The organism is Pseudomonas laurentiana (assembly GCF_014648275.1).
In the GTDB taxonomy this organism is placed as follows: domain Bacteria; phylum Pseudomonadota; class Gammaproteobacteria; order Pseudomonadales; family Pseudomonadaceae; genus Aquipseudomonas; species Aquipseudomonas laurentiana.
Genome location: NZ_BMQU01000013.1, coordinates 57367 through 163483, shown reverse-complemented (window position 1 = coordinate 163483; position 106117 = coordinate 57367). Strand labels below are relative to the sequence as shown.

General features: G+C 60.0%; 97 protein-coding genes and 1 pseudogene (1 of these 98 cut by a window edge). 52 read left to right on the top strand and 46 right to left on the bottom strand.

Annotated features, from left to right (window positions below):
* Positions 1-122: 122 nt before the first annotated feature.
* Complete coding sequence (locus tag IE038_RS15225) at positions 123-437, bottom strand: DUF6124 family protein (RefSeq protein WP_189395870.1); 315 nt, start codon at positions 435-437, stop codon at positions 123-125.
* Positions 438-778: 341 nt separating this feature from the next.
* Between IE038_RS15225 and xseA the strand changes: the two genes are divergently transcribed.
* The 3 genes from xseA (at position 779) to leuA (ending at position 4966) form a co-directional block, all read left to right on the top strand.
* Positions 779-2158 (top strand): exodeoxyribonuclease VII large subunit, encoded by a 1380-nt coding sequence (gene xseA, locus IE038_RS15220; protein WP_189395869.1) that lies wholly within the window; start codon positions 779-781, stop codon positions 2156-2158.
* Between the two features lie 3 nt (positions 2159-2161).
* Positions 2162-2980, top strand: coding sequence for a M23 family metallopeptidase (locus IE038_RS15215; RefSeq protein ID WP_189395868.1), 819 nt, complete (start codon positions 2162-2164; stop codon positions 2978-2980).
* 312 nt (positions 2981-3292) lie between these two features.
* Positions 3293-4966, top strand: coding sequence for a 2-isopropylmalate synthase (leuA, locus tag IE038_RS15210; RefSeq protein ID WP_163939578.1), 1674 nt, complete (start codon positions 3293-3295; stop codon positions 4964-4966).
* A 226-nt stretch (positions 4967-5192) separates the two neighbouring features.
* On the opposite strand, the gene IE038_RS15205 is transcribed toward leuA, so the two are convergent.
* From IE038_RS15205 to zwf, 3 genes are read right to left on the bottom strand one after another with little or no spacing between them, the layout of a single operon-like run.
* Positions 5193-5867, bottom strand: coding sequence for a bifunctional 4-hydroxy-2-oxoglutarate aldolase/2-dehydro-3-deoxy-phosphogluconate aldolase (locus IE038_RS15205; protein WP_163939036.1), 675 nt, complete (start codon positions 5865-5867; stop codon positions 5193-5195).
* A 17-nt stretch (positions 5868-5884) separates the two neighbouring features.
* Positions 5885-6598, bottom strand: a complete 714-nt coding sequence (pgl, locus tag IE038_RS15200; protein ID WP_163939034.1) for a 6-phosphogluconolactonase — start codon at positions 6596-6598, stop codon at positions 5885-5887.
* Entirely contained in the window at positions 6585-8054 is a 1470-nt protein-coding gene (gene zwf, locus IE038_RS15195; protein WP_189395867.1) for a glucose-6-phosphate dehydrogenase, read from the bottom strand. Before zwf ends, pgl begins: the two co-directional genes overlap by 14 nt.
* A 213-nt stretch (positions 8055-8267) precedes the next feature.
* On the opposite strand from zwf, the gene hexR reads away from it, so the two are divergent.
* The gene (gene hexR, locus IE038_RS15190; RefSeq protein WP_218060847.1) at positions 8268-9128 is read left to right on the top strand and encodes a MurR/RpiR family transcriptional regulator; all 861 of its coding nucleotides are present in this window, start codon (positions 8268-8270) and stop codon (positions 9126-9128) included.
* Here hexR and IE038_RS15185 read toward each other — a convergent pair.
* From IE038_RS15185 to edd, 10 genes are all read right to left on the bottom strand, one after another.
* Complete coding sequence (locus IE038_RS15185) at positions 9121-9975, bottom strand: D-hexose-6-phosphate mutarotase (RefSeq protein ID WP_163939032.1); 855 nt, start codon at positions 9973-9975, stop codon at positions 9121-9123. The genes hexR and IE038_RS15185 overlap by 8 nt on opposite strands.
* Positions 9976-10094: 119 nt before the next feature.
* The gene (locus tag IE038_RS15180; RefSeq protein ID WP_163939030.1) at positions 10095-11441 is read right to left on the bottom strand and encodes a carbohydrate porin; all 1347 of its coding nucleotides are present in this window, start codon (positions 11439-11441) and stop codon (positions 10095-10097) included.
* Between the two features lie 54 nt (positions 11442-11495).
* Entirely contained in the window at positions 11496-12656 is a 1161-nt protein-coding gene (locus IE038_RS15175) for an ABC transporter ATP-binding protein (RefSeq protein ID WP_163939028.1), read from the bottom strand.
* A gap of 3 nt (positions 12657-12659) precedes the next feature.
* Positions 12660-13505, bottom strand: a complete 846-nt coding sequence (locus IE038_RS15170) for a carbohydrate ABC transporter permease (RefSeq protein ID WP_163939026.1) — start codon at positions 13503-13505, stop codon at positions 12660-12662.
* Entirely contained in the window at positions 13498-14406 is a 909-nt protein-coding gene (locus IE038_RS15165; protein ID WP_189395866.1) for a carbohydrate ABC transporter permease, read from the bottom strand. The genes IE038_RS15170 and IE038_RS15165 overlap by 8 nt, the downstream gene beginning before the upstream one ends.
* Positions 14407-14492: 86 nt before the next feature.
* Positions 14493-15755 (bottom strand): ABC transporter substrate-binding protein, encoded by a 1263-nt coding sequence (locus IE038_RS15160; RefSeq protein WP_163939024.1) that lies wholly within the window; start codon positions 15753-15755, stop codon positions 14493-14495.
* A gap of 172 nt (positions 15756-15927) precedes the next feature.
* The gene (locus tag IE038_RS15155; RefSeq protein WP_163939022.1) at positions 15928-17388 is read right to left on the bottom strand and encodes an ATP-binding protein; all 1461 of its coding nucleotides are present in this window, start codon (positions 17386-17388) and stop codon (positions 15928-15930) included.
* Entirely contained in the window at positions 17369-18094 is a 726-nt protein-coding gene (locus IE038_RS15150; RefSeq protein WP_163939020.1) for a response regulator, read from the bottom strand. The genes IE038_RS15155 and IE038_RS15150 overlap by 20 nt, the downstream gene beginning before the upstream one ends.
* Before the next feature lie 47 nt (positions 18095-18141).
* A complete protein-coding gene (locus IE038_RS15145; RefSeq protein WP_163939018.1) occupies positions 18142-19098 on the bottom strand; it encodes a glucokinase in 957 nt (318 codons plus the stop codon).
* A complete protein-coding gene (gene edd / locus IE038_RS15140; protein WP_189395865.1) occupies positions 19095-20921 on the bottom strand; it encodes a phosphogluconate dehydratase in 1827 nt (608 codons plus the stop codon). The genes IE038_RS15145 and edd overlap by 4 nt, the downstream gene beginning before the upstream one ends.
* Positions 20922-21188: 267 nt before the next feature.
* Here edd and gap point away from each other — a divergent pair, with 267 nt between their 5' ends.
* From gap to IE038_RS15065, 16 genes and pseudogenes are all read left to right on the top strand, one after another.
* Positions 21189-22190 carry a type I glyceraldehyde-3-phosphate dehydrogenase gene (gene gap / locus IE038_RS15135; RefSeq protein ID WP_163939015.1) on the top strand — a complete coding sequence of 334 codons (1002 nt, stop codon included), beginning with the start codon at positions 21189-21191 and terminating at the stop codon, positions 22188-22190.
* A gap of 215 nt (positions 22191-22405) precedes the next feature.
* Positions 22406-22804, top strand: a complete 399-nt coding sequence (locus IE038_RS15130) for a YbaN family protein (protein WP_163939013.1) — start codon at positions 22406-22408, stop codon at positions 22802-22804.
* A 125-nt stretch (positions 22805-22929) separates the two neighbouring features.
* Positions 22930-24210, top strand: a pseudogene (locus IE038_RS25340) (methyl-accepting chemotaxis protein); the annotation flags it as partial.
* A 102-nt stretch (positions 24211-24312) separates the two neighbouring features.
* Positions 24313-25068, top strand: a complete 756-nt coding sequence (locus tag IE038_RS25335; protein ID WP_407682260.1) for a methyl-accepting chemotaxis protein — start codon at positions 24313-24315, stop codon at positions 25066-25068.
* Between the two features lie 572 nt (positions 25069-25640).
* Positions 25641-27068, top strand: a complete 1428-nt coding sequence (gene arcD, locus IE038_RS15120) for an arginine-ornithine antiporter (RefSeq protein ID WP_189395864.1) — start codon at positions 25641-25643, stop codon at positions 27066-27068.
* A gap of 33 nt (positions 27069-27101) precedes the next feature.
* Positions 27102-28358, top strand: coding sequence for an arginine deiminase (gene arcA / locus IE038_RS15115; RefSeq protein ID WP_189395863.1), 1257 nt, complete (start codon positions 27102-27104; stop codon positions 28356-28358).
* A 69-nt stretch (positions 28359-28427) separates the two neighbouring features.
* Positions 28428-29438, top strand: a complete 1011-nt coding sequence (locus IE038_RS15110; RefSeq protein WP_163938884.1) for an ornithine carbamoyltransferase — start codon at positions 28428-28430, stop codon at positions 29436-29438.
* Positions 29439-29543: 105 nt separating this feature from the next.
* Positions 29544-30473 (top strand): carbamate kinase, encoded by a 930-nt coding sequence (arcC, locus tag IE038_RS15105; RefSeq protein WP_163938886.1) that lies wholly within the window; start codon positions 29544-29546, stop codon positions 30471-30473.
* Between the two features lie 52 nt (positions 30474-30525).
* On the top strand, positions 30526-30885 hold the full coding sequence (locus IE038_RS15100; RefSeq protein WP_102052845.1) for a DUF5064 family protein: 360 nt from the start codon (positions 30526-30528) through the stop codon (positions 30883-30885).
* Between the two features lie 117 nt (positions 30886-31002).
* Entirely contained in the window at positions 31003-32511 is a 1509-nt protein-coding gene (gene gcsR / locus IE038_RS15095) for a transcriptional regulator GcsR (protein WP_189395862.1), read from the top strand.
* Positions 32512-32786: 275 nt separating this feature from the next.
* Entirely contained in the window at positions 32787-33170 is a 384-nt protein-coding gene (gene gcvH / locus IE038_RS15090) for a glycine cleavage system protein GcvH (protein WP_163938888.1), read from the top strand.
* A 9-nt stretch (positions 33171-33179) separates the two neighbouring features.
* Positions 33180-36035, top strand: a complete 2856-nt coding sequence (gcvP, locus tag IE038_RS15085; protein WP_163938890.1) for an aminomethyl-transferring glycine dehydrogenase — start codon at positions 33180-33182, stop codon at positions 36033-36035.
* A 64-nt stretch (positions 36036-36099) separates the two neighbouring features.
* The gene (locus IE038_RS15080) at positions 36100-37476 is read left to right on the top strand and encodes an L-serine ammonia-lyase (protein WP_163938892.1); all 1377 of its coding nucleotides are present in this window, start codon (positions 36100-36102) and stop codon (positions 37474-37476) included.
* A 33-nt stretch (positions 37477-37509) separates the two neighbouring features.
* Entirely contained in the window at positions 37510-38634 is a 1125-nt protein-coding gene (gene gcvT, locus IE038_RS15075) for a glycine cleavage system aminomethyltransferase GcvT (protein ID WP_163938894.1), read from the top strand.
* A 347-nt stretch (positions 38635-38981) separates the two neighbouring features.
* Positions 38982-39194 (top strand): cold-shock protein, encoded by a 213-nt coding sequence (locus IE038_RS15070; RefSeq protein WP_065760170.1) that lies wholly within the window; start codon positions 38982-38984, stop codon positions 39192-39194.
* A gap of 94 nt (positions 39195-39288) precedes the next feature.
* Positions 39289-39786, top strand: coding sequence for an RDD family protein (locus tag IE038_RS15065; RefSeq protein WP_189395861.1), 498 nt, complete (start codon positions 39289-39291; stop codon positions 39784-39786).
* A 70-nt stretch (positions 39787-39856) separates the two neighbouring features.
* Here IE038_RS15065 and lptG read toward each other — a convergent pair whose 3' ends face one another.
* Together lptG and lptF are read right to left on the bottom strand one after the other, a co-directional pair.
* Positions 39857-40918 (bottom strand): LPS export ABC transporter permease LptG, encoded by a 1062-nt coding sequence (gene lptG / locus IE038_RS15060; RefSeq protein ID WP_163938896.1) that lies wholly within the window; start codon positions 40916-40918, stop codon positions 39857-39859.
* Positions 40911-42026 (bottom strand): LPS export ABC transporter permease LptF, encoded by a 1116-nt coding sequence (lptF, locus tag IE038_RS15055; protein ID WP_189395860.1) that lies wholly within the window; start codon positions 42024-42026, stop codon positions 40911-40913. Before lptF ends, lptG begins: the two co-directional genes overlap by 8 nt.
* 285 nt (positions 42027-42311) lie before the next feature.
* Between lptF and IE038_RS15050 the strand changes: the two genes are divergently transcribed.
* The 5 genes from IE038_RS15050 (at position 42312) to rlmF (ending at position 48775) form a co-directional block, all read left to right on the top strand.
* A complete protein-coding gene (locus IE038_RS15050; RefSeq protein WP_163938898.1) occupies positions 42312-43805 on the top strand; it encodes a leucyl aminopeptidase in 1494 nt (497 codons plus the stop codon).
* A gap of 53 nt (positions 43806-43858) precedes the next feature.
* Positions 43859-44287, top strand: a complete 429-nt coding sequence (locus IE038_RS15045) for a DNA polymerase III subunit chi (protein WP_163938900.1) — start codon at positions 43859-43861, stop codon at positions 44285-44287.
* A gap of 5 nt (positions 44288-44292) precedes the next feature.
* The gene (locus IE038_RS15040) at positions 44293-44688 is read left to right on the top strand and encodes a DNA polymerase III subunit chi (protein WP_163938902.1); all 396 of its coding nucleotides are present in this window, start codon (positions 44293-44295) and stop codon (positions 44686-44688) included.
* A 170-nt stretch (positions 44689-44858) separates the two neighbouring features.
* On the top strand, positions 44859-47705 hold the full coding sequence (locus IE038_RS15035; RefSeq protein WP_189395859.1) for a valine--tRNA ligase: 2847 nt from the start codon (positions 44859-44861) through the stop codon (positions 47703-47705).
* A gap of 107 nt (positions 47706-47812) precedes the next feature.
* Positions 47813-48775, top strand: a complete 963-nt coding sequence (rlmF, locus tag IE038_RS15030) for a 23S rRNA (adenine(1618)-N(6))-methyltransferase RlmF (protein ID WP_189395858.1) — start codon at positions 47813-47815, stop codon at positions 48773-48775.
* 50 nt (positions 48776-48825) lie between these two features.
* Here rlmF and IE038_RS15025 read toward each other — a convergent pair whose 3' ends face one another.
* On the bottom strand, positions 48826-49107 hold the full coding sequence (locus tag IE038_RS15025) for an HU family DNA-binding protein (protein WP_009398256.1): 282 nt from the start codon (positions 49105-49107) through the stop codon (positions 48826-48828).
* A 409-nt stretch (positions 49108-49516) separates the two neighbouring features.
* Between IE038_RS15025 and yejK the strand changes: the two genes are divergently transcribed.
* Positions 49517-50524 carry a nucleoid-associated protein YejK gene (yejK, locus tag IE038_RS15020; RefSeq protein WP_163938216.1) on the top strand — a complete coding sequence of 336 codons (1008 nt, stop codon included), beginning with the start codon at positions 49517-49519 and terminating at the stop codon, positions 50522-50524.
* Here the strand turns inward: yejK and IE038_RS15015 are convergent.
* From IE038_RS15015 to IE038_RS14955, 13 genes are all read right to left on the bottom strand, one after another.
* The gene (locus IE038_RS15015) at positions 50505-50804 is read right to left on the bottom strand and encodes a GIY-YIG nuclease family protein (RefSeq protein WP_163938219.1); all 300 of its coding nucleotides are present in this window, start codon (positions 50802-50804) and stop codon (positions 50505-50507) included. The two genes, yejK and IE038_RS15015, sit on opposite strands and share 20 nt — an antisense overlap.
* A 54-nt stretch (positions 50805-50858) precedes the next feature.
* A complete protein-coding gene (locus tag IE038_RS15010; protein ID WP_189395857.1) occupies positions 50859-51329 on the bottom strand; it encodes a nuclear transport factor 2 family protein in 471 nt (156 codons plus the stop codon).
* 123 nt (positions 51330-51452) lie between these two features.
* Positions 51453-52739, bottom strand: a complete 1287-nt coding sequence (locus IE038_RS15005; RefSeq protein ID WP_163938223.1) for a CynX/NimT family MFS transporter — start codon at positions 52737-52739, stop codon at positions 51453-51455.
* 138 nt (positions 52740-52877) lie between these two features.
* Positions 52878-53924, bottom strand: a complete 1047-nt coding sequence (hisC, locus tag IE038_RS15000; protein WP_189395856.1) for a histidinol-phosphate transaminase — start codon at positions 53922-53924, stop codon at positions 52878-52880.
* 2 nt (positions 53925-53926) lie between these two features.
* Positions 53927-55252 carry a histidinol dehydrogenase gene (hisD, locus tag IE038_RS14995; RefSeq protein ID WP_189395855.1) on the bottom strand — a complete coding sequence of 442 codons (1326 nt, stop codon included), beginning with the start codon at positions 55250-55252 and terminating at the stop codon, positions 53927-53929.
* 127 nt (positions 55253-55379) lie between these two features.
* A complete protein-coding gene (gene hisG, locus IE038_RS14990; protein WP_163938278.1) occupies positions 55380-56015 on the bottom strand; it encodes an ATP phosphoribosyltransferase in 636 nt (211 codons plus the stop codon).
* Positions 56016-56121: 106 nt separating this feature from the next.
* Positions 56122-57387, bottom strand: a complete 1266-nt coding sequence (gene murA / locus IE038_RS14985; RefSeq protein ID WP_163938275.1) for a UDP-N-acetylglucosamine 1-carboxyvinyltransferase — start codon at positions 57385-57387, stop codon at positions 56122-56124.
* Between the two features lie 21 nt (positions 57388-57408).
* Positions 57409-57648, bottom strand: a complete 240-nt coding sequence (locus IE038_RS14980; RefSeq protein WP_163938271.1) for a BolA family protein — start codon at positions 57646-57648, stop codon at positions 57409-57411.
* Positions 57649-57763: 115 nt separating this feature from the next.
* Positions 57764-58069 carry an STAS domain-containing protein gene (locus IE038_RS14975; protein ID WP_163938268.1) on the bottom strand — a complete coding sequence of 102 codons (306 nt, stop codon included), beginning with the start codon at positions 58067-58069 and terminating at the stop codon, positions 57764-57766.
* Positions 58066-58719 carry an MlaC/ttg2D family ABC transporter substrate-binding protein gene (locus tag IE038_RS14970; protein ID WP_163938265.1) on the bottom strand — a complete coding sequence of 218 codons (654 nt, stop codon included), beginning with the start codon at positions 58717-58719 and terminating at the stop codon, positions 58066-58068. The genes IE038_RS14975 and IE038_RS14970 overlap by 4 nt, the downstream gene beginning before the upstream one ends.
* Before the next feature lie 9 nt (positions 58720-58728).
* Complete coding sequence (gene mlaD, locus IE038_RS14965) at positions 58729-59196, bottom strand: outer membrane lipid asymmetry maintenance protein MlaD (protein ID WP_065760924.1); 468 nt, start codon at positions 59194-59196, stop codon at positions 58729-58731.
* Complete coding sequence (gene mlaE / locus IE038_RS14960; protein WP_163938261.1) at positions 59196-59993, bottom strand: lipid asymmetry maintenance ABC transporter permease subunit MlaE; 798 nt, start codon at positions 59991-59993, stop codon at positions 59196-59198. The genes mlaD and mlaE overlap by 1 nt, the downstream gene beginning before the upstream one ends.
* The gene (locus IE038_RS14955) at positions 59994-60803 is read right to left on the bottom strand and encodes an ATP-binding cassette domain-containing protein (protein ID WP_163938258.1); all 810 of its coding nucleotides are present in this window, start codon (positions 60801-60803) and stop codon (positions 59994-59996) included.
* A 258-nt stretch (positions 60804-61061) separates the two neighbouring features.
* Here IE038_RS14955 and IE038_RS14950 point away from each other — a divergent pair, with 258 nt between their 5' ends.
* The 10 genes from IE038_RS14950 to IE038_RS14905 all read left to right on the top strand — a co-directional run bounded on the left by IE038_RS14950 (position 61062) and on the right by IE038_RS14905 (position 68067).
* A complete protein-coding gene (locus IE038_RS14950) occupies positions 61062-62036 on the top strand; it encodes a KpsF/GutQ family sugar-phosphate isomerase (RefSeq protein ID WP_189395854.1) in 975 nt (324 codons plus the stop codon).
* Complete coding sequence (locus IE038_RS14945; RefSeq protein WP_189395853.1) at positions 62036-62560, top strand: KdsC family phosphatase; 525 nt, start codon at positions 62036-62038, stop codon at positions 62558-62560. The genes IE038_RS14950 and IE038_RS14945 overlap by 1 nt, the downstream gene beginning before the upstream one ends.
* Positions 62561-62568: 8 nt before the next feature.
* On the top strand, positions 62569-63141 hold the full coding sequence (lptC, locus tag IE038_RS14940) for an LPS export ABC transporter periplasmic protein LptC (RefSeq protein WP_189395852.1): 573 nt from the start codon (positions 62569-62571) through the stop codon (positions 63139-63141).
* Entirely contained in the window at positions 63128-63652 is a 525-nt protein-coding gene (lptA, locus tag IE038_RS14935) for a lipopolysaccharide transport periplasmic protein LptA (RefSeq protein ID WP_189395851.1), read from the top strand. Before lptC ends, lptA begins: the two co-directional genes overlap by 14 nt.
* Positions 63652-64377 carry an LPS export ABC transporter ATP-binding protein gene (gene lptB / locus IE038_RS14930; protein WP_189395850.1) on the top strand — a complete coding sequence of 242 codons (726 nt, stop codon included), beginning with the start codon at positions 63652-63654 and terminating at the stop codon, positions 64375-64377. The genes lptA and lptB overlap by 1 nt, the downstream gene beginning before the upstream one ends.
* 179 nt (positions 64378-64556) lie before the next feature.
* Positions 64557-66050 (top strand): RNA polymerase factor sigma-54, encoded by a 1494-nt coding sequence (locus IE038_RS14925; RefSeq protein WP_163934573.1) that lies wholly within the window; start codon positions 64557-64559, stop codon positions 66048-66050.
* An 82-nt stretch (positions 66051-66132) separates the two neighbouring features.
* Complete coding sequence (hpf, locus tag IE038_RS14920) at positions 66133-66441, top strand: ribosome hibernation-promoting factor, HPF/YfiA family (RefSeq protein WP_163934570.1); 309 nt, start codon at positions 66133-66135, stop codon at positions 66439-66441.
* Between the two features lie 13 nt (positions 66442-66454).
* Positions 66455-66919, top strand: a complete 465-nt coding sequence (gene ptsN / locus IE038_RS14915) for a PTS IIA-like nitrogen regulatory protein PtsN (RefSeq protein ID WP_163934566.1) — start codon at positions 66455-66457, stop codon at positions 66917-66919.
* Positions 66920-66921: 2 nt separating this feature from the next.
* Positions 66922-67776: an RNase adapter RapZ gene (rapZ, locus tag IE038_RS14910; protein ID WP_189395849.1), complete on the top strand. Its 855-nt coding sequence runs from the start codon at positions 66922-66924 to the stop codon at positions 67774-67776.
* Positions 67777-67794: 18 nt separating this feature from the next.
* Positions 67795-68067 carry an HPr family phosphocarrier protein gene (locus IE038_RS14905; protein WP_163934564.1) on the top strand — a complete coding sequence of 91 codons (273 nt, stop codon included), beginning with the start codon at positions 67795-67797 and terminating at the stop codon, positions 68065-68067.
* A gap of 29 nt (positions 68068-68096) precedes the next feature.
* On the opposite strand, the gene IE038_RS14900 is transcribed toward IE038_RS14905, so the two are convergent.
* From IE038_RS14900 to pmbA, 3 genes are all read right to left on the bottom strand, one after another.
* Positions 68097-68786 carry a CatB-related O-acetyltransferase gene (locus IE038_RS14900; RefSeq protein WP_163934562.1) on the bottom strand — a complete coding sequence of 230 codons (690 nt, stop codon included), beginning with the start codon at positions 68784-68786 and terminating at the stop codon, positions 68097-68099.
* Positions 68787-68977: 191 nt separating this feature from the next.
* Positions 68978-70357, bottom strand: a complete 1380-nt coding sequence (locus IE038_RS14895; RefSeq protein ID WP_163934559.1) for a TldD/PmbA family protein — start codon at positions 70355-70357, stop codon at positions 68978-68980.
* 231 nt (positions 70358-70588) lie between these two features.
* Positions 70589-71935 carry a metalloprotease PmbA gene (gene pmbA, locus IE038_RS14890; RefSeq protein ID WP_163934556.1) on the bottom strand — a complete coding sequence of 449 codons (1347 nt, stop codon included), beginning with the start codon at positions 71933-71935 and terminating at the stop codon, positions 70589-70591.
* A 108-nt stretch (positions 71936-72043) separates the two neighbouring features.
* Between pmbA and yjgA the strand changes: the two genes are divergently transcribed.
* A complete protein-coding gene (yjgA, locus tag IE038_RS14885; RefSeq protein WP_163934554.1) occupies positions 72044-72568 on the top strand; it encodes a ribosome biogenesis factor YjgA in 525 nt (174 codons plus the stop codon).
* A gap of 42 nt (positions 72569-72610) precedes the next feature.
* Here the strand turns inward: yjgA and tldD are convergent, their stop codons facing one another.
* From tldD to mreB, 8 genes are all read right to left on the bottom strand, one after another.
* A complete protein-coding gene (gene tldD, locus IE038_RS14880; protein ID WP_189395848.1) occupies positions 72611-74050 on the bottom strand; it encodes a metalloprotease TldD in 1440 nt (479 codons plus the stop codon).
* 2 nt (positions 74051-74052) lie between these two features.
* Positions 74053-74904, bottom strand: a complete 852-nt coding sequence (locus IE038_RS14875; RefSeq protein WP_163934551.1) for a carbon-nitrogen hydrolase family protein — start codon at positions 74902-74904, stop codon at positions 74053-74055.
* Complete coding sequence (locus tag IE038_RS14870) at positions 74904-78719, bottom strand: YhdP family protein (protein WP_163934549.1); 3816 nt, start codon at positions 78717-78719, stop codon at positions 74904-74906. Before IE038_RS14870 ends, IE038_RS14875 begins: the two co-directional genes overlap by 1 nt.
* An 88-nt stretch (positions 78720-78807) precedes the next feature.
* Complete coding sequence (gene rng / locus IE038_RS14865) at positions 78808-80265, bottom strand: ribonuclease G (RefSeq protein WP_163934546.1); 1458 nt, start codon at positions 80263-80265, stop codon at positions 78808-78810.
* A gap of 85 nt (positions 80266-80350) precedes the next feature.
* Complete coding sequence (locus IE038_RS14860) at positions 80351-80956, bottom strand: Maf family protein (protein ID WP_163934543.1); 606 nt, start codon at positions 80954-80956, stop codon at positions 80351-80353.
* Positions 80957-80990: 34 nt separating this feature from the next.
* On the bottom strand, positions 80991-81479 hold the full coding sequence (gene mreD / locus IE038_RS14855; RefSeq protein WP_163934540.1) for a rod shape-determining protein MreD: 489 nt from the start codon (positions 81477-81479) through the stop codon (positions 80991-80993).
* Positions 81479-82489 (bottom strand): rod shape-determining protein MreC, encoded by a 1011-nt coding sequence (mreC, locus tag IE038_RS14850; protein ID WP_229775674.1) that lies wholly within the window; start codon positions 82487-82489, stop codon positions 81479-81481. The genes mreD and mreC overlap by 1 nt, the downstream gene beginning before the upstream one ends.
* A 193-nt stretch (positions 82490-82682) precedes the next feature.
* Positions 82683-83720: a rod shape-determining protein MreB gene (gene mreB, locus IE038_RS14845; protein ID WP_008371426.1), complete on the bottom strand. Its 1038-nt coding sequence runs from the start codon at positions 83718-83720 to the stop codon at positions 82683-82685.
* A gap of 203 nt (positions 83721-83923) precedes the next feature.
* Here mreB and gatC point away from each other — a divergent pair, with 203 nt between their 5' ends.
* From gatC to IE038_RS14815, 6 genes are all read left to right on the top strand, one after another.
* A complete protein-coding gene (gene gatC / locus IE038_RS14840) occupies positions 83924-84211 on the top strand; it encodes an Asp-tRNA(Asn)/Glu-tRNA(Gln) amidotransferase subunit GatC (RefSeq protein ID WP_065759404.1) in 288 nt (95 codons plus the stop codon).
* 16 nt (positions 84212-84227) lie between these two features.
* Complete coding sequence (gene gatA / locus IE038_RS14835; protein WP_163934082.1) at positions 84228-85679, top strand: Asp-tRNA(Asn)/Glu-tRNA(Gln) amidotransferase subunit GatA; 1452 nt, start codon at positions 84228-84230, stop codon at positions 85677-85679.
* Between the two features lie 11 nt (positions 85680-85690).
* Positions 85691-87136: an Asp-tRNA(Asn)/Glu-tRNA(Gln) amidotransferase subunit GatB gene (gatB, locus tag IE038_RS14830; protein WP_163934078.1), complete on the top strand. Its 1446-nt coding sequence runs from the start codon at positions 85691-85693 to the stop codon at positions 87134-87136.
* A gap of 91 nt (positions 87137-87227) precedes the next feature.
* Positions 87228-87599 (top strand): septal ring lytic transglycosylase RlpA family protein, encoded by a 372-nt coding sequence (locus tag IE038_RS14825; RefSeq protein ID WP_163934075.1) that lies wholly within the window; start codon positions 87228-87230, stop codon positions 87597-87599.
* Positions 87600-87651: 52 nt separating this feature from the next.
* On the top strand, positions 87652-88704 hold the full coding sequence (locus IE038_RS14820; RefSeq protein ID WP_498052848.1) for a calcium/sodium antiporter: 1053 nt from the start codon (positions 87652-87654) through the stop codon (positions 88702-88704).
* 10 nt (positions 88705-88714) lie between these two features.
* Positions 88715-89092, top strand: coding sequence for a carboxymuconolactone decarboxylase family protein (locus IE038_RS14815; protein WP_065759386.1), 378 nt, complete (start codon positions 88715-88717; stop codon positions 89090-89092).
* A 27-nt stretch (positions 89093-89119) separates the two neighbouring features.
* Here the strand turns inward: IE038_RS14815 and IE038_RS14810 are convergent, their stop codons facing one another.
* The 4 genes from IE038_RS14810 to IE038_RS14795 all read right to left on the bottom strand — a co-directional run bounded on the left by IE038_RS14810 (position 89120) and on the right by IE038_RS14795 (position 93434).
* Positions 89120-90493 carry an amino acid permease gene (locus IE038_RS14810; RefSeq protein ID WP_163934072.1) on the bottom strand — a complete coding sequence of 458 codons (1374 nt, stop codon included), beginning with the start codon at positions 90491-90493 and terminating at the stop codon, positions 89120-89122.
* A 51-nt stretch (positions 90494-90544) separates the two neighbouring features.
* Entirely contained in the window at positions 90545-91486 is a 942-nt protein-coding gene (locus IE038_RS14805) for an AEC family transporter (RefSeq protein ID WP_163934069.1), read from the bottom strand.
* 131 nt (positions 91487-91617) lie between these two features.
* A complete protein-coding gene (locus tag IE038_RS14800) occupies positions 91618-92178 on the bottom strand; it encodes a response regulator transcription factor (protein WP_163934067.1) in 561 nt (186 codons plus the stop codon).
* Entirely contained in the window at positions 92175-93434 is a 1260-nt protein-coding gene (locus IE038_RS14795) for an ATP-binding protein (RefSeq protein WP_189395847.1), read from the bottom strand. The genes IE038_RS14800 and IE038_RS14795 overlap by 4 nt, the downstream gene beginning before the upstream one ends.
* Before the next feature lie 199 nt (positions 93435-93633).
* On the opposite strand from IE038_RS14795, the gene IE038_RS14790 reads away from it, so the two are divergent.
* The 9 genes from IE038_RS14790 to IE038_RS14750 all read left to right on the top strand — a co-directional run bounded on the left by IE038_RS14790 (position 93634) and on the right by IE038_RS14750 (position 105271).
* Positions 93634-94347 (top strand): SIMPL domain-containing protein, encoded by a 714-nt coding sequence (locus IE038_RS14790; protein WP_163934064.1) that lies wholly within the window; start codon positions 93634-93636, stop codon positions 94345-94347.
* 316 nt (positions 94348-94663) lie between these two features.
* Positions 94664-96289: an ABC transporter substrate-binding protein gene (locus IE038_RS14785; protein WP_189395846.1), complete on the top strand. Its 1626-nt coding sequence runs from the start codon at positions 94664-94666 to the stop codon at positions 96287-96289.
* A 254-nt stretch (positions 96290-96543) separates the two neighbouring features.
* Positions 96544-98154 (top strand): ABC transporter substrate-binding protein, encoded by a 1611-nt coding sequence (locus IE038_RS14780; RefSeq protein WP_189395845.1) that lies wholly within the window; start codon positions 96544-96546, stop codon positions 98152-98154.
* Between the two features lie 92 nt (positions 98155-98246).
* Entirely contained in the window at positions 98247-99626 is a 1380-nt protein-coding gene (locus tag IE038_RS14775; protein WP_163934061.1) for an OprD family porin, read from the top strand.
* A gap of 74 nt (positions 99627-99700) precedes the next feature.
* Positions 99701-101296, top strand: coding sequence for an ABC transporter substrate-binding protein (locus tag IE038_RS14770; protein ID WP_163934058.1), 1596 nt, complete (start codon positions 99701-99703; stop codon positions 101294-101296).
* Positions 101297-101370: 74 nt separating this feature from the next.
* On the top strand, positions 101371-102381 hold the full coding sequence (locus tag IE038_RS14765) for an ABC transporter permease subunit (RefSeq protein ID WP_189395844.1): 1011 nt from the start codon (positions 101371-101373) through the stop codon (positions 102379-102381).
* Between the two features lie 10 nt (positions 102382-102391).
* Complete coding sequence (locus IE038_RS14760; RefSeq protein ID WP_163934055.1) at positions 102392-103324, top strand: ABC transporter permease subunit; 933 nt, start codon at positions 102392-102394, stop codon at positions 103322-103324.
* Between the two features lie 10 nt (positions 103325-103334).
* The gene (locus IE038_RS14755; RefSeq protein WP_163934052.1) at positions 103335-104303 is read left to right on the top strand and encodes an ABC transporter ATP-binding protein; all 969 of its coding nucleotides are present in this window, start codon (positions 103335-103337) and stop codon (positions 104301-104303) included.
* A complete protein-coding gene (locus IE038_RS14750) occupies positions 104303-105271 on the top strand; it encodes a peptide ABC transporter ATP-binding protein (RefSeq protein WP_163934049.1) in 969 nt (322 codons plus the stop codon). The genes IE038_RS14755 and IE038_RS14750 overlap by 1 nt, the downstream gene beginning before the upstream one ends.
* Positions 105272-105390: 119 nt before the next feature.
* On the opposite strand, the gene IE038_RS14745 is transcribed toward IE038_RS14750, so the two are convergent.
* Positions 105391-106117: the end of a peptide chain release factor 3 gene (locus IE038_RS14745; protein ID WP_163934046.1), read on the bottom strand. The gene runs 857 nt beyond the window's last position; the window shows 727 of its 1584 coding nt (coding positions 858-1584); its start codon lies off the right edge, out of view — the gene reads right to left on this strand; its stop codon occupies positions 105391-105393.

Genomic DNA, 106117 nt, shown 5'->3' with positions numbered 1-106117 from the left:
GTAGCGATCCATGCACAGGGTTATCCACATTTTAGTGCGCAACTTTTTGCGCATAATAGCCATGAGCTACTACCCATTGGAATGCTGTGATTGAAAGGCTATAGGCCCCTGATTAGCTGCCGCTATTCAGCGGCAAATGGAACAGAATCAGCACTTTCAAACAGTGCTTCAATCAACGCGCGAGCGGAGTTCGTACAGTGGATCATGCCGATGGCGAGCGCCTTGTCATTTCGCTCAAGGTGCTCTGCCGCTTCGCGGCAAATGGCTTCGGAACACTTCAATAGCATCACTGCGTTGAGCAAAACGTCTTCTAACTCCACACCAGCGTTAACCGAGAAAATGGGCCGGCTCGATACATCGAGGAGACCGAAATTTCTGGCATGGGTGCGGCTAAGCGCGGAGTGCTCTAAATGTGAATCGAGAGAGGTATTCGGCATGTCAGGTTCCTTGATTCATGGAACTGCCATCCGCTGCTGTCAAACAGGATGGGTGGCAGCTGTACGCAGGTTGACAGACCGGGAATCAAAGAAACCGGCGCACACGAGTGTGCCCCACGTACAGCCGCCATAGCTTCGCCTGCAGCCACTTTCAGGGGCCACCAAACGAATGGAGCACTGGAACGCTTTGATTCTGTCGGTCTGTCAAAACCGATCGCTGGATGTGCAGCGATGCGCAAGGGTAATCTCAAGCCCACAGCGATGCAACGGCCTGACGCAACCGGCTGCGTTCGAACCGCCGATAGCGCGCAATGCGCTCACAATCCTTTATGATGCTGCCCATGATCAGAGACCCTTTTGAACGACTCGGTCTGGACCGCGAAGTCCTGACCGTCAGCCAACTCAACGGCCGCGCCCGGGTGCTGCTTGAAGATGTCTTCAGCAGTATCTGGGTCGAGGGCGAGATTTCCAACCTCGCCCGCCCGGCCTCCGGCCATGTTTATTTCACCCTCAAGGACAGTGGCGCCCAGGTGCGCTGCGCGCTGTTTCGCAACAACGCCGCACGGGTGCGTCAAGCGTTGCGCGATGGCCTGGCGGTGAAGGTGCGCGGCAAGGTTTCCCTGTTCGAGGGACGTGGTGATTACCAGCTGATTCTCGACACCGTGGAACCGGCCGGTGATGGCGCCTTGCGCCTGGCGTTCGACGCGCTTAAGGAAAAGCTCGGCGCCGAAGGCCTGTTCAGCAGCGAGCGCAAGGTGGCCCTGCCCGCCCACCCACAGCGTATTGGCATCATCAGCTCACCCACCGGCGCGGTGATCCGCGACATCATCAGCGTCTTTCGGCGCCGTGCCCCGCAGGTTGAGCTGACCCTGATCCCGACCGCCGTGCAGGGCCGTGAAGCCATCGGGCAAATTGTTCGCGCGCTGCAGCGGGCTGACAATCTGGGTTTCGACGCGCTGATCCTGGCCCGTGGCGGCGGCTCGCTTGAAGACCTGTGGTGTTTCAACGAAGAGGACGTGGCCAGAGCCATCGCCGCCTGCGTAACGCCGATCGTCAGCGCGGTCGGCCATGAAACCGACGTTTCGATCAGCGACTTCGTCGCCGACGTCCGCGCCCCTACCCCGTCAGCCGCTGCCGAGTTGCTGGCGCCGGACAGCAGTGACCTGCAACGGCGCATCGACAGCCTGCAACGGCGTCTGCTGCTGCACATGCAAAACCGCTTGGCCCATGCGCGCCTGCGTGTCGAAGGCCTGAGCCGACGCCTGCGCCACCCCGGCGAACGGCTGCGCCAGCAAGCACAACGCCTGGATGACCTGGATATGCGCCTGCGCCGGGCATTCGAGCAACGCCTGAACCAGCGCCGCGAGCGCTTGGCCCGGCTCGACACACGGCTGGCCGCGCAGCACCCCGGGCGCACACTGGCACTGCTCAAGCAACGCCTGGACAGCCTCTCCGAGCGCCTGCCACGCGCCATGCGTGAAACCCTGAAGGACCGTCGCCAGCAGTTGCAGGCCACCGTCCAGACCCTGCAGGTGGTCAGCCCGCTGGCCACCCTGGGGCGCGGTTACAGCATCCTGCTGGATGAACGTGGCCAGGCCATTCGCAGCGCCAGCCAGACCCACAACGGCCAACGCCTGACTGCGCGCCTCGGCGAAGGTCAGTTACAGGTACGCGTCGAAGACAACCACCAGACCCCGGTCACGCTTTCTCTATTGGATTGATCCATGCCCCGTCTGCTCGCTTTTCTGCTTTGCCTGACCCTGGCTGGCACCGCCCACGCCAGTTACATCACCCAGAAACTGAACAAGCCGGTGCCCGGCGGCGTCGCCGTCATTGACCTAGGCCCTGGCGCTCAGGCGCCCAATGCTCGCTTCGAGGGCAAACCGGTGCTGGTGGTAAAAGAACAGGATAAATGGCTGGCCATCGTCGGCGTGCCCCTGACCCAGAAACCCGGCCCGGCGACACTCAGCCTCGGCACGCGGACACTGGGCTTTACTGTCGGCAGCAAGCAATACCCTGAGCAGCACATCACCCTGAAGAACAAGCGTCAGGTCAACCCCAACCCCGCCGACCTGAAGCGTATCGACGCCGAATTGGCCGAGCAGGTTAGTGCCTATCGCAGCTTCAGCCCTGGCCTGCCGAGCAACCTGATACTCGACAAACCGGTCAACGGGCCCATGTCCAGCCGCTTTGGCGTACGCCGGTTCTTCAACGGCGAGGAGCGCAATCCCCATGCCGGCCTGGACTTCGCCGTACCTGCAGGCACGCCCATCAAGACACCTGCCAATGGCAAGGTCATCCTGGTCGGTAACTACTTCTTCAATGGCAACACCGTTTTCGTCGATCACGGCCAAGGCTTCATCAGCATGTTCTGCCACATGTCGAAAATCGACGTAAAACCCGGGCAGACGCTGAGTCGCGGCGCAGTCGTCGGGCGGGTCGGTTCCACCGGGCGCGCCACCGGCCCGCACATGCACTGGAACGTCAGCCTGAACGATGCACGGGTCGATCCAGCCATTTTCATCGGCGCCTTCCAGCCCTGAGGCAGGGTTTGCGCCATTTAAAAAGACCGCGCAATTGGCGCGGCCTTTTACGTTATAGAGCGCTATAAAATCTCGCCAAAAAGTACTTTTTAAGCATTTCTATCAATTTTTTTCGAGTGCTTGCCATCTTTCACCCCACTGGGTAGGGTTGAGCTCATGAAAACCTTCCAGAACCTCTTCCTGCTTCGTCAACACCGCAGCCTTTGCCTGGTCAGTGCCCGACTACCAAGCTGAATCGCGTCGCCTCGCCTTTTCATCTTTTTGTTTGCTCGGCGGGCCCCTTTCAAGGCCGCACATTAAAGGATTGCTTCCATGTCCATGCTCAAAGACCCTTCGAAAAAATACCGCGCGTTTCCGACCATCGACTTGCCGGACCGTACCTGGCCATCGAAGACCATCACCCAAGCGCCGATCTGGTGCAGCTCGGACTTGCGTGACGGTAACCAGTCGCTGATCGAACCAATGGACTCGGCGAAGAAGCTGCGTTTCTGGAAGACACTGGTCAGCGTTGGCGTGAAAGAGATCGAGGCATCGTTCCCTTCCGCATCGCAAACCGACTTCGATTTCGTTCGCACCTTGATCGAAGAGGGTCACATTCCTGACGACACCACCATTCAAGTGTTGACCCAGGCCCGTGAGGACTTGATCGCCCGTACCTTCGAGTCGCTGCGCGGCGCGAAGAAAGCCATCGTCCACCTGTACAACGCCACCAGCCCATCGTTCCGCCGCATTGTCTTCAATCAGGACAAGCAAGGCGTGAAAGACATCGCGGTGAACGCGGCCAAGCTGTTCGTCAAATATGCCGCCCAACAGCCCGACACCCACTGGACATTCGAGTACTCGCCAGAGACCTTCAGCGCAACCGAAATGGAGTTCGCCAAGGAAGTCTGCGATGCCGTGATCGAGGTCTGGAACCCGACCCCGGAACACAAGGTCATCCTCAACCTGCCGGCCACCGTCGAAGTATCGACGCCGAACGTCTACGCCGACCAGATCGAGTGGTTCTGCCGCAACATCTCGCGTCGTGACAGCGTGATCATCAGCCTGCACACCCACAACGACCGTGGTACGGGTGTTGCCGCTACCGAACTGGGCTTGATGGCCGGTGCCGACCGCGCCGAAGGCTGCCTGTTCGGCAACGGCGAGCGTACTGGCAACGTCGACCTGGTGACCTTGGCACTGAACCTTTACACCCAGGGTATCGACCCTCAACTGGACTTCTCCGACATCGACGGCGTGCGCAAGGTGGTCGAGGAGTGCAACCAGCTGCCCGTGCACCCACGTCACCCGTATGTCGGCGACCTGGTCCACACGGCCTTCTCCGGCTCCCATCAGGATGCTATCCGCAAGGGCTTTGCCCAGCAGAAAGACGACGCCCTCTGGGAAGTACCGTACCTGCCGATCGACCCGGCTGACATCGGCCGTAGCTACGAGGCGGTGATCCGCGTCAACAGCCAGTCCGGCAAGGGCGGTATCACCTACCTGCTCGAGCAGGAGTACGGCATCAGCCTGCCACGTCGCATGCAGATCGAGTTCAGCCAGGTCGTACAGGGCGAAACTGACCGCCTGGGCCTGGAAATGACCGCGCAGCAGATCCACAACTTGCTGCACCGCGAATACCTGCAGGCCAACTCGCCGTATGCGCTGGTTAGCCACCGCCTGCAGGAAGAGAACGGCCACAGCGCTGTGGAAGTGGAAGTCGCTGGCGAAGGCGAAACCACCCTGCACTGGCGCGGCAAGGGCAACGGCGCCCTGGAAGCACTGGTGGCCGGTTTGCCGGTTGCAGTTGAAATCATGGATTACAACGAGCATGCCATCGGTGCCGGGACCAACGCCAAGGCAGCGGCCTACATCGAGTTGCGCGTGGCCGGTGGTCGCCCAGTGCATGGCGTCGGTATCGATGAAAACATCACCACTGCCAGCTTCAAGGCCTTGTTCAGTGCACTGAACCGCTCGCTGAGCCAACAGGCTGCCAAAGCCGCATAAACCGGCCTGGCACCCAGCCGTTGAAACGGCTTGCCTCGAAAGGCTGCTGACGAACCCCCGCTTTTTAGCGGGGGTTTGTTTTTAAAGCCAAAGACGGGTGTTGCCCCTCGTGGGGGTTGGCTTGCCAACGATGCGGGCGCGAACTCGCCCACGTGTTTCAGGCAGGCAAAAAAAAGGTGCGCCGACCAAGCGCACCTAAAGCCGTGTAGCACACAACGAATACAGGTCAGTCCAGCAGGGCCAATGCCTCGGCGCTGCACGCCTGGATACGCGCCCAGTCTCGGTTTTTGACCCACTCACTGTTGAACATCCAGGTACCGCCCACGCACATCACATTGGGCTGGGACATGTAGCTTTTCAGGTTGCTTTCATTCACCCCGCCAGTCGGGCAGAAACGCACCTCACCAAACGGGCCACCAAAGGCCTTGATCGCTGCGACGCCACCGCTGATTTCCGCAGGAAACAGCTTGAAGCGACGGTAACCCAAGGCATAGCCCATCATGATTTCCGAAGCGCTGCTGATGCCCGGCAGTAATGGCAAGGCGCTTTCGACGCCCGCCTCGAGGATGTCCTGAGTACAGCCTGGCGTAACGATGAACTGGGCACCCGCCGCCTCAACCGCCTTCAGCATCGCGCGGTCGAGCACGGTGCCGGCACCAATGCACAACTCGGGACGCTGCTCACGCAGCATACGAATGGCTTTCAGGCCATGCTCGGAGCGCAGGGTGATCTCCAGGGTTTTCAAACCGCCGGCAGCCAAGGCATCGGCCAGTGGCAGAATGTCTTCCTCACGGGCAATGGTGATGACCGGAAGAATGCGTGCTTCACCGCAGATACGGTCGATCTGCGCGATTTTGTCGGCCATGGAGATGCCCGGCTGCGAATGTTCATGCGTGGTCATAACGGCGGGTCCTTGACTCATGGGCACCAGAAAATATCCAGGGAGGCGTGTAAAAAGGCGCGAATTGGCATTTCGGCAGGGTCATCCCCGGCCAGCGCGGCGCGCAGGGTAGCGAGTTTGCCTTGCCCTTGCACGGACAAGGCAGTGAATGCAGCGGTCCCCAGCAAGGCACGGGTCATGCTCAGGCGCTGATGTGGAACACTTGGGGCCAGCATCGGCAGGCAACGTCGAGGGCTGTCTGCTGCCAGACCTTGGGCGAGGTTCGGGCTGGCCGGAAACAACGATGCCGTATGCCCGTCATCGCCCATACCCAACACCAGCACATCAATCGGCGGCAACTCGGCCAGGGCCTGATCAGCGTCAAGAGCAGCCGCGTCAAGACTGGCGCTGGCACGATACAGACCAATAAAGCGAGCCTTGGCCGCCGCCCCGACTAACAGGTAGCGCTTGAGCAACCCGGCATTACTGTCGACATGCTCCACCGGCACCCAACGCTCATCCGCAAGGCTGACCACCACCTTCGACCAATCCAGCGGCCGGCGAGCCAGGCACTGGAAAAACATCACCGGGCTGCGACCACCGGAGACCACCAGCGTGGCCTGCCCCTTGGCGGCGATGGCCGCACTCAGGCGCTCGGCAACGTTTTTGGCCAGGTCTTCAGCCAACAGCGCCGGGCTTGCATACGCATGCGCCGCCACGTTCGCCGGCCATTGCAGTTCAGATATCGCCATACCACGACCTCCCATCACGGGTTATCAGCGCGATCGAGCTCATCGGCCCCCAGGACCCGGCGGCGTAGGGCTTGGGCGCTTCGCCCGAACTCTTCCAACCGGCAATCAACTGGTCGCACCACTTCCACGCGTATTCGATTTCATCCTTGCGCACAAACAGGTTCTGATTGCCACGCATCACCTCCAACAACAACCGCTCATAGGCATCGGGGATGCGCGTGCTGCGGTAGGTGTCAGAAAAATTCAATTGCAACGGGCCGCTACGTAACTGCATGCCCTTGTCCAACCCCTGCTCCTTGGTCATCACCCGCAGAGAAATACCCTCGTCCGGCTGCAAACGAATGATCAGCTTGTTACCGATCTGTAAACGCTGCTCCGGCGCGAAGATGTAGTGCGGCGGCTCCTTGAAGTGGATAACGATTTGCGACAACTTCTGCGGCATCCGCTTGCCGGTACGCAGGTAGAACGGCACACCGGCCCAGCGCCAGTTGCGAATGTCGGCACGCAAGGCAACAAAGGTTTCGGTATTGCTCTGCGGGTTGGCGTTGTCTTCTTCCAGGTATCCCGGCACCGGGCGCCCTTCGCTGTACCCGGCGATGTACTGACCACGCACGACACGGGTACCGAGGCCTTCACCGGTGATCGGCGCCAATGCCTTGAGCACTTTGACCTTCTCGTCACGGATGCTGTCGGCAGACAGGTCGCTGGGCGGGTCCATGGCAATCAGGCAAAGCAGTTGCAGCAGGTGGTTCTGAATCATGTCCCGCAGTTGGCCGGCCTTGTCGAAGTAACCCCAGCGCCCTTCGATACCCACCTTCTCCGCCACGGTGATCTCCACATGGGAGATCGAATTCTGGTTCCACTGGGTTTCGAACAGGCTGTTGGCGAAGCGCAGCGCAATCAGGTTCTGAACGGTTTCCTTGCCCAGGTAATGGTCGATGCGGTAGACCCGGTTTTCCGGGAAATACTGCGCCACCGCATCGTTGACCCGACGTGACGACTCCAGGTCGTGGCCAATCGGTTTTTCCAGCACAACCCGGGTACGCGGGCCAAGGCCAACCTTGTCGAGGTTTTCGCAGATACCGCCATAAACCGCCGCAGGCGTCGCGAAGTAGGCAATCAGCGGCGCCTCGGGGGCGACCTTTTCGGCGAGCACCTTGTAGTCATCCGCCTTGAGAAAGTCCACATGCAGGTAGCTCAGACGGGCCAGGAAGCGCTGCAGAGGAATGGCCTCTATCTGTCCGGCCTCGACGAATTCATGCAGGTGCGCTTCGATCCGCTTCAGGTGCTCCTCGACGCTGCCCGGTTCGCGGGCCAATGCCAGCACCTGGGTGTCGGCATGCAACAGCCCGGCGCGATCCAGCTGATACAGCGCCGGAAACAGCTTGCGCAGCGCCAGGTCGCCAAGGGCGCCAAACAGGGCAAACGTACAAGGCTCAACGGAGATCGAAGACATGATGTTGGTTCTTTTATCAAGTTGACGTACAAATACCCTGTTCAAGGGCAGTAATCAAGGGGATTATGTAGTAATAAACACAACATTTGACCCCTTGGACAGATTCAAGTGGTGAAGCAATCAGGCCATCAGTACGATAGGCCACCCCCAAAAAGCCCGCTGCTGCCCGCTATTGGCTGCATCCTCGACCCAAGGACATAAACCATGGACCGCGTGCGAAACCTCCTGGAACAGATCCAGGGCCGCCTTGAAGAGCTGAACAAGGCCGAGCGCAAAGTCGCCGAAGTCATCCTGCTCAACCCTCAGCAAGCGACGCGCTTCAGCATTGCCGCATTGGCTCAAGCAGCCAAGGTCAGCGAACCGACCGTGAACCGCTTCTGCCGCTCATTCGATGTCAGCGGCTACCCGGAACTCAAACTGCAACTGGCGCAGAGCCTGGCCAGTGGCGCCGCCTACGTCAGTCGCGCTGTCGAGGCCGATGACGATCCGGCCGCCTATACCCAGAAAATCTTTGGCAGTGCCATCGCCTCGTTGGACAGCGCCTGCCAACAACTCGACCCGCAGTTGATCAGCCGCGCCGTCGACATGCTGATCCAGGCGCGGCAGATCCACTTCTTCGGCCTCGGCGCCTCAGCCCCAGTGGCGCTGGACGCACAACACAAGTTCTTCCGTTTCAACCTTGCCGTGTCGGCACATGCCGATGTCCTGATGCAGCGCATGCTGGCGTCGGTGGCACACACTGGCGAACTGTTCGTGATCATTTCCTACACAGGGCGCACCCGCGAACTGGTCGAAGTCGCACGCCTGGCCCGTGAAAACGGTGCCTCGGTGCTCGGCCTGACCGCTGCCGGCTCACCGCTGGCCAAGGCCAGCAGCCTTAGCCTGAACATCCCGCTGCCGGAAGACACCGACATCTACATGCCGATGACCTCGCGAATCATCCAGTTGACGGTACTCGATGTACTGGCCACCGGCATGACCCTGCGCCGTGGCGTGGACTTCCAGCCACACCTGCGCAAAATCAAGGAAAGCCTCAACGCCAGCCGCTACCCGATCGACGACGAACTTAATTGAACAGGTGCGCCTGCAGCCGCAGATGAGCTTGCTCGCCCGGTGCCAGGCTCAGGCTGTCGTTGTGGCCACTGGTCGCCTCGACGCAGACGAAGCCCAGGGTTTCGCTGCCACTGACACCCATCAGCGGCCGACTACCAGGATGCCAGACCACCGTGTCCTCGCTGTCGCCCATATCAATGCACAGCTGGCGCTTCCACGCCGGGTCGTGCAGTTGTAGCGTTGCCGCCTTCTGGAACACCCGCTGACAGCCGCCCTGCACTTTCAGCTCGCCTTTCTGCCGGCAGGTTTGACGACTCAACTGGTCGTAACCTTCCGCACCTTCCAGCCCAGACAGCGCTATCTTTGAAACGTCACTGATACGCCAGTAAGCCAGCAGTGCATGACTCAACTGGCAGGGCAAACTGTCCTGGTGCTCAGTACGCAACTGCAACTCCATGCCATCACCGAGCCGCGCCTGCAGGTCAACCTGCCAGTCACAGAGCTGCAAACGCCAGGTCAGGGTGACGCCTTCGGCATCCTCCGAACTGTCGATCAGCTTCCAGTCCAGCAGCCGCGCCCACCCGTGAGAAGGCCACAGGTCTTCGCTCGGATGACGGCCATACCACGGCCAACACACAGGCACACCGCCACGAATCGCCCCAACCTGCGGCCACTGCGCGGCACACCACAACCATGGGCGCTGACCGCGCGGTTGAAAATGCAGAAGCTGCGCCCCCTGACGGCTGAACACCGCCTGGCAGCGTGGGTGGTCAATAATCAGCACGTCGCGCTGCTGATGGCGCTCCCACTCAAAGGTCGGACGCGGCCGGTGCGCAGTGAAAAAGCGCTGGAGCGGATGCTCTTGCATGGTTAAGGACTCTGATTGACTGAAGGGCTTTATCACCCGCCAGATCAACACCTACAGGTAGGTGCTGACCAAGCTGGCAATCAGCCGCAACAAATGGCGTAAATTTACAACATGTTACGTCAGAACACCGACTGAATCTTCAGACCGGCGACGACCGCGTTGTCCACCTCATCCACACCACCAGGGCTGCGGATGTATTGCAGGTTCGGCCGTACCGTCAGCCAGTTGGTGACGTGGAAACCGTAGTACAGCTCAGCGTTGTACTCGGTCTTCTGGACAGGGACGAACGCCGGGTTGTCATAGTCGTTGATACCACTGACAGCATTGAGCAACTCTGCTCGTTTTTTCACATCGTCGTTCACGTGGATGCGCGCCACACCAAAGCCGATGTCATCCTTGGCTCGCCCGTCGAAGGCGCCTTTGTAGACCAGACCCACCTGCTGGTAGTTGTCGACCACGTTGGTGGCCTTGTCGTGAACAGTGAAGTTGGCGAAAAGGCTCAAGCCACGTGCGGCATCACCGTTGTGCGCGGTGACCTGCTGCTGGGCGACAACCCACCCGCCATGCTTGCTACTGTGCGATTTGAAGTCATTACCGGTAATCGCTTGCGGCTGGCCATTGATGTCCTCATAGACATCGTCGGCCTTGGCGGTGCTGTAGTAGTAACCCAGACGGTACTCACCCGGCAGGCCGTTGACCTTGGGCGACCAGACCATTTCCACCGGCAGGATCATGCCTTGGGTGCCACTGCCACTGAGCTTGAAGCCGTTACCGGTTTCCAGGTTGGAGGGGTTCTGTTCGAACACACCGACTTGAGTGAAGAACTCCGGGGTAATGGTGTACTTGACCCGCAAGGCCCACTGACTGACCGGCCAGTTGTACCAGATGCTGCCCACCCAGTTGCCGACCTGAGAGCCACAGAACGCCAGGTTCTGGAAGTCGCAGGGGAAGCTGTTGAAGTCTTCCCCCGGGCCGAAGCGGCCGACTTTGACATCCAGCGCCTGATCGAAATACTGCTGCTTGATCCACATCTGAGTCAGCCGCCAGGTCTGACCACGCCCCCAGACCTCCTGCACCGAACTGAACTGCCCGGCACGCGGGTCGCTGATGCGATCGTTGGACAGGTTACGACCACTGCGCTCCGTAACGGCCAGCTTGAACTCGGTATCCTGCCAACCGAGGATCTTTTCCAGGTCCAGCTTCACGCCCAAGGCAAACTGGTCGCTGTAGCGTGCCGTCCTGTCATCGTTGTAACCACCGTCGAGGTTGCCAGCCACCTCGCCCACGTACTCCAGCGAGAAGTCATAGCCCTTCTCCAGCAACTCGGTACGCGTGCCGCCCCAATCACCGGTCATCCATTTCGATTCCGGGTCGAAAGCGCCGGCAGCGTGGGCGCCACCGCTAGCCCCGAACGCAGCCAGCAGCGTCAGCGGAGCCAACGACCTGATCCGTTTGCAATGAGCCATCCCTTGTTTCCTCGTCTTATTGTTATCGATGGATTGACACGTACTACCGACCGCTCAGCGCCCCTTGAACTGCGCCACATTGTCCTTGGGCGCATGCGCTTGCGGGTTGCCGACGACCCCAAGCCGCTCACCACTGACCGCGTCAAACAGCAACACACGCGCCGGGTCGAACTGCAGGTTCAGGTTGTCCCCCACCTGCACCGGGCAGTCCGGCGCCAGGCGACAGCACACTTTGCTACCGTTAAGGTTGACGAATACCAGGGTGTCCGGGCCGGTGGGCTCGATCACCTGTACTTCGGCACGAATGCTCGGCAGGCCATTGGGCTGTTCAGGCGCCAGGCAGACTTGTTCAGGACGAATCCCCAGAATCACTTCACGCTCTTCCAGGCCCGCATCGTCGATGCCCATCGGCAGCTCGCAGCGCGCCTGGCCACTGTCGAGCAGCGCCAGCAGGCGGCTGTCCTTGCGCTGCAGACGCAAAGGAATGAAGTTCATGGGTGGTGAGCCGATAAAGCTGGCGACAAACAGGTTGGCCGGGTCGTTGTAGATCTGCTGCGGGGTCCCGAACTGCTGGATCAGCCCGTCCTTCATCACAGCGACCTTGTCACCCAAGGTCATCGCTTCGATCTGGTCGTGGGTCACGTAGACCGTGGTGGTCTTCAAGCGCTGGTGCATCAGCTTGATCTCGGTGCGCATCTCCACCCGCAACTTGGCATCGAGGTTGGACAGCGGCTCATCGAACAGGTAGATCTTCGGCCGCCGCGCCAACGCCCGGCCCATTGCCACACGCTGTTGTTGACCTCCCGAGAGCTGGCCCGGCTTGCGGTTGAGCAAATGCTCGATCTGCAGCAGCCTGGACACCCGCGCCACCTCCTCTTCGATGGCCGCAGCAGGCATCTTGCGGATCTTCAGGCCAAAGGCGATGTTTTCCCGTACGTTCATGGTCGGGTACAGCGCGTAGGACTGAAAGACCATGGCAATGTCCCGGTCCTTCGGGCTCATGCCGCTGATATCGGCATCATCCACCAGGATCGCCCCGCCGCTGATCTGCTCCAGCCCGGCGATGCAATTCATCAAGGTCGACTTGCCGCAGCCAGAGGGGCCGACCAGAATCAGGAACTCGCCCGAGTCGATCTTCAGCTCGATGTTCTTCAAGGTGTCCGGCAGGCCACTGCCATAGGTCTTGTTGACGTTGCGCAATTCAAGCGTTGCCATAATTCACCCCTTGACCGCGCCGGCAGTGAGCCCGCGCAGGAAATACTTGCCAGCCATCACATAGACCAACAGGGTCGGTAACCCGGCGATCATCGCCGCCGCCATGTCGACGTTGTATTCCTTGACCCCGGTACTGGTGTTGACCAGGTTGTTCAGCGCCACGGTGATCGGCTGGGCATCGCCACTGGCGAACACCACACCGAACAGAAAGTCGTTCCAGATCTGCGTGAACTGCCAGATCAGGCAGACCATGATGATCGGCACCGACATCGGTAGCAGGATCCTCCCGAAGATGGTGAAGAAGCCTGCGCCATCGAGCCGTGCCGCCCGTACCAGAGCGTCCGGAACACTGGTGTAGTAGTTGCGGAAGAACAGCGTGGTAAAGGCCAGGCCATAGACGATATGCACCAGCACAAGGCCTGTGGTGGTGCTGGCCAGGCCCAGCTTGCCGAGGGTGAACGAGGCCGGCAGCAACACCGTCTGGAACGGCAGGAAGCAGCCGAACAACAGCAAGCCGAAGAACAACTGCGAGCCACGGAAGCGCCACATCGACAGCACATAACCGTTAAGCGCCCCCAGCAGGGTTGAAACCACCACCGCCGGCACAGTGATTTTCACCGAGTTCCAGAAATAGCCACCCACGGTATCCCAGGCCTTGATCCAGCCGATGCCGGTGATCACTTCGGGCCAGCTCAGCAAGTTGCCCGTGCGGATGTCCTCCGGCGATTTGAAACTGGTCAGCAACATCACGATCAGCGGGATCAGGTAGACCGCACAGGCCAACAGCAAGGTGCCATAAATGGCCAGGCGACCGAGGCTGAAACCACGCGAAGCAAGGGGCTTAGTCATGGCGCTTGTTCCTCAGTTCCGAGTACAGGTATGGCACCAGGATCGACAGGATCGCCCCCAGCATCAGGATCGCACTGGCCGAGCCCATGCCCATTTGCCCGCGGCTGAAGGTGAAGGCGTACATGAACATCGCCGGCAGGTCGGAGGCGTAGCCCGGACCGCCTGCGGTCATGGCCGCGACCAGGTCAAAGCTCTTGATTGCAATGTGCGCGAGGATCATCAATGCACTGAAAAACACCGGGCGCAGGCTCGGCAGGACAATGCGCAGGTAAATGCTCGGCAGGCTTGCCCCATCGACCTGTGCAGCACGAATGATCGACGGGTCCACACCCCGCAAGCCCGCCAGGAACAAGGCCATGACAAAGCCCGAGGCCTGCCACACGGCGGCAATGACCAGGCAGTAGACAACGCGGTCCGGGTCGACCAGCCAGTCCAGGCGAAAACCTTCCCAGCCCCAGTCACGCAGCAGCTTGTCCAGGCCCAGGCCGGGATTGAGCAGCCACTTCCAGGCGGTACCGGTGACAATCATCGAGAGCGCCATCGGGTACAGGTAGATGGTGCGGATAAAGCCTTCACGGCGGATACGCTGATCGAGCAGCACCGCCAACAGCACGCCAACCACCAGGCTGATGCTGATGAACAGCCCACCGAACACCATCAGGTTCTTGCTCGCCACCCACCACCGGTCGTTCTCCAGCAACTTGGCGTACTGGGCCAGCCCCACCCACTTGTAGCTGGGCATGAAACTGGAGTTGGTGAACGACAGCAGGAAGGTCCAGAAGATGTAGCCATAGAACCCCACCAGGACGATCAGCATGCTGGGTGCCAGCACCAGTTTTGGCAGCCAGCGTTGCAATGCGTCGAGGGGCGAGGCCTTGTTGAATGCAGCAACAGTGCTCATCGTGGAAATCTCGAATGGAGGGCGGCGCAAAGCGCCGCGTCACCGGCCAAGCCGGCGCCTACAGGGGATGGAACAGGCTCACACCCTCACTTGGCTGACTTGATCGCCGAGCTCAGTTGCTTGACCGCCGTGGCCGGATCAGCCTTCGGGTCATTGAGGAAGTTGGTGACCACATCGAAGATGGCCCCCTGCACAGCCAGCGACGTGGCCATGTTATGCGCCATGCTCGGCTGCAGGCCGTTGCCTTTTTCAGCGTCCTTGAAGTCCACCGACGACTTCTGCGTGCAGGCATCGAATAGGCTCATGTCCATGTCCTGGCGCACCGGCAGCGAGCCTTTGTTCTGGTTGAACACGGTCTGGAACTCCGGCTCCAGGGCGACCTTGGCCAAGTCGTTCTGGGCCTTGATGTCGTTCTCGTTCTTGAGCTTGAACATCGCCAGCGAGTCGATGTTGTAAGTAAAACTGCCCTGGGTTCCCGGGAAGGCTACGCACAGGTAATCCTTGCCAGCGACCTTGCCAGCAGCGGTCCACTCGCTCTTGGCCCAGTCGCCCATGATCTGCATGCCCGCCTTGCCACTGATGACCTCGGCCGCCGCGATGTTCCAGTCACGCCCCGCACGGTTAGGGTCCATGTAGGTGCCCAGGCGCTGCAAGGTCTTGAATACCTCGACCATTTTCTCGCCGGTCAGGGCCTGCTCGTCCAGTTCGACGAACGCCGCGTGATAGCCCTTGTTCCCCAGAATGCTCAGCGCCAGGTCTTCGAAAACCGTGCTGTCCTGCCATGGCTGGCCACCATGGGCAAACGCAGTGAAGCCTGCGGCCTTGAGCGTGTCGGCAGCAGCAAAGAGCTCATCAAGGGTGGTCGGCACCTTGGCACCGGCCTTCTCGAACACCTGCGGGTTGATCCACAGCCAGTTGACCCGATGGATATTCACCGGCACCGCAACGTAGTGACCGTCGTACTTCATGATGTCGGCGACTTGCTTGGGCAGCAACGCATCCCAATGGTTGGCCTTGGACACGTCATCCAGTTCGGTCAGCAGGCCGAGGGCGCCCCACTCCTGAATGTCCGGGCCCTTGATCTGGGCCGCAGCAGGAGGGTTACCGGAAATGGCCCGGGTTTTCAGCACGGTCATGGCGGCTGCACCACCGCCACCGGCAACGGCGTTGTCCTTCCAGACGAAACCGTCTTTCTTGACCTGTTCCTTCAGGGTCTCCACAGCCTTGGCTTCACCACCGGACGTCCACCAGTGCAGCACTTCCACAGTACCGGGATCGGCAGCGACGGCGCTCAGGGGTAGCAAGGAGGCGAAAGAAATGACAGCGGCGAGGCGAGTAATCGCATTCATCGAAGGGAACCTTTTCTTGTTGTTATGCAGGTGCAAGTCATGGTGCTTGCGCTGCATGGCAGTCTAACCAGAGGCCCACCCGACGGACGTAACGAAGGGATGTGCGAATGTCACCAAACGGTGACATTGCCGGAACGGCATGCCCTGCGAACCGTCTGCCGATTCAGCGTATTCAATCACCGGTTCGCGGCAGGCTCAGGGTTACCCGCAGCCCCCCTTCACGCAGGTTTTGCAGGGTCAGCTCGCCGCCATGACTGTGAGCGATATTGCGGGCGATCCCCAGGCCAAGGCCATATCCCTGTTGCTGCCCGGCCAGCCTGAAGTGCGGCTCGAACACCTGTTCCAGGCGCTGCTCGGGCACGCCAGGACCTTCGTCATCGACATGCAGCACGAACGCCTGATCGCCATCTTCAATCCTCAGGTGCGCACGCTGGCCATACTTGAGTGCATTGTCGATCAGGTTGCCCATGCACCGACGCAGCGCCAGCGGTTTGCCGGGGTAAGGCGCCAGTACCTGTCCCTCAAGGGTGACCTGACCGGTCCCCAGGTAGGGTTCGATCAAGCCATGCAGCGCCTGGGCCAGATCGATCGGTTCGATGTTCTCGTGGATGTCGGTATCTTTCACACACTGCAGCGCGCCCTTCACCAGCATCTCCAGCTCATCCAGATCACGGCTGAATTTGTGCTGCAGCTGCTCGTCATCCAACAATTCGACCCGCAGTCGCAGCCGAGTGATCGGGGTGCGCAGGTCATGGGAAATGGCGCTGAACAACTGACTGCGCTCGGTCAAATAACGGCTGATGCGCTCGCGCATGGCATTAAAGGCGCGGCCCACCTCAACCACTTCGCTACCACCTCCTTCGACCACCGGCTCTACCTCGGCAGCCCCTAGCGAAAGGTCCCGCGCAGCCCGTGCCAGGCGCTTCAACGGGCGACTCTGCCAATGCACCAGTACACCGATAAACAACAACAGAAAGGTACTGGTCAACACCATGAAACCGATCTGCTGACCTGGCACGCCCTCCTCTTCCAGGCTGGTGTAGGGCTCGGGCAACAGTGAGGCGATGTACAGCCACTCCCCCGGCGCCAAGCCGATTTGTGTCACCAGCACCGGCGGATCGAGTGGCGCCAGGGTCAGCGCGTAATGCGCCCAGGAACGCGGTAATTCATCCAGTTTCAGGCCACTGTTGAACACCCGCAGCTCTCGAGGGCTGACGAACTCAACAGAGATACTCATCTGCTCACCCAGGCGCTGGCGCAATACCTGCTCCACCGCCTCGATCACCGCCTTTTTGCGTGGTGTGGCGGGCAACATCTGCATGTCCAACGGCCGATCATTGAGCGACACGACAAAACGGGTACCGCCCATGCTACGCAATTGGTCCAGCACCATCGGCCGATAGGCCACAGGCAGAGAGCGAAAGTAACTGACACTGGCGGTCATCGAGTGAGCCAGGCTGCGCGCACTGGCTACCAAGCCCTCCAATTGGCTGGCACGCAACTGCGATAGCCAGATCAGGCTGGCCAGCCCCTGGGCCAGCAACACCGCCAACAACGTCAATAGCAGCATTCGCCCGAGCAGCGAGCGCGGCCACGGCAGGCGCCAGCGCCGCTCAGTGCGCAGACGTGACATGGGCTGCCAGCAGATAACCGCTGCCGCGAACGGTGCGAATCAAACGGGGTGGTTTATCGGTGTCACGCAGACGCTGGCGCAGGCGGCTGACCGCCATGTCGACGATCCGGTCCAGTGGCATCGGCTCCCGCCCACGGGTGGCATTGCCGATGGTGTCGCGGTCGAGGATTTGTTGCGGACGATCGAGAAACAGCTTGAGCAGGGCAAAATCCGCCCCCGACAGGATCACCTCTTCACCGTCACGGTGAAACAGCCGGTGACTGACCGTGTCCAACCGCCACTCATCAAACTCGAGCACCTCGCCGCCGTTACGCTCGTACGCAAAACCGGCGCGGCGCAGCAGGGCCTTGATTCGCGCCTGCAACTCGCGCGGGCTGAACGGCTTGCCCAGATAATCGTCGGCCCCCAGCTCCAGGCCAATCACCCGATCAGCCTCATCGGAGCTGGCCGTCAACATGATGATCGGCACCTGGGATTGGCGCGGATGCTGGCGAGTCCAGCGACACAAGCTGAAACCATCTTCATCCGGAAGCATCACGTCGAGGATCACCAAATCGTGGCCTCCCTCGTCCAGTGCCTGGCGAAACCCCTGACCGTTAGCCACCGCGCACACCGCAAAGCCTGAACGGCTCAGGTAGGCTTGCAGCAGCTCACGAATGTCCTGGTCATCATCGACCAGCAGGATCGACTTACCGGCAGTACTCAATGCATTGATCCTTGGCGGGTCTTGTTGCCCGCTGCACGCTTAGACCCTCAGGCCTGTTTCTGCTGCAAGGCGACACCGGCGCCAAGCAAGCCGGAAAACTCGGCCGTCACCAGCCATACCGGCACACCCTTGAAATAGCCGCTCATGCAGCCCTTGTCAGCAAAGCACTCGGCAAACCCGCTGTTCAGGAACAGCTCGGCGAAACGCGGAATCACGCCGCCGACAATGTACACACCACCGCGCGCCCCCAGGGTCAGGACATTGTTACCCGCCACCCGCCCCAGGAAGCGACAGAACTGCTCAATCACCGAACACGCCAACGGTTCGCCGGCCAGGGCTGCCTCAGTGATCGCAGCCGGGGTCTGTAACACCGCACGATGACCATCCAATAGACAGATCGCCTGGTACAAGCGCAGCAGGCCGCCGCCACTGAGCACGGTTTCGGCACTGACATGGCCGATCTCACGTTCGATCTGCTGGCGAATCGCCGCTTCACGGGCGTTACCAACCGGCAGGTCGACATGGCCGCCCTCACCCGGCAAGGCCATCCAGCGCCCTTCGCCCAACGACAGCAAGGTACCGACACCCAGGCCTGTACCCGGGCCGATGACCACCGCCGGACGCACCGCTTCAGCCTGCCCGGCACACACCTCGCGAAACTCGCCAGGCTGCAATCGTGTCATGCCCAGGGCCATGGCCGAGAAGTCGTTGATCAGCAGCAGTTCATCCACCTGCAGGGTCTTGCAGAACGCCTGCCGACTGAGCCGCCAGTGGTTGTTGGTGAAGCGAAACGCATCGCCGTCCACCGGGCCGGCGACCGCCAGGCACACGGAGCCCAAGGCGCCACGCGCCAGGTCATGGTCGTTCAGATAGGCGTCGATGGCCTGTTCCGGGCTGGTGTAGTCGGCGGTCTGATAGACCTTGACCGAGTGCATCCGATCGTTTTCCCACAGGGCAAAACGGGCATTGGTGCCACCGATGTCACCCACCAGCGCACGCTTCATTTGAGCGCCTCCAGCGAGGCGGTGAAGGCGCTGGCGCCGTGCTGTGCCGAACTCATCGCGTGGCGCATGAAACCGAACAGCTCGCGCCCACAGCCAAGGTCATTGCCGGTTGGCGCTTGCGCCAGCGGCCTTGCCGCCAGCTCGGCCTCATCGACACGTACCAGCAGTGTGCCCGTATGACCATCGACACGAATGATGTCGCCATCGCGTACCCGCGCCAGCGGGCCACCATCGAAGGCTTCCGGGCAGACATGGATGGCTGCGGGAATCTTGCCCGAGGCGCCAGACATGCGCCCATCGGTGACCAGCGCCACCTTGAAGCCACGGTCCTGCAGCACACCGAGAAACGGCGTCATTTTGTGCAGCTCTGGCATGCCATTGCTGCGCGGTCCTTGAAAACGCATCACCGCGACAAAATCGTGCTCCAGCTCACCGGCCTTGAAGGCGTCGGCCAATGCCTGCTGATCGTGGAAGACCCGTGCCGGGGCTTCGACCACCTGATGCTCCGGGGCCACCGCCGAGACTTTCATCACGCCCAGCCCCAGGTTGCCCTGCATGACCCGCAAACCGCCCTCAGGCGAGAATGGACGGGCCAGTGGGCGCAGGATGCTCTCGTCCAGGCTGGCCGTCGGGCCATCACGCCAGACCAGCTTGCCCTCATCCAGGAACGGTTCCTGGGTGTAGCGGCGCAGCCCGTGCCCCGCAACCGTGTTGACGTCCTCGTGCAGCAGGCCGCCATCAAGCAGCTCGCGAATCAGGAACGCCATGCCGCCCGCGGCCTGGAAGTGGTTGATGTCGGCTTTGCCGTTAGGGTAGACATGCGACAGCGTCGGCACGACCTCAGAAAGGTCGGCCATGTCCTGCCAGGTCAGCTGGATACCTGCCGCCTGGGCAATAGCCGGCATGTGCAGGGTATGGTTGGTCGAGCCGCCCGTGGCATGCAGGGCAACGATGGAATTGACCAGCGCCTTCTCGTCGACGATTTCGCCCAATGGCATGAAGTTGCCGCTGGCCTTGGTCATCCTCGTGACCTGCTGCGCTGCATGGGCAGTCAGGGCATCACGCAATGGCGTGTAGGGGTTGACGAACGATGCACCCGGCAAGTGCAGCCCCATCACTTCCATCAGCAACTGGTTGGTGTTGGCGGTGCCATAGAAGGTGCAGGTGCCAGGGCTATGGTAGGACTTCATCTCCGACTCCAGCAGCTCTTCGCGACTGGCCTTGCCTTCAGCATAACGCTGACGCACGTCGGCTTTTTCCTTGTTGGAGATCCCCGACGGCATCGGCCCACCCGGGACGAACATCGTCGGCAGATGACCGAAACGCAGCGCGCCCATCATCAGTCCGGGAACGATCTTGTCACAGATCCCCAGGCACAGCGTTGCGTCAAACATGTTGTGCGACAGCGCCACCGCAGTCGCCATGGCGATCACCTCGCGGCTGGCCAACGCCAGTTCCATGCCGGGCTCACCCTGAGTGACACCATCGCACATCGCCGGCACACCGCCTGCGAACTGACCGACCGATCCGACCTCGCGCAATGCCTGCTTGATCTGATCGGGGAAGTGCTCGTAGGGCTGATGCGCCGAGAGCATGTCGTTGTAGGCCGAGACGATGGCGACGTTGGCCGAGTTCATCAGGCGCAGGTTCTGCTTGTCCTGAGGGGCACAGCCAGCCACACCATGGGCAAAGTTGGCGCATTGCAGCTTGGCTCGCATCGGGCCGTCACTGGCGGCTCCGCGAATCAGTTGCAGGTAGCGCTCGCGGGTAGGACGACTGCGAGCGATCAACCGTTCGGTGACCTCAAGGATGCGCGGATGCATGTACTGGACTCCAGGCTAGCGGTGGTTGCGATCTGTGCGGCAGTTTCCCTTATCGCCAATCCCCGCCTAGGCTCTTATGCAGGGGATCGGTCGTATCAGGAGGACGACCCGCTTGGTCGCTCGTTGTATATTGAACAAAATACTGCCATCAAAAAGGCTTGTTTTCTATTTTTTTAGGAATAATCTTGTTATTCCAACAACAAAATCAGATTCAGTGAAGTGTTTACTCGCATCTCGGGCTTCACCTGGTCTGCAAGAGGCAGCTCCATGACCCTACGAATTGCAATCAATGGCTTTGGCCGCATCGGCCGCAACATTCTTCGTGCACTCTATACCCAAGGCTACCGTCAGGACCTGCAGGTCGTCGCCATCAACGACCTGGGTGACAGCGCGATCAACGCTCACCTGCTCAAATACGACAGCGTCCATGGGATGTTCGAGGCCAGTGTCGAGTTCGATCAGGAAAGCCTGACCGTCAACGGTGACCGCATCGCGGTAAGCGCCATTCGCAATCCTGCCGAGCTGCCCTGGAAGGCCGAAGCCATCGATGTGGTCTTTGAATGCACCGGGCTGTTCACTGACCGCGCCAAGGCGGCCGCCCATCTTACTGCCGGGGCACGTAAAGTCATTATCTCGGCACCGGCCAAGGGCGCCGACGCCACCATTGTGTACGGGGTCAACCACGACATCCTGCGCCAATCGCACCAGATCATCTCCAGTGCCTCCTGTACCACCAACTGCCTTGCTCCCGTTGCACAGGTGCTGCACCGCGAACTGGGCATCGAGCAAGGCCTGATGACCACAATCCACGCCTACACCAACGACCAGAACCTCACCGACGTTTACCACAGCGACCCGTTTCGTGCGCGCTCGGCGACCCAATCGATGATCCCGAGCAAGACCGGCGCCGCCGAGGCGGTAGGCCTGGTGTTGCCGGAGCTGGCCGGCAAACTGACCGGGATGGCGGTACGGGTACCCGTGATCAATGTGTCGCTGGTCGATCTGACGGTAAACCTCAAGCGTGAGGCCAGTGCCGAAGAGGTCAATGCCCTGCTCAAGGAAGCCAGCCGACACTCGAAAGTTCTGGGCTACAACAGCCTGCCGCTGGTTTCCTGCGACTTCAACCACAACCCGCTGTCGTCGATTTTCGACGCCAACCACACCAAGGCCAACGGTAAACTGTTGAAGGTGCTGGCCTGGTATGACAACGAGTGGGGCTTCTCCAACCGCATGCTGGATAACTGCCTGGCGCTGTGCAACGCGCAATGAGCAGGTGCAGGCGATAACCATGCGAAGGGGAGCGCCTCCCCTTCGCGGCACGCCACGATGTTCCTGCTGTACCTGCACCCCGCAAACGCGGGTGGCCAAACCAAGACGTGCTGGATCTTCATCGCCGAAGGCCGCACACTGCGCGGCGTAGTTCCGATCAAGCCCGCTATCGCCACTGACGGCAACCGGGCCTTACCAGCGCAGTCAAAGAGCTCATGCCTCGCCCACCCGCCTCCAAACTGTCCCGCCTGATGTTCGGGCTACTGGCCTATACAAGCCTGACGATAGGCCTGATCGCCATTGTCGTACCCGGCCTGCCAACCACCGAGTTCATTCTGCTCGCGGCCTGGGCCGCCACCCGCAGCTCGCCGCGCCTGAGCCACTGGCTGGAACATCACCGCCTGTTCGGCCCCATGCTGCACAACTGGCACAACGGCAAGGTAATCACCCGCAAGACCAAGCTCAGCGCCACAGTCAGCATGCTGCTGTGCAGCGCGTTGATGCTGATGCTGCTTGAGCATCGCTGGCCACTGTTCTGTGCCCTGGCGGGGATGGGCCTGGTCAACGTGTGGATATGGTCACGTCCGGAACAGGTCTCTGTTACAAATAGATGACCACTCGCCATATAAGACTAAAGTCTAACGACGTTGCGCCGATGCCCTGATATCGCTCAGTTCATCTGGCGAACAGCGCCGAGCAGCTCGGCCTTTCAACGATCCGTCTATTTGCGAGTACGTTCATGTTCGACACGCTTTCGATTCGTCTGAAAATTGTTCTGCTCTCTGGCCTCTGCCTGCTCGGCGTCGTCGCCCTGGTTGTCAGCATCAACCTGTACCAATCCCACGAGAGCGATCAACTGGTTGATAAAGCCAGCAGCACCATGCTCACCCGCAACGTACAGGCGCTGCTGCAAGCCCGAGCGGGTGAGAAGGCCGAGCTGCTCAAGCGCACCTTCAGCAACAAGCTGACCTTGGTCACCGGTGTCAGCGACCAGGCGCTGGACCTTCGCAAGATGGGCCAGGCCCAGACAATGGGCGCGGCCAATGTGCGCGCTGCACTGAGCCATAGCCTGGAGACAGCGTTCAACCGCAACACCGACATCCTTGGCCTCTGGCTGGTGTTCCAGCCCAATGCGCTGGACGGTCACGACAGCGAATACGTCGATATGCTGGCCAATGGCGGCAACGACAGCGGACGCTTCGCCACCTACTGGAGCCGTGCCCAAGGCACTGGGCTGAACACCTCCATTATCGAAGCGGATCTGGCCAAAACCGAACTCAATCTCAGCGGCACCCCCTACAACAGCTGGTACACCTGCACCTTCAACAGTGGCCAACCCTGCTTGCTGGAACCCTATGAGGACACCGTCGGCGGCAAGAAACTGCTGATGACCAGTATCACCGTTCCGCTGCTCAGCGACGGTAAGGTGATTGGTGTGGCCGGCGTCGACATGGCGCTGGACGACTTGCAAACAGCGGCCAGTGCAGCCCAGCGTGAACTGTTCGACGGTGCCGGCCACCTGCTGGTCGTTTCCCCGGACGGCCTGCTCGCCGCCAACAGCAATGACGCCAGCAAAGTCGGCCGAGGCATAGAGCAAGCCCTCGGGCAGGAAGGTCGGCAGGCGCTACAAGGGCTTACCGACAAGCGCCCTCAGGTCATTGAGCAGGGTGCAATGGTTCGTGCCCTGTACCCGGTCGAACCGATTCCGGGCAGCAAACCCTGGGCTGTGTTGATCGACCTGCCAAAAGACGTGCTGCTGGCCGATGCCAGTGCACTGCAAACGGTGCTGAAAGAGGCCCGTACCAGCGGCACCCTGAAGGTTGTGCTACTCGCCACCCTGGCCGGTCTTGGTGGCCTGCTGGTGATCTGGATGACAGCCACCGGCGTAACCCGACCACTGAACAGCGTGGCCGCGATGCTTGAAGGCATCGCCAGCGGCGACGGCGACCTGACCCAACGCCTGGACTATGCCCGCCAGGATGAACTGGGACGACTGACCGGCAGCTTCAACCGTTTCCTCGACAAACTGCAACCGATCATCGCCCAGATCAAGCAGAGCATTACTCAAGCGCGCGCCACCGCCGACCAGTCCTCGGCTATTGCCCAGCGCACCAGTGACGGCATGCAAGTGCAGTTCCGTGAAATTGATCAAGTGGCTACCGCGTCCAATGAAATGAGCGCCACCGCCCATGATGTCGCCAACAGTGCCGCCAGTGCTGCCAATGCCGCCCGGGGTGCCGATCAGTCAGCCAAAGATGGTAGCGCGATCATCGAGCGCAGCACCCGTGATATCACGCTGCTGGCCGAGGACGTCAGCAAAGCAGTTGGCGAAGTCGAAACCCTGGCGACCAACAGCGAGCAGATTGGCTCAGTGCTGGAAGTCATTCGCAGCATTGCCGAACAAACCAACCTGCTGGCACTCAATGCAGCCATCGAGGCCGCACGTGCCGGCGAGAGCGGCCGAGGCTTCGCCGTGGTCGCCGATGAGGTGCGCAACCTGGCCAAACGCACCCAGGAGTCCGTGGAAGAAATTCGCCAAGTGATCGAGCGCCTCCAGAGCAATACCCGCAATGTGGTCGCAACCATGCACGCAAGCCAAGGCAAGGCTCAAGAAAGCGCCGGGCAGATTCACCAGGCTGTCGCAGCCCTGACCCGCATCAGCGAAGCGGTGACGGTCATCAGTGACATGAACCTTCAGATCGCCAGCGCCGCCGAACAACAAAGTTCAGTGGCAGAAGAGGTCAACCGCAACGTCTCGGCGATCCGCGGCGTCACTGAAACCCTGACCGGCCAGGCAGCGGAAACGGCGCAGGTCAGCAATCGACTCAACACCCTCTCCTCGCAACAGATGGCCTTGATCGAGCAGTTCAAGGTTTGACCCGCTAGCCCATTGCTGGCCGCTGCAGAAGTCGATCCCAGGTCGCGTCTGCAGAGGCCAGCAAAGCCCCGCCCCGGCAATGCCTCCCCCCGATACAACCCATAGCGGTTGCCTTTCCCGCCTTCAAGCCTTCAAGCACCTCCCCCTGTCCCGTATTTGTAACGTTAGCGATGCACCCTGAATTAAACAGTTTTATTGCGTACGCGCTTATAGGTAATCACGAATTCAAACCCTAGCGCTAATAACCAATACCTCTATGACCCACGGCACTAAAGCACTAGCCCTGAACAGTACTTGATCTCCATCAAATGAATAGGAACTTCTCTCGACAAAATTTGCGATTCCTGAGAAAGGGGCTAGCGTAAAAGCTCGAAACACCCTGGATACATTGCTCTAAAAAACCATGGAAGCCACGCCAGGCAAGGGCTGTAGAACTTACAGAACATACGGGAATACACCACCTAACTACTTGAACAACAATGGAATGTACCCATGAACTGACCTACATCAGTTCATCCACAGGTCGCCGATTTTATTCTGGCCCCTCTCTTCTCCTGGAATGGAGTTATCCAATGTCAGACGCTCCTGGAAAACTAAAGCTCGGTGCACTAGTCGCACTTGTGGTGGGCTCGATGATTGGTGGTGGCATCTTTTCACTGCCGCAAAACATGGCCGCCAGTGCGGATGTCGGGGCAATTCTGATCGGCTGGGCCATTACCGCGATCGGCATGCTGACCCTCGCCTTCGTCTTCCAGACTCTGGCCAACCGCAAGCCGGACCTTGACGGCGGGGTGTATGCCTATGCCAAGGCCGGATTCGGCGACTACATGGGGTTCTCATCGGCCTGGGGCTACTGGATCAGCGCCTGGATCGGCAACGTTGGCTACTTTGTACTGCTGTTCAGCACCTTGGGCTACTTCTTCCCGATCTTCGGCGAGGGCAACACTCCCGCAGCGATCGTCGGCTCGTCGATCCTGCTATGGGCCGTGCACTTTCTGGTCCTGCGCGGAATCAAGGAAGCCGCCTTCGTCAACCTGATCACCACCATCGCCAAGGTCGTACCGCTAGTACTGTTCGTCCTGATCACCCTCTTTGCCTTCAAACTGGACATCTTCACCGCTGACATCTGGGGCAACATGAACCCTAACCTGGGCAGCGTGATGAACCAGGTGCGCAACATGATGCTGGTTACCGTCTGGGTGTTCATTGGTATCGAAGGTGCGAGCATCTTCTCGGCGCGGGCAGAAAAGCGCTCGGACGTGGGCAAGGCCACGGTCATCGGCTTCGTTACCGTGCTGCTGTTCCTGGTGCTGGTCAACGTGCTGTCACTGGGCATCATGACCCAGCCTGAACTGGCCAAGCTGCAGAACCCGTCGATGGCTGCTGTGCTTGAGCACGTAGTCGGTCACTGGGGCGCCGTATTGATCAGTGTTGGCCTGGTCATTTCCCTGCTGGGAGCGCTGCTGTCCTGGGTACTGTTGTGCGCCGAGATCATGTTCGCAGCGGCCAAGGATCACACCATGCCCGAGTTCCTGCGCCGCGAGAATGCCAAGCAGGTACCGGCCAATGCCCTGTGGCTGACCAACGCCATGGTGCAGATATTCCTCGTCATTACCCTGTTCTCTGCCAGTACGTACCTGTCGCTGATCTACCTCGCCACCTCGATGATCCTGGTGCCTTACCTATGGTCGGCTGCTTACGCCGTGCTGCTGGCCGTGCGCAATGAAACCTATGAGCAAGCCTTGGCCGAACGCAAGAAGGACCTGGTGATCGGCGCCATCGCCCTGATCTATGCGATCTGGTTGCTGTACGCAGGCGGCGTCAAGTACCTGCTGCTCTCGGCCCTGCTCTATGCCCCCGGCGTGATTCTGTTCGCCAAGGCCAAGCTCGAGATCGGCCAACCGATTTTTACCAATGTGGAGAAATTGATCTTCGCCGCCGTGATCGTTGGCGCCCTGGTGGCAGCCTACGGTCTGTATGACGGCTTCCTGACCCTGTAACCCCCCGTATTCGCAACTTGGAGGAAATAAGCCATGTCCACGGAAAAAGTTAAGTACGGCGTACACTCCGAAGCCGGCAAACTGCGCAAAGTGATGGTTTGCTCCCCCGGCCTGGCGCATCAGCGCTTGACGCCGAGCAACTGCGACGAGCTGCTGTTCGATGACGTCATCTGGGTCAACCAGGCCAAGCGAGACCACTTCGACTTCGTCACCAAGATGCGTGAACGCGGTGTCGAAGTGCTGGAAATGCACAACCTGTTGACCGAGACCATTCAGAAGCCCGAAGCCCTGAAGTGGATTCTCGACCGCAAGATCACCCCGGACACCGTCGGCGTCGGCCTGACCAATGAAGTGCGCAGCTGGCTGGAAAGCCTGGAACCCCGCAAACTGGCCGAATTCCTGATCGGCGGTGTGGCCGGCGAAGACCTGCCGGACAGCGAAGGTGCCAGCGTCATCAAGATGTACCGCGACTACCTTGGCCACTCCAGCTTCCTGCTGCCACCGCTGCCCAATACCCAGTTCACCCGTGATACCACCTGCTGGATCTATGGTGGCGTGACACTGAATCCGATGTACTGGCCGGCACGACGCCAGGAAACCTTGCTGACCACGGCCATCTATAAATTCCACCCGGCATTCGCCAACGCCGACTTTGAAATCTGGTACGGCGACCCGGACAAGGACCATGGTCAGGCCACGCTGGAAGGCGGCGACGTGATGCCGATCGGCAACGGCGTGGTCCTGATCGGCATGGGTGAACGCACATCGCGTCAAGCCATCGGTCAACTCGCGCAATCGCTGTTCGCCAAGGGCGCCGCAGAGAAGATCGTGGTCGCCGGCCTGCCAAAATCCCGTGCTGCCATGCACCTGGACACCGTGTTCAGCTTCTGCGACCGCGATCTGGTCACCGTCTTCCCGGAAGTGGTCAAGGAAATCGTCCCGTTCATCATTCGCCCAGACAGCAAGAACGCCTATGGCCTGGACGTACGTCGGGAGAACAAAGCCTTCCTGGACGTGGTGGCTGAGTCCTTGAACCTCAAGGCAATGCGCGTAGTGGAGACCGGCGGCAACAGCTTCGCCGCCGAACGCGAACAGTGGGACGACGGCAACAACGTGGTGGCCCTGGAACCTGGCGTGGTCATTGGCTACGACCGCAACACCTACACCAACACCCTGCTACGCAAGGCCGGTGTCGAAGTCATCACCATCAGCGCCGGTGAGCTGGGCCGTGGTCGCGGCGGCGGTCACTGCATGACCTGCCCAATCGTACGTGACCCTATCGATTACTAAACGACCATCACCCCGGCCATGCCTATCCGGCGTTGGCCGGGCCGATCACCGAATCCAAGGAGAATCATCATGGCGTTCAACATCCACAACCGTAACCTGCTGAGTCTGGAACACCACACGACACGCGAGTTGCGCTACCTGCTTGACCTGTCACGCGACCTGAAACGTGCCAAGTACACCGGTACCGAACAGCAGCACCTCAAAGGCAACAACATTGCGCTGATCTTCGAAAAGACGTCGACCCGCACACGCTGCGCCTTTGAAGTGGCCGCCTACGACCAGGGCGCCAACGTGACCTACATCGATCCCAACTCTTCGCAGATCGGTCACAAGGAAAGCATGAAGGACACCGCCCGCGTGCTCGGACGCATGTACGATGCCATTGAGTACCGCGGCTTCAAGCAGGAAATCGTAGAGGAACTGGCCAAGTATGCCGGCGTACCGGTGTTCAACGGCCTGACCGACGAATATCACCCAACCCAGATGATCGCCGACGTACTGACCATGCGTGAGAACAGCGATAAACCGCTGCACGACATCAGCTACGCCTACCTGGGCGATGCCCGCAACAACATGGGCAACTCGCTGCTATTGATCGGCGCGAAACTGGGCATGGATGTGCGCATTGCTGCGCCCAAAGCCCTTTGGCCTCATAGCGATCTGGTTGCTCGCTGCAAAAAATTCGCCGAGGAAAGTGGTGCACGCATCACCCTGACCGAAGACCCGAAAGCGGCGGTCAAGGGCGTCGACTTCGTCCACACCGACGTCTGGGTGTCCATGGGTGAACCGGTCGAAGCCTGGGGCGAACGTATCCAGCAATTGCTGCCGTATCAGGTCAACGCCGAACTGATGAAAGCCACCGGCAACCCTCGGACCAAGTTCATGCACTGCCTGCCAGCCTTCCACAACTCCGACACCAAGGTCGGCAAGCAGATCGCCGAGCAGTACCCGCACCTGGCCAATGGCATCGAAGTCACTGACGACGTCTTCGAATCGCCGGCCTGCATTGCCTTTGAGCAAGCGGAAAACCGGATGCACACCATCAAGGCGATCCTGGTATCGACCCTGGCAGACCTGTAGGTCCTCGCCCTCAAGCTCGTGTGGGAGCAGCGTTGTCTACTCCCACACGTGACAATGGCCAAGCAACCAGAATGCTTTCTCCCATTTCGCTAAAAGGACATCACCATGCGTATCGTTATTGCATTGGGCGGTAACGCTCTGCTGCGCCGTGGCGAACCGATGACTGCGGAAAACCAGCGCACCAATATCCGGATTGCCACCGAACAGATCGCCAAGGTGCACCCCGGTAATCAGTTGGTCATCGCTCACGGCAATGGCCCGCAAGTGGGCCTGCTGTCGCTGCAGGCAGCGGCTTACACGTCGGTTTCCCCCTATCCGCTGGATGTGCTCGGCGCCGAAACCGAAGGCATGATCGGTTACATGATCGAGCAGGAACTGGGCAACCTGCTGGCGTTCGAGGTGCCCTTCGCCACCTTGCTGACCCAGGTCGAAGTGGATGCCAACGACCCGGCGTTCAAACACCCGAGCAAGCCAATCGGCCCGGTCTACAGCAAGGAAGACGCCGAGCGCCTGGCCAAGGAGAAAGGCTGGGCGATCGCCCCGGATGGCGACAAGTACCGGCGTGTGGTCGCCAGCCCGAAACCCAAGCGCATCTTTGAAATTCGCCCGATCAAATGGCTGCTGGAAAAGAGCAGTATCGTGATCTGTGCCGGTGGGGGCGGTATTCCAACGATGTACGATGCCAACGGCAAACTCCAGGGCATCGAGGCCGTGATCGACAAGGACCTGTGCTCGGCACTGCTGGCCGAACAACTGGAGGCCGATCTGTTGGTGATCGCCACGGATGTGAGCGCTGCATTCATCGACTATGGCAAGCCAACCCAGAAAGCCATCGCCCAGGCGCACCCGGACGAGCTGGAAAAACTCGGCTTCGCAGCCGGCTCTATGGGACCAAAGGTGCAGGCGGCTTGCGATTTCGCCCGTAACACCGGCAAAGTGGCGGTCATCGGATCGTTGGCCGATATCGAAGACATCGTCAAAGGTACTGCAGGCACTCGCGTCAGCACGGCCAAGGCTGGCATCAGCTACCTTTGACCCCTGTGACGGGCCTTAGCGCCCGTCAGTTCTAACCCCAAAGGAGCACACCATGGCCAAGTTTGAACCCGGTCATTTGCACTTCGAGCGCCATGCGCTGAACAAGGATGACTACAGCTACAACCTGTGCCTTGACTATGAAGTCACGCACGACCCCAAAGAAGGTAAAGGCATGCTCTTTACGCTTCATGGCACGATTGAGGGCAATACCCTGAAAGAGCCGTTCTTCCTGCCCAAGGATCAGGCCTTCGACTTTGCCCGCCATGCAACACGTATCGCCCAGCAATACGGCATGCCCAAGACCGCCGGCATCGGTTCAATGCACAGTTACTACGACCAGGTGTTCGAAGACGTGCGCCGACAACTCGACGTCAAACCCGGAGACCCGATCAAACCGGAACATCTCGGCTAGCCGTCACGGGCGTCACCACCCGCGCGCTCAACGGGCACGAACCGGCCAGCGATTCGACCGTATCGCAGGCGCAAGGCATACTAGCCTCCCCCGGCAGTACAGACCCGTTAACGCCCCATGCGCATCCACGTCAGCTTCATCGACCGCGTCGGTATCACCCAGGAAGTCCTGGCCCTGCTCGGTGCCCGTCATCTGAACCTGGATGCCGTGGAAATGGTGCCGCCCAACGTCTACATCGATGCACCGACCTTGAGCCCCGATGTACTCGAGGAGTTGCACGACGCCCTGCTCAATGTGCGCGGCGTGCAAACGGTGAGGGTGGTCGACATCCTCCCCGGCCAGCGCCGACACTTGCAGCTGGATGCACTGCTGGCGGCAATGAGCGACCCGGTGCTGGCCCTCGACAGTGCCGGCAATGTCCTGCTGGCGAATCCGGCCCTGATTGAACTCTGCGGCCAGGAGCCGGCAGGGCGCTCGGTGGGTGAGTTGTTCGGCGACCCCAGCCTGCTCGGTGCCTTGCTCGAAAACGGTTTCCGCTTGCCTATGCGCGAGATGGTCCTCAACGGCCAAAGCCTGCTACTCGACGCCACCCCGATCACCGATGCCGGTGCCCTGCTGACCCTGTACCAACCCAATCGCATCGGCGAACGCCTGTCGGCGCTGCATCACGACCACGCCGAAGGTTTCGATGCGTTGCTCGGTGATTCCCCGCCGATCCGTACACTCAAGACCCGTGCGCTGCGCGTTGCAGCACTGGACGCACCGTTGCTGATCCACGGTGAAACCGGTACCGGCAAAGAACTGGTTGCTCGCGCCTGCCATGCCATCAGCAGCCGACACAACGCTCCATTCCTGGCCCTGAACTGTGCAGCCCTGCCGGAGAACCTCGCCGAGAGCGAGCTGTTTGGCTATGCCCCCGGGGCCTTCACGGGAGCGCAGCGCGGCGGTAAACCGGGACTGATGGAACTGGCCAACCAGGGCACGGTGTTTCTCGACGAGATCGGCGAAATGTCGCCCTACTTGCAAGCCAAGCTGCTGCGGTTTCTCAACGATGGCAGCTTTCGCCGGGTGGGCGGCGACCGTGAGGTCAAGGTCAACGTGCGGATCCTCAGCGCCACCCACCGCAACCTGGAGAAAATGGTCGCCGAGGGCACCTTTCGCGAAGACCTGTTCTACCGCCTGAACGTACTCAACCTGCAAGTGCCGCCATTGCGCGAACGCGGCCAGGACATCCTGTTGCTGGCCCGCTATTTCATGCAACAGGCCTGCACCCAGATCCAGCGTCCACTCTGTCGCCTGGCTCCCGGGACATACCCTGCACTGCTCAGCAACCACTGGCCCGGCAACGTGCGGCAATTGCAGAACGTGATCTTCCGCGCCGCAGCGATCTGTGAAAGCAGCCTGGTGGACATCGGCGACCTGGACATCGCCGGTACGTCTGTGGCCCGCGAACAGGATGGTGAAATAACCAGCCTGGAACAGGCCGTGGAAGACTTCGAACGCAGCCTGCTGGAAAAACTCTATGCCACCTACCCTTCCACACGGCAGTTGGCCAACCGCCTGCAGACGTCTCACACAGCCATCGCCCACCGCCTGCGTAAGTACGGCATCCCCGGAAAGCTCTGAAAACGACCTTTAGCGTACTGAAAACGCTACAGCGTAACGATTTCGATACAGCGCGGGTTTTGTGCTGCAACGCAAGGTTTTGATCCCCTTGAGCTTTTTTTCCACACTACAGCTGTAGCGATTTCGCTACAGCTGTGTCATCTCGCATTCACGAAAAAACATAAGTATTTGATTTATATAGAAATTATCGAATTGGCCACAAAATTGCTAAGGAGTTACCAGTCCTAGGCCTGGTTGCGTAACCGGCCCGTCACCGTGTCCCCCGAGGAATTCCCATGAGCGAGTTGCGTTTTACCGAAGATCACGAATGGCTGCGTGCCGAAGCTGACGGCAGCGTCACGGTTGGCATTACCGCGTTCGCCCAGAACGCGCTGGGTGATGTGGTCTATGTGCAACTGCCGGAACTGCAGCAGTACGAAAAAGGCGCCGAAGCGTCTACCGTCGAATCGGTCAAGGCTGCCAGTGGCGTCTACATGCCACTCGACGGCGAAGTCGTTGCCGTCAACGAAAACCTGGAAAGCAGCCCTGAGCTGGTCAACGAAGATCCACTGGGCGAAGGCTGGTTCTTCCGTTTCATCCCGGCCGACGCCAACGCCGTAGGGCAACTGCTCGACCAGAACGCCTACGACCGCCTGATCAAAGCCAACGCTGACGCCTGAGGAACAGCCATGACCATCAACCTCGGCACCGCCAACGAATTCATCGCCCGGCACATCGGCCCACGCCAGGATGACGAGCTGAGCATGCTTGCCACCCTGGGCTTTGATTCACTGGACGCCATGAGCGCCAGCGTGATCCCCGACAGTATCAAGGGCACCAGCGTGCTCGATGCTGGCGACGGTCAGAGCGAAGCAGACGCACTGGCGGCGCTCAAGGCCATCGCCAGCAAGAACCAGTTGTTCAAGACCTTTATTGGCCAGGGCTACTACAACTGCCATACTCCTGCGCCGATCCTGCGCAACCTGCTGGAAAACCCGGCCTGGTATACCGCCTACACCCCGTACCAACCGGAAATTTCCCAAGGCCGCCTGGAAGCCCTGCTGAACTTCCAGACCCTGATCAGCGACCTGACCGGCCTGCCGATTGCCAACGCCTCGTTGCTCGATGAAGCCACCGCTGCTGCCGAAGCCATGACCTTCTGCAAGCGTCTGAGCAAGAACAAAGGCAGCCATGCCTTCTTCGCTTCCGTACATTGCCATCCACAAACCCTCGACGTACTGCGCACCCGCGCCGAACCGCTGGGTATCGAAGTGGTAGTGGGCGACGAGCGCGAACTGAGCGACGTCAGCGCGTTCTTTGGTGCTCTGCTGCAGTACCCGGCCAGCAACGGTGAAGTCTTCGACTACCGCGAGCTGACCGAGCGCTTCCACGCCGCCAATGCCCTGGTCGCGGTCGCCGCCGACCTGCTGGCCCTGACCTTACTGACGCCACCGGGCGAATTCGGCGCCGACGTGGCCATCGGCAGCGCCCAGCGCTTTGGTGTTCCACTGGGCTTCGGTGGCCCGCACGCTGCCTACTTCTCCACCCGAGACGCGTTCAAACGCGACATGCCGGGCCGCTTGGTCGGCGTGTCGATCGATCGTTTCGGCAAGACTGCACTGCGCCTGGCCATGCAAACCCGCGAGCAACACATTCGTCGCGAAAAGGCCACCAGCAACATCTGCACCGCCCAAGTGCTGCTGGCCAACATTGCCAGCATGTACGCCGTCTACCACGGCCCGAAAGGCCTGAAGCAGATCGCCGAGCGCACCCACCAGTTGACTGCCATCCTTGCAGCCGGCCTGCAGGCACTGGGTGTTACCGTCGAGCCACACAGCTTCTTCGATACCCTGACCCTGGCCACTGGCAGCAACACGGCTGCGTTGCATGAAAGCGCCCGCGCCCAGCAGTTGAACCTCCGCCAGATCGACGCCCAGCGCCTGGGTCTGTCGCTGGACGAGACCAGCCGTCAGGCCGATGTCGAAACCCTCTGGGCACTGTTTGCCAATGGCCAGGCGTTGCCGGACTTCGCTACCCTGGCAGCCCGCGTCGAGTCGCGCCTGCCAGCGGCTCTGCTACGCCAGTCCGCGATCCTTGAACACCCGGTGTTCAACCGCTACCACAGCGAAACCGAGCTGATGCGCTACCTGCGCAAACTGGCCGACAAGGACTTGGCGCTGGACCGCACCATGATCCCGCTGGGCTCCTGCACCATGAAGCTCAACGCCGCCAGTGAAATGATTCCAGTGACCTGGGCCGAGTTCGGCAACCTGCACCCCTTCGCTCCGGCAGAACAGAGCCAGGGTTACCAGCAACTGACCGACGAACTGGAGGCCATGCTCTGCGCAGCCACCGGCTACGACGCGGTATCGCTGCAACCTAACGCCGGTTCTCAGGGCGAGTACGCCGGCCTGTTGGCCATCCGTGCATACCACCAGAGCCGTGGCGACGATCGTCGCGACATCTGCCTGATCCCATCGTCGGCCCATGGTACCAACCCGGCTACCGCACACATGGCCGGTATGCGCGTGGTGGTAACGGCCTGTGACGCTCGCGGCAACGTCGATATCGACGACCTGCGCGCCAAGGCCATCGAGCACCGCGAGCACCTCGCGGCACTGATGATCACTTACCCGTCGACCCACGGCGTGTTCGAGGAAGCCATCGGCGAAATCTGCGCGATCATCCATGACAACGGCGGCCAGGTGTACATCGACGGCGCCAACATGAACGCAATGGTCGGCCTGTGCGCCCCTGGCAAGTTCGGCGGCGACGTGTCGCACCTGAACCTGCACAAAACCTTCTGCATTCCACACGGCGGTGGCGGCCCGGGCGTCGGTCCGATTGGCGTCAAGGCCCACCTGGCACCGTTCCTGCCGGGCCACGGGCACATGGATTGCAAGGAAGGCGCCGTCTGCGCTGCACCGTTCGGCAGCGCAAGCATTCTGCCGATCACCTGGATGTACATTCGCATGATGGGTGGCGCGGGCCTCAAGCGCGCCTCGCAGATGGCGATCCTCAACGCCAACTACATCGCCCGCCGTCTGGAAGAGCACTATCCTGTGTTGTACACCGGCAGCAACGGCCTGGTTGCACATGAGTGCATCCTTGACCTGCGCCCACTCAAAGACAGCAGCGGTATCAGCGTTGACGATGTGGCCAAGCGCCTGATCGACTTCGGTTTCCACGCCCCGACCATGTCCTTCCCAGTGGCCGGCACGCTGATGATCGAGCCAACCGAGAGTGAGTCCAAGGAAGAACTGGACCGCTTCTGCAACGCAATGATCTGCATCCGCGAAGAGATTCGCGCGGTCGAGAATGGCAGCCTGGACAAGGACGACAACCCACTGAAGAACGCACCGCATACCGCGGCCGAACTGGTGGGCGAGTGGGCACACGGCTACAGCCGCGAACAGGCGGTGTACCCGCTGCCGACGCTGATCGAAGCCAAGTACTGGCCACCGGTCGGCCGGGTAGACAACGTGTTCGGCGACCGTAACCTGGTCTGCGCCTGCCCGTCGATCGAGAGCTATCAGGACGCCTGATGCCTGAACAGCAGGAGCCGTCGCAACCGGCTCCTGCAACCGTCCCACCCCTGAGGGTACGACCATGTCACTAAGCGTCTTCGACCTGTTCAAGATTGGCATCGGCCCCTCCAGCTCCCACACCGTCGGCCCGATGCGCGCCGCTGCGCGCTTCGCCGAAGGGTTACGCCGCGACGGCCTGCTGGCCGCCACGGTCAGCGTCAAAGTCGAGCTGCATGGTTCCCTCGGCGCAACCGGGAAAGGCCACGGCAGTGACAAGGCTGTGTTGCTCGGCCTGGAAGGCGAACATCCCGACAGCGTCGATACCGAAACCATTCCTGCTCGCTTGCAAGCCATCCGCAGCAGCGGACAGCTGAAACTGCTGGGCGAGCACGCCATCGCGTTCATTGAAAAGCAGCACCTGGCGATGATTCGCAAACCGCTGCCCTACCATCCCAACGGCATGATTTTCCGCGCCTTCGACGCCGCCGGCTTGCAAATTCGCAGCCGTGAGTACTACTCCGTCGGTGGCGGCTTTGTGGTGGATGATGATGCAGCAGGGGCCGACCGCATCGTCGAGGACCGCACGGTGCTGCCGCTGCCGTTCAAGACCGCCAAGGAACTGCTCGGCCATTGCGCGGCACAGAACCTGTCGATCAGCCAGGTCATGCTGGCCAACGAAGCGGCCTGGCGCCCGGAAAGCGAAACCCGCAGCGGTCTGCTGCGGATCTGGCAAGTGATGCAAGACTGCGTGACTGCCGGTTGTCGCAATGAAGGCATTCTGCCCGGTGGGCTCAAGGTCAAGCGCAGGGCCGCAGCACTGTACCGCCAGTTGTGTCAGCACCCGGAAGCGAACCTGCGTGATGCGCTCTCGGTGCTCGACTGGGTCAACCTCTATGCGCTGGCGGTCAACGAGGAAAATGCCTTTGGCGGACGCGTCGTGACCGCTCCGACCAACGGTGCCGCTGGCATCGTTCCGGCTGTACTGCACTACTACATGCGCTTTATCCCGGGTGCCAACGAAGACGGCGTTGTGCGTTTTCTGCTCACCGCAGCGGCCATTGGCATTCTCTATAAGGAAAACGCCTCGATCTCCGGCGCTGAGGTCGGTTGCCAGGGCGAGGTTGGCGTGGCCTGCTCGATGGCGGCTGGTGCACTCTGCGAGGTCATGGGTGGCAGCGTACAGCAAGTCGAAAACGCCGCCGAAATCGGCATGGAACACAACCTGGGCCTGACCTGTGACCCCATTGGCGGGCTGGTACAGGTGCCCTGCATCGAACGCAACGCCATGGGTTCGGTCAAGGCAATCAATGCGGTACGCATGGCCCTGCGTGGCGACGGGCAGCATTTCGTCTCACTCGACAAGGTCATCCGTACCATGCGCCAGACCGGCGCCGACATGAAAAGCAAATACAAGGAGACCGCCCGCGGCGGTCTGGCCGTCAACATCATCGAATGCTGACACCTCCCCCTCTCAAGCCCCAAGGAGTCATCAATGTCCACCGAAACACTGCACACCACCCCACTGCATGCCCTGCACCTGGAACTGGGCGCACGCATGGTGCCTTTCGCCGGCTACGACATGCCCGTGCAGTACCCCCTGGGAGTGATGAAAGAACACCTGCACAGCCGTGAGCAGGCCGGGCTGTTCGATGTCTCGCACATGGGCCAGATCCGCCTGACCGGCAGTGAAGCGGCCAAGGCCCTGGAAAGCCTGGTACCGGTGGATATCATCGATTTGCCAGTCGGTATGCAGCGCTATGCCATGTTCACCAACGAACAAGGCGGCATCCTCGACGACCTGATGGTCGCCAACCTGGGCAACGACACCCTGTTCCTGGTGGTCAACGCCGCCTGCAAGGACCAGGACCTGGCGCATCTGCGCAAGCACATCGGCAGCCAGTGCGAAATCCAGCCCTTGTTTGAAGAGCGCGCGCTGCTGGCCCTGCAGGGCCCAGCGGCGGTCAAGGTACTGGCACGCCTGGCACCTGAGGTCGCGGGCATGACCTTCATGCAATTCACCCGCGTGCAGTTGCTGGGTGTGGATTGCTACGTCAGCCGATCCGGCTACACCGGTGAAGACGGCTTTGAAATTTCTGTGCCGGCCGCCAATGCCGATGCGCTGGCCCGTCGCCTGCTGGCTGAGCCGGAAGTGGCGCCAATCGGCCTGGGTGCACGCGACTCGCTGCGCCTGGAAGCTGGCCTGTGCCTGTATGGCCATGACATGAATGCGCAAACCACGCCTATCGAGGCGAGCCTGCTCTGGGCTATCTCCAAAGTACGCCGTGCCGATGGCGCACGAGCCGGCGGCTTCCCGGGTGCCGAGCGCATCTTCGCTCAACAGCACGACGGTGTTGCACGCAAGCGTGTCGGCCTGCTGCCTCAGGAACGCACCCCCGTACGTGAAGATGCCGAGATTGTCGATGAGGCCGGCAGCGTCATTGGCCGTGTCTGCAGTGGTGGATTCGGCCCGACCCTGAGCGCCCCTGTGGCCATGGGTTATCTGGATGCTGCACATGCCGCACTGGATACCCCGGTGTGGGCCATTGTCCGAGGCAAGCGCGTAGCCATGAAAGTCAGCAAGATGCCTTTTGTTGCCCAACGCTACTACCGCGGCTGAGAACGGCACAAAACACGCGACGAAACGCGCTCGGCATTTTCGTAACCGAACGCGTTTCGGAGCATTTGAACAGAGCCGAAAAACCGCTTGGAACACGCCAGAAAAAAATGCCTGAGCACCGGTCAAAAGGTCGAAATCCGGCGCTTTTCAGGGCTTGTTTTTGTCTTCAAAGTTAGCGTATTGTCTGTCCACTGTGTTTGCATGGGTCGCAATAGTTCGTGACCTGGGCAGTAGCTCTGAGGTTTGCTACAACCCGTTCGACGTCTCTTACTTTCCTGCAACCCAGCCCAGTACTCTTTCATTTGAAAGAAACTGTTACTAATTCTAAGTTTCATAGGAAATAAGCTATGTCGACTCGTCAGAGCGGTACCGTCAAGTGGTTTAACGACGAAAAAGGTTTTGGTTTCATCACTCCAGAAAGCGGTCCGGATCTGTTCGTACACTTCCGCGCTATTCAGGGCAATGGCTTCAAGAGCCTGAAAGAAGGCCAGAAAGTTACCTTCATCGCCGTGCAAGGCCAGAAAGGCATGCAGGCTGACGAAGTTATCGCGGAAAATTGATTTCCCGATAAAAAGCCCCTGCTGGGAACAGCAGGGGCTTTTTTGTGCCTGTAATTCCGTAGAATGGGTGTTTTTAGCAAGGAGGGCTTCCTGCATGCCCAAGCACCTGTTGAAGCCTCAAGGCGACTTCCCCGCCGTCGGCCTGGGGCGCCGCCTGGCGGCGATGTTCTATGATTTCCTGCTGTGTACTGCGCTACTGATGGTCACCACCCTGGTCTACAAGATGATCATGATGGCGTTCATTGGCGAGGCCAGGATGCGCGAACTGACCGACGCCGGAGCCCTGGACACGGACCCGCTGCTGTCGACCATTCTGGTGTTCATGCTCTTTGGATTCTTTGCCAAGTTCTGGACCCATGGCGGGCAGACCTTGGGGATGCAGGTCTGGGGGATTCGCGTGCAGAACGCCGACGGCAGTGCCATCGGCCTGTGGCAGGCGCTGTTGCGCTTTGTCGTCTCTATCGCCTCCTGGCTGTGCCTCGGCCTGGGCTTCTTCTGGGTGTTGATCGACAAACAAAAACGCAGCTGGCATGACATGTACTCAGACAGTCAACTGGTGCGCATCCCCAAGAAGGGCAAGGAAAAGACCTGAATACTGAAATGTAATCAGACACACATGAAAAAGCCGACCCCAGGGTCGGCTTTTTCATACGGGTTAAGACTCAACCGGCCCTGCGCAACAACCACACCCCTGTCAACGCACAGATACCCGCCGGGATCAGCACCGCCAACAATGGCGGGAAACCGAACACCTGGCTGGAGGGTCCCAGCAGGTCCTGGGCAATTCGGAAGGTGAAGCCCACCAGCACACCGGTGAACACACGCTGCCCCAAGGTCACGGAACGCAAGGGGCCAAAGATGAACGATACGGCCATAAGCACTAGCGCCGCCGTCACAACAGGCTGCATCACCTTGGTCCAGAACGCCAACCAGTAACGGGCATTGTTCAAACCTTGGTCAGACAGGTAATGAATGTAATCCCACAGCCCTGTGATCGAGAGCGAATCCGGTGCAACGACCACGGTATTCAACAGCGCCGGCGTAACCGACACATCCCAACGTTCCTCGGCACTTTTGAGCACTTCGGTGCTGTCGCCATGGAAATGCGTGGTGGTCACGCCACTGAGCAGCCAATGATCCGTCTGATACTGGGCCTTGCGCGCAAAACTGGAGGTCAGCATATGGCGCTCGCTGTCGAACCGGTAACGGGTCACGCCATAGAGCAGGCCATTGGGTTGCACACTGTTGATATGGACGAATTCATCGCCCTGGCGATGCCACATGCCTCGCTTGGAGGACTGCGCTTCCCCGCCGCCCTGCGCCAGAGAACGGTCGGCCTGGGCCTTGTTCTCCGTGACAGGGGCCAGGTACTCGCCAATCAACACGCCGATCAGCATCAGCACCAGCATCGGCTTCATGACCGCCCAGACGATACGACCGATGGACACCCCGGCCGCGCGCATGATGGTCAACTCACTGCTACTGGCCAAGCTGCCAAGGCCGATCAGGCAGCCGATCAGTGCCGCCATCGGCAACATGTCGTAGATGCGACGAGGCGCGGTCAACAGGATATAGCTGGCGGCATCCATCAGGGTGTAGGTGTTGCTGATGTCGCTCATTTCATCAATGTAGGCAAACAGCGAGGCCAGGCCAAGAATGATCCCCAGCACGGCAATAATTGCCAGGAACACGCTCTTGCCGATGTAACGATCGAGTTTAACCACGGGCCACCTCCGTACGGCGGGCAGCACGCTTGAGCTTCAGCGGTTCCCAGTACATCAACCCGATACCAATGAGCAGGAACAACCCATGCACCCACCACAGCCCCAGGGCGATCGGTACCTTGCCCTTTTCCAGAGCGCCACGCGCAGCGATCAACATTGTCAGATAAGCCATATACAAAAGAATCGCCGGGAGTAGCTTGAGGAAGCGTCCTTGACGCGGGTTGACGCGCGACAGCGGCACGGCCAGCAAGGTCACGACAAACACCAGCAACGGCAGCGAAATCCGCCATTGCAACTCGGAGCGCTCTCGCAAGGTCTTGGCACCCAGCAGCTTCGACGTCGGGATCGCCTCGCGATCCGTCACTTCCTCACTGACTTCCGGCTTGGGCAGCAGCACCCCGTAGGTGTCGTACTTGATGACCCGGTAATCAGCCTGCCCCGGATTACCGTCGTAGCGGTAGCCGTTTTCCAGAATCAGGTAACGGTTGCCATCGGCCTGCACCTCCTGGCGTCCCTTCTCGGCCACCAGCACTGAAGGACCGCGGTCCTTGCTCTTGTCCTGGGAGAAACGCCGCTCGGAAATGAACACGCCGCCGAGGTTCTCCCGGTTATCGGACAACTGCTCGCTGTAGGTGACACGCGAACCGTCACGCAAGGTCTGGAAACGCCCCGGTACCAGGGTATCGAACTCGGTCAAGGCGTCCTGCTCGTTGATGATCTGCGCTACCCGCGCCATGCCCTGAGGCGCAAGGGCCAGGCTCATCCAGGCCACGAGCAAGGCCACCAGCAAGGCGGGGGCCATGGTCATGGCCAGCAGACGCTGCTGACTCATCCCGGTGGCGGCGAGCACAGTCATCTCGCTTTCCAGGTAGAGCCGACCATAGGCGAGCAAGATCCCCAGAAACAGGCCCAGTGGCAGGATCAGTTGCAGGAACCCCGGCATGCGGAAGCCCATGATCATGAACAACACGCTCGGGTCGAGCAGCCCCTGTGCAGCCTGGGCAAGGTACTTGATGAAGCGCCCGCTCATGATGATGACCAGCAGCACGGCGCTGACGGCGCTCAAGGTCAGCATGACCTCGCGAGACAGATAACGGAAGACGATCAAACCAGACACTCCTGGGTTGTCAGGCTCAAACAGCCGAACAAGGGAAACGTAGCAGTCGCACCGGCTACACGCTGCAGACGTGAAAACCGGCAAAAAAGTTGGCGCATTATCCTGTGATTGACCGTGCCTGTCACTTGGCGTGCGCAAAGCCTCATGTCGGGGTTGTCAGGCTGGGCGCAGCAGGCTCAAACTGGCAGCTTTATCACTGGCGCGCCGATGCGTCGCCTGGCAGCTCCGAGCGCCTGCACAGACAGCGCGCGCAGATCGATCATTGGGGACCCTGACATGGAATTGGTTGTAAAAAGTGTAGCAGCAGCATCCTTGAAAACCGCCACCCTGGTTGTGCCTGTCGGAGAAGACCGCAAGCTCGGCGCCACCGCCAAAGGCATCGATGACGCGACCGATGGCGCCCTGAGCGCACTGCTCAAGCGCGGCGACCTGGCCGGCAAGGTCGGCCAGACCCTGCTGCTGCAAAGCCTGCCCGGCCTGAAGGCCGAACGCCTGCTGCTGGTTGGCACCGGCAAAGACGCCGAGCTGGGTGACCGTAGCTGGCGCAAAGTCGCTTCCAGCGTGCTGAACGTGCTAAAGGGCCTGGGCGGCAGCGATGCAGTGCTGGCACTGGACGACATTGCCGTCAGCGGTCGTGAGGCCCATTACGAAAAAACTCGCCTGCTGGCCGAAACCCTGCTCGACGGCGAATATGTCTTCGACCGCTTCAAGAGCAAGAAAGCCGAACCCCGCGCACTGAAGAAAATCACCCTGCTCACCGACAAGGCGAACCAGGCCGAGATCGAGCGCGCGGTCAAACATGCCAGCGCGATTGCCAGTGGCATGAGCTTCACCCGCGACCTTGGCAACCTGCCTCCAAACCTCTGCCATCCAAGCTTCCTGGCGGATGAGGCCAAGACACTGGGCAAGGCTCACAAGAACCTCAAGGTCGAAATCCACGACGAGAAGAAGCTCAAGGAACTGGGCATGGGCGCCTTCGTCGCCGTCGGCCAGGGCAGCGACCAGCCTCCGCGCCTGATCGTGCTGAACTACCAGGGCGGCAAGAAAAGCGAGAAGCCCTTCGTGCTGGTAGGCAAGGGCATTACCTTCGATACCGGTGGCATCAGCCTCAAGCCTGGCGCCGGCATGGATGAAATGAAGTACGACATGTGTGGGGCTGCCAGCGTCTTCGGCACCCTGCATGCCGTGCTTGAACTGCAACTGCCAATCAACCTGGTCTGCTTGCTGGCCTGTGCCGAGAACATGCCGAGCGGCGGTGCCACCCGTCCAGGCGACATCGTCACGACCATGAGCGGGCAAACCGTCGAGATCCTCAACACCGACGCCGAAGGCCGACTGGTGCTGTGCGATACCTTGACCTACGCCGAGCGTTTCAAACCGAAAGCAGTCATCGACATTGCCACCCTGACCGGTGCCTGCATCGTTGCCCTGGGCAGCCACACCTCAGGCCTGATGGGCAACAACGACGCCCTGGTCGGGCAACTGCTCGACGCAGGCAAGCGCGCTGACGACCGCGCCTGGCAGCTGCCACTGTTCGAGGAGTACCAAGAACAGCTCGACAGCCCATTTGCCGACATCGCCAACATCGGCGGGCCAAAAGCCGGCACGATCACTGCAGGCTGCTTCCTGTCGCGCTTTGCCAAGGCCTATGACTGGGCACACCTGGATATCGCCGGCACCGCCTGGGTCAGTGGTGGCAAGGACAAGGGCGCCACCGGCCGCCCGGTTCCGTTGCTGACCCAGTACCTGCTCGACCGCGCCAACGGCTGAGGCTACCCTGCCCGGCTGCGCCGAACACGCGCAGCCGGCGGGAACTGCACACCATGAGCCAAGTCGATTTCTACATCCTCCCAAGCCCTGCCCTTTCGGCGCGTCTGATGTTCGCCTGCAAATTGTGCGAGAAGGCCTGGCGCCTCGGCCACAGGGTCTACCTCAATTGCAGCGACAGCCCTCAGCGCGACGAACTGGATGAACTGCTCTGGCGTTTCAAGGGCGAGGCCTTCGTGCCGCACAGCCGTGGCGAAGACGACCCCGACGCCAGCGTTGTACTCGGCCTGGGCGACGATCCCGGTAGCCATCAGGACCTGCTGATCAACCTCGACCTGAAGGTACCAGGCTTCGCTGATCGTTTTACCCGCATCGCTGAAATCGTGGTGGAAGACCCCGCGATTCGTCAGGCGACACGGGAGAGTTTCCGTTTCTACCGCCAACAGGGCTATGCTCTGCAAGATCACCGCTTACAGCGACTCTGACGACGATGGACAAACCCACGCCCCACTCCAAGTCCGCGCACTTGCTGGATGACCTCGAGTCGATCCGCCAACTGCTCGGCGACGATACCCTGCAACCGCCATTGCTGACCGAAACCGTGGACCACCACGAGCAGATTCCACTGCTGCTTGAAGAGGCCATCGAACCGGTTGTACCCACGCTTGAAGCTGAGGCGCCGAGCACGCAGCCACCGGCACAGGCGACGCCAGATCCCCAGGCCAGGCGCCAGGACACCCTGCTGCACCTGGATGCGGAGTTGCGTGCTGCCGCCCAGTTGATCATGCAGGATGTGATCGACGACTTCGCACCGCATATCGAGACCGAAATCAAACGTCGGCTGGATGCGCGCCTGGAGCGTTTGCTGAACCAGTTGCCGGAGTAAATCAGCGGGCCGTTGGCCCGCATTGCTCTCTGATGGATGCACCGGTCGTGCCCGCAATGGGTTAAACAACGTTTTCTGCTTCCTGCCATCACCTCAGGCTACGCCCCCGCGCCCAATCCCCGTTATACTTCTCGGCTTTCCCGAATAAATGCCATAGGGTCCCGCCGCGCATGGATAAGACCTACCAGCCGCACGCTATTGAAACTTCCTGGTACCAGACCTGGGAGTCCGAGAATTACTTCGCCCCGCAAGGTGCGGGCGAGCCGTACACCATCATGATTCCGCCGCCGAATGTCACCGGCAGCCTGCACATGGGTCATGGCTTCAACAACGCGATCATGGACGCCCTGATCCGTTTCCGCCGCATGCAGGGCCGCGACACCCTGTGGCAGCCAGGCACCGACCATGCCGGTATCGCAACGCAGATGCTGGTGGAGCGTCAACTGGAGGCCAAAGGCCAGAGCCGCCACGACCTGGGCCGGGAAAAGTTCCTGGATAAGGTCTGGGAGTGGAAAGACCAGTCCGGCGGTAACATCAGCCGCCAGATCCGCCGCCTGGGTTCCTCCGTAGACTGGAGCCGCGAGCGCTTCACCATGGATGACGGCCTGTCCGAAGCGGTCAAGGAAGCCTTCGTACGCCTGCACGAAGATGGCCTGATCTATCGCGGCAAGCGTCTGGTCAACTGGGACACCAAGCTGCACACCGCAATTTCCGACCTTGAAGTGGAAAACCACGACGAGAAAGGCCACCTGTGGAACCTGCGTTACCCGCTGGCCGACGGCGCGAAGACGGCTGAAGGCAAGGATTACCTGGTCGTTGCCACTACCCGTCCGGAAACCATGCTGGGCGATGCCGCCGTAGCCGTGAACCCGAACGATGAGCGCTACCAGGCCCTGATCGGCAAGTTCGTCGAGCTGCCCCTGGTTGGCCGTCGCATCCCGATCATCGCTGATGACTACTGCGACCCTGAATTCGGCACCGGCTGTGTGAAGATCACCCCGGCCCACGACTTCAACGACTATGAAGTCGGCAAGCGTCACAACCTGCCACTGCTGAACATTTTCGACAAGAACGCCATGGTGCTGCCAGCAGCCCAGGTGTTCAACCTCGACGGCAGCGTCAACGAAACCATCGATGCCAGCCTGCCTGCCCGGTATGCCGGTCTCGACCGTTTCGTCGCGCGCAAGCAGATCGTCGCCGATTTTGAAGCCGCAGGGCTGCTGGTCAGCGTTGACGACCACGCACTGAAAGTACCGAAGGGCGACCGCTCCGGCACCGTTATCGAGCCATGGCTGACCGACCAGTGGTACGTGTCGACCAAACCATTGGCCGAACCGGCCATCGCTGCCGTCGAAGATGGCCGCATCCAGTTCGTACCGAAGCAGTACGAGAACATGTACTTCTCCTGGATGCGCGATATTCAGGATTGGTGCATCAGCCGCCAGCTGTGGTGGGGCCACCGGATTCCAGCCTGGTACGACGAAGCGGGCAAGGTCTATGTAGGGCGCAACGAAGAGGAAGTGCGCAGCAAGCACAACCTGGGCGCCGACGTTGTCCTGAACCAGGACAACGACGTACTCGACACCTGGTTCAGTTCAGGCCTGTGGACCTTCTCGACCCTCGGCTGGCCAGAGCAGACCGAGTTCCTGAAGAAGTTCCACTCCACCGACGTACTGGTCACCGGCTTCGACATCATTTTCTTCTGGGTTGCCCGGATGATCATGCTGACCATGCACCTGGTGAAGAATGAGGACGGCACCCCGCAGGTACCGTTCAAGACCGTTTACGTCCATGGCCTGGTGCGCGACGGCCAGGGCCAGAAGATGTCCAAGTCCAAGGGCAACGTCCTCGACCCACTGGACATCGTCGACGGCATCACCCTCGACGCCCTGCTGGAAAAACGCACCAGCGGCATGATGCAGCCGAAACTGGCCGAGAAGATTGCCAAGCAGACCCGTGCCGAGTTCCCGGAAGGCATTGCCAGCTACGGCACCGACGCCCTGCGCTTTACCTTCTGCTCGCTGGCGTCCACCGGCCGCGACATCAAGTTCGACATGGGGCGCGTCGAAGGCTATCGCAACTTCTGCAACAAGATCTGGAACGCCGCCCGTTACGTGCTGGACAAGGGTGAAGACTGCGGCCAGAACGGCGAAGCCTACGAACTGTCGCTGGCTGATCGCTGGATCATCTCGCAACTGCAGCGCACCGAGACCGAAGTGACGCGTCAGTTGGAGCAGTTCCGTTTCGACCTGGCCGCACAAGCGCTGTATGAGTTCATCTGGAACCAGTACTGCGACTGGTACCTGGAACTGTCCAAGCCTGTGCTGTGGGACGAGAACGCGCCAGTCGAGCGTGCGCGTGGCACCCGCCGCACCCTGGTACGGGTACTGGAAGTCGCACTGCGCCTTGCCCACCCGTTCATGCCCTTCATCACCGAAGAGATCTGGCAGCGCCTCGCGCCGCTGGCAGGCGCCCAAGGCAAGACGATCATGCTGCAACCTTGGCCTGTGGCCAACGACAGCCGTATCGATACTGCTGCCGAAGGCGACATCGAGTGGCTGAAGGAACTGATGCTAGGCGTGCGTAACATCCGTGGCGAAATGAACATCGGCCCGGGCAAACCACTGCAACTGTTCCTGAAGAACGCCAGCAGCGAAGACCAGCGCCGCCTGCAGGAAAACGAAGCGCTGCTCAAGAAGCTGGCGAAGATCGAATCCTTCACCGTACTGGGCGAGCAGGACGAGGCACCGCTCAGCGCTACCGCACTGGTAGGCGATCTGCAGGTTCTGGTACCGATGGCTGGCCTGATCGACAAGGATGCCGAACTGGCGCGCCTGAACAAGGAAATCCAGCGCCTGCAAGGCGAAGTCCAGCGCGTGGGCGGGAAGCTGTCCAACGCGGCGTTCGTTGACAAGGCACCGCCTGCCGTCATCGACAAGGAACGCGCCAAGCTGGCTGAAGCCGAGCAGGCCCTGGCCAACTTCACCGAGCAGCATGCACGGATTGCCAGCCTGTAACTGCAGTACGTCGCCGTAACGCCATCGCGGGCAAGCCCGCTTCTACAGGTTGAAAACCGACCTTGTGGAAGCGGGCTTGCCCGCGATGCGTTCCACAGGACACCCTCATGACCACACCCAACAAACCGACCCTGCACCCGCGCAATCGCCATCAGGGCCGCTATGACTTTCCCCAACTGATCAAAAGCAGCCCGGAACTGGGCCGTTTCCTGATCACGAACCCGTATGGCAAACCCAGCATTGATTTTGCCGACCCAGAGGCGGTAAGGGTATTCAACCGGGCCCTGCTCAAGGCCCAGTACGGTATCCAGCACTGGGACATCCCGACCGACTACCTGTGCCCGCCCATCCCCGGGCGCGCCGATTACCTGCATGCACTGGCCGACCTGCTGGCCGATGACAATGCAGGCGAAATTCCACGCGGGGCCAAAATCCAGGCATTGGATATCGGCGTAGGCGCCAACTGCATCTATCCGCTGCTCGGCCACAGCGATTACCGCTGGCGCTTCCTGGGCTCAGACATCGATGCCGTCGCGCTGGCCTCGGCCAAGGCCATTGTTCAAGCCAACGGGATGACTAAAGCCATTGCGCTTCGTCAGCAGAGCAACCGCAAACACATCCTGCTCGGCCTGCTCAAAGCGGAGGAGCGCTTCGACCTGACGCTGTGCAACCCCCCGTTCCATGCCTCCCGCGAAGAAGCCACCCGAGGCAGCCAGCGTAAATGGCGGGCACTGGGCAAAGCGGACCCAAAACGCAAACTGCCTGTGCTCAATTTTGGCGGGCAAAACAACGAATTGTGGTGCGAGGGCGGCGAGATTCGCTTCGTCAGCCAACTGGTGGCCGAAAGCGCGACGATTGGCCAACAGGTGCTGTGGTTCACCAGCCTGGTCTCCAAAGCGTCGAACCTGCCAGGTATTCAGGCAGCCCTGAACAAGGCTGGCGCCGTCGAGCAACGCGTCGTCGAGATGGGCCAGGGGCAGAAGCAGAGCCGCCTGGTGGCCTGGACCTTCAAGGACGCGGCCGCCCGACAGCAGTGGCGCCAGCAACGCTGGGCCGAACAGCAGGCATGAAAAAGCCGCGCCAGACAAACATCGGGCGCGGCTTCAGAACAGCTTACAACTTACTTGTTGACGGCGTCGGTCAGCACTTTGGCTGGAACGAACTTGACAACTTTTTTGGCAGCGATTTCGATGGCAGCGCCAGTCGAAGGGTTGCGGCCAGTACGGGCAGGACGCTCGGTGATTTTCAGTTTGCCAATACCTGGCAGAGTGATTTCGCTGCCATTTTCCAGTTGATCAGCAACGATCTGGCCCAGTTGCTCCAGAGCGTTACGCGCGGTGGTTTTAGGCGCGTCGATAGCTTCAGCGATATCGGCGATCAGTTGGTCTTTGGTCAATGCCATGGTGGTGTTCCTTCCCTATCAAATTCAGTTGGTTTGCAGAGTGCCGCGTCAGCCATCGGGCCAGGCCTGCAAATGCCCGGCGGCTCGGTGTTACAGCCACACCAATCGCGTATGTAGATACGCAAAATGACGTTTGGTTCGATGTGACGCAAGCGGTCTGCCAGCAATGCGCCACATAGGGGGGCGCAAGACGGGGCAAAGCTACCACAGAGGCGAATAAATATCCGCCTCATGCAGGGCAAATGTTCAGGTTTTTCGGGGGATTACGCCAGAAAACGCAAAAAATCGAACAAAAAATGAACAAATCCCGCCTCAAGATACATCCAGACACAGCGCAGCCTCAGGTCTGAGTTACACTGGGCGACTTTGCAATATGGCAGCGCCCTGCCCTTTTTCAGCCGAGAATCCCATGCCGATCCGTCATTGCATCGTCCACCTGATCGACAAAAAACCCGATGGCAGCCCCGCCGTGCTGCATGCCCGCGACTCCGAACTGAGCGAGTCGACCGCCATTGAAAACCTGCTGGCCGACCTCAACGACAGCTACAACGCCAAACAAGGCAAGGCGTGGGGGTTCTTCCATGCCGAGTCAGGGGCGCACCCATTCAGCGGCTGGCTCAAGGAGTACCTGGACAACGGTACGACCTTCACTGCCTTTAGCCGCGTCGCCGTCGAACACCTGCAAAAGCTGATGGAAGAGTCCAACCTCTCGGTGGGTGGCCATGTGCTGTTTGCGCACTACCAGCAAGGCATGACCGATTACCTGGCCATTGCCCTGTTGCATCACAGTGAAGGCGTGGCAGTTAACGCCGAACTGGACGTCACCCCGTCACGCCATCTCGACCTTGGTCAGCTTCACCTGGCCGCGCGCATCAACCTTTCCGAGTGGAAAAACAACCAGAACTCGAAACAGTACATTTCCTTCATCAAGGGCAAGAACGGCAAGAAAGTCTCGGAGTACTTCCGCGACTTCATCGGTTGCCAGGAAGGCGTTGACGGTCCGGGCGAAACCCGTACGCTGCTCAAGGCCTTCAGTGACTTCGTCGAAAGTGAAGACCTGCCCGAGGAAGCCGCCCGAGAGAAAACCCAGACCTTGGTCGATTACGCCACCAGCCAGACCAAAGCCGGTGAGCCAGTGACCCTGGAAGAGCTCTCCAGCCTGATCGATGAGGACCGTCCAAAGGCCTTCTACGACCACATCCGCAACAAGGACTATGGCCTGTCGCCGGAAATCCCTGCCGACAAGCGCACCTTGAACCAGTTCCGCCGTTTCACCGGTCGGGCCGAAGGCTTGTCGATCAGCTTTGAAGCGCACTTGCTTGGCTCGAAGATCGAATATGACGAGGAAGCCGGGACGCTCATCATCAAAGGCTTGCCGACCCAGTTGACCGATCAGCTCAAGCGTCGCAAGGACTGACCGCGAGATAGGAGGCGACCAACGCCTCCTTGGCACTCTTGCGCAGCTTTTTCACCAGCCGCTCCTGACGCAGGGCTTCGGCCTTGTCCGGCCAGGCCTCGACATACACCAGCGCGATGGCTGGGCTGGTACTGAAGTAGCGCGCACCACGACCGTTCTGATGCGCCACAAAACGCCGTTGCGGGTTATCACTGATACCGCAGTACAACGAGCCATTGGCGGCGCGTACCAGGTAGACGTACCAGGGTTTGCTGAGGGAATCGCTGGGGCTATCGGTCACGGCAGGTTCATACAAAGTTCATACAAAGGGCGGCAAGGCGTACAGCTTACCGCCTCAGCGGGCAGCCTGGAACGCCCGCAAGCCCTTCAATGCCTGTGCCCTTACCTTCCCCTGCATCCAGGGCGTCCAGCCTAGCAGCAAGCCTTTCACGCCCAATGCCTGACGTGCCCATTGCCACTGATCGAAACGGTCGTGGTGCTCACAGATCTTGCCGTCGCGGAACACGAAGCGTGCCTGTATTTCGTTGATCACCACTCGGCCGGTCTGGCTGAACAGATAAGTCGCCACCCAGTGGGCAGCACCGCTATGCTCATCGGCACGCACATTGTCGAAGGTGAGGGAGAAATCCTTGGCACGGGTGGTCAGCATGCGCCACATATCGCCAGCATCCTTACCCTGCAAGGCACCAAAGACCGGGTCACTGAAACGCACGTCGTCGCTGTAGCACGCCACCATGGCCTCGGCATCCAGTCGCTGGAAGGCCTGATAGAAACGGGTGATCAGGGCACTGTGGGCGTCGCTCATGGGCAAATCCATTACCGATATAGGACCTGGAACGATAGTCCATGCAAAGACCAAATAGCTACGGACATTTACAAGACCAATACTGTGTACCACCTGCACGCGATGATTGACCGCCAGGACGACTCAAACCCGCTCGCTGACCGCGTTCACATGCAAGGCACGCCCGGCCCTTAGCCCGAACAGCAGCGCACTGACACCGAGCACCGCGAATATCCACCCCACCGCATTCCAACCGCCGGTCAGATCATGCACCACCCCTACCGCGAACGGCCCGAGGGAAGCCAGGGTGTAGCCTACGCCTTGCGCCATGCTCGACAGGTTGGCTGCGACGTGTGAATCCCGAGAGCGCAGCACGATCAGGGTCAACGCCAGGGCGAACGCACCGCCCTGCCCTAGCCCCAATACCACAGCCCAGCCCCAGAGACCGCTCAGCGGCCCGTAAAGGCAACCGAACAAACCGGCCAGCGTCAGCAGCATGGCCAACGCAATGGCCAGGCGCTGATCCTTGCCTCGTGTGGCCAGCCAGGGCGCAGTCAACGAGCTGAACAATTGCACAATCACCGAGCCGGAAAGCACCAGGCCGGCCTCGGTCGGGCTCAGGCCTCGCCCGATCAGCACCGAGGGGAGCCAACCAAATACGATGTAGGCCAGCGACGACTGAAGCCCCATGTACAAGGTGACTTGCCAGGCCAGCGGGTCACGCCACAGGCCGCGCACCCGGTAGGCAACGCTATGGGCGGCGTGGCCCTGACGCGCCTGAGGTAACCAGAACAGTGCTGCAACGACGGCTGGCAGCAACCAGAATCCAAGCCCCATCGACCAACGGTCGTCGAAGTAACGGCTAAGCGGCACAGTGGCACCTGCGGCCAACGCGGCCCCGAGGCACAAGGCCATGGTATAGACACCGGTGAGTGTACCGGCATGCCTGGCGAAATCGCGCTTGACGATACCCGGCAGCAATACACCAATTACACCGATGCTGGCTCCGGCCACGACGCTGCCGGCAAAGACACCGAAACTACCCAGGCTGCTGCGCAGGAAAATGCCCGCCGCCAGACACAGAAGAATCCCCAGCACGACCCGTTCGCTGCCAAATCGCCGCGCCAGCAAAGGCGCCAGCGGCGCGAACAGGCCCAGGCACAAGACCGGCAAAGTGGTCAATAAACCCGCTTGGGACGCGCTCAGGCCAAGGCCCTCAGAAACCTGCCCCAGCACCGGCGCCAAGCTCGACAAGGCCGGACGCAGGTTCAGGGCCACCAGTACCAGCCCCAAAAGCAACAGCCAGGGGCGGTGTAGCACCACAGGCTGCTGTTGAACCTGCTCGTCATCAGCTTCAGCGTCAATCAGCAGCTCGTCGAGCTCTGCCCCGCGCCCGTCGCGCTCACCGGTACTCGCGTGTTCTGAATTCATGAATCAGGCTCCGACAAAAAATGAGGCAAGCTGGGCGGCCGCTCGAAGACGGCATAAATGCAATCGCCGGCCAGGCCAGCTCCGGAGCAATACGATTGCACAGGAGCAAGCCTGGCCGGCGATAGCGCCCAGCCGATATCAGTTCAACGCATCAAGCAACGCCTGGTTTTGCTCCGGGGTACCGATGGTGATCCTCAGGAACTGCGCGATACGCTCTTGCTTGAAGTGCCGCACAATCACGCCCTGCTCGCGCAGACGGGCAGCCAGCCCTGCCGCATCCTGCTCAGGATGACGGGCGAAGATGAAGTTCGCTGCCGATGGCAGCACCTCAAAGCCACGCGCAGTCAGCTCCGCCACCAACTGTTCGCGGCTGTCGATTACCTTGCGGCAGGTCTCGTCAAAGTAGGCTTTGTCCTGGAACGCCGCGGCAGCCCCGACAATGGCCATTCGGTCGAGCGGGTAGGAGTTGAAGCTGTTCTTGATCCGCTCCAGCGCCTCGATCAAGTCCGGATGACCGACCGCCAGGCCAACACGAAGCCCGGCCAGCGAACGCGACTTGGACAGGGTCTGGGTTACCAACAGGTTCGGATATCGGTCAACCAGGCTGATCGCCGTCTGCCCACCGAAGTCGATGTAGGCCTCGTCGACCACCACCACTGAATCCGGGCTGGCCTTGAGCAGTTGCTCAATGGCGTCCAGAGCCAGCAGGCAGCCGGTTGGCGCGTTGGGGTTCGGGAAGATGATCCCGGCATTCGCTCGCTGATAATCCTCGACGCGAATCTGGAACTGCTCGTCCAGCGCTACCGCCTCGTAAGGAATACCATAAAGGCCGCAGTAAACCGGGTAGAAGCTGTAGCTGATATCCGGGAACAACAGCGGCGCATCGTGTTGGAACAGGCCGTGGAAGATGTGCGCCAGCACTTCATCGGAACCGTTACCCAGGAACACCTGATTGCCCTGCACGCCGTAGTACTCGGCTACCGCCTGCTTGAGCAGGTCGCTGTTCGGGTCTGGGTACAGACGCAAGTTGTCATTCAACTCGGCGCGCATGGCTTCAAGGGCTTTTGGCGAGGGCCCATAGGGGTTCTCGTTGGTATTGAGCTTGACCAGCTTGGCCAGCTTTGGCTGCTCACCCGGCACGTAAGGCACCAGGTCCTTGACGAAGGGGCTCCAGAATTTACTCATGTTCAGTTCCCCTCGTTGTCGGCAATGATGCGGTATTCGGCGCTGCGTGCATGAGCGCTGAGCGATTCGCCACGAGCCAGGACCGACGCGGTCTTGCCCAGCTCGGAAGCGCCTTGTTCGGAGCAGAAGATGATCGAGGAACGCTTCTGGAAGTCGTAGACACCCAGCGGCGAAGAAAACCGTGCAGTGCCGGAGGTCGGCAATACGTGGTTCGGGCCGGCACAGTAGTCACCCAGCGCTTCGCTGGTGTGACGGCCCATGAAGATTGCCCCGGCGTGACGGATCTGCGGCAACCAGGCCTGCGGGTCGGCAACCGACAGTTCCAGGTGCTCAGGTGCAATACGGTTGGCCACCTCGATAGCCTGCTGCATGTCACGTACCTGAATCAGAGCACCACGGCCATTGATCGAGGTCTTGATGATTTCGGCACGGTCCATGGTTGGCAGCAGCTTGTCGATGCTCGCCGCAACGCGGTCAAGGAACGCCGCGTCCGGGCTGACCAGAATCGCCTGGGCATCCTCGTCGTGCTCGGCCTGGGAGAACAGGTCCATGGCAATCCAGTCCGGATCGGTCAGGCCATCACAGACCACGAGGATCTCCGAAGGACCGGCGATCATGTCGATGCCGACTTGACCGAACACATGACGCTTGGCAGTCGCAACGTAGATGTTGCCTGGTCCGACCACTTTGTCGACCTGGGGCACGCTTTCGGTGCCGTATGCCAGCGCCGCAACAGCCTGGGCGCCACCGATGGTGAACACGCGATCAACCCCGGCGATGCAGGCGGCAGCCAGTACCAGTTCGTTGACCTCGCCACGCGGGGTTGGCACAACCATCACCACCTCGGTAACGCCAGCAACCTTGGCCGGAATCGCGTTCATCAGCACTGATGACGGGTAGGACGCCTTGCCACCGGGCACATACAGCCCTGCACGGTCCAGTGGCGTGACCTTCTGACCCAGTACGGTGCCGTCGGCCTCGGTGTAGGTCCAGGAGTCCTGCTTCTGTTTCTCGTGGTAGCTGCGTACCCGTGCGGCGGCTTTCTCCAGCGCTTCACGCTGGGCCGGGGTGATTCGGCTCAGGGCCAGCTCCAGGCGCTCGCGACCGAGGATAAGCTCGCTCATCGAAGTGACTTCAACACCATCAAAGCGCTGGGTGAACTCCACCAGTGCTGCGTCACCGCGCTCGCGCACGGCCTTGATGATGTCGAGCACGCGCTGGTTGACCGCATCGTCGGACACACTTTCCCAGCTCAGCAGATGATCCAGATGTCGGGCGAAATCCGGGTCAGCGGCATTGAGTCGGGCAATAGCAGTGGACGTGGTCATAGCGAGGGCCTCAATAATTGGCGGATGCTCAGGCGCCCTTAACGTAGCAGCCGATCCGCGAGGGCACCTGAAAAAGTTGGCTATGACGCGGATAGACGGGCGCGACAGCAAAGGTCGCGCGCAGGAATCAACCGCGGTGTCGCGACTCCACGGCCTGACGCAAGGTGTCGATCAGGCTCTGGATACGCGCATGCTGCATCTTCATGGATGCTTTGTTGACCACCAGACGGGAGCTGATGGTGGCAATCAGTTCCTGGGGCTCCAGGCCGTTTGCCCGCAGGGTATTGCCGGTATCGACGACGTCGATGATCTTGTCGGCCAGGCCAATCAGGGGCGCCAGCTCCATCGAGCCATAGAGCTTGATGATGTCGACCTGACGGCCCTGCTCGGCGTAGTAGCGCTTGGCAACGTTGACAAACTTGGTTGCCACCCGCAGGCGACCCTTGGGTTCAGCAGCACCCACCGCACCGGCGGTCATCAGCTTGCACTTGGCAATCTGCAGATCCAGTGGCTCGTACAGGCCCTGACCACCGTACTCCATCAACACGTCCTTGCCGGCCACACCCAGATCGGCGGCGCCATGCTCGACATACGTCGGCACGTCGGTGGCCCGCACGATCAGCAGGCGTACATCTTCCTGGGTCGTCGGGATGATCAGTTTGCGGCTCTTGTCCGGATTCTCGGTCGGGACAATGCCCGCCTCTGCCAGCAACGGCAGGGTATCGTCAAGAATACGGCCCTTGGACAGCGCGATGGTCAACATGAAACGTCGGTCCTTATGCGGCTTGTGCCCGTCGAGCCGCACAGCAGGCTCGACAGCAGTCAATTCGGTCCAGCAATGTGTGGCGCGTCCCTGCGCCGCAGGCAGACTAGCCCGGTACGCGACGGATCTTCGCGCCCAGCATCTGCAGTTTTTCCTCGATGCACTCGTAACCACGGTCGATGTGGTAGATGCGGTCGATCAGTGTATCGCCTTCGGCAACCAGCGCCGACAGTACCAGGCTGGCAGAAGCCCGCAGGTCAGTCGCCATCACGGGGGCGCCCTTGAGGGTCTTGGTCCCGGTAACGATGGCAGTGTTGCCTTCGACCTGAATCAAGGCGCCCATGCGGTGCATCTCGTACACGTGCATGAAGCGGTTTTCAAAGATCGTCTCGATCACAGCGCCCGTGCCTTCGGCGATGGCGTTGAGGGAGATGAACTGCGCCTGCATGTCAGTCGGGAACGCCGGGTACGGGGCTGTACGCAGGTTGACGGCTTTAGGCCGCTTGCCGTGCATGTCCAGTTCGATCCAGTCTTCACCCGTGGTGATTTCGGCACCGGCTTCCTTGAGTTTCTCAAGCACGGCTTCAAGGATGGTCGGATCAGTGTCCTTGACCTTCACCCGACCACCGGTAATGGCCGCAGCCACCAGGTAGGTACCGGTTTCGATACGGTCAGGCATGACGCGATAGGTCGCCGAACCCAGGCGTTCTACACCATCGATGGTGATCGTGTCGGTGCCAGCGCCCTGTACCTTGCCACCCATGGCATTGATGAAGTTGGCCAGGTCGACCACTTCCGGCTCACGTGCGGCGTTCTGCAGCACGCTACGGCCTTTGGCCAGCGCCGCCGCCATCATGATGTTCTCGGTACCGGTCACACTGACAGTGTCGAAGAAGAAGTGCGCACCACGCAGGCCACCTTCAGGGGCCTTGGCCTTGATGTAACCGCCCTCGACTTCGATCTTCGCACCCATGGCTTCAAGGCCACGGATGTGCAGGTCGACAGGACGCGAACCAATGGCGCAACCGCCAGGCAGGGCCACCTCAGCCTCACCAAAGCGCGCGACCATCGGGCCGAGCACCAGGATCGAGGCGCGCATGGTCTTCACCAGCTCGTAAGGCGCGATCAGCGTCTTGATGCTGCGCGGGTCGATTTCCACCGAGAGCTTTTCGTCGATGACAGGCTCAATGCCCATCCGCCCGAACAGTTCGATCATGGTGGTGATGTCGTGCAGGTGCGGCAAGTTGCCAACCGTCACAGGGCCGTCAGCCAACAAGGTGGCGGCCAGAATCGGCAGGGCGGCGTTCTTCGCCCCGGAAATGCGGATCTCGCCATCAAGACGAGGACCGCCAGTAATAATCAGTTTATCCATTTGAGTCTCGCGCCAATTGGCTCAGGTGCGCTCAGCCCAGGCTGCGCTGCTGAAAAATTTCATGGTTACCGCATGGATGCTGCCATCGGTGATCCACGGGTTCAGGTGAGCATAGATCGCTTGCTGACGCTTGACCGGGCTCAGGGCCGCCAACTCGTCGCTGATCAGATTCAACTGGAAGTTGCAGCCTTCGCCTTCAACTTCGACCCGGGTTCCCGGCAACTTTTCTTCAAGGAAGCTCTTAACTTCTACGGCCTGCATGCTCAACCTCAATCGGCGCCCTGTGCGCGCGGGTCGGCCATCATACAAAAAAGCCCCCCGCCTGCGAACCCCGTAAACGAGGACTCTGACGGAGGGGCCGGTAGGCGGGGGCCGATTATCGGCCCGCCAACAGCTCGCCGAGGCCATAGACCTCGGCGATTTCACGCATGTCCTGGGGCATGGCGCGTACTTCGACCGTTTTCCCGGTTGCACTGGCATCACGCATGAAGGCCAGCAACAGGGAGAGGCCAACACTGCTCGACTTCTCCACTGCAGAGCAGTCGAGCACTAGCGTGGGCGCCTTCTCAGCGGCAATCAGCGTCTTACCTTCCTTGCGCAGGGTCGGGCCCGTGCGGTAATCCAGAACCCCCGAAAGGCTCAGGACACCGGCCTCACCCCACTTTACAGAGGCACTGCTCATTGCGTCTGTTTCTCGGTGGACTGCTCCGCCGTTTCCTTGGCCTTGGCAACTTCGCCAGCCCAGCCATCGATGGTCTTGTCCAGGTTATTACCGTTGCGCTGCATGGCGTCGGCAAACTGGTCACGGAACAACTTGCCGATATTGATGCCATTGACGATCACATTGCGCACTTTCCAGACGCCATCGATCTTCTCCAGCGTGTAGGAAACCGGATAGATCGCACCGTTGTTGCCAGTGACCTTCATGTCAACGCTGGTCCGGGTGCCGCTTTCATCCTTGGCCGGGCTGACAGTAATACCCTGGTTGTTGTACTCCAGCAGTGCGTTTCCATAGAACTGCATCAAGCTGCGCTTGAAGTTCTCCTGGAAGCGCGTCATCTGCTCAGGCGTAGCCTTGCGCGAATACTTCACGGTCATGATGCTGCGCGAGATGCCATCAGCGTCCACAACCGGTCCGAGGATACGATTGAGGGCGTCGTAGAACGCGCTCGGGTTGGACTTGTACTGCTCTTTGTTCGACTTCAGGTCGGACAGCAGCTCATTGGTCGTACCCTGAATAAGGTCATGAGCCGACGGTGCAACCGCTGCGCCCGCAAACATCGGCAGCGCTGCCAGCAACACCAGCAGACCGCGTCGCAGAATAGAGATCATAGAAACTCCTTATTTGGCTTCTTTGCCAACGCTATTGAGCAAAAACTTGCCAATCAGATCTTCAAGCACCAACGACGACTGGGTGTCATGGATGACCCCGCCATCCTTCAACACCGTCTCATCGCCGCCGACACTGATACCCACGTACTTCTCACCCAGCAACCCTGCAGTCAGGATAGATGCCGTGGAGTCCGAGGGCAGGTTGTCCAGGCGTTTTTCCAGCTCCATGGTCACCCGACCGGTGAAGCTGTCGCGATCCAGATCGATGGCTGTGACCCTGCCGATAGTAACGCCGGCCATGGTCACTTTCGATCTGACCGTCAAACCGGCGATATTGTCAAAATTGGCATAAAGTTTATAGGTATCGCTGCTCGGGCTGGCAGACAGGCCACTGACACGCAGGGCCAGCAGAAGCAGCGCCAGGATCCCGGCCAGGAGGAACAGGCCGACACCGATTTCCAGGGTGCGGTTTTGCATCAGAAATCTCCAAACATCAAGGCGGTCAGAATAAAGTCCAGACCCAGGACTGCCAACGAGGCATAGACCACGGTCTTGGTAGTGGCACGGCTGATCCCCTCTGAAGTGGGTTCGCAGTCATAGCCTTGGAATACGGCGATCCAGGTGACGACAAAAGCAAACACAACGCTCTTGATGACCCCGTTAAGCACATCGTCGGTGAATGACACACTGTTCTGCATGTTGGACCAGAAAGAGCCTTCATAGACGCCCAGCCAGTCAACCGCGACCCAGGATCCCCCCCATATACCCACCACGCTGAAAATCATCGCCAGCAGCGGCAGGGAAATGAAGCCTGCCCACAGACGCGGGGCAACGATGTACTTGAGCGGATCGACACCGATCATTTCAAGGCTGGACAGCTGCTCAGTAGACTTCATGTTGCCGATTTCAGCGGTCAATGCAGAGCCCGCGCGCCCGGCGAACAGCAATGCCGTCACCACCGGCCCCAGCTCGCGCAGCAGGGTCAAGGCGATCATCTGCCCTACTGCCTGTTCCGAACCGTAGCTGCTCAGGATATTGAAGCCCTGCAAGGACAACACCATGCCGATGAAAATACCGGACACCACGATGATTGCCAGCGAGAGCACACCGACCGAGTACAGTTGCTTGACCAACAACTGGAAGCTGCCGCCAATACCGCCACGGCCAATCAATGCGTGCAACAGGAACAGCCAGGAGCGGCCAAGCACCGCGAGCACATCAATGGCCGCGCGACCGAAAAGACGAATACGCTCAAGTAACGATTTTCTGCGCATCTAACGCTTCCCCAACAAATCGGCGCGGTAGTCAGGCGCAGGAAAATGGAAAGGCACCGGGCCGTCTGGATCGCCCTTCATGAACTGACGAATACGCGGATTATCGGAGTTCATCAGTTCCTGCGGCGTACCTTGCCCCAATACCTGCCCGTCACCCACCACATAGAGGTAGTCGGCAATACTGGCGGTTTCAGCCAAGTCATGGGAAACGACGATACTGGTGATACCAAGGGCATCGTTGAGCAGACGAATCAACCGCACCAACACACCCATCGCGATCGGATCCTGGCCAACGAAGGGTTCGTCGTACATGAGGATTTGCGGGTCCAGGGCAATCGCACGGGCCAACGCCACACGGCGCTTCATCCCGCCGGAAAGCTCGTCGGGCATCAGTTCGAAGGCACCGCGCAAGCCCACCGCCTGCAACTTCATCAGCACGATGTCGCGAATCATCTCATCGGACAGTTGCGTATGAACACGCAGAGGAAAGGCGACGTTCTCGAACACATCGAGATCCGTGAACAATGCGCCACTCTGGAACAGCACGCCCATCTGCTTGCGGGCATCGAAGAGGTCGCTTCGCGACAGGGTTGGCAGGTTCTGACCCGCCACCCAGACTTCGCCGCTGGCAGGGCGCAACTGCGCGCCAATCAGCCGCAGCAGCGTAGTCTTGCCACACCCGGAAGGCCCCATGATGCCGGTGACCTTTCCTCGGGGAATACGTATATCGACGTTATTGAAGATACTGCGCGAACCGCGCTTGAAGGTTACGCCCTTCAACTCGACCGCGTAGGCGTTATCAACGCTCATCTAAACTCCTTGCGATACAGCCTTCTCACTCAGACGTCCGCCTCCTTCATGGAGGCACGCACGCCCTGAGCGGGCCGAACTGGCGGCGAACTATAGCACCGCAGACAGGCCCGCCCCAAGGCCATCGCAGCGCTTGCAGAGACTTCTTGGCGTAAAAAAGGATACGACTGACGCACCATTGACAGCGATTCGCAGGTGAGGCTTTCGTGCAATCCCGCTATAATCGCCGACTTTTCATCAGGCAATCCGATTTTCCACATGAGCCAATCCAGCGACCTGATCCAATCCGCACAACGTACTATCCGCCTCGAACTCGAAGCGGTAGAAGGCCTGCTCGCCCATATCGACGCTGATTTCGTCAAGGCCTGCGAGCTGATCCAGGCCAGCAAAGGCCGGGTCGTGGTAGTCGGCATGGGCAAGTCGGGGCACATCGGCAACAAGATCGCCGCAACCCTGGCCAGCACCGGCACTCCGGCATTTTTCGTCCACCCTGCCGAAGCCAGCCATGGCGACATGGGCATGATCACCCGTGACGACATCATCCTGGCCCTGTCGAACTCCGGCTCAACCGCCGAAATCGTTACCCTGCTGCCACTGATCAAACGCCTGGGCATTCAACTCATCAGCCTCACCGGCAACCCGGATTCGCCTTTGGCCAAAGCCGCCGAGGTCAACCTTGACGCCCGCGTGGAACAGGAAGCCTGCCCGCTGAACCTGGCGCCGACCTCCTCGACCACTGCCGCCCTGGTACTGGGCGACGCACTGGCCATCGCCCTGCTTGAAGCCCGCGGCTTCACCGCAGAAGACTTCGCCTTCTCCCACCCCGGTGGCGCATTGGGCCGACGCCTGCTGCTCAAGGTCGAAAACGTCATGCACGCCGGCGCCGAACTGCCTCAGGTTGCACGCGGCACCCTGCTCAAGGATGCCCTCATGGAAATGACCCGCAAGGGCCTGGGCATGACCGTGGTGCTGGAAGCTGACGGCCGTCTGGCCGGGATCTTCACCGATGGTGACCTGCGCCGCACGCTCGACCGCAACATCGACCTCCACAAGGCGCTGATCGAAGACGTGATGACTCCGCACGGCAAGACCGCCCGCGCCGAAATGCTCGCCGCCGAGGCCTTGAAGATCATGGAAGACCACAAGATCAACGCCCTGGTAGTCGTTGACAAGGACGACCGCCCGGTAGGTGCACTGAACATGCACGACCTGTTGCGTGCGGGGGTAATGTAATGCAATCGGATCTGCTGCAGCGCGGCAAGGCCATCAAGCTGGCCGTTTTCGATGTAGATGGCGTCCTCACCGACGGCCGCCTGTATTTTCTTGAAGACGGCAGCGAATTCAAGACCTTCAATACCCTGGACGGCCAAGGCATCAAAATGCTTATGGCTTCGGGCGTGACCACCGCAATCATCAGTGGCCGCAAGACCCCAGTGGTCGAGCGCCGGGCGAAAAACCTCGGCATCCCGCACCTGTATCAGGGACGGGAAGATAAATTGGTCGTATTGGACGAGCTTCTTGGCCAGCTCGGCCTAAACTATGACCAGGTTGCCTACCTGGGTGACGATTTGCCGGATCTGCCTGTCATCCGCCGGGTCGGCCTGGGCATGGCCGTGGCCAACGCTGCAGCCTTTGTACGCGAACATGCAGACGGTGTTACCGTTGCACGCGGCGGCGAAGGTGCCGCTCGCGAGTTTTGCGAACTGATCCTGCGGGCCCAGGGCAACCTCGATGCGGCCAACGCCAATTATCTGTAGGGCGACACATGTTCAGTAATAAAATCCGCAATATTGCACTACTCGGTGCGATTGCCGCCCTGCTGGCGGCGATTGGGTACTGGAAAGTCGGCCCCACCAGCTTCCTCGAACAACCCGTAGTCACTGTAGACAAAAGCGCCATCGACTATTACGCCACCAACGCCCATAGCGTTCAGTTTCTCCCAGACGGCAAGCTGCAATATGACATGACGGCAGACAAGGTCGAACACCTGCAAGCCAGTGAAGTCACCCTGCTGACCACACCGGACCTGCACATGTACCGAGGCACCGCCTACCCTTGGCACGTTCAGAGCGAACGCGGCGAGGTGAACCCCGACGGCACCGAAGTCGAACTGATTGACTCCGTGCGGGTTGCCCGCACCGACGAACAGAACCGTGAAACCATTATTACCACAACCCGTATGACTGTATTCCCACAGAAGCAATATGCTCAAACCGAGCAAGCCGTTAGAATCGACGGCGCCGGTGGGACCACTACGGGCAAGGGAATGAAAGCGTATTTGAAAGACGGCAGGATGGACCTGCTGTCCAACGTAAGAGGACAGTATGAGGCTCGTTAAAACCCTCCCCTTTTTGCTCAGCCTGAGCGCAGCACTGGGAAGCGCGAGCGCCTTGGCCCTGCCGAACGACCGCGACCAGCCAATCCGCATCCAGGCCGATAACGCCCAACTGGACGACAAGAAAGGCATTGCCACCTATACCGGCGACGTGATCATCACCCAAGGCTCCATGATGATCAAAGGCAACACCGTGACCATCACCCGCTCCGCCGCTGGCGATATCGACGTGGTCACTTCGGTGGGCAACCTGGCTTACTTCGAGCAGCAACAAAGCGCCGCAAAAGCAGACAAGATGCAAGGTTATGCCGTACAGATCCAGTACCAGGCCCTGAAAGACCTGGTGGTCCTGACAGATCGGGCCAAGGTGATCAACGAAGGCAATACCACAGAAGGCGAAAAAATCGTCTACAACACCAAGTCTCAGGTCGCTACCGCCGGCCGCGGCAGCAACATTACCGCGCCGCGTCCACGCATCGACATGGTGATCCAGCCGAAGAAGAAGGCCGAGTAATGGCAACCCTCAAAGCCCAGCACCTGGCCAAGAGCTACAAAAGCCGACAAGTCGTACGCGACGTCAGCCTGTCAATCGACAGCGGTCAGATCGTCGGCCTGCTCGGCCCTAACGGCGCCGGCAAGACAACATGCTTCTACATGATTGTCGGCCTGGTACAGGCCGACCAGGGCCGCGTGCTCATCGATAACCTGGATGTCAGCCACCAGCCGATGCATGGCCGTGCACGCGCCGGTATCGGCTACCTGCCCCAGGAAGCCTCGATCTTCCGAAAGCTGTCGGTGGCCGACAACATCATGGCGATCCTGGAAACACGCAAGGAGCTGGACGCTGCGGGGCGGCGCAAGGAGCTGGAAAGCCTGCTGCAGGAGTTCCACATCAGCCACATTCGCGACAACCTCGGCATGAGCCTTTCTGGTGGCGAACGTCGCCGCGTGGAAATCGCACGCGCACTGGCGACCGCACCAAAGTTCATCCTGCTCGACGAACCCTTTGCCGGTGTCGACCCGATCTCGGTCGGAGACATCAAGCAGATCATCCATCACCTGAAAGCCAAAGGCATTGGCGTTCTGATCACCGACCACAACGTCCGTGAAACCCTGGATATCTGCGAAACTGCTTACATCGTCAACGATGGTCGCCTAATCGCCGAAGGTGATGCAGAGACCATCCTGGCCAACGAACTGGTGAAAGAGGTTTACCTCGGCCACGAGTTCCGCCTGTAAGCCCGAGGTGCGAGGCACCGCCAGAGCGCTGACGATCCGCCCAAATGCCGGCTTATTTGTTACAGCGCTCTAGGCAAACACCTCGGTTTCAGGCATATAATTTGCTTAAAGAAGGCGCTCAGGCGCCCTTGTAGTGGATGGCGCATGTGCGCCGGCGAATAAGGTGTTAAGCCCCTGCCATGAAACCATCGCTCGTCCTAAGAATGGGCCAGCAACTGACGATGACACCGCAGTTGCAACAGGCCATCCGTCTGCTCCAGCTTTCCACACTGGACCTGCAGCAGGAAATCCAGGAAGCCCTGGAGTCCAACCCGATGCTCGAGCGCCAGGAAGATGGCGACGACTTCGATAACAGCGACCCGATGGCGGATAACGCCGAATCCAAGCCTGCCTCGGAACCTCAGGAGACCAGCTTCCAGGAATCCGCCACCCCGGTGGAAAGCCTTGAAGAAGGCGAATGGAACGAGCGAATCCCCAATGAGCTGCCGGTAGATACCGCCTGGGAAGACATTTATCAAACCAGTGCCAGCAGCCTCCCCAGCAACGATGACGACGAATGGGACTTCACGACGCGCACCTCGGCGGGTGAAAGCCTCCAGAGCCATCTGTTGTGGCAGTTGAACCTGGCGCCGATGTCGGATACTGACCGACTGATCGCTGTCACCCTGATCGATTGCATCAACAACCAGGGCTATCTCGACGAAACACTGGAAGAGGTCTGCGAGTCCTTCGACCCGGAGCTCGATATCGAGCTGGACGAAGTGGAAGCGGTCCTGCATCGCATCCAACAGTTTGAGCCTGCCGGCATAGGCGCCCGCAACCTGAGCGAATGCCTGTTGCTGCAATTGCGCCAACTGCCTGCCCGCACCCCCTGGATGAGCGAAGCACAACGACTGGTCAGCGACTACATCGACCTGCTCGGCAGCCGTGACTACAGCCAGCTGATGCGCCGCATGAAGCTCAAGGAAGACGAGCTGCGCCAGGTTATCGAACTGGTACAAAGCCTGAACCCTCGCCCTGGCTCACAGATCGAGTCCAGCGAGCCTGAATACGTGGTTCCTGACGTGATCGTGCGCAAGGACAGTGAGCGCTGGCTGGTCGAGTTGAACCAGGAGGCGGTACCCCGCCTGCGCGTCAACCCACAGTACGCAGGTTTCGTGCGGCGCGCCGATACCAGCGCCGACAACACCTTCATGCGCAATCAGCTTCAGGAAGCACGCTGGTTCATCAAGAGCCTGCAAAGCCGCAACGAAACGCTGATGAAAGTTGCCACCCAGATCGTCGAACACCAGCGCGGATTTCTCGACCACGGCGACGAGGCCATGAAGCCGCTGGTACTGCATGACATTGCCGAGGCGGTGGGCATGCATGAATCGACCATATCCCGGGTAACCACGCAAAAGTACATGCACACCCCGCGGGGCATTTACGAGCTGAAGTACTTTTTCTCCAGCCATGTGAGCACCTCCGAAGGCGGAGAATGCTCGTCCACGGCGATTCGCGCGATCATCAAAAAACTGGTTGCAGCGGAAAATCAGAAAAAGCCATTGAGTGACAGCAAGATCGCTGGTTTACTGGAGGCACAAGGCATCCAGGTAGCACGACGCACCGTCGCCAAGTACCGCGAATCGCTCGGCATTGCACCGTCGAGTGAACGCAAGCGACTGATGTAACGCACCTGAGGTGTGCCACCGCAATTCAAGTGGCAGGCGCAATACCTGCCTCTTATGCACCGGCAACAAAAGGAGAAGCTGTATGCAAGTCAACATCAGTGGACACCAAGTAGAAGTTACCGAAGCGCTGCGCACTTACATCGGGGAAAAACTCGAGCGCCTGGAGCGTCACTTCGACAAGATCACCAATGTGCAGGTTATTCTGGAGGTCGAGAAGCTACAGCAGAAAATCGAGGCCACCCTGCGCATCCCAGGCGGCGAAGTCGTCGCCAATGCCGAGCATGAAGACATGTATGCCGCGATCGACCTGCTTGCCGACAAGCTCGACCGCCAACTGAAAAAACACAAGGAAAAACAGCAGGCCTTGCTGCAAGGTGCAGCCGCTCGCTGACCCCCCCCCACTCATGATCCGACTTGAAGATATCCTGACCCCCGGCCGTTCACTTGTGAACGTGCCGGGAGGCAGTAAAAAACGCGTACTCGAACAGATTGCGAACCTGATTGCCCGGGAAGTGCCGGACCTGGAAATGCAAGTTGTCTTCGAGAGCCTTATTGCCCGCGAAAAGCTGGGCTCCACTGGTTTCGGCAACGGCATTGCCATTCCGCACTGCCGCCTGAGTGGTTGCAGCGCGCCGGTCAGCGCACTGCTTCACCTGGATGCCCCCATCGATTACGACGCCATTGATGGCGCACCGGTAGACCTGCTGTTCGTACTGCTGGTTCCGGAAGCTGCCACCGATAAGCACCTGGAGCTGCTGCGCCAGATCGCCAGCATGCTTGACCGCAAGGACGTTCGCGAAAAACTGCGTGCGGCCAGCGACAACCAGTCCCTGTATCAGGTCGTACTGGATGTACAGAACGAGCACTGAACATGCGCTTGATCATCGTCAGCGGCCGATCCGGCTCTGGTAAAAGCACTGCCCTCGATGTGCTCGAGGACAACGGCTACTATTGCATCGACAACCTGCCCGCGGGCTTGCTGCCGCAGCTGGCCGAGAGCGCGCTGATCAATACCGAACTGATGCAACCCAAGGTTGCCGTGTCCATCGATGCGCGCAACCTGCCAAGCCATCTTTCCCGGTTCCCGGAATTGCTTGAAGATGCACGCAATCGGCACATCCAATGCGACGTGCTGTACCTGGACGCCGATGAAGAGACCCTGCTCAAGCGATTTTCGGAGACCCGTCGCCGTCACCCGCTAACCAACAGCCAACGCTCGCTGGCCGAGGCCATCCGGGTCGAAACGGAACTGCTCGGTCCCATCTCCGATCTGGCCGACCTGAAGCTCGACACCACCAACCTGAACCTGTACCAGCTAAAGGACTCGATCAAGCTTCGCCTGCTCAGTCAACCTGAGCCGGGTACTGCCTTCCTGGTTGAATCATTCGGCTTCAAGCGCGGCATGCCCGTAGATGCCGACGTGGTATTCGATGTGCGCTGCCTGCCCAACCCTTACTGGAAGCCAGAACTGCGCGACCATTCCGGGCTTGAACAGCCGGTGATTGACTATCTGGCTGCCCAGCCGGATGTAGAAGACATGTTCCAGGATATCTCTGGGTATCTACTCAAATGGCTACCCCGTTTTGCCGCCAGCAACCGTGCGTATGTCACCATTGCCATCGGTTGTACTGGCGGGCATCATCGCTCGGTCTATCTGACCGAACGCCTGGGTCAGTTGCTGCAGCAATCGCTGAAGAACGTCCAGGTCCGCCACCGCGACCTCTAGCCACAGGACTCTTGTGCGATGCCTGCTCTTGAAATAACGATCATCAACAAGCTGGGGCTGCATGCCCGCGCCGCCGCCAAGTTCGTTGGCGTTGCGGGCCGTTTTAATTGCCAGGTACGGATTGGCCGCGCACCGGACAAACTGGTCGACGGCAAGAGCATCATGGCCGTAATGATGCTCGCCGCAGGCAAAGGTACTCAGGTGCACCTGCATACCGAAGGTGAAGACGACACCGAAGCACTGAACGCACTGGTTGAGCTGATCAACAATCGCTTTGACGAAGGCGAGTAAGTCGCCGCGCAATCAAAACGGCGGATGTTTTAAATCACTCGGCAACCGTTTCGAGTCACCTGGATTTTCGGATACTCGAAAACACTCTGGTGGCTTGCCGAAGCAATTTTCTCAATACAGGCGTTGGGATCGTTCAGCGGCATGCGCTTAAGGTCGTCAAGACCAAGATTCCACCATTCAGAACTCAGTAATCCCTCGATAATCTCGGGGGAGTGACGATACCTGATGACTTTGGCAGGCATTCCGGCAACGATTGCATAGGGCGGAACATCGTGCGTAACCAACGCTCTGGTCGCAATGATCGCCCCCGTACCAACCTTGACCCCTTCCATTATCATTGCACTGTGGCCAATCCAGACGTCATGGCCGATCACGGCGTGGTCAATCCTGGGCTCATAGGACCATTCGGTGTCGGTGTATTGAAAAGGGTGAGTACTCAGCCAGTCGGAGGGATGGGTGTGTTTTTCCTGGCCCAATACAGCACCACTGCCAATGGAGCAGAATCGCCCTACCGACGATACAAAATGCAAGTGGCAGTCGCTTCGAATGTAGGTGTTGGCGCCTATAGATAGCTGATGCGCATCAATCAACACATGCCCCAAGCGCACCCCTTCCTCAAGTTGAAGAGTGGTTGCCTTGCGCAGTGTAGACACACCATCACTGACCTTGCATCCGTGCTTACGAATCCATCGATTCCAGTAGAAATCCTTCAAGCCCATCTCAACACCCACCTACTCAACCACGAAAAACTCACCAGAATCTGCACGCTACGCTGAGGGAGCAGAGCGCCACTATACCCAAGGGGCAACAGCAAGGTTAACCCCACTTTAGTGCACACGCCCCACCAAACTGCTGGTTGCCCGGCACAAGGCCGGGCGTGATCATAAGCGGTATCCGGCGTAATGAGCAGTCAGTGACTCAATACATCCAGTTGCTCGATCAGGATCGAACGCCCCAGCGACCTGCCGGTTGGCTCAAGGTCGCAGCCGACGGCAACAATGTGCTTGAACAGCACCTTCAGATTGCCCGAAACGGTGAACGGATTCAGAGCGTATTGCACCTCGCCATTTTCGACCCAGAAACCAATGCCCCGCATGGAAAACTCACCCGTTCTCAGGTCCAGCTGTGGTGTTCGAACCTCGGAGAGCAGTACCCCGCGCCCCATTTTCGCCAGCAACGCTGACTGCCCGTCCTGGCCCGGTGCAAAAGACAGGTTACGTGCTGCATCAACCAGGTTGCCTATCGAGTTACCGGTATTGGCCAGCCCGAATCGACGAGCCGACTCAGCATCTAGCGCATAGGAAACCAACTGGCCATTCTCGACAAAGGTCCTGGCCTGCGTCAGCACGCCCTCGTTATCAAACGGGCAACTCCCCATGCCCATTGGCAAGCATGGGTTTTCCTCGATCGTGACCACATCAGAGAACAGTTGGCTCCCGAGGGTTTCGCCAAGAAACGAGGCGTTCTCACCCAGCACCTTGCCGTTGATTGCCTGGGCGAATGCCGCCAGCAGCCACGCCGAGACGCTCGGCGCAAAGACCACCGGCGCCTGCGTATGAGCCTGTTCCAGTGAACGCCCACTCAGGTAACTCAGTGCACGCCTGGCAGCAAGGTCACCGATACGCGCCGGATCCGACAGCAACTCGATCTTACGCTGCACCTCATAGTTGCTGCCGGTGCGCCTGATACCGTCTGCAGCACTGCGCACATAGCAGCTCAGGTCAAAGGTGCTGGTGGCATAGCCCTCCAGGAAACCATGGCTATTGCCGTAGGCCTGGCAATGCTGCAAAACGTTGAACGACGTACCGCGGGAGTCAATGATCCGCTCATCGGCAGCCAATGCCGCCGCATCGCAGGCGCGGGCCCATTTCAACTGGTCCTCGGCACTGAATCCAGCATCATGATAGAGACTCAGGTCGCGCGGTCCCCACGCCATGCTCTCGGCGTCGGCAAGGCCGGTAAAGGGGTTACTGGAGGCCGCACGCGCCTTTTCCAGTGCCTGGCTCACCGCTTCAACGGGCGAGAACCCGTCATTCAGGTCGATACTCACCTCGGCCTTGCGTTGATCGACATAAACCGCCAACCCGAGCCAGCCGGCAGTTTCAGCGTACAGTGGGTCCACCTGATCGCCTGCCACCCGTTGCACACGTTGCGCTGTACGCACCGCAAGCGCCTCACAGGCATCTGCACCTTGCTCACGGGCCTCGGCAAGCAGCGCTTCGACATGCGCCTTCAAATCGGGCAGATTTTCGGGTCCTACCGTTTCCAGTGCCTTGTTCACATCATTCATGATTGGAAATCCTTTTCTTCAGCCAAGCAGAGTGAGGCCTGCACAACGCTGACACGTGCACGCGCCGGGCAGGCGATACGCTTCAGAATGACGAACAACGAAGAGGGGGCTTGTGCCATGACAGTACGAGAGTCCACTTCCGTGTTCACATCCTTTGCGAACGACAGAACGGACTCTACGCCTGCGAACAGACGACCTGGCCCTACATAGTTATGGCCAGGCCCTAGGAGATCAGCTGCCAGCGACCGTCATTTTTTCGATCAGCACGGAGCCAGTGTGGATATTGCTGCGGGTTTCCAGATCGTTACCAATCGCGACAATCTGTTTGAACATGTCTTTCATATTGCCGGCGATCGTGACTTCCTGAACAGCGAACTGGATTTCTCCATTCTCCACCCAGAAACCTGCCGCGCCACGGGAGTAATCACCGGTCACCATATTCAACCCGTGCCCCATCAGCTCGGTGACCAGTAAGCCACGCCCCATGCGACGCAACAACGCCGCCTGATTTTCATCACCGTGGGTGACAAACAGGTTATGTACCCCGCCTGCGTTGGCAGTACTCGGCATGCCCAGCTTGCGCCCGGAATAGGTACCCAGAACATAGGACACTAACTGGCCGTTCTCGACGAACGGCTTGGCATAGGTTGCCAACCCATCACCGTCGAATGCAGCACTGCCCAGCGCACGCTGCAGATGCGGACGCTCATCCAGGGTCAGCCAATTCGGGAACAACTGCTGCCCCAGCGCACCTTCGAGAAACGATGACTTGCGGTACAGGTTTCCACCGGAGATCGCCGACAGGAAGCTGCTGAACAAGCCTCCCGCCAGTTCCGCCGAGAACAATACCGGTACCTCGCAGGTGGGAACCGGCCGTGCGCCCAGACGGCTGGCTGCACGCTCCGCGGCTCGACGGCCAATGCTCTGTGGATCGGCCAGCAACTCACCCTGACGATTGACGTCGTACCAGTAATCACGCTGCATCTGCCCGTCACCCTCGGCGATCATGACGCAACTCAGGCTATGGCGTGTGGAGGCATACCCCCCGATAAATCCATGGCTGTTGCCGTACACACGGCAGCCCTGATGGGTATTGAGGGTAGTGCCATCGGCATTCTTGATCCGAGGGTCGGCCTCGAACGCCGCTGCCTCGCAGGCCAAGGCCTTCTCGATGGCCTGTTCAGGGCTTATGTGCCAGGCATGATACAGATCGAAATCCGGCAGTTCGCGAGCCATCAGCGCGGCATCGGCCAGCCCGGCGCAATCGTCTTCGGAGGTATGCTTGGCAATCGCCAGTGCGGCAGCAACGGTTTCACGAATCGCCTCGCTACCGCTGGCCGAAGTACTGGCCGAACCTTTGCGCTGCCCCACATACAAGGTGATGCCAAAGCCCTGGTCACGGTTGAACTCAACCGTCTCGACTTCGCGCTGGCGCACCGAGGTCGACAGCCCCTGCTCCAGCGAGACAGCTACTTCGCAGGCGCTGGCGCCCTGGCGCCGAGCCTCGGCAATGATCTGCTCGACCTGCTCCTGCAGTGCCGGCAGGGCCTGCGGACCTACGCTCTGGACTGAACTCATGGTCTTCTCCACTCAAAATCTGCTCTCGGCGCGGGTCAACTCACGACCGGGCCGGACAAGCGGCCCCCGACTGGTTATCATGGCGACGTTTCCACGCGGACTGTCACCATGGTTGATTCTTACAACGATGCCTTCGACGAAGGCGAAAAAAGCAAAACCCAGATCAAGCGCGAGCTGCATGCACTGGTCGACCTCGGCGAGCGCCTCACAACGCTCAAGCCGGACACCCTGGCACGCCTGCCGCTGACCGACGCCCTGCGTCGGGCTTTGGCCGATGCCAGCAAACACACCGCACACATTGCCCGCAAACGCCATCTGTCGTTCATCGGCAAATTGATGCGCGATCAGGACATCGAGGCAATCATTGCGCTGCTCGACCAACTCGATGCCTCCACTCGCCAGTACAACGAACGATTCCATAACCTTGAACGCTGGCGCGACCGCCTGATCGGCGGCACCGACGAAGACCTCGAGCGCTTCGTCAACGAATACGCCGAAGCCGATCGTCAGCAACTGCGTTCGCTGATCCGCCAGGCCCAGCATGAGTTGGCGCGCAACAAGCCGCCCACTGCCAGCCGCAAAATCTTCAAGTACATCCGCGAGCTTGACGAAACCCAGCGCGGCCTGCGCTGATCTTCGTAGCCGAGCCGGCACCCTGCCGGCTCGACCTCTCCGTCATGCGCCCGTGCCACCCACGGTGATCGCATCGATTTTCAGCGTCGGCTGACCGACACCCACGGGCACCGATTGCCCATCCTTGCCACACGTGCCCACACCGCTGTCCAGCGACAGGTCATTACCGACCATCGAGACCTTGCTCATGGCCTCAGGGCCATTGCCGATCAAGGTGGCGCCCTTCACTGGCGTAGTGATCTTGCCGTCCTCGATGAGGTACGCCTCACTGGTGGAAAACACAAACTTGCCACTGGTGATATCCACCTGCCCACCGCCAAGGTTTGCGCAGTAAAGGCCGCGCTTCACCGAAGCGATGATTTCAGCCGGATCACTGTCACCCGCACGCATGTAGGTGTTGGTCATGCGTGGCATCGGCAGGTGAGCGTAGGACTCACGCCGACCATTACCCGTACGCGCCATCCCCATCAAACGGGCATTGAGCTTGTCCTGCATGTAGCCTTTGAGGATGCCGTTCTCGATCAAGGTGGTACATTCCGTCGGGGTACCTTCATCATCGATGCTCAACGAACCACGGCGCCCCTGAAGGGTACCGTCGTCGACAATCGTGCAGAGGCTGGAAGCAACCTGATCGCCCAGCCGACCGCTGTAGGCCGAACTGCCCTTGCGGTTGAAATCGCCTTCAAGGCCATGACCGACTGCCTCATGGAGCAACACCCCCGACCAGCCTGGGCCGAGTACCACTGGCAATGTTCCAGCCGGTGCCGGGACCGCCTCCAGGTTGACCAAGGCCTGACGCAGCGCTTCACGGGCGTAATCCATGACACGGTCATCCGTAAAGAAACGGTAGTCGGTGCGCCCGCCGCCACCCTGGCCACCACGCTCACGGCGGCCATTCTGCTCGACGATCACGCTGACATTGAAACGTACCAGCGGACGCACATCGGCAGCGAGGGTACCGTCGGCCGCCGCGACCAGGATGCGCTCCCAGACACCGGCCATACTGACACTGACCTGCTGGATCCGCGGATCCAGCTTGCGAGTGGCCGCATCGACACGCTTGAGCAGTTCGACCTTCTCGGCACGACTGATGACCTCAAGCGGGTTGTCCGGCAAATACAGCGGTACCACGTCCAGGCTCTTGAAAGCCTGAACGCTGCCGTTCTGTCCGGCGCGGGAAATCGAGCGGGCAGCGCGGGCAGCCGAGCTCAAGGCTTCGAGATTGATTGCGTTACTGTAGGCAAAACCGGTTTTCTCACCGGACTGGGCACGCACACCAACGCCCTGATCGAGGTTGAAGCTGCCCTCTTTGACAATGCCGTCTTCCAGGGCCCACGACTCGGAAATCTGCCCCTGAAAGTACAGATCGGCGGCATCGATACCAGGCCCGGCCAGTTCACCGAGCACCGACTGCAGGCTGTCCAGGGTAAGACCACCTGGCGCCAGCAGGTGCTCACTGACAGTGGATAACAACTCGCTCATAGTCACTCCGAGGTGTACGCAGGCCGCAAGGCGTCCTGCGAGAAAAAGCGCCGGTGCAAGGCCACCGGCATCCGCGCCCGAATGGACGCCTGTTCGCTGCTGTCGCGTTCGGCCAGCAGCACGGCTTCGCCGGTATCCTGTTCGGCGACGATGCGCCCCCATGGATCAACGATCGCCGCATGACCAAAGGTTTCTCGCGGGCCAGGATGAGTTCCGCCCTGAGCGGCGGCCAACACATAGCACTGCGTTTCGATCGCCCGGGCACGGATCAGCACCTCCCAGTGCGCAGCACCGGTGACAGCGGTGAACGCCGCTGGCGCACTGATCAACTCGGCACCGGCCTCGCGCAAGGCGCTGTACAGCTCTGGAAAGCGCAGGTCATAGCAAACGCTGAGTCCCAGCCGCCCCACCGGCGTGTCGGCCACGACTACCTGATTTCCATGGGCATAGTCATCCGATTCACGATAACGCCCTCGGTTGTCGGCCACATCGACATCGAACAGGTGCAGCTTGTCGTAGCGCGCCACCTGTTGTCCCTGATCGTCGATCAGCAACGAACAGGCATTGGCTTTGGCGTCAGGCTGACCGACCGGCGGCAAAGGCACGGTACCCGCCACAATCCATAACTTGAGGTCACGCGCGGTCTGTTTCAACCACGGCAGGATCGGACCGTCGCCAAGTGCTTCTGCCCGCCCCATCGCTGCACTGTCGCGGCGCCCCATGGCTGCAAAGTTCTCTGGCAGGACGGCCAGCCGCGCACCGCCCTGGGCTGCACGCTCAAGCAACGTATGCGCATGGGCCAGGTTATCGGCAATATCGCTCTGGCTGACCATCTGAATCACGGCTGCCTTCATCAACGGTTCTTCTCGAAAGGTTTGATAAAGCTAATCTTAGGCTCTTTCCACGGGCCTTCGACGCGATAGTGCACACTGGCATAACGTGCCATTCGATCACCCAGCAGGCGATCAACCAGGAACAACGCGCCGCCGATGGCCGGAGCACCAACAATCAGGGCCGCCAATGGCAGGTTGTTGGTTACCGGCAACGTCACCAACAGGTTGGCATCGATTCGGTCTCTCACCATATCCAGCGTGCCATCGAGCTCCAGATTACTTGAGGGACCGGTCACCGTAATCGGCTCACGCGTCACATAGACCCCCTCACTGGCGACCAACAAGCCTTTGACCCGGTCGTAACTCAAACCTTTGCCAAGCAAGTCGGAGAAGTCCAGACGCAAGCGCCGCCCTATCGAGTTGAAGTTGAGCAGGCCGAACACCCGCAGCGCTTGCGCGCCACCCTCCACCTCAACGAACTGGCCCTTGCGTAGCGACGCATCAAGGCTACCGGAGAACCGCTTGAGGCCTACCCAGGCCGGCGAACCCGGCCAACGACCGTCAGCGTCCAGACGAAAATCGCGGCTGGTCACGGTCGGCGCAAACTTCCAGGCCTTGAGGACATCTGCCAGGTCCTTGCCTTCCAGTCGCCCCTTGTACCAACTGCTGCTCGCCCCTGGCACACCTTCCCAACCGGCGTTGCCATCAATCATCAAGCCTTTGAGGTTCAGGTCCAGATCCTTCAGCGCCACGCCTTTGGACGTGGGCCGCAGCTTCAGCGACCAACTGCCCAACAGATCATCACCCTGGAACAGTTTGCCGATGGTCAAGTCGATTGCCGGTATTTTGCGGGGATCAACCGTGGCCAAGGGGTCTGGTGCGTCTGGGTCAGTGACCTCATCAGGGTTAGCTGGCGGCAAATGAATGGTCTGCACATTAAGGGTAATCGGTTGCGCCTGGTTATCCGGGAGACGCGCATTGCCGATTGCCTCCTTACTGTCCAGGCGCACACCCCAACTGTCATTGCTGCGGCTCACACGCACTACCGCCTGATTCAGATCAAGACCGAACGCCTTGACCTGCCCGATGCTCAAATCAGCACTCTGGAGGGTTTGCCGAGCACTACCGCCAGGGTCGCTTCCGGCATAACGTTCCAACTGTTTCTGCCAAAGCGCCAGGTCCAGCTCAGTCAGCCTGCCACTCAACCGCAGCCCCTGGGCCGATGGCAATTGGGCGCTGCCTTCACCAAACAACAATTCACCACGCCCTTGACCGGGCTTGCCAACCGGCGAGGCATACGCCAGGTTGGCAAGGTCGGCGTAGTCCACATCGTAACGACGCTCAGGGCCTTGCAAGTTCATCCTGAACTGGCTGTTACGCACCTCTGAGGCCGCTTTGCCGAAGGGCGCAGGCAAATCGATTGCCAGCCCCTTGAGGGTGGAGTTGATTGACAGTTGATTACTGCGGCTGCCCAAGGCGAGCTGCAGTTCGTAAGGCAGCTCGCCAGACACCGGCAGGGCTTGATTGAACTGCAACCAGTCGGTCAACGCCTTAAGCCCGATCTGCCCCTTGGCAGCGACGCGAGTCTGCAGCTGACCAGGCTTGCCTTCGGCGAAGATCTGCGCGGTGATGGGCTTATCGAACGCCCGAGCCGCGATAGCCTGGCCGCTCAGGCCTTTGTCATAATCAAAGCGAAAATCGCCCTTGAGCTGGCTCAACTCCAGCGCGGGCTCCCGGATCTTGAGGCGCGCATCTGCCGTGCTGAAGTCCACCAGCACCTTCGGCTGCTGCCCTTTCACCAGCGGAATATCCAGCTTGAGCTTGCCCGTCAGGCTGCCCTCACCCTCCCAACCCGCAAAGGTCGGTCCGGTGCCAATAGGAGCTTCCTGAAGAATTTTCAGGCCGTCGCCAAGCCCGCCGGAAAACGCACCATCAAGGTACAGGTGGCTGTGTTCGCCACTCTCAACGTGGGGAATATCCACCATCACGTTGCTGACCTGGGTATCGAGCAACTGCCCGCTACGGGCCTTGACCCGCACGCCGGCATGATCGATGAACACATCACCGTCGACATTACGCACCGTTGGCCAGCCGGGCTGAAAATCAAGGGCCGCGTCGTGCACCTTGAAAAACAGACTGATGCTCCGTGCCTCAGGGGCTGCGCCGTGGTTCAACGAACCCTGGTACTGAAAATAGCCTTCATCGACCGCACCTTTGAGAATCGCCGTGCGCAGCCATTCATCCAGCGCAGGGCTCAAGACTGCAGGCAGGTACTTGCCGGTGTAGCGACCGTCGCCCTCGACCAGGCCAACACGCAAGTCCATATAGTCCTCAAGCGCGGGGTCGAAGAGCAGGCGAATCAGAAAATCACCGGCAATCTTGCCCTCTTCCCCCAGCACCTTCAGGTAAGGCGCGATGAGGGTGAAGCCGTCCTGGTCCAGGCGCCAGGTCAAGCGTGCATTGGCTTTCTGATAATGCCATGGTTTGGCGAAGATAGGATCGAGATGCAGCATGAAGGCATCGGTATCGAGGCGTAATTCACCATGACCGAGATCACCACTGATGCTGCCACTGACGTTGCCTGCCGCCGGGGCACCGTGGTAAGCCGAGAATCCCACACGATCAAGGTTGGCAGCAAAACTGAGGCGCTGATCACCACTGGCCTTTGGCCTGATGTCCAACTGCACGTTGCGCAGCCCACCGCTGACCTTGAGGCCATTGACCACAGCCATCATGGTCTCTGGCAGAGGCGCCAAGGCATCGATCAACGGCGTGAGCGGGTCAAGGTCCAGGCGATCGGCCTGAATCGACCAGGTCTCCTCGGATGTTTCGGTCGCGGCCAACTGATGCAGTTGAACACGAGACTCCCAACGGGTTTCCCCGAGGCTCATGGCCAGTGAGTCCGCGACCACGTTGAAGCCATGCTCATTACGCTGAAACCACACGTTGAGTGCCAGGTTCTCCAACGTGATGGCTTTGCGCCCAGTGTAAGCACCGCGCACCTGCGGCGCATTCATGCGCACGACCGCACTGTTCACCTCGCCATGCGACCAGTTGAGCCAAACCTCTCCGCCAGTATGCAGGCGTTCGGCCTTCCATTGCCCCAGCCATTTCGGTGGCAACCATTTGGCCCAATCGCTCTGGGGCAGGCTCAGGTAAGCGTCCACTTGCGCGTCGCGCCATTGCGCCGGACGAATACGGCTACTCAGGCTCAAGGTCAGTGGCTGACCGTCGGGCAGGGTCACGCGCGCATCAAGGCGCTGACGGACACTGCCAGTCTGTAGCCCGAGGTTGACATAGGTGAGGGTTGTCGGGTCTCGCTGAAACGGCTCCAGGGTGACCTGACTGTCGAACAAGGAAACTTTCGAGACCACCTGGAGCTGGGTCAGTATCTGCTCAGGGTCGAGCGGCTGCTCCTCTCTGATCGGCAATCCCTTCAGCGTCCAGCGACCGTTCTCGTCTTCATGCAGGCTCACCTGCAAGCCGCCCAACTCAATCTGGGCAATGCGCAGTTGACGCCCTACCAGGCTCGCCCAGAGATCGGGGACGACCTTGACTGCATCCAGGCGCAAGGCATGCGGGCCATCACCCAATTGCACATCACGCACCACCAGGACCGGCGCCAACCCGCTCCAGCGCCCCTCCAGGCCGCCCACGTGGACAGGCATGCCCAACGCCTGCTCGGCCTTGTCCTGAGCCTCATTTCGATACTCGGCCACAAGCGGCACCAACTGCCGCCCGAGGCTTACATAAAGCGCAACCAGCACTGTCAGCAAGGCGCAACCGCCCAAGCCCCAGCGAGTCAATGCGATCAGAACGCGCGTCAGACGTTCCATGTCGATGTCTCCCCGAGTCGAGCTTTAACTATGGCCCGGACTACTGGCTTTGCCAGCAACCACAGCTCAAATGAACAACAAAAGCGAATCAGAGCAGCACCACATCGTATTGTTCCTGGGAATACATCGACTCGACCTGAAAGCGAATCGTGCGCCCGATGAAAGCCTCAAGCTCGGCAACATTGCCGGACTCTTCATCCAGCAGCCGATCCACCACCTTCTGGTTAGCCAACACTCTATAACCTTCAGCCTGATAGGCACGAGCCTCACGCAGGATTTCCCGGAAAATCTCGTAACAGACTGTCTCAGGGGTTTTCAGCTTGCCACGGCCGTGGCAACTGATGCAGGGCTCGCAGAGCACCTGTTCGAGGCTTTCTCGGGTACGTTTACGGGTCATCTGCACCAGGCCAAGCTCGGTGATCCCAATGATATTGGTCTTGGCGTGATCACGTTCGAGCTGCTTCTCCAGGGTGCGTAACACCTGCCGTTGGTGTTCTTCGTCTTCCATATCGATGAAGTCGATAATGATGATCCCGCCGATGTTGCGCAGGCGCAGTTGCCGGGCGATGGCGGTCGCAGCCTCAAGGTTGGTCTTGAAGATGGTTTCTTCCAGGTTGCGATGACCGACGAAAGCACCCGTGTTGACATCAATGGTGGTCATCGCCTCGGCCGGGTCCACCACCAGATAACCACCGGACTTCAAAGGCACCTTGCGGTCCAGGGCACGCTGGATTTCATCCTCGACGCCATAAAGGTCGAAGATCGGACGCTCTCCTGGGTAATGCTCCAGCCGATCAGCGATTTCCGGCATCAGCTCAGCGACAAACTGCGTGGTTTTCTGGAACGTTTCCCGAGAGTCGATGCGAATCTTCTCGATTTTCGGGTTCACCAGGTCGCGCAAGGTACGCAAGGCCAGGCCCAGGTCTTCATAAATCACGGTAGGCGCCCCTACCGTCTTGATCTGATTGCCGATCTGCTCCCACAGCCTGCGCAGATAGCGGATATCCATGAGAATTTCGTCAGCGCCAGCACCTTCGGCAGCAGTGCGCAGGATAAAGCCCCCTGCGTCCTTGATATTTTCCTGGGCGATGCAATCGCTGACCACCTGCTTGAGGCGTTCGCGCTCGGCTTCATCTTCGATTTTCAGGGAAATGCCAACATGGCTGGTGCGTGGCATGTACACCAGGTAACGCGAAGGGATCGACAGCTGAGTGGTCAGACGAGCGCCCTTTGAACCGATGGGATCCTTGGTTACCTGCACCACCAGGCTCTGCCCCTCATGCACCAACGCACTGATGGTCTCGACCGATGGGCCTTCACGCAGGGAGATTTCCGACGCATGGATGAACGCTGCGCGCTCCAGACCAATATCGACGAACGCCGCTTGCATGCCCGGCAGTACACGCACCACTTTGCCTTTGTAGATGTTGCCAACGATACCGCGGCGCTGGGTACGTTCGACATGCACCTCTTGCAGGACACCGTTTTCCACCACCGCCACGCGTGATTCCATCGGCGTGATATTGATCAGAATCTCTTCACTCATGGCTGGCTCTCGTCAAAGGTGTTCAGGTAATGATGGCTCGCTCATGGAAGGCTGGCGAGCACGGGCAGCTTCAGCGCATCCTCATTCAACGGGTCTGGAGGCGTTGCCAGCAAGGAATGCCGAACCGCTCCAGCAGTGCGGCCGTTTCACACAGTGGCAAGCCGACGACGGCTGAATAACTGCCACTCAGGCTCTGCACAAACACCGCACCCAGGCCTTGGATCGCATAAGAACCGGCCTTGTCATGGGGCTCGCCGCTGTCCCAATAGGCGTGCGCTTCGGCCGGGCTGATCGAACGAAACGTGACGCGGCTAGCAACACACACGCTTTCACAGCGAGTCCCATCGGTAATGGCGACAGCGGTCAACACGTCATGTTCTCGCCCGGAGAGCGAAGCGAGCATCGTCATCGCTTCAGCGCGGTCCTGCGGTTTGCCCAGGATCTGCCCATCCAGAATTACCGCGGTATCAGCCCCCAGCACAGCCAACGGGGCATGGGCCTCCGTGGCCGCGAGCATTGCCAACCCGGCCAATGCCTTGCCACGCGCCAAACGCTCGACATAGGCGCGCGCAGGCTCATCGGCCAAGGGAGTTTCATCGATAGAGGCACTGATGGTCGTGAATGGCACGCCAATCTGGGTCAACAGTTCACGTCGGCGTGGCGAGCCAGAGGCCAGGTACAGCGGGGTCATTTTGACGTCTCCCTGTCAATGGCGGGCAGTGGAATCAGTGGATGCTGAGTCGGCGACGCAAGCCTTGCAAGGCGTAGCTGATCCAGGGCCAGAGCAAGGCACTGACAACGGCTGGCCAGAGCAAGGCAAGAGTCGGCTGACGGTTGCCGGTCAGTGCGCTGAGCCACAATTGAACCAGCTGCGCCAGACCAAAAATCACCAGCACCACCAGGCTCTGTTGCCACATAGGGAACATGCGCAACCGCTGCTGCAGCGAAAGAATCAGGAAACTGATCAGGGTGAGCACCAGCGCATTCTGCCCCAACAGGGTGCCGCACAGCACATCGGAAGCCAGGCCAAGTACAAAGGCCGTGGTCATTCCAACCTTGTGCGGCAGCGTCAGCGTCCAGAACACCAGTAACAGCGCAAGCCACAAAGGCCGCAAGTGATCGGAACCCTCTGGCATCGGCGCAACGCTCAGCAGTATGCCAATCACGAAGCTCAGCCAAATGACCCAGCCATTCCTGCTGCGGGTACTAACCATTAGTGTCTCTCCCGGGAGTTGACCGGCGCAGCGCCAGAGCTACGGGCCGGTGCCGCGGGTGCGGGAGCAGTGGCGGCAGGAGCTGCAACAGGTGCCGTGGCAGCAGGCGTGGCCGGCGCGGGCATTGCCGCTGCCGGGGCATCACCTGGCGCCGCGGACTTCTGCCGGTCAGCGGCTTCCTGGGCCTGGGCCGCCTCGGTGGCACGTTGTTCAGGAGAACGACTGTCACTGAACACCAGCAGCATGTAGCGGCTACGATTGAGGGCCGCCGTTGGCACCGCACGGACAATAGCGAAAGGCTGGCCAGAGTCGTGAATGACCTCCTTGACCGTGGCGACAGGGTAGCCGGCCGGGAAACGCTGACCGAGGCCGGAACTGACCAGCAGATCACCTTCCTTGATGTCGGCGGTGTCGGCTACGTGGCGCAGCTCAAGGCGTTCCGGGTTGCCGGTACCGCTGGCAATGGCACGCAAGCCATTGCGATTGACCTGCACTGGAATGCTATGGGTGGTATCGGTGAGCAGCAGCACACGGGCCGTATAAGGCATCAGCTCAACCACCTGCCCCATCAGGCCGCGCGCATCGAGTACAGGCTGCCCTAGCACGACGCCATCACGCTCGCCCTTGTTGATCAGAATACGGTGGGTAAACGGGTTAGGGTCGATACCGATCAATTCGGCGACCTCGACCTTTTCGTTAACCAGTGCCGAAGAATTGAGCAGCTCGCGCAAACGCACGTTCTGTTCCGTCAGCGCAGCCAGCTTCTGCAAACGACCTTGCAGTAGCAGCGCCTCGGTCTTGAGTTTCTCGTTCTCGGCCATCAACTCGGCACGGCTGCCGAATTGATTGGAAATCCCCTCCCAGAACTGTTCCGGCAGGTTGGTAACCCAATAGGCCTTGATCAGTACCCGCGACATTTGCTGGCGCACCGGCTGCAACACCGAAAAGCGCGCGTCGACCACCATCAGGGCGACCGAAAGCACCACCAGCACGAGCAAGCGAACACCCAGTGAAGGGCCTTTGGCGAAAAGCGGTTTAATGGGCCGTTCCTCGTGGGCGACTATTCAGGAGGTCAATCATACGGCAACACATCCGCCGACTGGTGGTTTAACGCGTTGCGGCGCCTGACGGCGCCGACAACCGCATACAGGTAGCACCCTCGGCACTACCTGTAAACCACACATCGGGAGGCTGCCGGCAAGATCACTCGCTGGAGAGCAGGTCCATGGTGTGCTTGTCCATCATCTCCAGCGCACGACCGCCACCACGGGCAACACAGGTCAGCGGATCTTCGGCGACGATGACCGGCAGGCCGGTTTCCTGGGCCAGCAGCTTGTCCAGATCGCGCAGCAATGCGCCACCACCGGTCAGCACCAGGCCGCGCTCGGCGATGTCCGAGGCCAGCTCGGGTGGCGATTGTTCCAGCGCGCTCTTGACCGCCTGGACGATAGTCGCCAGGGACTCCTGCAGGGCTTCAAGCACCTCGTTGGAGTTCAAGGTGAAGGCACGTGGAACACCTTCTGCCAGGTTACGGCCGCGTACATCGACTTCACGGACTTCGCCGCCCGGATAAGCGGTACCGATTTCCTGTTTGATGCGCTCGGCCGTGGATTCGCCGATCAGGCTGCCGTAGTTACGGCGCACGTAGGTCACGATGGCTTCGTCGAAGCGATCGCCGCCCACACGCACGGACTCGGCATAAACCACGCCGTTCAGGGAGATCAATGCAATTTCAGTGGTACCACCACCGATATCGACGACCATCGAACCGCGTGCCTCTTCAACCGGCAGGCCCGCACCGATAGCCGCAGCCATTGGTTCTTCGATCAGGAACACTTCACGAGCACCGGCGCCCAGCGCCGACTCACGAATGGCACGGCGCTCGACCTGGGTCGATTTGCACGGCACGCAGATCAGCACACGAGGGCTGGGCTGCAGGAAGCTGTTTTCGTGAACCTTGTTGATGAAGTACTGCAACATTTTTTCGCAAACGCTGAAGTCGGCGATGACGCCGTCCTTCATCGGACGAATGGCAGCAATGTTGCCGGGCGTACGGCCCAGCATGCGTTTGGCTTCGGTACCGACAGCGACGACACTTTTCTGGTTGCCGTGAGTACGAATGGCCACGACCGAGGGCTCATTCAGGACGATACCGCGCTCACGCACGTAAATAAGGGTGTTGGCAGTGCCCAGGTCGATGGAAAGATCGCTGGAAAACATGCCACGCAGTTTCTTGAACATGGGAAAGTGACCCTAGGCAACGCGTGGGTAAAAAAGTGCGGCAAACTCTAACAACGGCGGGGATTTTGGGCAAGGCGCCAATATGTTAAATTGGCAGTTTTTCCGAGCAAGCCAGCACATGATCGCGGCTGTATGACCGTAAAATTGCCGGCATGTTCCTCATCACGGATGAAATCCGTTTTTTTGTTTCCCTGGAGATTCCCATGGCGCTTCAACGCTGCGACGTGGAAAAGATTGCCCATTTGGCCCGCCTGGGCCTGAATGAAAGCGATCTGCCACGCACCACTGATGCCCTGAACAGTATTCTGGGGCTGGTTGACCAGATGCAAGCCGTCGACACCACCGGCATCGAACCGCTCGCCCATCCGCTGGAGGCCAGCCAGCGCCTGCGCGCTGACGTAGTCACCGAAAGCAACCATCGCGATCAGTACCAGGCCATCGCTCCGGCGACCGAAAACGGCCTGTATCTGGTTCCGAAAGTCATCGAGTAAGGGAAAAGAGCCTGCCATGCATCAACTGACCCTGGCCGAGATCGCCCGCGGACTCGCCGACAAACGTTTTTCTTCCGAAGAGCTGACCCGCGTGCTGTTGGCGCGCATCCAGCAACTCGACCCACAACTTAACAGTTTCATCAGCATCACCGAAGAACTGGCTATCAGCCAGGCCCGTGCCGCCGACGCACGGCGTGCGGCGGGCGAGACCGGTGCCCTGCTCGGCGCTCCCATCGCCCACAAGGACCTGTTCTGCACCCAAGGCGTGCGGACCAGCTGCGGCTCGAAGATGCTCGACAACTTCAAGGCACCGTACGACGCCACCGTTGTCAGCAAGCTGGCCGAAGCCGGCACCGTCACGCTTGGCAAGACCAACATGGACGAGTTCGCCATGGGCTCGGCCAACGAATCAAGCTACTACGGCGCCGTCAAGAACCCGTGGAGCCTTGAGCACGTCCCAGGTGGCTCCTCCGGGGGTTCCGCTGCCGCAGTCGCCGCACGCCTGCTGCCAGCCGCTACAGGCACCGACACCGGCGGTTCGATCCGCCAGCCTGCCGCACTGACCAACCTGACCGGCCTCAAGCCAACCTATGGCCGCGTTTCGCGCTGGGGCATGATCGCCTATGCCTCGAGCCTCGACCAGGGCGGCCCGATGGCCCGCACGGCCGAAGACTGCGCACTGCTGCTGCAAGGCATGGCAGGCTTCGATGCCAAGGACTCCACCTGCATCGATGAGCCTGTGCCCGACTACAGCGCCACTCTGAATGCCTCCCTTGAAGGCCTGCGCATCGGCCTGCCGAAGGAGTACTTCGGCGCCGGCCTCGATCCACGCATTGCGGACCTGGTCCAGGCCAGCGTCAAGGAGCTGGAGAAGCTCGGCGCGGTCATCAAGGAAGTCAGCCTGCCGAACATGCAGCACGCCATTCCGGCCTACTACGTGATCGCACCTGCGGAAGCCTCTTCCAACCTGTCGCGTTTCGACGGCGTACGCTTCGGCTACCGCTGCGAGAACCCGAAGGACCTCACCGACCTGTACAAACGCTCGCGCGGCGAAGGCTTCGGTGCCGAAGTACAGCGCCGGATCATGGTCGGTGCCTACGCCCTGTCGGCTGGCTACTACGACGCCTATTATCTGCAGGCGCAAAAAATCCGCCGGCTGATCAAGAACGATTTCATGGCTGCCTTCAACGAAGTCGACGTGATTCTCGGCCCAACCACGCCAAACCCGGCCTGGAAGATTGGCGCCAAGAACAACGATCCGGTTGCGGCATACCTGGAAGACGTCTACACCATCACCGCCAACCTCGCGGGCCTGCCGGGCCTGTCGATGCCGGCCGGTTTCGTCGAAGGTCTGCCGGTTGGCGTGCAATTGCTCGCCCCGTATTTCCAGGAAGGCCGCCTGCTCAACGTCGCGCACCGCTATCAGCAAGTGACTGACTGGCACACCCGCGCACCTAACGGCTTCTGAGGGATATACACATGCAATGGGAAGTTGTTATCGGGCTGGAGATTCACACCCAGCTCGCCACCCAGTCGAAAATTTTCTCCGGTAGCGCCACCACCTTTGGCGCCGAGCCGAACACCCAGGCCAGCCTGATCGACCTGGGCATGCCCGGCGTACTGCCCGTGCTGAACCAGGAAGCCGTGCGCATGGCCTGCATGTTTGGCCTGGCGATCGATGCTGAAATCGGCAAGCAGAACGTGTTCGCCCGCAAGAACTACTTCTATCCTGACCTGCCCAAGGGTTACCAGATCAGCCAGATGGAGCTGCCGATCGTCGGCAAGGGCCACCTGGACATCGCCCTGGAAGACGGCACCGTCAAGCGCATCGGTATCACCCGCGCGCACCTGGAAGAAGACGCGGGCAAGAGCCTCCACGAAGACTTCAGTGGCGCCACCGGCATCGACCTGAACCGTGCGGGCACTCCGCTGCTGGAAATCGTCTCCGAACCGGAAATGCGCAGCGCCAAGGAAGCCGTAGCCTACGTCAAGGCAATCCATGCACTGGTACGCTACCTGGGCATCTGTGACGGCAACATGGCCGAAGGCTCGCTGCGCTGCGACTGCAACGTATCGATTCGGCCAAAAGGTCAGACCGAGTTCGGCACCCGCTGCGAGATCAAGAACGTCAACTCGTTCCGCTTCATCGAGCGCGCGATCAACAGCGAAGTACAGCGCCAGATCGAACTGATCGAAGACGGCGGCAAGGTCATTCAGGAAACCCGCCTGTACGACCCGAACAAAGACGAAACCCGCTCCATGCGCAGCAAGGAGGAAGCCAACGACTACCGTTACTTCCCCGACCCGGACCTGCTGCCGGTGGTCATCGAAGAAGCTTTCCTCGAAGCCACCCGCGCGACCCTGCCTGAGCTGCCACCGCAGAAACGCGAACGCTTCCAGAACCAGTTCGGCCTCTCCAGCTACGATGCCAACGTGCTGGCCTCCAGCCGTGAACAGGCGGATTACTTCGAGCAGGTGGTCCGTGTATGCGGCGACGCCAAACTGGCCGCCAACTGGGTCATGGTCGAGCTGGGCAGCCTGCTGAACAAGCTGGGCCTGGAAATCGAACAGTCGCCGGTCAGCGCCACACAACTGGGCGGCATGCTCTCGCGCATTATCGACAACACCATCAGCGGCAAGATCGCCAAGATGGTCTTCGAGGCGATGGCTGCAGGCGAAGGCGATGCCGACACCATTATCGAAGCCCGCGGCTTGAAGCAAGTCACCGACAGCGGGGCGATCGAGAAAGTGCTGGACGAAGTGCTGGCAGCCAATGCCGAGCAGGTCGAACAGTACCGCGCCGCTGACGAAGCCAAGCGCGGCAAGATGTTCGGCTTCTTCGTCGGCCAGGCAATGAAAGCCTCCAAAGGCAAGGCCAACCCGCAGCAAGTGAACCAATTGCTCAAGAGCAAGCTCGAAGGGTAATTGCATCGTCGGCAAGACTGGTTCCTGCAAGGCTCATCCCTTGCAGGCGCCAGCCTTGCCAGCGAAGCGCACACCTCGGAGTATCTGATTCATGTGGCGTCCGCTTAGTGCCCTGGCACTGTTCACCCTGATTGCCGGCTGTGCCAGCCACGACATCGACCCACGCGGTTACGATGAAAGTGGCATGGCCTCCTATTACGGCTCCCGCCACCATGGCAAGCGCACAGCCAGTGGCGAACCCTTCAATCAACGCGCCCTGACCGCCGCTCACCGCAGCCTGCCCTTCGGTACACAGGTTCGCGTCACCAACCTGAGTAACAATCGCAGCGTGGTGGTGCGTGTCAACGACCGGGGCCCGCACACACGGGGCCGACTGATCGATCTCTCCCGTGCTGCCGCCGAACAACTTGGCATGATCCGTAGCGGAACTGCGCGCGTACGGGTACAAGGTCTTAGCGATTGACCGTTGAGGGAGCACGACCATTTTTGACCTGGCCGCATTACCGACCTTGAGCCTGCTGCAACTGATCAGCGGCCTGCTGCTGTTGATCGCAGGTGCCGAGCTGCTGGTACGAGCCGCCCTGCGCATGGCCGCAAGCCTGCAGGTCAGGCCACTGATCATCGGCCTTAGCCTGGTAGCCTTCGGCAGCAGCGCACCGCAACTGACAGTCAGCATGCAAGCGGCCTACAGCGGCGCACCAGACGTCGCCGTCGGCAGTGTGATCGGCAGCAACATCTTCAATGTGCTGGTAACCCTTGGCCTGGCTGCACTGATTGTTCCCCTGCGGGTTTCCCGCCAGTTGGTAAGGCTGGACATCCCCCTGATGATCGGTGCCAGCCTGCTGGTCTATCTGCTAGCGCTCAATGAACAGATTGGCCGCCTGGAGGGCGCCCTGCTGCTCTGCGGGCTGGTCGCGTACCTGAGCCTGCTCTGGCATCAATCCCGGCACCAGGCGCGCACCTACCCGGCGCCTGGACCCAGACCGCAGCGCAGCGCAGGCTTCTGGCTCAACAGCCTGTTGCTGATGGCTACCGGCCTGGGCCTGCTCAGCCTGGCCGGGCATTGGCTGCTGGAAGCTTCGGTCGAGGTGGCTGTCGACCTGGGGCTATCCGAACGCATTATTGGGCTGACGGTAGTTGCCGTCTGCACTTCACTGCCGGAATTGGCCACCTCACTGATCGCCGCCCTGCGTGGCGAACGGGAAATTGCCGTGGGTAACGTCATTGGCAGCAACCTGTTCAACCTGCTGGCCGTGCTGGGCCTGACCAGCGTCCTGGCACCGACCCCCTTGTCGATTTCCCCGAATGCCCTGGACTTCGACTTGCCCGTGATGCTCGGCGTCGCAGCCCTGACCCTGCCAGTGTTCTACTCCGGCTACCGGGTCACTCGCGCCGAAGGTCTGGTATTTCTCTGCCTGTACCTGGCTTATGGTCTGCACGTGGTGGCCTTCACCACCGGCATGCCGCTGGCGACAAAGCTTGAGCGATTGATGCTGTTCTATGTCCTGCCGGTGCTTGCGCTGACGTTGCTGTACACCAGCCTGCAAGCCTGGCGCCGTCAACACTAAGGAGAACACGATGGGTGACAGCGAGAAACGCGGCGAACAGGTCCGCCGCCAAGTGATGGGCGACGCCTTCGTCGATCGCGCACTGGGTAACGCTACCGATTTCACCGCACCGTTGCAGGCGTTCGTCAACGAGCACGCCTGGGGCAGCGTCTGGAGTCGCGAGGGCCTGCCGCTGAAAACGCGCAGCCTGATCACCCTGGCCGCGCTGACCGCATTGAAGTGCCCGCAGGAACTCAAGGGCCACGTGCGCGGCGCCTTGAACAACGGCTGTACAGTCGAAGAGATTCGCGAGGCGTTGCTGCATTGTGCGGTCTATGCCGGCGTTCCGGCAGCGATCGACGCATTCCGTGCGGCCCAGGAAGTGATCGACAGCTACCAGCAGGGCTGATCAATCACTCCCCTTCCCTAGAGGACCTCAGTTGGCGACGGCGGTAGCCTTCTGGTTGCGTTTTTTCAGCCAGAAGGCCAACCGCAACAGTACCAACCACACCGGAATCAGCATCACTGAAATATTGATGCCCGGGGTCAAGTACATCACCACCAGAATCAGGGCCAGGAAGGCCAGGCAAATGTAGTTGGTCAATGGGTAGCCCCAACTTTTGTAGAAAGTGGTTTCCCCGGCAGCCTGCTTGGCCCGGCGAAACTTCAAGTGGGTAATACTGATAATGCCCCAATTGATCACCAGTGACGACACCACCAGCGCCATCAGCAGCTCAAAGGCCTTGGCCGGCATCACATAGTTGATCAGCACACACAAGCCCGTGGCCACGGCCGACACGCCCAACGCAGCCAATGGCACACCCCGCGCGTTGACCTTGAGCAAGCGTCTCGGTGCATCACCCTGTGTTGCCAGGCCAAACAGCATGCGACTGTTGCAGTACACACAACTGTTGTACACCGACAGCGCAGCCGTCAGCACTACCAGGTTGAGTATGGTGGCCACAACGTTGCTGTCCAGCGCATGGAAAATCATCACGAAGGGGCTACCGCCCTGCACCACCTTCTGCCATGGGTAGAGCGACAGCAACACTGCCAGCGCACCGATGTAGAACAGCAAGATGCGGTAGATCACCTGATTGGTCGCTCGCGGGATGCTGTAGCGTGGGTTGTCAGCTTCAGCAGCGGTAATACCGACCAACTCCAGGCCACCAAACGAAAACATGATCACCGCCATGGCCATCAACAATCCGGTCAGGCCATTGGGAAAGAAGCCGCCGTACTGCCACAGATTGGCCACACTGGCATCCGGGCCACCGTTACCACTGAACAACAGCCAGCCACCGAAGGCGATCATGCTGACAATGGCCACGACCTTGATCAAGGCGAACCAGAACTCCATCTCGCCATAGACCTTGACCTGGCTGAGGTTGATCAAATTGATCAGCACGAAGAACACGGCTGCCGAGGCCCAGGTCGGAAAGCCTGGCCACCAGTACTGGATGTAGATCCCCACGGCGGTCAGCTCGGCCATGCCCACCAGCACATAGAGCACCCAATAGTTCCAGCCAGACATGAATCCGGCGAACTCGCTCCAGTAACGATGGGCAAAGTGGCTGAACGTTCCGGATACCGGTTCCTCGACCACCATCTCGCCCAACTGGCGCATGATGAAAAAGGCGATCAGCCCGGCAATCGCATACCCCAGCAGGATCGATGGTCCCGCCAGTTGAATGGTCTGGGCAATGCCGAGAAACAGGCCAGTACCAATGGCACCTCCCAAGGCGATCAACTGGATATGGCGATTCTTCAGCCCACGGTGCAAGCGTTCGGACGTGATCTCGTCTTGCATGGAATGTCCTCGGACAGGTCAGGCAACGTTTGAATTATTTTGTGACAGGATCTAGATCCAGCCACCCCACTGCAAGAGGAAGATGCCGATATTTGTCGTCAGCGCCGCCGCCACGGTAGTGATCACGATAATCGATGCTGCCAACTCGTGGTTACCGTTGACCGCACGGGCCATGACATAGCTGGCGGCAGCCGTCGGGCTACCGAAGTACAGGAAGAGGATGCCCAGCTCGGCCCCCCGGAACCCCCAGAACCACGCACCGACAGTCCCGATCATCGGCAACCAGACCATTTTCAACAGGCTGGAACTGATAGCCAGCTTGCCGCTGTTACGCAGCGAGGCCAGTGACAGGGTGCCACCGATGCAAATCAACGCTAACGGCAGCGTCATCTGCGCCACATAGTCACTGGATGTCAGTAACCAGTTCGGCAATGGCACCTGTCCATACGCCATTGGGGTGGCCAACAGCACGCTGATAATCAGCGGGTTGCGCAAAATGCTCTTGAAAATGCTCCACGGGTCAGACTTGGTGCTGGGGCTGTAGACCGCCAGAACTACCGCCGCCAGCGAGTTGTAAAGCAAGATCACCAGGCCCGCCAGCACTGCACCGAGCGAGATGCCATAGTCACCGTACATACTCGCCGCCAACGCCAGGCCAATGACCCCGTTGTTGCCACGAAACGCACCCTGGGTATAGATACCACGGTCTGCACGCGGGCAACGCCACAGGGCATAGGCCCAGGCCAGGGCAAAACCGCCCAGCGTCGCAATCACAAAGTACAGCAACAGGCCAGGCTTGACCGCGGCGCTCAGGTCCGCGTGATAGATACCCAGGAACAACAACGCCGGCATACAGACGTTGAACACCAGCGACGAAGCCGTATGGATGAAACCGTCGTTGATGGCATTAATGCACTTGAGCAGCACCCCCATGAACAACATCGCAAAAACAGGCGCCGTGATGTTCAGCGTCTGGAAAAAGAGGGCGAGCATGCAGGCGGTTCCGTTGGCAGGCTGTCGTTAGGGGGCTAATGATACGCCAGCGCAGGGAGGATGTAGCCGCCGGCACTGCAGACATTTGTGCCATTTTGCACGCCTGCCCCTCCCCGGAGAACCCAAACGCCTCAGCGACGAACCGGGCGTTTTTGCAGCTTGCGCTGCAAGGTACGACGGTGCATGCCCAGTGCCCGGGCGGTCGCAGAAATATTGCCCTCATGCTCGGTGAGCACCCGCTGAATGTGTTCCCACTGCAAGCGGTCGACCGACATCGGGTTTTCCGGCACCAGGCTGTCCAGGTCTGCATGCTCGGACAACAGTGCAGCCAGCACATCATCAGCGTCGGCGGGTTTGCACAGGTAATTGCACGCCCCGCGCTTGATGGCCTCAACCGCGGTGGCAATGCTCGAGTAGCCGGTCAGGATGACCACGCGCATTTCCGGGTCGAGCTCGAGCAGCTTGGGCAACAGCACCAGGCCCGAGTCGCCTTCCATCTTCAGGTCCAGCGTCGCGTAGTGAGGAATGTCCTGCTGCGCCAGCACCAGCCCTTCTTCGGCCGAACCGGCGATGCTCACACGAAAACCGCGACGGCTCATGGCCCGCGCCATCACACGGGTAAAGGTGGCATCGTCATCCACCAGCAACAGGTGCGGCAGTTCTTCGCCTTCGACCTGGGTTTCATCACTCATTGTTGATCTCCTCGCGCATCACGCGGCAGGCGTAGCTCGGTCAGCGTACCGCCTTCCTCATGACTATAGAGTTTTACCGAGCCGCCAGCACGCGTGACGCTGGCCTTGCTCAGAAACAGGCCCAGGCCGAAGCCCTTGCCCTTGGTGGTAAAAAAGGGTTTCCCGATCGACTCGGCGATGGCGACCGGCACACCGGGGCCATGGTCACGGATGTTGATCACGATGTCCTGGGCGTCCCAGTCCAGATGAATTTCAAGCCCGTCCGGGCACGCATCGGCTGCATTGTTGAGCAGATTCAGCAGCGCCTGGGTCAGATCCGGAGGTGGCGCCAGACGCGGTATGCTGCCTTGGCCAAGCCGCTGGAAGCGGTAGCTGGCCTCTGGGCGCATCAAGTGCCACCGGTTCAACGCCTCATCGAGCCAGAACGTGACATCCTGATCTTCGACGGCCATGCGCCGATTGGCTTCAGCGGCGCGCACCAACTGCTGCAAGGTTTCCTTGCACAGTTTGACCTGATCCTGCAGCACTTGCAGGTCTTCCTGCAGTAGCGGGTCGGAATGGTCCTGACGCATTTCCTTGATCAATACACTCATCGTCGCCAGTGGCGTTCCCAGCTCATGGGCGGCACCCGCCGCTTGCGTGGCGACAGCCAGCAACTGCTCGTCGCGCAAGCCTTCCTCACGACGCTGGGCGCGCAACTGCTCCTGACGGCGCAGCTCCTCGGCCATCTTCGCGGCGAAAAAGGTAATCACCGCTGCAGCCAGTGCGATGCTCAGCCACATGCCGTATATCTGCATTTTTTCCCGCGCAACCGGAAAGGTTTCCAGCGGATAGAACTGCACCAGCAACAAGCTGTAAGCGATAAGCGCAATGCCCGACAGAATCAGTGAATAGACCCACGGCAACGTCACGGCAGCGATGGCCAACGGTACCAGGTAGTAAGAGACAAAGGGGTTGGTCGACCCCCCGGAGTAATACAACAGGGCACTGTGGATGAGTAGGTCACAGGCCAGTTGAAAGGCATACTCCAGCTCGGTGACCGGCAAGGAAAGGCGCAAGCGCAAGGCCGTGAATGCACAGAGCAACATCGACAGGCCCAGGGTGATGACCAGCGATAACCAGGGTAGTGGCAGCAGATCAGTCCAATAGGCAACGGCCACGGAACCGGCCTGCGCGGCCAATACCAGGATGCGGATGAACGTCAGGCGCCAGAGGTTCTGACGGGTAGCAGAGAGTATTTGTACGGGGGCGAGCATGAGCTCTCCTGATGAGTGCTCCAGGTGAATCGTCGCGAGTATACCGAAGGTAGGGCCTGGTCTGCAGCGATGCGGCAACACACCACAGTTTTTTAACGCCCGATCCTGGCATTTTTGAACCCCACTACACTGCCAAGGGTCTTAAGGGTCTGCGTGAAAATGGATGACCATCGACCACGCCTTTTTCAAGGAGCTCCACATGTATACACCTCGTCGCAGTACAGCAGCGCTATTGACCGTCGGTCTGTTGACCAGCCTCCCGGCGCTGGCTGAAGAACCTCGCTACAACCAAGTGTCGCTACGCGCAGAAGTCAGCAAGGAAGTGGCTCGCGACCTGATGAGCGTAACCTTGTACAGCGAATCGCAGAATGCCGATCCGGGCAAACTCGCAGCCGAAATGACCCGCACCATGAACAAGGCCCTGGAGCAGGCACGCGCGGTCAAGGACATCAAGATCAGCCAGGGCAGCCGCAACAGCTACCCCATTTACGATGTCAAAGGCCAGAAAATCACCGGCTGGCGTGAGCGCGCCGAACTGCGCCTGGAAAGCACCGACTTCCCGGCGCTTTCGAAGCTGACAGGCGAACTGCTGCAAGACCTGAAAATGGCCGGCATGGATTTCGCCATCGCTCCAGCCACCCGCAAAGCCAGTGAAGATGCGCTGCTCAAGGATGCCGTCAACGCCTTCAAGAGCCGCGCCCAACTGGCGACCGAAGCGCTGGGCGGCAAGGGCTACAAAGTACTCAACCTGAACCTTAATAGCAGTGGCTATCCACAGCCCTATGCCCGTGGCCCGGTCATGATGATGAAGGCAAGCATGGATGCCGAAGTTGCGCCGAGCCCGCAAGTCGAAGCCGGCACCAGCCAGGTCAGCATGAATGCTGACGGCACAATCGAAGTGCAAATGCCCTGATATCAACACGCAGCGTGGCCATGCGCACTCGCCACGCTGCGCTTGCGGTTGATTGCTCCGGATCCCTACGGGCATTACAGGCTGGCAATTCACCGCCGTACTTACACGAAATCATCGTAAATTCACATAAACATTCTCGATTAATCGTTAAACCACAAAAATAGTTATAAAAACGCGACACACATGTACGATCGTTCCACAATTTCCCCCTGCACCGTACGCTGAATATTGCATTGGCAATGTGGCCTGCTTAAGTATCCGGCAGGCCGGCTCACAAGGCCGCCCTCAGATCAAAAATGACAACAATGAGGCCACCATGCTTAAACATGCAGTCATTCCGTTTCTTCTAGGCGCAGGCCTGCTCTCCAACGCCCCGCTCAGCCACGCTGCGAGCAACCTGGTATTTTGCTCCGAAGGCAGCCCGGCAGGCTTTGACCCCGGCCAGTACACCACCGGAACCGACTTCGATGCCTCAGCCGAGACAGTCTTCAATCGCCTGACACAATTCGAGCATGGCGGTACTGCGGTTGTTCCAGGCCTGGCCACCCGCTGGGATGTCTCCGAAGACGGCCTGAGCTACACCTTCCACCTGCGTGAGGGCGTGAAGTTTCATACCACCGATTACTTCAAACCCAGCCGGACGTTCAACGCCGACGACGTGCTGTTTACCTTTGAGCGCATGCTCGACCCCAACATGCCGTTCCGTAAGGCTTACCCCACCGAGTTCCCCTACTTCACCGACATGGGGATGGACAAGAACATCAGCAAGCTCGAGAAACTCGACGACCACACGGTGAAGTTCACACTCAAGACCGTAGACGCTGCGTTCATCCAGAACCTGGCCATGAGCTTCGCCTCGATTCAGTCAGCCGAGTACGCCGACAAACTGCTCAAGGAAGGTAAACCCGCCGATATCAACCAGAAGCCGATCGGCACCGGCCCCTTCGTGTTCAGCAAGTACCAGAAAGACGCCCAGATCCGCTTCAAGGGCAACAAGGACTACTGGAAGCCCGAGGACGTGAAGCTGGACAACCTGATCTTTGCCATTACCACCGACGCCTCGGTGCGCATGCAGAAACTGAAGAAAAACGAATGCCAGGTCACCCTGTTCCCGCGCCCGGCGGACATTGAATCACTGAAAAGCGACCCGAACCTGCAAATGCCCGATCAACCCGGCTTCAATCTGGGTTACATCGCCTATAACGTGATGGACAAGATCAAGGGCAGCAATGAGCCCAACCCGATGGCTCAACTGAAGGTACGCCAGGCCCTGGACATGGCTGTGAACAAGCAGCAGATCATCGACTCGGTCTATCAGGGCGCCGGCCAGGAGGCAGCCAACGCCATGCCTCCAACCCAGTGGTCGTACGACGACACGATCAAGAGCACCCCTTATGACCCGGAAAAAGCCAAGGCCTTGCTCAAGGAAGCCGGCATCAAGGAAGGCACCGAAATCACCCTGTGGGCCATGCCGGTTCAACGTCCCTACAACCCCAACGCCAAACTGATGGCCGAGATGCTGCAATCGGACTGGGCCAAAATCGGCATCAAGGCCAAGATCGTCACCTACGAGTGGGGCGAGTACATGAAGCGCGCCAAGTCAGGTGAGAACGGCGCCATGCTGATCGGCTGGAGCGGCGACAACGGTGACCCGGACAACTGGCTGGGCACGCTTTACGGCTGCGATGCGATAAACGGCAACAACTTTTCCAAATGGTGCAACGCCGAGTACGACGCGCTGATCAAAGACGCCAAGGCCACCACTGACCAAGCCAAACGTACCGCGCTGTACAAGCAAGCACAGCACATCCTCAAGGACCAGGTACCGATTACCCCTATCGCGCACTCAACGGTTTACCAACCCATGCGTAAAACCGTGCAAGGCTTCAAGATCAGCCCGTTCGCCTTGAATGCCTTCTACGGAGTTGGCATCAGCCAGTAGGCAGGGAGTGCCCCGGCCAATGCCAGGTGGCGTGCCGGGGCCAGCCTGTGGCAAATACCCCCTATTTTTTCTGGCTCTTCGTCAAGACGAAGCCTACTCATCAATCAGAAACATCCTACTTACCCCCTCCGCTTTCTTACCTTCCTGAATGCCCCCCGCGCCCCTAACGTCGATGGTGCATCTGGCCAGGCGTGAGCTCATGGCCGACTGCATGCAATCGACCTGTTCAACAAGAAGAAAGGAAAGGGACCGCCATGCGATACAACCCCGTATTTGCTACCTTGCTCGGCCTTGGCCTGCTGACCCAGCCCCCCCTGGCACTGGCTACTCAGGTTCAAGCCAAGGGCACCCTGGTATTCTGCTCGGAAGGCAGCCCGGCAGGTTTCGACACCGCCCAGTACACCAGCGCCACTGACAACGACGCGGCCGAGCCGATCTACAACCGTCTGGTGGAATTCGAACGCGGCAGTACCGCTGTCAAACCCGCGCTGGCGACCCACTGGGAGGTATCCAAAGACGGTTTGCGCTACACCTTCTACCTGCGTGAAGGCGTCACGTTCCACAGCAACAAGGCCTTCACTCCCAGCCGCACATTCAACGCCGACGACGTGCTGTTCACCTTCCAGCGCATGCTCGACAAAGCCCATCCGTTTCGCCAGGCCTACCCTACCGAGTTTCCCTACTTCGTGAGCATGAGCCTGGACCAGAACATCGCCAAGGTGGAAAAGCTCGACTCACATACCGTCACGTTCACCCTCAACAGCGTCGATGCCGCGTTCATCCAGAATATGGCCATGAGCTTTGCATCGATCCTCTCCGCCGAGTATGCCAACCAGTTACTCAGCAGCGGGCGACCGAGCGATATCAACCAGCAGCCCATTGGTACCGGTCCCTTTGTCTTCCAGCGTTACCAAAAGGATTCGCAGATCCGCTACCGGGCCAACAAGGCCTATTGGGACCCCAGCCAGGTCAAGGTCGAACGCCTGATTTTCTCGATCAACGTCGATCCTTCGGTACGTGTCCAGAAACTGCGCAAGAACGAATGCCAGGTCACCCTGAACCCGCGCCCGGCCGACCTCGACGCACTCAAGCAGGACCTGAAACTGCAGGTCATCGAAAAGCCGGGGTTCAACCTTGGCTATATCGCCTACAACGTCCGTCATGCGCCCTTCGATCAACTCCAGGTACGTCAGGCGATGGACATGGCGGTGAACAAGCCCGCCATCGTCAATGCGGTCTACCAACAGGCCGGGCTGCCTGCGGCCGGCAGCATGCCGCCGACCCAATGGTCGTATGACGAGACCATTCAGGACGCCGGGTACAACCCACAAAAAGCTCGCGAACTGCTCAAGGCAGCGGGCGTCAAGGAAGGAACCGAAATCACCCTGTGGGCCATGCCCGTGCAACGCCCCTACAACCCCAACGCCAAGTTGATGGCCGAGATGCTGCAGGCCGACTGGGGCAAGGTCGGTTTCAAGGTCCGGATTGTCAGCTACGAGTGGGGGGAATACCTCAAACGCACCAAGGACGGTGAACACGACATCTCGTTGATCGGCTGGACGGGCGACAACGGCGACCCGGACAACTGGCTGGGCACGCTGTACAGCTGCGACGCGATTGGCAGCAACAACTACTCGATGTGGTGCGATCCAGAGTATGACGCGCTGGTGAAAAAGGCCAAGACCATCACCGACCGCGAACAGCGTACCGCCCTGTACAAACAGGCCCAGCAGCGCCTGAAGCAACAGGTCCCCATCACGCCAATCGCCCACTCGACCGTCAATCAGCCGCTCAGTGCCAAGGTCGAGGGTTTCAAGGTCAGCCCGTTCGGTCGCAACAACTTCTCAGGTGTCAGCGTGGATTGACCGCCGGGCTCATACCGCCCTGTCCCACCGCAGTAACCGCCCGGCTCACGAGGCTGGGCGGTCAATAAAAAGAGAAGAAAGGGAGTTTTATCTTGAGACGAACCAAAAGCGCAGTACTGGCCTTATCCCTCAGTAGCCTGTCCACACTGGCCCTGGCAGAACCCGTCAGCCAGGCATTCGTCCCGGTAACGGTCAAGTCCACTCAGGATCAGAACGAAGCCAAAGGCTTCATCGAAGGGCAGCACCTGTCCGGCTCGACCCGCAACTGGTACGCCCACGAACGCGCCACCCGTGCGCCCCTGTGGAAGTATTACAAACGCGACGGTAGTCGCCATGACACCCATAGCCGCAACAACTGGGTACAGGGAAACATCCTCAACTACACCTCAGGCTTCACCGAAGGTACCGTCGGCTTCAGCACTGAAGTCGCCGCGTACAACGCCATTGCACTTGAGCAAGGTCGCGCTGCCGTCGCCGGGCCAAACAACCGCACCCTGACCCACAGTGACGGAGAGGTCGTTGGCCAATGGAGCAAGATGGGCCTGGCCAACCTCAAGGCGCGAGTATCCAACACCACCCTCACGGCAGGCCGCCAGTCCATCGACACCCCGGTGATTGCCTACATTGGCAACCGTGCACTGCCCTCCAGCTTCCAGGGGGTCAGCCTGCACAGTGCAGAGTTCGATAACCTCTCGTTCGACGCCGGCACGTTCGACCGCGTCTCGACCCGAACCGAGCAGGGCCAGAGCAAGTTCCGCTCGGAATATGGCGACAGCAACCAGTACACCGACCGCGTCAGCATGGCCGGCGTCAACTATCAGCCGCTCAAGAGCGTGAACACCAGCCTCTACCTGTCCAAGGTCGAAGACCTTTGGAACCAGTACTACTTCGGTGCCACGCACGAACTGGGAGACAGCGCACTGCTGAGCCTGAGCACCGGGCTGAACTACTACAAGACCCGGGATGAAGGTAAACGCAAGCTGGGGGAGATCGACAATGACACCTACAGCCTGTCGCTCGGCCTGACCCATCAGGCGCATAGACTCAGCGTTTCCTACCAGCAGGTAAACGGCAACGAGTACTTCGACTACCTCCATGACACCAACGCCATCTTCCTGGCCAACTCCCTGCTCTCGGACTTCAACGGCCCGAATGAAAAATCCCTGCAGGTCGCCTACACCCTGAACATGGCCGGGTATGGTATTCCGGGGCTGAAGTTTAATATCTATAACGCCCGCGGCTGGGGGATCGACGGCACCCACTACACGAGCAGCGGCTACGACGTGCGTGGCCTTGAGGGTGAAAACCACTACGAGTATGGCATTGGCAGCACTTATACCGTGCAGAGCGGCTCGCTCAAAGACGCCACGGTACGCGCCACCTACACCGCCCACCGTGCCAGCAAGGCCCAGGCCGACGGCAGCCTGGACGAGCTCCGGGTCGTCACCACCATTCCATTCAACATCCTTTAGGGGACATGGCCACGGGAGATTAGACGAATCGCCCGTGGCAACTAACCTGCTTTAATTGATCGCTGGGAGCTTTCATGAAACTGCGACCCCTTCAGGCTGCCCTGGCAGCCCTATTGTTGAGCACTGCAACCAGTGTGGCGGCCAAGCCGCTGGTGGTGTGCACCGAAGCCAGCCCGGAAGGCTTCGACATCGTTCAGTACACCACCGCAGTGACAGCCGATGCCGCCGCCGAAACGGTGTTCAACCGACTGGTAGACTTCAAGCCGGGCACCACCGATATCGAACCGGCCCTGGCCGAGCGCTGGGAAATCAGCCCGGACGGGCTGACCTACACGTTCCACTTGCGGCAAGGCGTGAAGTTCCACACCACCGAGTACTTCACCCCCAGCCGCGAGATGAATGCTGACGATGTGCTCTGGAGCTTTCAGCGCCAACTCGACCCCTCGCATCCCTGGCATGACAAGGCCAGTGTCGGCTTCCCCTACTTTGAAAGCATGGGGTTCAAGGACTTGCTCAAACGCGTCGAGAAAGTCGACGAGCACACCGTCAGTTTCACCCTGACTCGCCCGGAAGCACCGTTTCTGCGTGACCTGGCCATGGCCTTCACCTCGATCTATTCAGCCGAATATGCCAACCAGCTGCTGGCAGCCAACAAGACTGGCAGCCTCAACAGCCAACCGATTGGCACCGGCCCGTTCATTTTCCAGCGCTACAAAAAAGATGCCCAGATACGTTTCAAGGCCAACCCCGAGTATTTCCGCGGCAAGCCGCCCAGCGACACCCTGGTGCTGACCATTGCCACTGACAACAATGTGCGCCTGCAGAAACTCAAAGCCAACGAATGCCAGATCGCGCTGTATCCCAAGCCCGATGACATTCCCAGTATCCGCAAAGACCCGAACCTGAAAGTCGACGAACTGGAGGCCCTGACCACCGGCTACATCGCGCTGAACACCGAGCACAAGTACCTTGATGACGTGCGAGTGCGCAAAGCGATCAACCTGGCGTTCGACAAACAAGCCCATGTAGACCAACTGTTTGGCAAAGGCAACGCGCTACTCGGCATCAACCCCTACCCACCGACACTGATTGGCTTCAACACCGCCAACCACAACCCGCCCCGCGACCTGGATAAAGCCCGCGCCCTGCTCAAGGAAGCCGGTGTACCGGAAGGCACAGTGTTGACCCTGTACACCCGCAATGGTGGCGGCCCGACCAACCCCAACCCGCGATTGAGCGCAGAAATGCTCCAGGCCGACCTGGCCAGGATTGGCCTGAAGGTCGATATCCGCGTGATGGAATGGGCGGAAATGCTCAAGCGCGCGAAGAAAGGGGAACCTGACATGGTCTCTACCGGCTGGGCCGGTGACAATGGCGACCCGGACAACTTCCTTAGCCCGCTGTTGAGCTGCGACGCCGTAAAAAGTGGTGAGAACTACGCACGCTGGTGCAACCCGGTCTTCCAGGCACTGATCACGAAAGCCCGCGAAACCATCGACACTGGCGAGCGCGCAGCACTCTATGAGAAAGCCCTGGCGGTGTACGATGAAGACCAACCGTGGATCAGCATCGCACATCCGAAGATGTTTACCGCCATGCGCAAGAACGTCGAGGGCTTCCACATCAGCCCGCTGACCACCAACAACTTCGCTACCACCCTGGTGAAGTAGAACAACAACGCCCGCCCGCGCCTTATCCGGGCGTTGGCGGGTACGCCTAACCGGCTGATGAGGTACACCAGAAGATGTTTAGTTTTATTGCCCGACGACTGGGACTGTTGATCCCGACCTTCTTCGGCATCACCTTACTGACGTTCGCGCTCATACGATTGATACCCGGTGATCCGGTTGAAGTGATGATGGGCGAGCGTCGGGTCGACCCTGAGATGCACGCACAAGCCATGGAACGGCTGGGGCTGAACAAACCGTTACCGGTGCAGTACCTGGACTACATTACCAAGCTCGCCCAAGGTGATCTGGGCGAATCATTGCGCACCCGCGAAAGCGTCTGGAAAGAGTTTCTCACCCTGTTCCCGGCCACCCTGGAACTGGCGCTTGCCGCCCTGCTGTTTGCCGGTGTATTCGGCCTGTTGGCCGGGGTGATTGCCGCCCTCAAGCGCGGCTCGCTGCTTGACCACGGCGTCATGGGCATCTCGCTGACCGGTTACTCCATGCCGATCTTCTGGTGGGGCCTGATCCTGATCATGTTCTTCTCGGTGAGCCTTGGCTGGACGCCGGTTTCCGAGCGCATCAGCTCGCTCTACGACATTGAGCCCATCACCGGTTTCATGCTCATCGACACCCTGTTCAGCGAAGAAGAAGGGGCCTTCAAGGACGCCCTGATGCACCTGATTCTGCCGGCCATCGTCCTGGGCACCATTCCACTGGCAGTGATTGCACGCATGACCCGCTCCTCGATGCTCGAAGTACTGCGCGAGGATTACATTCGCACCGCCCGCGCCAAAGGCCTGTCACCTGGCCGCGTGGTCTTCGTGCATGGTCTGCGTAACGCATTGATTCCGGTTCTGACCGTGTTCGGCCTGCAGGTCGGTACCCTGCTAGGCGGCGCTGTGCTGACCGAAACCATCTTTTCCTGGCCGGGCATCGGCAAATGGCTGATCGAAGCCATCGGCGCCCGTGACTACCCCGTTGTACAGAATGGCATCCTGCTGATCGCCTGCCTGGTGATCCTGGTGAACTTCGTCGTGGACATCCTCTACGGCCTGGTCAACCCACGCATTCGCCACCAGCGCTGAGGCCACGACAATGACTGACCCCATCACAAAATCCGCTTCTGCCATGCCGCCCAGCGCTGTTGACCAGAGCCTGCTCTACCCATCGCCTTACAGCGAATTCTGGCAGGCATTCGCCCGCAACAAAGGTGCCTTCGCCGGCCTGCTGTTCATGTGCCTGATCGTCTTCTGTGCCCTCTTCGCACCCTGGGTCGCGCCCCATACGCCGAGTGAACAGTACCGGGACTTCCTGTTGACCCCACCCGTCTGGCTCGAGGGCGGCACCTGGCAATTCATCCTCGGCACCGACGAACTCGGCCGCGACCTGCTCTCACGACTGATCCATGGCTCGCGCCTGTCGTTACTGATTGGCCTGTCTTCCGTGGTCATGTCGCTGATCCCCGGGGTCCTCCTGGGACTGCTGGCCGGGTTCTTCCCACGCCTGCTCGGCCCGTCGATCATGCGCCTGATGGACGTCATGCTGGCCCTGCCTTCGCTGCTGCTGGCGGTGGCCATTGTCGCGATCCTCGGCCCTGGCCTGATCAACACCGTGATCGCCATCGCCATCGTTTCGTTACCGTCTTACGTACGCCTGACCCGCGCAGCGGTAATGGGAGAGCTGAACCGTGACTACGTGACGGCTGCACGCCTGGCCGGCGCCAGCCTGCCACGCTTGATGTTCATCACCGTGCTGCCCAACTGCATGGCACCACTGATCGTCCAGGCAACCCTGAGCTTCTCCTCGGCCATCCTCGATGCAGCAGCCCTGGGCTTCCTTGGCCTGGGCGTCCAACCGCCAACCCCGGAGTGGGGCACGATGCTGGCTTCGGCCCGTGACTATATCGAACGCGCCTGGTGGGTCGTGAGCCTGCCCGGCCTGACCATTTTGCTCAGCGTGCTGGCAATCAACCTGATGGGCGACGGGCTGCGTGATGCGCTAGACCCGAAACTCAAGAATGCCGCCTGAGGAGACGCCCATGTCACTGTTGCAGATCAACAATCTCAATGTGCGCTTTGGCGACGCCAAGGCAGTACCGGTGGTCGACGGCCTCGACCTTAGCGTGGAAAAAGGTGAGGTACTGGCCATCGTCGGCGAGTCTGGCTCGGGGAAATCCGTGACCATGATGGCGCTGATGGGCCTGATTGACGCCCCCGGCATCGTCACCGCCGACAGCATGACCTTCGATGGCAGCGACATGCTGAAGCTCAGCGCCCGACAGCGGCGCAACGTTGTCGGCAAGGATCTGGCGATGGTCTTCCAGGACCCGATGACCGCGCTCAACCCTAGCTACACCGTCGGTTTTCAGATCGAGGAAGTGCTGCGCCAGCACCTCGGCCTGCGCGGCAAGGCGGCCCGCCTGCGGGCGCTGGAGCTGCTCAAGAAAGTCGAAATCCCGGCGGCTGAAAGCCGACTGGACGCCTACCCGCACCAACTTTCGGGCGGCATGAGCCAACGCGTAGCCATTGCCATGGCGATTGCGGGCGAGCCCAAATTGCTGATCGCAGACGAGCCAACCACCGCACTGGACGTGACCATCCAGGCGCAGATCATGGAACTGCTGCTCAACCTGCAACAAGAGCGGGACATGGCCCTGATTCTGATTACCCATGACCTCGCCGTGGTGGCTGAAACAGCCAGGCGTGTGTGCGTGATGTACGCAGGCCAGGCCGTTGAAATTGGCCAGGTACCGGAACTGTTCGAGGTGCCCGCGCACCCTTACAGCGAAGCACTGCTGGCGGCGATTCCCGAGCACAGCGAAGGCGCCGCACGCCTGGCAACCTTGCCGGGTATCGTTCCGGGGCGCTATGACCGCCCACAGGGTTGCCTGCTTTCGCCGCGCTGCCCCTACGTTCAGGACAACTGCCGCCAGCAACGCCCAAGCCTGGACAGACAGGCCCACAGCCTGGTCCGTTGTTTCTACCCGCTGAACCAGGAGGTGGCGTAATGAGCGTCGTTCTTACCGCCCGTGAGCTTACCCGCCATTACGAAGTCTCCCGGGGCCTGTTCAAGGGCCACGCGCTGGTCCGTGCACTGAATGGGGTCTCATTCGAACTGGAAGCCGGCAAGACCCTGGCAGTAGTGGGTGAGTCCGGGTGCGGCAAGTCAACCCTGGCCCGCGCCCTGACCCTCATTGAAGAGCCCTCTTCCGGCTCCCTGAAAATTGCCGGGCAAGAGGTCACAGGGGCCAACAAGGCGCAGCGCAAGCAACTGCGCAAAGATGTGCAAATGGTTTTCCAGAGCCCTTATGCCTCGTTGAACCCCCGACAGAAAATCGGTGACCAGCTCGCCGAACCCTTGCTGATCAACACCAACCTCTCGAAGGCCGAACGGCGTGAGAAAGTCCAGGCGATGATGCAGCAGGTCGGCCTTCGCCCTGAACACTATCAGCGCTACCCGCATATGTTTTCCGGTGGGCAGCGCCAGCGTATCGCCCTCGCCCGGGCCATGATGCTGCAACCCAAGGTGCTGGTGGCCGATGAGCCAACCTCGGCCCTGGACGTGTCGATCCAGGCACAAGTGTTAAACCTGTTCATGGACCTGCAGCAAGAGTTCAACACCGCATACGTGTTCATCTCCCACAACCTGGCAGTCGTGCGGCACGTGGCTGATCAGGTGCTGGTGATGTACCTCGGCCGTCCGGCAGAAATGGGCCCGAAAGAGGACATCTACAACAAGCCATTGCACCCTTACACCCAGGCGTTGTTGTCAGCGACCCCAACCTTGCATCCAGACCCACTCAAACCAAAGATCAAGATCGCCGGCGAACTGCCCAACCCGCTCAACCCGCCCTCTGGATGCGCATTTCACAAACGCTGCCCACATGCCACCGAGCGTTGCGCACGGGAGGTACCGGCATTTCGCCAGGTAGAAACGCGGCAAGTCGCCTGTCACTACGCCGAGCAATTCCTCTAGCAGAGAAAGAGCGTCGCCGGCACTACCCGCTCAGGTTGGCAGGCTTGCCTGCACAACCTAGTACGTGGCGCCTGCATCACTGGCAAACCGTTCCCACAACGGCGTAGGGCAGGCGGGGCTTAGTGGTGCTCACGCGTGGCGCGGAATTTCACATCCGGCCAGCGCTCTTCCATCAGGGCCAGGTTGACCCGGGTCGGGGCCAGGTAGGTCAGGTGACCACCACCGTCGATGGCCAGGTTTTCCATGGCCTTGACCTTGAATTCCTCAAGCTTCTTCTTGTCGTCGCACTGGATCCAGCGGGCCGACCACACTGTGATCGGCTCGTAGGCGCATTCAACCTTGTACTCTTCCTTCAAGCGACTGGCGACCACATCGAACTGCAGCACACCTACAGCGCCGAGGATGATGTCGTTGCTACGCTCCGGGAAGAACACCTGGGTAGCGCCCTCTTCAGCCAATTGCTGCAGGCCCTGACGCAGTTGCTTGGACTTGAGCGGGTCTTTCAGGCGTACACGGCGGAACAATTCAGGGGCGAAGTGAGGAATGCCAGTGAAGCCCAGGTTCTCGCCTTCGGTGAAGGTGTCACCAATCTGGATGGTGCCGTGGTTATGCAAACCGATGATGTCACCTGCCCAGGCCTCTTCCAGTTGCTCACGCTCGGACGAGAAGAAGGTCAGAGCATCGCCGATACGCAGGTCTTTGCCGGTGCGCACATGACGCATCTTCATGCCCTTCTCGTAACGCCCCGAACAGATACGCATGAAAGCGATACGGTCGCGGTGTTTCGGGTCCATGTTCGCCTGGATCTTGAAGACGAAGCCGCTGAACTTCTCTTCGGTCGGCTCC

Coding starts and splice junctions, on each gene's coding strand:
- IE038_RS14795 (WP_189395847.1), bottom strand. CDS start 93,434: ATGCTCGCCCCCGTACAAATACTCTCTGCTACCCGTCAGAACCTCTGG.
- gap (WP_163939015.1), top strand. CDS start 21,189: ATGACCCTACGAATTGCAATCAATGGCTTTGGCCGCATCGGCCGCAAC.
- lptB (WP_189395850.1), top strand. CDS start 63,652: ATGGCAACCCTCAAAGCCCAGCACCTGGCCAAGAGCTACAAAAGCCGA.
- gatB (WP_163934078.1), top strand. CDS start 85,691: ATGCAATGGGAAGTTGTTATCGGGCTGGAGATTCACACCCAGCTCGCC.
- yejK (WP_163938216.1), top strand. CDS start 49,517: ATGCCGATCCGTCATTGCATCGTCCACCTGATCGACAAAAAACCCGAT.
- hisC (WP_189395856.1), bottom strand. CDS start 53,924: ATGAGTAAATTCTGGAGCCCCTTCGTCAAGGACCTGGTGCCTTACGTG.
- IE038_RS15165 (WP_189395866.1), bottom strand. CDS start 14,406: ATGAGCACTGTTGCTGCATTCAACAAGGCCTCGCCCCTCGACGCATTG.
- IE038_RS14780 (WP_189395845.1), top strand. CDS start 96,544: ATGCGATACAACCCCGTATTTGCTACCTTGCTCGGCCTTGGCCTGCTG.
- IE038_RS14950 (WP_189395854.1), top strand. CDS start 61,062: ATGAGCCAATCCAGCGACCTGATCCAATCCGCACAACGTACTATCCGC.
- pmbA (WP_163934556.1), bottom strand. CDS start 71,935: ATGAGTTCAGTCCAGAGCGTAGGTCCGCAGGCCCTGCCGGCACTGCAG.
- IE038_RS14800 (WP_163934067.1), bottom strand. CDS start 92,178: ATGAGTGATGAAACCCAGGTCGAAGGCGAAGAACTGCCGCACCTGTTG.
- arcD (WP_189395864.1), top strand. CDS start 25,641: ATGTCAGACGCTCCTGGAAAACTAAAGCTCGGTGCACTAGTCGCACTT.
- IE038_RS14980 (WP_163938271.1), bottom strand. CDS start 57,648: ATGCAGGCCGTAGAAGTTAAGAGCTTCCTTGAAGAAAAGTTGCCGGGA.
- arcC (WP_163938886.1), top strand. CDS start 29,544: ATGCGTATCGTTATTGCATTGGGCGGTAACGCTCTGCTGCGCCGTGGC.
- mreD (WP_163934540.1), bottom strand. CDS start 81,479: ATGGTTAGTACCCGCAGCAGGAATGGCTGGGTCATTTGGCTGAGCTTC.
- rapZ (WP_189395849.1), top strand. CDS start 66,922: ATGCGCTTGATCATCGTCAGCGGCCGATCCGGCTCTGGTAAAAGCACT.
- IE038_RS14955 (WP_163938258.1), bottom strand. CDS start 60,803: ATGAGCGTTGATAACGCCTACGCGGTCGAGTTGAAGGGCGTAACCTTC.
- leuA (WP_163939578.1), top strand. CDS start 3,293: ATGTCCATGCTCAAAGACCCTTCGAAAAAATACCGCGCGTTTCCGACC.
- IE038_RS15145 (WP_163939018.1), bottom strand. CDS start 19,098: ATGAAGCGTGCGCTGGTGGGTGACATCGGTGGCACCAATGCCCGTTTT.
- IE038_RS15010 (WP_189395857.1), bottom strand. CDS start 51,329: ATGAGCGACGCCCACAGTGCCCTGATCACCCGTTTCTATCAGGCCTTC.
- IE038_RS15180 (WP_163939030.1), bottom strand. CDS start 11,441: ATGGCTCATTGCAAACGGATCAGGTCGTTGGCTCCGCTGACGCTGCTG.
- IE038_RS15155 (WP_163939022.1), bottom strand. CDS start 17,388: ATGTCACGTCTGCGCACTGAGCGGCGCTGGCGCCTGCCGTGGCCGCGC.
- IE038_RS15065 (WP_189395861.1), top strand. CDS start 39,289: ATGCCCAAGCACCTGTTGAAGCCTCAAGGCGACTTCCCCGCCGTCGGC.
- hisD (WP_189395855.1), bottom strand. CDS start 55,252: ATGACCACGTCCACTGCTATTGCCCGACTCAATGCCGCTGACCCGGAT.
- gcvP (WP_163938890.1), top strand. CDS start 33,180: ATGACCATCAACCTCGGCACCGCCAACGAATTCATCGCCCGGCACATC.
- IE038_RS14975 (WP_163938268.1), bottom strand. CDS start 58,069: ATGAGCAGTGCCTCTGTAAAGTGGGGTGAGGCCGGTGTCCTGAGCCTT.
- IE038_RS14900 (WP_163934562.1), bottom strand. CDS start 68,786: ATGGGCTTGAAGGATTTCTACTGGAATCGATGGATTCGTAAGCACGGA.
- IE038_RS14905 (WP_163934564.1), top strand. CDS start 67,795: ATGCCTGCTCTTGAAATAACGATCATCAACAAGCTGGGGCTGCATGCC.
- IE038_RS15205 (WP_163939036.1), bottom strand. CDS start 5,867: ATGACCACGCATGAACATTCGCAGCCGGGCATCTCCATGGCCGACAAA.
- hisG (WP_163938278.1), bottom strand. CDS start 56,015: ATGTTGACCATCGCGCTGTCCAAGGGCCGTATTCTTGACGATACCCTG.
- IE038_RS15050 (WP_163938898.1), top strand. CDS start 42,312: ATGGAATTGGTTGTAAAAAGTGTAGCAGCAGCATCCTTGAAAACCGCC.
- IE038_RS14815 (WP_065759386.1), top strand. CDS start 88,715: ATGGGTGACAGCGAGAAACGCGGCGAACAGGTCCGCCGCCAAGTGATG.
- ptsN (WP_163934566.1), top strand. CDS start 66,455: ATGATCCGACTTGAAGATATCCTGACCCCCGGCCGTTCACTTGTGAAC.
- IE038_RS14755 (WP_163934052.1), top strand. CDS start 103,335: ATGTCACTGTTGCAGATCAACAATCTCAATGTGCGCTTTGGCGACGCC.
- IE038_RS15070 (WP_065760170.1), top strand. CDS start 38,982: ATGTCGACTCGTCAGAGCGGTACCGTCAAGTGGTTTAACGACGAAAAA.
- murA (WP_163938275.1), bottom strand. CDS start 57,387: ATGGATAAACTGATTATTACTGGCGGTCCTCGTCTTGATGGCGAGATC.
- gcvH (WP_163938888.1), top strand. CDS start 32,787: ATGAGCGAGTTGCGTTTTACCGAAGATCACGAATGGCTGCGTGCCGAA.
- IE038_RS15215 (WP_189395868.1), top strand. CDS start 2,162: ATGCCCCGTCTGCTCGCTTTTCTGCTTTGCCTGACCCTGGCTGGCACC.
- IE038_RS15040 (WP_163938902.1), top strand. CDS start 44,293: ATGGACAAACCCACGCCCCACTCCAAGTCCGCGCACTTGCTGGATGAC.
- IE038_RS14760 (WP_163934055.1), top strand. CDS start 102,392: ATGACTGACCCCATCACAAAATCCGCTTCTGCCATGCCGCCCAGCGCT.
- IE038_RS14945 (WP_189395853.1), top strand. CDS start 62,036: ATGCAATCGGATCTGCTGCAGCGCGGCAAGGCCATCAAGCTGGCCGTT.
- lptA (WP_189395851.1), top strand. CDS start 63,128: ATGAGGCTCGTTAAAACCCTCCCCTTTTTGCTCAGCCTGAGCGCAGCA.
- tldD (WP_189395848.1), bottom strand. CDS start 74,050: ATGAGCGAGTTGTTATCCACTGTCAGTGAGCACCTGCTGGCGCCAGGT.
- gcsR (WP_189395862.1), top strand. CDS start 31,003: ATGCGCATCCACGTCAGCTTCATCGACCGCGTCGGTATCACCCAGGAA.
- IE038_RS14790 (WP_163934064.1), top strand. CDS start 93,634: ATGTATACACCTCGTCGCAGTACAGCAGCGCTATTGACCGTCGGTCTG.
- yjgA (WP_163934554.1), top strand. CDS start 72,044: ATGGTTGATTCTTACAACGATGCCTTCGACGAAGGCGAAAAAAGCAAA.
- IE038_RS14810 (WP_163934072.1), bottom strand. CDS start 90,493: ATGCAAGACGAGATCACGTCCGAACGCTTGCACCGTGGGCTGAAGAAT.
- IE038_RS14805 (WP_163934069.1), bottom strand. CDS start 91,486: ATGCTCGCCCTCTTTTTCCAGACGCTGAACATCACGGCGCCTGTTTTT.
- IE038_RS25335 (WP_407682260.1), top strand. CDS start 24,313: ATGCAAGTGCAGTTCCGTGAAATTGATCAAGTGGCTACCGCGTCCAAT.
- IE038_RS14925 (WP_163934573.1), top strand. CDS start 64,557: ATGAAACCATCGCTCGTCCTAAGAATGGGCCAGCAACTGACGATGACA.
- IE038_RS15130 (WP_163939013.1), top strand. CDS start 22,406: ATGCCTCGCCCACCCGCCTCCAAACTGTCCCGCCTGATGTTCGGGCTA.
- IE038_RS14750 (WP_163934049.1), top strand. CDS start 104,303: ATGAGCGTCGTTCTTACCGCCCGTGAGCTTACCCGCCATTACGAAGTC.
- IE038_RS15005 (WP_163938223.1), bottom strand. CDS start 52,739: ATGAATTCAGAACACGCGAGTACCGGTGAGCGCGACGGGCGCGGGGCA.
- IE038_RS14785 (WP_189395846.1), top strand. CDS start 94,664: ATGCTTAAACATGCAGTCATTCCGTTTCTTCTAGGCGCAGGCCTGCTC.
- IE038_RS15185 (WP_163939032.1), bottom strand. CDS start 9,975: ATGCAAGAGCATCCGCTCCAGCGCTTTTTCACTGCGCACCGGCCGCGT.
- IE038_RS15160 (WP_163939024.1), bottom strand. CDS start 15,755: ATGAATGCGATTACTCGCCTCGCCGCTGTCATTTCTTTCGCCTCCTTG.
- IE038_RS14875 (WP_163934551.1), bottom strand. CDS start 74,904: ATGAAGGCAGCCGTGATTCAGATGGTCAGCCAGAGCGATATTGCCGAT.
- mreB (WP_008371426.1), bottom strand. CDS start 83,720: ATGTTCAAGAAACTGCGTGGCATGTTTTCCAGCGATCTTTCCATCGAC.
- IE038_RS15080 (WP_163938892.1), top strand. CDS start 36,100: ATGTCACTAAGCGTCTTCGACCTGTTCAAGATTGGCATCGGCCCCTCC.
- IE038_RS14970 (WP_163938265.1), bottom strand. CDS start 58,719: ATGATCTCTATTCTGCGACGCGGTCTGCTGGTGTTGCTGGCAGCGCTG.
- rng (WP_163934546.1), bottom strand. CDS start 80,265: ATGAGTGAAGAGATTCTGATCAATATCACGCCGATGGAATCACGCGTG.
- IE038_RS14860 (WP_163934543.1), bottom strand. CDS start 80,956: ATGACCCCGCTGTACCTGGCCTCTGGCTCGCCACGCCGACGTGAACTG.
- IE038_RS14765 (WP_189395844.1), top strand. CDS start 101,371: ATGTTTAGTTTTATTGCCCGACGACTGGGACTGTTGATCCCGACCTTC.
- hpf (WP_163934570.1), top strand. CDS start 66,133: ATGCAAGTCAACATCAGTGGACACCAAGTAGAAGTTACCGAAGCGCTG.
- IE038_RS15025 (WP_009398256.1), bottom strand. CDS start 49,107: ATGGCATTGACCAAAGACCAACTGATCGCCGATATCGCTGAAGCTATC.
- IE038_RS15100 (WP_102052845.1), top strand. CDS start 30,526: ATGGCCAAGTTTGAACCCGGTCATTTGCACTTCGAGCGCCATGCGCTG.
- xseA (WP_189395869.1), top strand. CDS start 779: ATGATCAGAGACCCTTTTGAACGACTCGGTCTGGACCGCGAAGTCCTG.
- gatA (WP_163934082.1), top strand. CDS start 84,228: ATGCATCAACTGACCCTGGCCGAGATCGCCCGCGGACTCGCCGACAAA.
- IE038_RS15045 (WP_163938900.1), top strand. CDS start 43,859: ATGAGCCAAGTCGATTTCTACATCCTCCCAAGCCCTGCCCTTTCGGCG.
- pgl (WP_163939034.1), bottom strand. CDS start 6,598: ATGGCGATATCTGAACTGCAATGGCCGGCGAACGTGGCGGCGCATGCG.
- zwf (WP_189395867.1), bottom strand. CDS start 8,054: ATGTCTTCGATCTCCGTTGAGCCTTGTACGTTTGCCCTGTTTGGCGCC.
- gcvT (WP_163938894.1), top strand. CDS start 37,510: ATGTCCACCGAAACACTGCACACCACCCCACTGCATGCCCTGCACCTG.
- mlaD (WP_065760924.1), bottom strand. CDS start 59,196: ATGCAAAACCGCACCCTGGAAATCGGTGTCGGCCTGTTCCTCCTGGCC.
- mlaE (WP_163938261.1), bottom strand. CDS start 59,993: ATGCGCAGAAAATCGTTACTTGAGCGTATTCGTCTTTTCGGTCGCGCG.
- arcA (WP_189395863.1), top strand. CDS start 27,102: ATGTCCACGGAAAAAGTTAAGTACGGCGTACACTCCGAAGCCGGCAAA.
- IE038_RS15170 (WP_163939026.1), bottom strand. CDS start 13,505: ATGACTAAGCCCCTTGCTTCGCGTGGTTTCAGCCTCGGTCGCCTGGCC.
- rlmF (WP_189395858.1), top strand. CDS start 47,813: ATGACCACACCCAACAAACCGACCCTGCACCCGCGCAATCGCCATCAG.
- IE038_RS15225 (WP_189395870.1), bottom strand. CDS start 437: ATGCCGAATACCTCTCTCGATTCACATTTAGAGCACTCCGCGCTTAGC.
- IE038_RS15110 (WP_163938884.1), top strand. CDS start 28,428: ATGGCGTTCAACATCCACAACCGTAACCTGCTGAGTCTGGAACACCAC.
- lptC (WP_189395852.1), top strand. CDS start 62,569: ATGTTCAGTAATAAAATCCGCAATATTGCACTACTCGGTGCGATTGCC.
- IE038_RS14825 (WP_163934075.1), top strand. CDS start 87,228: ATGTGGCGTCCGCTTAGTGCCCTGGCACTGTTCACCCTGATTGCCGGC.
- IE038_RS15175 (WP_163939028.1), bottom strand. CDS start 12,656: ATGGCAACGCTTGAATTGCGCAACGTCAACAAGACCTATGGCAGTGGC.
- IE038_RS14895 (WP_163934559.1), bottom strand. CDS start 70,357: ATGAATGATGTGAACAAGGCACTGGAAACGGTAGGACCCGAAAATCTG.
- edd (WP_189395865.1), bottom strand. CDS start 20,921: ATGCATCCGCGCATCCTTGAGGTCACCGAACGGTTGATCGCTCGCAGT.
- IE038_RS14870 (WP_163934549.1), bottom strand. CDS start 78,719: ATGGAACGTCTGACGCGCGTTCTGATCGCATTGACTCGCTGGGGCTTG.
- IE038_RS14770 (WP_163934058.1), top strand. CDS start 99,701: ATGAAACTGCGACCCCTTCAGGCTGCCCTGGCAGCCCTATTGTTGAGC.
- IE038_RS15035 (WP_189395859.1), top strand. CDS start 44,859: ATGGATAAGACCTACCAGCCGCACGCTATTGAAACTTCCTGGTACCAG.
- gatC (WP_065759404.1), top strand. CDS start 83,924: ATGGCGCTTCAACGCTGCGACGTGGAAAAGATTGCCCATTTGGCCCGC.